This is a genomic window from Sphingomonas kyungheensis, from assembly GCF_037120395.1.
In the GTDB taxonomy this organism is placed as follows: Bacteria; Pseudomonadota; Alphaproteobacteria; order Sphingomonadales; family Sphingomonadaceae; genus Sphingomonas; species Sphingomonas kyungheensis.
In genome coordinates, this window is sequence record NZ_JBBBDM010000002.1 from 560,475 (window position 1) to 674,106 (window position 113,632).

General features: G+C 69.2%; 110 protein-coding genes, 2 tRNA genes and 1 pseudogene (2 of these 113 only partly in view). 64 read left to right on the plus strand and 49 right to left on the minus strand.

Annotated elements, in window-relative coordinates; translation table 11 throughout:
- Positions 1–55, plus strand: partial view of a (R)-mandelonitrile lyase gene (locus V8201_RS06675; protein WP_336544795.1) — the 3' end only. 257 nt of this gene lie to the left of the window's left edge; only the last 55 of its 312 coding nucleotides appear in the window; its start codon lies beyond the left edge, outside the window; the stop codon is at positions 53–55.
- A gap of 39 nt (positions 56–94) precedes the next feature.
- Here the strand turns inward: V8201_RS06675 and V8201_RS06680 are convergent, their stop codons facing one another.
- From V8201_RS06680 to V8201_RS06730, 11 genes are all read right to left on the minus strand, one after another.
- The gene (locus tag V8201_RS06680; RefSeq protein ID WP_336544796.1) at positions 95–955 is read right to left on the minus strand and encodes an HpcH/HpaI aldolase/citrate lyase family protein; all 861 of its coding nucleotides are present in this window, start codon (positions 953–955) and stop codon (positions 95–97) included.
- Complete coding sequence (locus V8201_RS06685) at positions 952–1,404, minus strand: MaoC family dehydratase (RefSeq protein WP_037530607.1); 453 nt, start codon at positions 1,402–1,404, stop codon at positions 952–954. The genes V8201_RS06680 and V8201_RS06685 overlap by 4 nt, the downstream gene beginning before the upstream one ends.
- Positions 1,404–3,251, minus strand: coding sequence for an acetyl/propionyl/methylcrotonyl-CoA carboxylase subunit alpha (locus V8201_RS06690; protein WP_336544797.1), 1,848 nt, complete (start codon positions 3,249–3,251; stop codon positions 1,404–1,406). Before V8201_RS06690 ends, V8201_RS06685 begins: the two co-directional genes overlap by 1 nt.
- A gap of 5 nt (positions 3,252–3,256) precedes the next feature.
- Positions 3,257–4,852, minus strand: coding sequence for a carboxyl transferase domain-containing protein (locus tag V8201_RS06695; protein ID WP_336544798.1), 1,596 nt, complete (start codon positions 4,850–4,852; stop codon positions 3,257–3,259).
- Positions 4,849–6,018, minus strand: a complete 1,170-nt coding sequence (locus tag V8201_RS06700) for an acyl-CoA dehydrogenase family protein (RefSeq protein WP_037530609.1) — start codon at positions 6,016–6,018, stop codon at positions 4,849–4,851. Before V8201_RS06700 ends, V8201_RS06695 begins: the two co-directional genes overlap by 4 nt.
- Positions 6,019–6,149: 131 nt before the next feature.
- A complete protein-coding gene (locus V8201_RS06705) occupies positions 6,150–7,025 on the minus strand; it encodes an SDR family oxidoreductase (protein ID WP_336544799.1) in 876 nt (291 codons plus the stop codon).
- A 67-nt stretch (positions 7,026–7,092) separates the two neighbouring features.
- Positions 7,093–8,517, minus strand: a complete 1,425-nt coding sequence (locus tag V8201_RS06710) for an efflux transporter outer membrane subunit (protein ID WP_336544800.1) — start codon at positions 8,515–8,517, stop codon at positions 7,093–7,095.
- Positions 8,514–9,413, minus strand: a complete 900-nt coding sequence (locus V8201_RS06715; RefSeq protein ID WP_336544801.1) for an efflux RND transporter periplasmic adaptor subunit — start codon at positions 9,411–9,413, stop codon at positions 8,514–8,516. Before V8201_RS06715 ends, V8201_RS06710 begins: the two co-directional genes overlap by 4 nt.
- 7 nt (positions 9,414–9,420) lie before the next feature.
- Entirely contained in the window at positions 9,421–9,660 is a 240-nt protein-coding gene (locus tag V8201_RS06720) for a DUF1656 domain-containing protein (protein ID WP_037530614.1), read from the minus strand.
- Positions 9,657–11,636, minus strand: coding sequence for an FUSC family protein (locus V8201_RS06725; RefSeq protein WP_336544802.1), 1,980 nt, complete (start codon positions 11,634–11,636; stop codon positions 9,657–9,659). Before V8201_RS06725 ends, V8201_RS06720 begins: the two co-directional genes overlap by 4 nt.
- A 9-nt stretch (positions 11,637–11,645) precedes the next feature.
- Positions 11,646–12,101, minus strand: coding sequence for a MarR family winged helix-turn-helix transcriptional regulator (locus V8201_RS06730; protein WP_336544803.1), 456 nt, complete (start codon positions 12,099–12,101; stop codon positions 11,646–11,648).
- Between the two features lie 106 nt (positions 12,102–12,207).
- Between V8201_RS06730 and V8201_RS06735 the strand changes: the two genes are divergently transcribed.
- On the plus strand, positions 12,208–13,830 hold the full coding sequence (locus V8201_RS06735; protein WP_336544804.1) for an alkaline phosphatase D family protein: 1,623 nt from the start codon (positions 12,208–12,210) through the stop codon (positions 13,828–13,830).
- 127 nt (positions 13,831–13,957) lie between these two features.
- Positions 13,958–16,378 carry a TonB-dependent receptor gene (locus tag V8201_RS06740; protein WP_336544805.1) on the plus strand — a complete coding sequence of 807 codons (2,421 nt, stop codon included), beginning with the start codon at positions 13,958–13,960 and terminating at the stop codon, positions 16,376–16,378.
- Positions 16,379–16,411: 33 nt separating this feature from the next.
- Here the strand turns inward: V8201_RS06740 and V8201_RS06745 are convergent, their stop codons facing one another.
- The 6 genes from V8201_RS06745 to V8201_RS06770 all read right to left on the minus strand — a co-directional run bounded on the left by V8201_RS06745 (position 16,412) and on the right by V8201_RS06770 (position 22,501).
- Positions 16,412–17,881: a phospholipase D-like domain-containing protein gene (locus V8201_RS06745; protein ID WP_037530620.1), complete on the minus strand. Its 1,470-nt coding sequence runs from the start codon at positions 17,879–17,881 to the stop codon at positions 16,412–16,414.
- Between the two features lie 19 nt (positions 17,882–17,900).
- Positions 17,901–18,878, minus strand: a complete 978-nt coding sequence (locus tag V8201_RS06750; protein ID WP_336544806.1) for a Gfo/Idh/MocA family protein — start codon at positions 18,876–18,878, stop codon at positions 17,901–17,903.
- 210 nt (positions 18,879–19,088) lie between these two features.
- Positions 19,089–20,060, minus strand: coding sequence for an MDR/zinc-dependent alcohol dehydrogenase-like family protein (locus V8201_RS06755; RefSeq protein WP_336544807.1), 972 nt, complete (start codon positions 20,058–20,060; stop codon positions 19,089–19,091).
- Positions 20,061–20,193: 133 nt separating this feature from the next.
- Positions 20,194–21,111 (minus strand): glycosyl hydrolase, encoded by a 918-nt coding sequence (locus V8201_RS06760; protein WP_336544808.1) that lies wholly within the window; start codon positions 21,109–21,111, stop codon positions 20,194–20,196.
- The gene (locus V8201_RS06765) at positions 21,108–21,893 is read right to left on the minus strand and encodes a TIGR04290 family methyltransferase (protein ID WP_037530623.1); all 786 of its coding nucleotides are present in this window, start codon (positions 21,891–21,893) and stop codon (positions 21,108–21,110) included. The genes V8201_RS06760 and V8201_RS06765 overlap by 4 nt, the downstream gene beginning before the upstream one ends.
- Positions 21,890–22,501: a histidine phosphatase family protein gene (locus V8201_RS06770; protein ID WP_336544809.1), complete on the minus strand. Its 612-nt coding sequence runs from the start codon at positions 22,499–22,501 to the stop codon at positions 21,890–21,892. Before V8201_RS06770 ends, V8201_RS06765 begins: the two co-directional genes overlap by 4 nt.
- Positions 22,502–22,718: 217 nt before the next feature.
- Here V8201_RS06770 and V8201_RS06775 point away from each other — a divergent pair, with 217 nt between their 5' ends.
- The 10 genes from V8201_RS06775 (at position 22,719) to V8201_RS06820 (ending at position 33,794) form a co-directional block, all read left to right on the plus strand.
- Positions 22,719–23,834 carry an NAD-dependent epimerase/dehydratase family protein gene (locus tag V8201_RS06775; protein WP_336544810.1) on the plus strand — a complete coding sequence of 372 codons (1,116 nt, stop codon included), beginning with the start codon at positions 22,719–22,721 and terminating at the stop codon, positions 23,832–23,834.
- A gap of 42 nt (positions 23,835–23,876) precedes the next feature.
- Positions 23,877–24,944, plus strand: a complete 1,068-nt coding sequence (locus V8201_RS06780) for an SDR family NAD(P)-dependent oxidoreductase (protein ID WP_037530630.1) — start codon at positions 23,877–23,879, stop codon at positions 24,942–24,944.
- Positions 24,941–26,041: a glycosyltransferase family 4 protein gene (locus V8201_RS06785; protein WP_336544811.1), complete on the plus strand. Its 1,101-nt coding sequence runs from the start codon at positions 24,941–24,943 to the stop codon at positions 26,039–26,041. Before V8201_RS06780 ends, V8201_RS06785 begins: the two co-directional genes overlap by 4 nt.
- Complete coding sequence (locus V8201_RS06790; RefSeq protein WP_336544812.1) at positions 26,038–27,144, plus strand: CgeB family protein; 1,107 nt, start codon at positions 26,038–26,040, stop codon at positions 27,142–27,144. The genes V8201_RS06785 and V8201_RS06790 overlap by 4 nt, the downstream gene beginning before the upstream one ends.
- Positions 27,141–28,223: a CgeB family protein gene (locus V8201_RS06795; protein ID WP_336544813.1), complete on the plus strand. Its 1,083-nt coding sequence runs from the start codon at positions 27,141–27,143 to the stop codon at positions 28,221–28,223. The genes V8201_RS06790 and V8201_RS06795 overlap by 4 nt, the downstream gene beginning before the upstream one ends.
- Positions 28,220–29,281: a CgeB family protein gene (locus tag V8201_RS06800; RefSeq protein WP_336544814.1), complete on the plus strand. Its 1,062-nt coding sequence runs from the start codon at positions 28,220–28,222 to the stop codon at positions 29,279–29,281. Before V8201_RS06795 ends, V8201_RS06800 begins: the two co-directional genes overlap by 4 nt.
- Before the next feature lie 85 nt (positions 29,282–29,366).
- The gene (locus V8201_RS06805; RefSeq protein ID WP_037530645.1) at positions 29,367–30,149 is read left to right on the plus strand and encodes a Crp/Fnr family transcriptional regulator; all 783 of its coding nucleotides are present in this window, start codon (positions 29,367–29,369) and stop codon (positions 30,147–30,149) included.
- Between the two features lie 22 nt (positions 30,150–30,171).
- Complete coding sequence (locus V8201_RS06810; RefSeq protein WP_200870317.1) at positions 30,172–30,333, plus strand: hypothetical protein; 162 nt, start codon at positions 30,172–30,174, stop codon at positions 30,331–30,333.
- A gap of 51 nt (positions 30,334–30,384) precedes the next feature.
- Positions 30,385–32,517 carry a M3 family metallopeptidase gene (locus tag V8201_RS06815; protein WP_336544815.1) on the plus strand — a complete coding sequence of 711 codons (2,133 nt, stop codon included), beginning with the start codon at positions 30,385–30,387 and terminating at the stop codon, positions 32,515–32,517.
- Positions 32,514–33,794 (plus strand): MFS transporter, encoded by a 1,281-nt coding sequence (locus V8201_RS06820; protein ID WP_336544816.1) that lies wholly within the window; start codon positions 32,514–32,516, stop codon positions 33,792–33,794. The genes V8201_RS06815 and V8201_RS06820 overlap by 4 nt, the downstream gene beginning before the upstream one ends.
- A gap of 3 nt (positions 33,795–33,797) precedes the next feature.
- Here V8201_RS06820 and V8201_RS06825 read toward each other — a convergent pair whose 3' ends face one another.
- From V8201_RS06825 to V8201_RS06840, 4 genes are all read right to left on the minus strand, one after another.
- Positions 33,798–35,132, minus strand: coding sequence for a sensor histidine kinase (locus V8201_RS06825; protein ID WP_336544919.1), 1,335 nt, complete (start codon positions 35,130–35,132; stop codon positions 33,798–33,800).
- A 29-nt stretch (positions 35,133–35,161) separates the two neighbouring features.
- Entirely contained in the window at positions 35,162–35,881 is a 720-nt protein-coding gene (locus V8201_RS06830; protein ID WP_037530652.1) for a response regulator, read from the minus strand.
- Positions 35,882–35,953: 72 nt separating this feature from the next.
- On the minus strand, positions 35,954–36,454 hold the full coding sequence (locus tag V8201_RS06835; protein ID WP_336544817.1) for an EF-hand domain-containing protein: 501 nt from the start codon (positions 36,452–36,454) through the stop codon (positions 35,954–35,956).
- 119 nt (positions 36,455–36,573) lie between these two features.
- Positions 36,574–37,830, minus strand: a complete 1,257-nt coding sequence (locus V8201_RS06840; RefSeq protein ID WP_037530653.1) for a TetR/AcrR family transcriptional regulator — start codon at positions 37,828–37,830, stop codon at positions 36,574–36,576.
- 152 nt (positions 37,831–37,982) lie between these two features.
- Between V8201_RS06840 and V8201_RS06845 the strand changes: the two genes are divergently transcribed.
- From V8201_RS06845 to V8201_RS06865, 5 genes are read left to right on the plus strand one after another with little or no spacing between them, the layout of a single operon-like run.
- Positions 37,983–39,248, plus strand: coding sequence for an acyl-CoA dehydrogenase family protein (locus V8201_RS06845; protein WP_336544818.1), 1,266 nt, complete (start codon positions 37,983–37,985; stop codon positions 39,246–39,248).
- Positions 39,245–40,327, plus strand: coding sequence for a Zn-dependent alcohol dehydrogenase (locus V8201_RS06850; RefSeq protein WP_037530656.1), 1,083 nt, complete (start codon positions 39,245–39,247; stop codon positions 40,325–40,327). The genes V8201_RS06845 and V8201_RS06850 overlap by 4 nt, the downstream gene beginning before the upstream one ends.
- On the plus strand, positions 40,324–41,367 hold the full coding sequence (locus tag V8201_RS06855) for a phosphotransferase family protein (RefSeq protein ID WP_336544819.1): 1,044 nt from the start codon (positions 40,324–40,326) through the stop codon (positions 41,365–41,367). The genes V8201_RS06850 and V8201_RS06855 overlap by 4 nt, the downstream gene beginning before the upstream one ends.
- 14 nt (positions 41,368–41,381) lie before the next feature.
- Positions 41,382–42,182, plus strand: coding sequence for an SDR family NAD(P)-dependent oxidoreductase (locus tag V8201_RS06860; protein ID WP_336544820.1), 801 nt, complete (start codon positions 41,382–41,384; stop codon positions 42,180–42,182).
- Positions 42,183–42,237: 55 nt separating this feature from the next.
- The gene (locus tag V8201_RS06865) at positions 42,238–43,335 is read left to right on the plus strand and encodes a TonB family protein (RefSeq protein WP_336544821.1); all 1,098 of its coding nucleotides are present in this window, start codon (positions 42,238–42,240) and stop codon (positions 43,333–43,335) included.
- Here V8201_RS06865 and V8201_RS06870 read toward each other — a convergent pair.
- From V8201_RS06870 to V8201_RS06890, 5 genes are all read right to left on the minus strand, one after another.
- Positions 43,329–44,174: an acyl-CoA thioesterase gene (locus tag V8201_RS06870; RefSeq protein ID WP_336544822.1), complete on the minus strand. Its 846-nt coding sequence runs from the start codon at positions 44,172–44,174 to the stop codon at positions 43,329–43,331. The genes V8201_RS06865 and V8201_RS06870 overlap by 7 nt on opposite strands.
- Before the next feature lie 62 nt (positions 44,175–44,236).
- Positions 44,237–45,364: an acyl-CoA dehydrogenase family protein gene (locus tag V8201_RS06875; protein WP_336544823.1), complete on the minus strand. Its 1,128-nt coding sequence runs from the start codon at positions 45,362–45,364 to the stop codon at positions 44,237–44,239.
- Between the two features lie 99 nt (positions 45,365–45,463).
- Entirely contained in the window at positions 45,464–46,654 is a 1,191-nt protein-coding gene (locus tag V8201_RS06880; protein ID WP_336544920.1) for an acyl-CoA dehydrogenase family protein, read from the minus strand.
- A gap of 37 nt (positions 46,655–46,691) precedes the next feature.
- A complete protein-coding gene (locus V8201_RS06885; RefSeq protein WP_336544824.1) occupies positions 46,692–48,704 on the minus strand; it encodes a 3-hydroxyacyl-CoA dehydrogenase NAD-binding domain-containing protein in 2,013 nt (670 codons plus the stop codon).
- Positions 48,705–48,724: 20 nt separating this feature from the next.
- Positions 48,725–49,945, minus strand: a complete 1,221-nt coding sequence (locus V8201_RS06890; RefSeq protein ID WP_336544825.1) for a serine hydrolase domain-containing protein — start codon at positions 49,943–49,945, stop codon at positions 48,725–48,727.
- 127 nt (positions 49,946–50,072) lie between these two features.
- Here V8201_RS06890 and V8201_RS06895 point away from each other — a divergent pair, with 127 nt between their 5' ends.
- From V8201_RS06895 to V8201_RS06910, 4 genes are all read left to right on the plus strand, one after another.
- On the plus strand, positions 50,073–51,803 hold the full coding sequence (locus tag V8201_RS06895) for a class I adenylate-forming enzyme family protein (protein ID WP_336544826.1): 1,731 nt from the start codon (positions 50,073–50,075) through the stop codon (positions 51,801–51,803).
- Between the two features lie 53 nt (positions 51,804–51,856).
- Positions 51,857–53,092: an AI-2E family transporter gene (locus V8201_RS06900; protein WP_037530671.1), complete on the plus strand. Its 1,236-nt coding sequence runs from the start codon at positions 51,857–51,859 to the stop codon at positions 53,090–53,092.
- A gap of 52 nt (positions 53,093–53,144) precedes the next feature.
- Positions 53,145–53,221: transfer RNA gene (locus tag V8201_RS06905), tRNA-Asp, on the plus strand.
- A 93-nt stretch (positions 53,222–53,314) separates the two neighbouring features.
- Positions 53,315–53,391: transfer RNA gene (locus tag V8201_RS06910), tRNA-Asp, on the plus strand.
- Positions 53,392–53,423: 32 nt separating this feature from the next.
- Here the strand turns inward: V8201_RS06910 and V8201_RS06915 are convergent.
- The 4 genes from V8201_RS06915 to V8201_RS06930 form a co-directional block, all read right to left on the minus strand.
- Positions 53,424–53,630: a DUF2842 domain-containing protein gene (locus V8201_RS06915; RefSeq protein ID WP_037530672.1), complete on the minus strand. Its 207-nt coding sequence runs from the start codon at positions 53,628–53,630 to the stop codon at positions 53,424–53,426.
- Positions 53,627–54,163 (minus strand): 5-formyltetrahydrofolate cyclo-ligase, encoded by a 537-nt coding sequence (locus tag V8201_RS06920; protein WP_336544827.1) that lies wholly within the window; start codon positions 54,161–54,163, stop codon positions 53,627–53,629. Before V8201_RS06920 ends, V8201_RS06915 begins: the two co-directional genes overlap by 4 nt.
- A 239-nt stretch (positions 54,164–54,402) precedes the next feature.
- The gene (locus tag V8201_RS06925) at positions 54,403–54,711 is read right to left on the minus strand and encodes a cell division protein ZapA (protein WP_037530676.1); all 309 of its coding nucleotides are present in this window, start codon (positions 54,709–54,711) and stop codon (positions 54,403–54,405) included.
- Entirely contained in the window at positions 54,711–54,965 is a 255-nt protein-coding gene (locus tag V8201_RS06930) for a hypothetical protein (RefSeq protein WP_336544828.1), read from the minus strand. Before V8201_RS06930 ends, V8201_RS06925 begins: the two co-directional genes overlap by 1 nt.
- 104 nt (positions 54,966–55,069) lie before the next feature.
- Between V8201_RS06930 and gap the strand changes: the two genes are divergently transcribed.
- The 3 genes from gap to V8201_RS06945 are packed head-to-tail and all read left to right on the plus strand — an operon-like array spanning position 55,070 to position 57,780.
- The gene (gap, locus tag V8201_RS06935; RefSeq protein WP_037530678.1) at positions 55,070–56,080 is read left to right on the plus strand and encodes a type I glyceraldehyde-3-phosphate dehydrogenase; all 1,011 of its coding nucleotides are present in this window, start codon (positions 55,070–55,072) and stop codon (positions 56,078–56,080) included.
- Positions 56,081–56,084: 4 nt separating this feature from the next.
- Positions 56,085–56,558, plus strand: coding sequence for an MOSC domain-containing protein (locus tag V8201_RS06940; protein WP_336544829.1), 474 nt, complete (start codon positions 56,085–56,087; stop codon positions 56,556–56,558).
- 28 nt (positions 56,559–56,586) lie between these two features.
- A complete protein-coding gene (locus V8201_RS06945) occupies positions 56,587–57,780 on the plus strand; it encodes a phosphoglycerate kinase (RefSeq protein WP_271300553.1) in 1,194 nt (397 codons plus the stop codon).
- Between the two features lie 16 nt (positions 57,781–57,796).
- On the opposite strand, the gene V8201_RS06950 is transcribed toward V8201_RS06945, so the two are convergent.
- A complete protein-coding gene (locus V8201_RS06950) occupies positions 57,797–58,303 on the minus strand; it encodes a TlpA family protein disulfide reductase (protein ID WP_037530686.1) in 507 nt (168 codons plus the stop codon).
- Positions 58,304–58,423: 120 nt separating this feature from the next.
- On the opposite strand from V8201_RS06950, the gene V8201_RS06955 reads away from it, so the two are divergent.
- From V8201_RS06955 to V8201_RS07100, 30 genes are all read left to right on the plus strand, one after another.
- A complete protein-coding gene (locus V8201_RS06955; protein WP_037530687.1) occupies positions 58,424–58,648 on the plus strand; it encodes a ribbon-helix-helix protein, CopG family in 225 nt (74 codons plus the stop codon).
- Positions 58,639–58,965, plus strand: coding sequence for a type II toxin-antitoxin system PemK/MazF family toxin (locus V8201_RS06960; protein ID WP_235199461.1), 327 nt, complete (start codon positions 58,639–58,641; stop codon positions 58,963–58,965). The genes V8201_RS06955 and V8201_RS06960 overlap by 10 nt, the downstream gene beginning before the upstream one ends.
- A 26-nt stretch (positions 58,966–58,991) precedes the next feature.
- Positions 58,992–59,915 carry a class I fructose-bisphosphate aldolase gene (locus V8201_RS06965; protein WP_037530689.1) on the plus strand — a complete coding sequence of 308 codons (924 nt, stop codon included), beginning with the start codon at positions 58,992–58,994 and terminating at the stop codon, positions 59,913–59,915.
- Between the two features lie 4 nt (positions 59,916–59,919).
- Entirely contained in the window at positions 59,920–60,462 is a 543-nt protein-coding gene (locus V8201_RS06970) for a hypothetical protein (protein WP_336544830.1), read from the plus strand.
- A complete protein-coding gene (gene thiE / locus V8201_RS06975) occupies positions 60,459–61,142 on the plus strand; it encodes a thiamine phosphate synthase (RefSeq protein ID WP_336544831.1) in 684 nt (227 codons plus the stop codon). Before V8201_RS06970 ends, thiE begins: the two co-directional genes overlap by 4 nt.
- Before the next feature lie 73 nt (positions 61,143–61,215).
- Positions 61,216–61,587, plus strand: a complete 372-nt coding sequence (locus V8201_RS06980) for a hypothetical protein (RefSeq protein WP_336544832.1) — start codon at positions 61,216–61,218, stop codon at positions 61,585–61,587.
- A gap of 77 nt (positions 61,588–61,664) precedes the next feature.
- On the plus strand, positions 61,665–62,669 hold the full coding sequence (locus tag V8201_RS06985; RefSeq protein ID WP_373276466.1) for a L,D-transpeptidase family protein: 1,005 nt from the start codon (positions 61,665–61,667) through the stop codon (positions 62,667–62,669).
- A gap of 157 nt (positions 62,670–62,826) precedes the next feature.
- Positions 62,827–63,420 carry a M23 family metallopeptidase gene (locus V8201_RS06990; protein WP_336544834.1) on the plus strand — a complete coding sequence of 198 codons (594 nt, stop codon included), beginning with the start codon at positions 62,827–62,829 and terminating at the stop codon, positions 63,418–63,420.
- A gap of 63 nt (positions 63,421–63,483) precedes the next feature.
- Entirely contained in the window at positions 63,484–64,047 is a 564-nt protein-coding gene (efp, locus tag V8201_RS06995) for an elongation factor P (RefSeq protein WP_037530700.1), read from the plus strand.
- 207 nt (positions 64,048–64,254) lie between these two features.
- Entirely contained in the window at positions 64,255–65,067 is an 813-nt protein-coding gene (locus V8201_RS07000) for an inositol monophosphatase family protein (RefSeq protein WP_037530702.1), read from the plus strand.
- Between the two features lie 191 nt (positions 65,068–65,258).
- A complete protein-coding gene (locus V8201_RS07005; protein WP_037530704.1) occupies positions 65,259–65,633 on the plus strand; it encodes an NADH-quinone oxidoreductase subunit A in 375 nt (124 codons plus the stop codon).
- A gap of 5 nt (positions 65,634–65,638) precedes the next feature.
- Positions 65,639–66,190 carry a NuoB/complex I 20 kDa subunit family protein gene (locus V8201_RS07010; protein WP_037530706.1) on the plus strand — a complete coding sequence of 184 codons (552 nt, stop codon included), beginning with the start codon at positions 65,639–65,641 and terminating at the stop codon, positions 66,188–66,190.
- Entirely contained in the window at positions 66,187–67,041 is an 855-nt protein-coding gene (locus tag V8201_RS07015) for an NADH-quinone oxidoreductase subunit C (RefSeq protein ID WP_037530707.1), read from the plus strand. The genes V8201_RS07010 and V8201_RS07015 overlap by 4 nt, the downstream gene beginning before the upstream one ends.
- 59 nt (positions 67,042–67,100) lie before the next feature.
- A complete protein-coding gene (locus V8201_RS07020; protein WP_037530924.1) occupies positions 67,101–68,312 on the plus strand; it encodes an NADH-quinone oxidoreductase subunit D in 1,212 nt (403 codons plus the stop codon).
- Positions 68,309–68,536, plus strand: coding sequence for a hypothetical protein (locus tag V8201_RS07025; protein ID WP_037530709.1), 228 nt, complete (start codon positions 68,309–68,311; stop codon positions 68,534–68,536). Before V8201_RS07020 ends, V8201_RS07025 begins: the two co-directional genes overlap by 4 nt.
- Complete coding sequence (locus tag V8201_RS07030) at positions 68,536–69,204, plus strand: complex I 24 kDa subunit family protein (RefSeq protein WP_037530710.1); 669 nt, start codon at positions 68,536–68,538, stop codon at positions 69,202–69,204. Before V8201_RS07025 ends, V8201_RS07030 begins: the two co-directional genes overlap by 1 nt.
- Complete coding sequence (locus tag V8201_RS07035; protein ID WP_271300559.1) at positions 69,201–69,431, plus strand: hypothetical protein; 231 nt, start codon at positions 69,201–69,203, stop codon at positions 69,429–69,431. The genes V8201_RS07030 and V8201_RS07035 overlap by 4 nt, the downstream gene beginning before the upstream one ends.
- The gene (nuoF, locus tag V8201_RS07040) at positions 69,431–70,735 is read left to right on the plus strand and encodes an NADH-quinone oxidoreductase subunit NuoF (RefSeq protein WP_037530715.1); all 1,305 of its coding nucleotides are present in this window, start codon (positions 69,431–69,433) and stop codon (positions 70,733–70,735) included. The genes V8201_RS07035 and nuoF overlap by 1 nt, the downstream gene beginning before the upstream one ends.
- Positions 70,735–72,738 carry an NADH-quinone oxidoreductase subunit NuoG gene (gene nuoG, locus V8201_RS07045; RefSeq protein ID WP_336544835.1) on the plus strand — a complete coding sequence of 668 codons (2,004 nt, stop codon included), beginning with the start codon at positions 70,735–70,737 and terminating at the stop codon, positions 72,736–72,738. Before nuoF ends, nuoG begins: the two co-directional genes overlap by 1 nt.
- A 26-nt stretch (positions 72,739–72,764) precedes the next feature.
- Complete coding sequence (gene nuoH, locus V8201_RS07050) at positions 72,765–73,790, plus strand: NADH-quinone oxidoreductase subunit NuoH (protein WP_152542065.1); 1,026 nt, start codon at positions 72,765–72,767, stop codon at positions 73,788–73,790.
- Positions 73,791–73,914: 124 nt separating this feature from the next.
- Complete coding sequence (gene nuoI, locus V8201_RS07055) at positions 73,915–74,400, plus strand: NADH-quinone oxidoreductase subunit NuoI (protein ID WP_037530721.1); 486 nt, start codon at positions 73,915–73,917, stop codon at positions 74,398–74,400.
- 43 nt (positions 74,401–74,443) lie between these two features.
- Positions 74,444–75,055 carry an NADH-quinone oxidoreductase subunit J gene (locus tag V8201_RS07060; protein ID WP_037530722.1) on the plus strand — a complete coding sequence of 204 codons (612 nt, stop codon included), beginning with the start codon at positions 74,444–74,446 and terminating at the stop codon, positions 75,053–75,055.
- Entirely contained in the window at positions 75,052–75,360 is a 309-nt protein-coding gene (gene nuoK / locus V8201_RS07065) for an NADH-quinone oxidoreductase subunit NuoK (RefSeq protein ID WP_037530725.1), read from the plus strand. Before V8201_RS07060 ends, nuoK begins: the two co-directional genes overlap by 4 nt.
- Positions 75,361–75,366: 6 nt before the next feature.
- Positions 75,367–77,502, plus strand: coding sequence for an NADH-quinone oxidoreductase subunit L (nuoL, locus tag V8201_RS07070; RefSeq protein ID WP_336544836.1), 2,136 nt, complete (start codon positions 75,367–75,369; stop codon positions 77,500–77,502).
- Positions 77,499–79,028, plus strand: coding sequence for an NADH-quinone oxidoreductase subunit M (locus V8201_RS07075; RefSeq protein ID WP_037530731.1), 1,530 nt, complete (start codon positions 77,499–77,501; stop codon positions 79,026–79,028). The genes nuoL and V8201_RS07075 overlap by 4 nt, the downstream gene beginning before the upstream one ends.
- Positions 79,028–80,482, plus strand: coding sequence for an NADH-quinone oxidoreductase subunit NuoN (gene nuoN / locus V8201_RS07080; protein ID WP_336544837.1), 1,455 nt, complete (start codon positions 79,028–79,030; stop codon positions 80,480–80,482). The genes V8201_RS07075 and nuoN overlap by 1 nt, the downstream gene beginning before the upstream one ends.
- Positions 80,479–81,195, plus strand: coding sequence for a biotin--[acetyl-CoA-carboxylase] ligase (locus V8201_RS07085; protein WP_336544838.1), 717 nt, complete (start codon positions 80,479–80,481; stop codon positions 81,193–81,195). Before nuoN ends, V8201_RS07085 begins: the two co-directional genes overlap by 4 nt.
- Positions 81,196–81,197: 2 nt before the next feature.
- Positions 81,198–81,980 (plus strand): type III pantothenate kinase, encoded by a 783-nt coding sequence (locus V8201_RS07090; protein ID WP_336544839.1) that lies wholly within the window; start codon positions 81,198–81,200, stop codon positions 81,978–81,980.
- A gap of 54 nt (positions 81,981–82,034) precedes the next feature.
- A complete protein-coding gene (locus V8201_RS07095) occupies positions 82,035–83,690 on the plus strand; it encodes a ribonuclease J (RefSeq protein ID WP_271300565.1) in 1,656 nt (551 codons plus the stop codon).
- Between the two features lie 6 nt (positions 83,691–83,696).
- Positions 83,697–83,981: a DUF1467 family protein gene (locus V8201_RS07100; protein ID WP_037530741.1), complete on the plus strand. Its 285-nt coding sequence runs from the start codon at positions 83,697–83,699 to the stop codon at positions 83,979–83,981.
- 198 nt (positions 83,982–84,179) lie between these two features.
- On the opposite strand, the gene V8201_RS07105 is transcribed toward V8201_RS07100, so the two are convergent.
- Positions 84,180–86,483, minus strand: a complete 2,304-nt coding sequence (locus tag V8201_RS07105; protein WP_336544840.1) for a hypothetical protein — start codon at positions 86,481–86,483, stop codon at positions 84,180–84,182.
- Positions 86,484–86,582: 99 nt separating this feature from the next.
- Here V8201_RS07105 and V8201_RS07110 point away from each other — a divergent pair, with 99 nt between their 5' ends.
- The 4 genes from V8201_RS07110 to V8201_RS07125 all read left to right on the plus strand — a co-directional run bounded on the left by V8201_RS07110 (position 86,583) and on the right by V8201_RS07125 (position 90,582).
- Positions 86,583–86,873: a hypothetical protein gene (locus V8201_RS07110; RefSeq protein ID WP_037530747.1), complete on the plus strand. Its 291-nt coding sequence runs from the start codon at positions 86,583–86,585 to the stop codon at positions 86,871–86,873.
- 66 nt (positions 86,874–86,939) lie between these two features.
- Entirely contained in the window at positions 86,940–88,121 is a 1,182-nt protein-coding gene (locus V8201_RS07115; protein ID WP_037530749.1) for a hypothetical protein, read from the plus strand.
- 35 nt (positions 88,122–88,156) lie between these two features.
- Positions 88,157–89,245, plus strand: coding sequence for a DUF2336 domain-containing protein (locus V8201_RS07120; protein WP_336544841.1), 1,089 nt, complete (start codon positions 88,157–88,159; stop codon positions 89,243–89,245).
- Positions 89,242–90,582 (plus strand): sensor histidine kinase, encoded by a 1,341-nt coding sequence (locus tag V8201_RS07125; protein WP_336544842.1) that lies wholly within the window; start codon positions 89,242–89,244, stop codon positions 90,580–90,582. The genes V8201_RS07120 and V8201_RS07125 overlap by 4 nt, the downstream gene beginning before the upstream one ends.
- A 2-nt stretch (positions 90,583–90,584) precedes the next feature.
- Here the strand turns inward: V8201_RS07125 and V8201_RS07130 are convergent, their stop codons facing one another.
- From V8201_RS07130 to gltX, 3 genes are read right to left on the minus strand one after another with little or no spacing between them, the layout of a single operon-like run.
- Entirely contained in the window at positions 90,585–90,788 is a 204-nt protein-coding gene (locus V8201_RS07130) for a hypothetical protein (protein WP_271300569.1), read from the minus strand.
- Complete coding sequence (locus V8201_RS07135) at positions 90,788–92,071, minus strand: citrate synthase (RefSeq protein ID WP_271300570.1); 1,284 nt, start codon at positions 92,069–92,071, stop codon at positions 90,788–90,790. Before V8201_RS07135 ends, V8201_RS07130 begins: the two co-directional genes overlap by 1 nt.
- 16 nt (positions 92,072–92,087) lie before the next feature.
- Positions 92,088–93,509 carry a glutamate--tRNA ligase gene (gene gltX, locus V8201_RS07140; protein ID WP_051583179.1) on the minus strand — a complete coding sequence of 474 codons (1,422 nt, stop codon included), beginning with the start codon at positions 93,507–93,509 and terminating at the stop codon, positions 92,088–92,090.
- An 80-nt stretch (positions 93,510–93,589) separates the two neighbouring features.
- Here gltX and V8201_RS07145 point away from each other — a divergent pair.
- Positions 93,590–95,641: pseudogene (locus V8201_RS07145) on the plus strand (ComEC/Rec2 family competence protein); the annotation flags it as partial.
- Between the two features lie 7 nt (positions 95,642–95,648).
- On the opposite strand, the gene lexA reads toward V8201_RS07145, so the two are convergent.
- From lexA to V8201_RS07175, 6 genes are read right to left on the minus strand one after another with little or no spacing between them, the layout of a single operon-like run.
- The gene (lexA, locus tag V8201_RS07150; protein ID WP_081792843.1) at positions 95,649–96,335 is read right to left on the minus strand and encodes a transcriptional repressor LexA; all 687 of its coding nucleotides are present in this window, start codon (positions 96,333–96,335) and stop codon (positions 95,649–95,651) included.
- Positions 96,336–96,393: 58 nt separating this feature from the next.
- On the minus strand, positions 96,394–97,575 hold the full coding sequence (locus V8201_RS07155; RefSeq protein WP_336544843.1) for a molybdopterin molybdotransferase MoeA: 1,182 nt from the start codon (positions 97,573–97,575) through the stop codon (positions 96,394–96,396).
- A 4-nt stretch (positions 97,576–97,579) separates the two neighbouring features.
- Positions 97,580–98,047: a cyclic pyranopterin monophosphate synthase MoaC gene (gene moaC, locus V8201_RS07160; protein WP_037530940.1), complete on the minus strand. Its 468-nt coding sequence runs from the start codon at positions 98,045–98,047 to the stop codon at positions 97,580–97,582.
- On the minus strand, positions 98,044–98,832 hold the full coding sequence (gene trpC, locus V8201_RS07165) for an indole-3-glycerol phosphate synthase TrpC (RefSeq protein ID WP_336544844.1): 789 nt from the start codon (positions 98,830–98,832) through the stop codon (positions 98,044–98,046). Before trpC ends, moaC begins: the two co-directional genes overlap by 4 nt.
- On the minus strand, positions 98,829–99,824 hold the full coding sequence (gene trpD / locus V8201_RS07170) for an anthranilate phosphoribosyltransferase (protein ID WP_336544845.1): 996 nt from the start codon (positions 99,822–99,824) through the stop codon (positions 98,829–98,831). Before trpD ends, trpC begins: the two co-directional genes overlap by 4 nt.
- The gene (locus tag V8201_RS07175) at positions 99,821–100,405 is read right to left on the minus strand and encodes an anthranilate synthase component II (RefSeq protein ID WP_336544846.1); all 585 of its coding nucleotides are present in this window, start codon (positions 100,403–100,405) and stop codon (positions 99,821–99,823) included. The genes trpD and V8201_RS07175 overlap by 4 nt, the downstream gene beginning before the upstream one ends.
- Positions 100,406–100,556: 151 nt before the next feature.
- On the opposite strand from V8201_RS07175, the gene V8201_RS07180 reads away from it, so the two are divergent.
- A complete protein-coding gene (locus V8201_RS07180) occupies positions 100,557–100,979 on the plus strand; it encodes a hypothetical protein (protein WP_037530947.1) in 423 nt (140 codons plus the stop codon).
- A 354-nt stretch (positions 100,980–101,333) separates the two neighbouring features.
- Here V8201_RS07180 and trpE read toward each other — a convergent pair whose 3' ends face one another.
- Positions 101,334–102,860, minus strand: a complete 1,527-nt coding sequence (gene trpE / locus V8201_RS07185) for an anthranilate synthase component I (protein ID WP_373276463.1) — start codon at positions 102,858–102,860, stop codon at positions 101,334–101,336.
- Positions 102,835–104,805: a peptidylprolyl isomerase gene (locus V8201_RS07190; protein ID WP_336544848.1), complete on the minus strand. Its 1,971-nt coding sequence runs from the start codon at positions 104,803–104,805 to the stop codon at positions 102,835–102,837. Before V8201_RS07190 ends, trpE begins: the two co-directional genes overlap by 26 nt.
- Positions 104,806–104,914: 109 nt before the next feature.
- On the opposite strand from V8201_RS07190, the gene tpiA reads away from it, so the two are divergent.
- Both tpiA and V8201_RS07200 read left to right on the plus strand, forming a co-directional pair.
- Positions 104,915–105,661, plus strand: coding sequence for a triose-phosphate isomerase (tpiA, locus tag V8201_RS07195; protein WP_336544849.1), 747 nt, complete (start codon positions 104,915–104,917; stop codon positions 105,659–105,661).
- Between the two features lie 44 nt (positions 105,662–105,705).
- Positions 105,706–106,470 carry an energy transducer TonB gene (locus V8201_RS07200; RefSeq protein WP_336544850.1) on the plus strand — a complete coding sequence of 255 codons (765 nt, stop codon included), beginning with the start codon at positions 105,706–105,708 and terminating at the stop codon, positions 106,468–106,470.
- A 251-nt stretch (positions 106,471–106,721) separates the two neighbouring features.
- Here the strand turns inward: V8201_RS07200 and V8201_RS07205 are convergent, their stop codons facing one another.
- The 3 genes from V8201_RS07205 to rimO all read right to left on the minus strand — a co-directional run bounded on the left by V8201_RS07205 (position 106,722) and on the right by rimO (position 111,173).
- Entirely contained in the window at positions 106,722–108,086 is a 1,365-nt protein-coding gene (locus tag V8201_RS07205) for a leucyl aminopeptidase family protein (protein WP_336544851.1), read from the minus strand.
- Positions 108,087–108,088: 2 nt separating this feature from the next.
- Positions 108,089–109,480, minus strand: a complete 1,392-nt coding sequence (locus tag V8201_RS07210; RefSeq protein ID WP_336544852.1) for a serine hydrolase domain-containing protein — start codon at positions 109,478–109,480, stop codon at positions 108,089–108,091.
- Between the two features lie 367 nt (positions 109,481–109,847).
- Entirely contained in the window at positions 109,848–111,173 is a 1,326-nt protein-coding gene (rimO, locus tag V8201_RS07215) for a 30S ribosomal protein S12 methylthiotransferase RimO (protein WP_271300583.1), read from the minus strand.
- Between the two features lie 136 nt (positions 111,174–111,309).
- Here rimO and V8201_RS07220 point away from each other — a divergent pair, with 136 nt between their 5' ends.
- Complete coding sequence (locus V8201_RS07220; RefSeq protein ID WP_336544853.1) at positions 111,310–112,395, plus strand: anhydro-N-acetylmuramic acid kinase; 1,086 nt, start codon at positions 111,310–111,312, stop codon at positions 112,393–112,395.
- 3 nt (positions 112,396–112,398) lie between these two features.
- On the opposite strand, the gene V8201_RS07225 is transcribed toward V8201_RS07220, so the two are convergent.
- The 3 genes in view from V8201_RS07225 to V8201_RS07235 are tightly spaced (at most 54 nt apart) and all read right to left on the minus strand, a layout consistent with a single transcriptional unit that may run on beyond the window.
- A complete protein-coding gene (locus V8201_RS07225; RefSeq protein ID WP_037530964.1) occupies positions 112,399–112,644 on the minus strand; it encodes a hypothetical protein in 246 nt (81 codons plus the stop codon).
- 54 nt (positions 112,645–112,698) lie between these two features.
- Positions 112,699–112,983, minus strand: coding sequence for a hypothetical protein (locus V8201_RS07230; RefSeq protein ID WP_336544854.1), 285 nt, complete (start codon positions 112,981–112,983; stop codon positions 112,699–112,701).
- A gap of 50 nt (positions 112,984–113,033) precedes the next feature.
- Positions 113,034–113,632, minus strand: the 3' portion of a protein-coding gene (locus V8201_RS07235; protein ID WP_336544855.1) for a vWA domain-containing protein. 580 nt of this gene lie beyond the right edge of the window; the window shows 599 of its 1,179 coding nt (coding positions 581–1,179); the start codon falls outside the window, past its right edge — the gene reads right to left on this strand; its stop codon occupies positions 113,034–113,036.

The following is a 113,632-nucleotide window of genomic DNA, read 5'->3' on the forward strand; positions in this document are numbered from 1 at the left end:
TGGCTCCGCAGTGACGTGGCTCGATCCGGTCACCGATACGGACTATCGCGACTGATCGTTCGCCTTGCCGCCGGAGGATCTTCGCCGGCAGCCTCTAGTCTGCCGCGGCATCTGCTCCGGCACGGGCGATGAGCCGCTGCGCCTGTTTCAGATGAGGCGCATCCACCATCCGGCCGTCGACCTGCAGCGCACCGGCGTCGGGCGCCGCGGCGAAGGCGGCAGTGATGCGGCGGGCCGCGGCGATCTGCGTTTCGGTCGGGGTGAAGGCGGCGTTGATCGCGGCGACCTGCGCCGGGTGGATCGCCATCATCCCGGTGAAGCCGTCGCGCGCCGCGCGGGCGGCATAAGCGGCAAGCCCGTCGAGGTCGCGGAACGCGGGATAGACGGTGTCGATCGCCGCCACCCCCGCGGCATGCGCGGCGAACAGGGTCAGGGATCGCGCCATCTCATAGGGCGGCGTGTAGCGGCCGTCGTCCTCGCGGCTGGTCGTCGCGCCGATCGCCGCAGGCAGGTCTTCCGCCCCCCAGGTGAGGCCGGCGAGCGGGACCTCTGCCTGCGCGTAACTCCCGAGCGCGAAGATCGCCGCGGGGGTTTCGGTGGCGATCGGCAGCACCGGTGCGGCGATCCCGACCGCGGCCAGCCGTTGCGCAAGCTCGGTCAGGCTCGCGGCGCCCTCCGCCTTGGGCAGGACGATCGCATCGGGGGCGAGGCCGCGCAGGGCGGCGAGATCGTCGGCGACGAAGCCGCCATCGAGCGGGTTGATCCGGACGAACAGCCGTACCGATCCGCGCGGCTCGCCCAGCCGCGCCGCCACCGCCGCGCGCGCCGCGGGCTTGGCCGCCGCCGCCACCGCATCTTCGAAATCGAGGATCAGCGCGTCGGCGCCGCTCGCCTCGGCCTTGGCGAACCGCTCCGGCCGGTCGCCCGGCACGAACAGCAGCGAGCGCAGCCTCATGCCGCCGACCGTTTGAGCAGGGCGGTGCGCAGGCATTCGCAGACGATCTCATCGCGCTGGTTGCGCATCCGGTGCGCGAAGGTGACGATCCCGGCATCGGGCCGCGAGCGGCTGTCCTTGAGCGCCACCACCTCGGTCTCGGCGCGCAGCGTGTCGCCGAGGAAGACCGGCTTCGGCATCACCAGTCTGTCATAGCCGAGATTGGCGACGAGCGTGCCGAGCGTTGTGTCGCCGACCGACAGGCCGATCATCAGCGCGAAGGTGAAGGTGCCGTTGACGAGGATCTGGCCGAACTCGCTCGCCCGCGCCGCCTCGGCATCGATGTGCAGCGGCTGCGGATTGTGCGTCATCGTCGAGAAGAGCAGATTGTCCGTCTCGGTGACGGTACGGCGGATGTCGTGGGCGATCCGGTCGCCGACCTGCCAGGCGTCGTAGGCGCGTCCTGCCATCATTCCTCTCCCGTCGCGATGCGGGCGAGCAGGGTGCCTTCGGGCACCTGCGCGCCCTCGGCGACCTTGAGTTCGGCGACGCGGCCGTCGAACGGCGCGACCAGTGCCTGCTCCATCTTCATCGCCTCGAGCACCAGCAGCCGTTCACCGCGCGTCACCGCCTGACCGGGGGCGATGAGCACCGCGATCACCCGGCCCGGCATCGGCGAGAGGATCGCGCCGTCGCCCTCGCTGCCGCCGGCGAGCATATCGGCGCGGGGCGGGCCGAACGGCCATGCCTCGCCGTCGAGGAACAGCACGCCGTCCTGATTGTGGCCCGCGGCGCGCGGCTGCGCGACGAGATGCGTGCTGCCCGCCACCGCGACCGCGACCGATGTCACCGGCGTCCGGTTGACCCGGAAGCCGCGCAGCCCGACCCACGGATCGCGTCCCTCGGGCAGCAGCGCCGCCGCCGCTGCGGCGAGCACGGCGGGAGAGGGGTCGGCAGCGGGGATCAGATCGTCGCCATGGCGTTCGATGAAGCCGGTATCGACCGCGCCGGCGACGAAGGCGGGATGCGCCGCCGCGCGGGCGAGGAAGGCGGCGTTGGTCTTCACCGGCCATACCTGCGTATCCCGTGCCGCCGCGGCAAGCTTCGCCGCCGCCTCGCGCCGGGTGGTGCCGTGGACGATCAGCTTGGCGATCATCGGGTCGTAATAAGGCGTCACCGCGCCGCCCTGCTCGACGCCGCTGTCGACCCGCACCCCGGGCGGGAAGTGCAGCCGGTCGAGCGGGCCGGTCGAGGGGAGGAAGCCGCTCGCCGGATTTTCGGCATAGAGCCGCGCCTCCATCGCCCAGCCGTGGATGGCGAGATCCTCCTGCCGGCGCGGCAGCGGCTCGCCCGCGGCGACGCGCAACTGCCATTCGACCAGATCCTGTCCGGTGATCGCTTCGGTGACGGGATGCTCGACCTGCAGCCGGGTGTTCATCTCCATGAACCAGATGCGATCGGCGCGCAGGCCTTCGGAGCCGTCGGCGATGAACTCGATCGTCCCCGCGCCGACATAGTCGACCGCGCGCGCCGCCTTGACCGCGGCGTCGCACACCGCGGCGCGCGTCGCGGCGTCCATGCCGGGGGCAGGGGCCTCCTCGATCACCTTCTGGTGGCGGCGCTGGAGCGAGCAATCACGCTCGAACAGATGGACGACCTGGCCGTGGCGGTCGCCGAACACCTGCACCTCGATATGGCGCGGCGACAGGATGTATTTCTCGATCAGCACCTGCGTGTTGCCGAACGAGGCGGCGGCCTCGCGCCGGCAACTGGCGAGCAGCTCGGCGAACTCCTCGCGCGCATCGACCTTGCGCATGCCCTTGCCGCCGCCGCCGGCGACCGCCTTGATGAGCACGGGATAGCCGATCGCATCGGCCTCCGCCTGCAGCCGGGCGGGGGATTGATCGTCGCCGAGATAACCGGGGGTGACCGGTACGCCCGCGGCGATCATCCGCTGCTTGGCGGCGTCCTTGAGGCCCATCGCGCGGATGCTCGCCGGCGGCGCGCCGACCCAGATCAGCCCGGCGGCGATCACCGCCTCGGCGAAGTCGGCGTTCTCCGACAGGAAGCCGTAGCCGGGGTGGATCGCGCTTGCGCCCGTCTCGCGCGCCGCGGCGAGGATGCGGTCCTGGCGCAGATAGCTGTCGGCGGCGGGCGCGGTGCCGATGCACACCGCCGCGTCGGCCTCACGGACGAAGGGCATGGCGGCGTCGACATCGGAATGGACCGCGATGGTGCGGATGCCGAGCGCCCGCGCGGTGCGGATGATGCGGCGGGCGATCTCGCCGCGATTGGCGATGAGCAGGCTGTCGATCATGGCCATCACATCCGGAACACGCCGAACGACGGCGACTGGGGGGTCGGCGCGTTGAGCGCCGCGGAGAAGGCGAGGCCGAGCACCTCGCGCGTCTGCACCGGATCGATGATGCCATCGTCCCACAGCCGCGCGGTCGCGTAATAGGGGTTGCCCTCGTCTTCGTATTTCTGGCGGATCGGCGCCTTGAACGCCTCGGCCTGTTCGGGCGTCCAGCCGTCGGCGTCGCGGTGGACGGTGGCGAGCACGCTCGCCGCCTGTTCGCCGCCCATCACCGAGATGCGCGCATTGGGCCAGCTGAACAGGAAGCGCGGCGAATAGGCGCGGCCGCACATGCCGTAATTGCCCGCGCCGAAGCTGCCGCCGATCAACAACGTGATCTTCGGCACCGAGGCGGTGGCGACCGCGGTGACGAGCTTGGCGCCGTTCTTGGCGATCCCCTCCGCCTCATATCGGCCGCCGACCATGAAGCCCGAGATATTCTGGAGAAACAGCAGCGGGACGCGGCGCTGGCAGGCGAGCTCGATGAAATGCGCGCCCTTGAGCGCGCTCTCCGAGAAGAGCACGCCGTTATTGGCGAGGATCGCCACCGGCATGCCCCAGATGCGCGCGAAGCCGCAGACGAGCGTGGTGCCGTACAGTGGCTTGAATTCGTGGAAGTCGGAGCCGTCGACGATCCGCCCGATCACCTCATGCACGTCATAGGGCGCGCGCACGTCCTGCGGCACGAGTCCGTAGAGGTCCTGCGCGTCGAGCAGCGGCGGGCGGGGATCGGTGACTTCGATGTCGACCGCCTTGGGCCGGTTGAGCGTCGCGACGATGTCCCGGACGATCAGCAGCGCGTGTTCGTCGTTCTCCGCGACGTGATCGACCACGCCCGACTTGCGCGCATGCGTCTCGGCGCCGCCCAGTTCCTCCGCCGAGATCACCTCGCCGGTCGCGGCCTTGACCAGCGGCGGGCCGGCGAGGAAGATCGTGCCCTGGTTGCGGACGATCACCGTCTCGTCCGACATGGCGGGAACATAGGCGCCGCCGGCGGTGCAGCTGCCCATCACGCAGGCGATCTGCGCGATCCCCTCCGCCGACATCTGCGCCTGGTTGAAGAAGATGCGGCCGAAATGATCGCGGTCGGGGAAGACTTCCGCCTGATGCGGCAGATTGGCGCCGCCCGAATCGACCAGATAGATGCACGGCAAGCGGTTCTCGCGCGCGATCTCCTGCGCGCGCAGGTGCTTCTTGACCGTCATCGGGAAATAGGCGCCGCCCTTCACCGTCGGATCGTTGGCGATGATCAGGCATTCGCGGCCCGAGACGCGGCCGATGCCGGCGATCATCCCGGCGCCGGGCGCGGCATCGTCGTACATGCCGTTCGCCGCCAGCGCGCCGATCTCGAGGAACGGCGAGCCGGGATCGAGCAGCCGCTCGACGCGATCGCGCGGCAGCAGCTTGCCGCGCGCGACATGGCGGGCGCGATGCTGCTCCGATCCGCCGAGCGCGCTCGCCGCGATCCGGTCGCGCAGCGTGTCGGCGAGTGCGCGATTGTGCGCGGCGTTGGCGGTGAACTCGGCCGAGGTCGCGTCGATAGCGGTACGCAGCGTCGTCATTGCGCGCGCGGCGCGTCATGGCCGATCAGCTCGCGGCCGATCAGCATGCGGCGGACCTCGTTGGTGCCGGCGCCGATGTCGAGCAACTTGGCGTCGCGCCAATAGCGTTCGACCGGCCAGTCCTTGGTATAGCCCGCGCCGCCCAGCGCCTGGATCGCCTCGCCGGCCACCTTCACCGCGCTTTCCGAGGCGAGCAGGATGCAGCCCGCCGCGTCGAAGCGCGTCGTCTGCCCCGCGTCGCACGCCTTGGCGACCGCATAGACATAGGCGCGCGCCGCGTTGAGCGCGACATACATGTCGGCGACCTTGGCCTGCATCAGCTGGAACTCGCCGATCGGCCGGCCGAACTGCCGGCGTTCGCGGACATAGGGCAATACGACGTCGAGGCACGCCTGCATGATGCCGAGCTGGATGCCCGATAGCACGACGCGCTCGTAATCGAGTCCCGACATCAGCACCTTCACGCCGCCATTGAGCGGCCCCATCACCTGCGCGTCGGGCACGAAACAATCGTCGAACACCAGTTCGGCGGTGGGCGAGCCGCGCATGCCGACCTTGTCGATCTTCTGCCCGATGGAGAAGCCGGCGAAGTCCTTCTCGATCAGGAAGGCGGTGATGCCCTTCGACCCGCCGTCGGGGATCGTCTTGGCGTAGACGACCAGCGTATCCGCATAAGCGGCGTTGGTGATCCAGAATTTGGTGCCGTTGAGCCGCCAGCCGCCATCGACCTTGTCGGCGCGCAGCTTCATCGACACGACGTCCGATCCCGCGCCCGCCTCCGACATGGCGAGGCTGCCGACATGGTCGCCGGAGATGAGCTTGGGCAGATACTTCGCCTTCTGCTCGGCGTTGCCCCAGCGGCGGATCTGGTTGACGCAGAGATTGGAGTGCGCGCCATAGCTGAGCCCGATCGCGGCGGAAACGCGGCTGATCTCCTCGCAGGCGACGAGATGTTCGAGATAGCCGAGGCCGAGCCCGCCGTCCGCTTCCTCGACGGTGATGCCGTGCAGGCCGAGCGCACCCATCTCGGGCCACAGTTCGCGTGCGAAGCGATCCTCGGCATCGACCGCGGCAGCGATCGGCGCGATCCGGTCGAGCGCGAAGCGGCGCGTCGTCTCACGAATCGTATCGGCCATCTCGCCCAGGGCGAAATCCAGCTCAGCCATCCTGCTCTCCAACATGTTTTGCTGGTCTTTTAGGCATTCGGATCGAGGATGGAAATTTCAAAGTCAGCGGCGGCAAGGCGCGCTATCACGCCTGCCGCCGCCGCCTCTCGCAACATTCCGCGTCAGCGGGATCAGTACATCGGCCCGCCGCCGGTCACCGGAACCACCGCGCCGGTCATGTAGCTTCCCTCCGCCGAGGCGAGCAGGACATAGGCGGGGGCGAGTTCGCCGGGCTGGCCGGCGCGGCCGAGCGGGGTCGACTGGCCGAGCGTCTTCAATTCGTCGGTCGGTTTGGCGATCGGCTGGATCGGCGTCCACACCGGCCCCGGCGCCACCGCGTTGACGCGGATCCCCTTGGGTGCGAGCAGGTTCGACAGGCCGATCGTCAGGCTGGCGATCGCTCCCTTGGTGGTGGCGTAGACGATCATATTCTCGGTCGCGACCTTGGCCTGGATGCTCGTCGTGTTGACGATCGCCGATCCCGGCTTGAGGTGTGGCGCGGCGGCCTTGGCGAGGCGGATCATCGCGAAGACGTTGGCGGCGAAGGCGCCCTCCATCTCTGCATCGTCGATACTGGCGAGATCCTCGTTCATCGTCTGCGCGGCGGCGTTGTTGACGAGAATGTCGAGCTTGCCGAGCCCGCCGACGGTGCGCTCGACCAGCGCGTTGCATTGCGCGACGCTGCGGATGTCGCCGGGCAGCAGCAGGCAGCGCCTGCCCGCCTTCTCGACCCACGATTTGGTGTCCTCGGCATCGACCTGCTCGTCGGCGAGGTAGGAGATGGCGACGTCGGCGCCTTCACGCGCATAAGCGATCGCCACCGCCTTGCCGATGCCGGAGTCGCCGCCGGTGATCAGCGCGACGCGGCCGTCGAGCAGGCCCTTGCCGCGATAGCTGTCCTCGCCATGATCGGGGCGGGTGCGCATCTTGTCTTCGAGGCCGGGGCGCGGCTGTTCGGGTTCGTTCGGGAATTCGGTCGGCGCGCTGGTGCGGGGATCGTCGGTCATGGCATGTCCTGTCCGAAAGGGGGGCGCGACAGGAACGACGCAGGCGGCGGATCGCTCCGCCGCATGATCACGCCTGCCAGCCGCCGCCGAGCGCGAGGAACAGCTGCACCTGATCGCCGGCGAGCCGGCTTTCCGCCGCGGCGAGCGTCTGGTCGGCGCCGATCGCGGTGCGCTGCGCGTCGAGCACCGGCAGGAAGCCGGTCCGCCCCGCGCGGAACAGCGTCTCGGCATCGCGTGCCGCTTTGCCCGCCTGACGGCTGGCATCGCGCAGGGCGGCGACGCGGTCGAGGTCGCGGGCGTAGACGGTGAGGCCGCTTTCCGTCTCGCGCAGCGCGGTGAGCACCGCGCCGTCGAAACGTGCGTAAGCGGCGTCGCTGTCGGCCTGCGCCGCGGCGATCCGCGCGCGCACCCGCGTGCGGTTGGGGAATTGCCAGCTGATCAGCGGCCCCAGCGAGAATTTGTAGGTGTCGCTGCCGAAGGCGTTCTCGGCGAGGCCGACGGAGCCGATCGACGCGCCGAGCGCGATGCGCGGATAGAGGTCGGCGGTGGCGACGCCGATCCGGGCGGTGGCGGCACGCAGCTCCCATTCGGCGCGGCGCACGTCGGGGCGGCGGCGGAGCAAGGCGGCACCGTCGCCGATCGGGATCGGCCGGTCGAGATGCGGCTCGGCGGTGCAGGCGGCGACGTCGCGGTCGAACTCGGCGGGCGGGCGGCCGGTCAGCGTCGCGAGCCGGTAGAGCGCGAGGCGCTGCGTCGCCTGCAAGCCGGGCAGCGTCGCGCGGACCTGCGCCTCCTGCGCGGTCGAACGGGTCGCGTCGAGCGAACCGCTGCGCCCGGCGCGCACCAGCCGCTGCGTCAATTGCGTCGTCCGCCGTTGCAGGTCGAGCGCGCGCTGCGCGACGGCGATCTCGCGCGCCGAGGCGCAGGCATCGAGATAGGCGCGCGTCGTATCCGCGGCGACGGTGATGCGGACGCTGTCATAGGCGGCGCGCGTCGCGGCGACATCCGCATCGGCGGCCTCGATCGCGCGGCGCACCTGCCCGGCAAGGTCGAGCTGGTAGGAAATGCCCGCGTTCGCCGCATAGACGAACGACCGCGGCAGCGCGGCGCCGGGCCGCAATTCCTCCTCGGCCGAACGCTGGCCGTAGCCGGGCGCCGCCTGCAACGCGGTCTGCACGCGGCGGCCATCCTCGGCGACGTCGAGCGAGGCCTGCGCCCGCGCGATATTGGCGGTGGCGACGCGCAGATCGGTGTTGGCGGCGAGCGCTTGTTCGACCAGCCGGTCGAGCAGCGGATCGCGGTAGAGCTGCCACCAGCGATCGGGCACCGGCGCCAGCGCGGCGAAAGCGGCCTCGTTGCCGCCGACGAACGGCGCCGCCGCGGCCGGGCGGTCGATCACCGCCGCCGCAGGCCGGTGATAGTCGGGGCCGGCGGTGGTGCAGCCGGCGAGCAGCGCGGCGGTGGCGGCGGCGAGGCCGAGGCGGCAGGTCATGCCGTCGCGCCCTTGTCGTGCGGCGTCCGCGGCATCACCTCGACCGTCGCGGTGCGGCCGACGACGAGCATCGCGCCGCGCGGCAGCCGGTCGATCGCCACCCGCACCGGGATGCGCTGCGCGAGCCGCACCCAGCTGAAGGTCGGATTGACGTTGGCGAGCAGATTGGCGCCGGCGCTGCGGTCGCGATCCTCGATACCGCCGGCGATGCTCTGGACATGGCCGGTGATCGCCTGATCGTCGCCCATCAGCCGCACCCGCACCGGGTCACCGACATGGACGCGCGGCAGCTTGGTCTCTTCGAAATAGCCGATGATATGCAGCGAGCCGCGGTCGATGATCGCGAATTCCGGATGACCGGCGGTGGCATAGTCGCCGGGCCGCAGGTCGAGGTTGCTGACCGTACCGGCGACGCTCGCCCGCACCTCGGTCCGGGCGAGGTTGAGCCGCGCGGTGGCGAGCGCGATCTGCGCCTGCGACAAGGCGGTGGCGAGCTGCGCGACCTTGGCGTCGCCCTGCTCGCGCACCTCGCCGGCGACGAGGTCGCCGAGCGTGCGGTTGCGCTGCGCCTCGCGCCGTGCCTGTGCGAGCAGCACGCGCTGCGCCGCGACCGCCGTTTCCGCCTGCGCCACCGCCAGCCGGTAGCGCGGCCGGTCGACGCGGAACAGCGGCGTTCCCGCCGCGACCGGCTGGTTGTCGCGGACGAGCACCTCGGTGACGAGGCCGGAGACGTCGGGCGCGACCTGGACGATATCCGCGCGGACGCGGCCGTCGCGCGTCCACGGCTCGGTCTCGTAATGGTCCCAGAGACGGCGGCCGGCGACGACCGCGAGCAGGACGAGGGCGAGGGTGACGCCGATCCGTGAGGCGACGCGCAACGAAGGATGGAGGGTCATAAGCTTTCTAGCCGAACGGGCTCGGGCCGAGCAGGCTGGCGGGGTCGCCGCCGGTGATCAGGCCGGCGATGCCGGCCCACAGGATGACGGTCAGCGCGACATCGAACAGGCCGCGATGCCAGACGAAACGATAGAGGTGCGCGCGGGCGAGCGCCCAGCCGATCAGCTCGGCAGCGGCGAAGGCGAGGATCGCGGCGAGCAGCAGCGGGTGGACGAAGACCCCGGCGATATCGATGTCGCCGGTCATGCCGCCGCCCTCGCATCCTGCCAGTCGTTCGCCGCCGGAAAGACGTTGCGGCGCAGGCCGACGAGATTGACCATCGCGTCGCGCCGCTGCGCCGGATCGGCGATGGCCTGGCCCGCCGCCAGCGCCTCGTCGATCTGCGCCAGAAGCTCCGCAGACGGCGTCGCCTCGTCGCCGCGGGCAAGATCGCGGAAGTGCCGGGCGAGCGCGCTGCGCAACGGCGCCTGATCGGCGAGCGGCGCGATCTGCGCGATGCTGAGCCCGACGCGCAATTCGCGCAGCGTCGCCGCGGCGGCGTCGCGCTCCTCGTCCTCGACCTCGCCGATGCGGCTGGCGAGCAGGCCGACGCGGTCGAGCATGCGGCTGCGCCACGCGGTGACCTGCCCCGCGGCGGTGTCGACCGGACGTTCGGCGAGCTGCGCGAGGTCGCGCCAGCCGGCGCGGCGGAGCCGGCGGATCGCGGTGCCCGCGCCGATGCTCCGCACCAGCCGCGTCGTCATCATCGCCGCGGCGATGCCGATGACCTGCGCGACATTGCCGTTGAAGAAGCTCGCCGCATCGACGGTGAAGCGATTGGTGAGCGCGAGGCCGCCGGCGAAGCCGATCAGCATCGGCACCATCCGACCGTACCAGCTCGGCAGCGCCATCACCGCCCCCATGGCGAGCAGCGGCGGCGCCATCGCCAGCGTCAGCATCGCAAAACCGTCGATCGCCGGCAGGATCGCGAACAGATAGAGTGCGGCGAGCGGCAGCGAGGCGATCGTCCAGATCAGGAAGCCGCGCTGCGCCGGCACCGGATCGTCGAGCGTCGCGAAGAAGCAGCAGACCACCGCCGCGATCATCGCCGCCACCGCGCCCTCCGGCCAGCCGGTGGCGATCCAGAACAGGCAGCAGCCGAGCACGCAGAGCAACGTCGCGAAGGCCGACAGCGCCGCGAGACCATAATCGCGGTGCAGCGGGCGGGTGACGCTCGCCACGGACACCGGCGGGCGGCTGCCCGGCTGCGCCACCGCGGCGGCGAGCGCACGGGTCTCGCCCAGTGCCAGCACCAGCTCCTCGAGCCGGGCGAGCAGGTTGAGCGCGAGCAGGTCGCGCCAGGTCGTGGTGTCCGCCGCCGTGCGGGCGGCGTGCAGTTCGGCGAGCACGGGTTCGGCGGAGAGGGCAGAGTCGCTCACCCAGCCACGCACCGACGCGACCGCCGCGGCGACATCCATGGGCGTCTGCTCGCGCAACTGGCGCCAGCGGTCCTCGATTGCCGAGACGAGCGGGATCAGCAGCACGAGCCGGTCCTGCATCGCGGTCAGCACCGCGCGGGTCGGGCGCAGCCGGGCGGTATCGAACGGAATGTGCGTCGCGGTGACGTGAAGGTCGGTGATATCGCCGGCGAGCTTGCGCCGCGCGCGGGCGGTGCCGGATGCGGGGACGGGGGCGAGCACGTCGCCGATCCACTGCTCCGCTTCACCAAGCACGACGCGGACGCGCGCGCCGAACACCTGGCCGACGCTGCGTGGCCAGACGACGGCATGGATGATCGCGGCGCTGAGCACGCCGATGCCGATCTCCTGCACGCGCAGGATCGCGGTGTCGAAGATCATCTCCGGATGCGTCACCGACGGGAAGCCGATCAGCGCGGCGGTATAGCCCGCGAGCATGAAGACGTAGGAGCGCGGCGTGCGATCGAGCAGCGAGACGAACTGGCACAGCGCGACCCAGCCGGCGAGCGCCAGCGACAGCAGCAGCGGCGCGTCGACCAGCGCCGGCACCAGCAGCACCGCGACGCTGCCGCCGACGATCGTGCCGATCAGCCGGAACACCGCCTTCGATCGCACCGCGCCACTGAGGGGCTGGCTGGTGATATAGACGGTCGCCATCGCCCAGAACGGCCGCTCCAGCCCGAGCGAGAAGGAGACGAACAGCGCCAGCATCGCCGCGGCGAAGCAATTGGCGGAGAACACCGTCTCGCGCAGGCCGATCCGCATCGTCGTTGCTCAGCCCTGCGCGTCGAGACGCGCCATCGTCGCGTGCAGCCGGTCGAGCACGCGCGTCGCGATGACGAGCTCCTCCGCCTCGATACAGGCGAGCAGCGTCTGGCGGATCTCGGCGGTGCGTTCCTCGACCTGCGCGGCGAGCGTCGTCCCGGCCGGGGTGAGGTGGAGCAGCCGCGCGCGCTTGTCGGTGCTGTCGACGCGCCGCTCGACGAAGCCGCTGCGTTCGAGCTGGTCGATCAGCGGCACCACCGACGGCGCCTCGACCCCGAGCTGATCGGCGAGCGCGCCCTGGCGCAGGCCCTCACTGGCGCGGCCGATCAGCATCACCGCCAGCGCCGGCGTATGCGACAGCGACAGGCCGGCGAGCCCGTTGTCGAGCGCGCGTCGGTAGCGCCGGCCGAGCGGGACGAGGTGGGCGGAGAAAGCGCGCATCTGGGCAGGGGTGGGGGAGGTCACGACTGCTAGATAGTTAGGTAACTAATCATCCGCAACCGAAAAGCGTTGGCGTCGCGCGGCTTTCACAATCGCGCGGCATGGCGGCGAGACTTTGGAGGAGCCCGCCATGATTCTCGACCGCCGCCTGCTGATCAAGACCGCGATGATCGGACTGGGCGCGACCGCCTTGCCGGGCGGCGCGTTCGCCGTGCAGGCGATGGGCGCGGCGCGCGGCTTCACCCATGCGGTGGCGAGCGGCGAGCCCGCCGCCGATTCGATGCTGCTGTGGACGCGCTACGTCCCCGCCGACGGCGGCGCGGTCGAGTTGCGCGTTGAGGTCGCCGAGACGCCGGACTTCGCGCGCATCGTCGCCGGCGGCGCGCAGATCACCGGGCCGTGGCGCGATCATACCGCCAAGATCACCGTCGACGGCTTGCAGCCCGGCCGCCGCTATCATTACCGCTTCGTCGCCCCCGACGGCAGCCGCTCGCCGGTCGGCCGGACCGCGACCTTGCCCGAAGACGGCATGGCGCCGTGGCGCGCGGCGATCTTCTCCTGCTCGAACATCGGCTTCGGCTGGTTCAACGCTTATGCGCATGCGGTCGCCCAGGGTGATTTCGACTGCGCCATCCACCTCGGCGACTATTTCTACGAATATGCGCCGGCGCATTATCCGCTGCCCGCCGACGCGGTGCCCGGCCGCACGCCAGCGCCGCTCGCCGAGACGATCCACCTCGCCGATTACCGGCTGCGCTACGGCAGCTATCGCGCCGATCCCGATCTCCAGGCGCTGCACGCGGCGATGCCGATGATCGTCCAGTGGGACGATCACGAGAGCGCCAACGACAGCTGGGAGGGCGGCGCCGAGAACCACGATCCCGCCACCGAAGGCGATTGGAACGCCCGCCGTGCCGCCTCGATCCAGGCCTATCGCGAATGGATGCCGGTGTCCGACGAGCCGTGGCGGGCCTATGATATCGGCGGCCTCGCGACGCTGTTCCGCACCGAGACGCGGCTGCTCGCGCGCACCCGCCAGCCCGATATCGCGCCGCTGTTCCGCGCCGCCGATCCGGCAACGGCGCTCAAGGCGTTCCGCGACGGCGCATGGCAGGACCCGGCTGCGACGATGATGGGCAGCCAGCAGGAGGTGTGGCTCGCGCATGCGATGCGCGCCTCGGTGCGCAGCGGCCGGCCGTGGCAGATCGTCGGCTTCGGCACGATCATGGGCGCGACGGTGATGCCGGCGGAGACGGAGCGATGGCTCGCCGACATGACGCCGGCGGCGCAGGGCTATGTCCACGCCGGCGTCGTCGCGGGGCAGCTCGGCCTGCCGTTCAATTACGACAATTGGGGCGGCTATCCCGCCGCCCGCGCGCGCTTCCTCAGGTCGGTGCAGCAGCTTGGCGGCAATACCGTGGTGATCTCCGGCGACAGCCACAACGCCTGGGCCTATGATCTCGCGCAGGACGGCCGCCCCGCCGCGGTCGAGTTCGCCGGGCATAGCGTCACCTCGCCGGGGTTCGAGAGCAGCCTCAAGACCGATCCGGCGCGCGTCGCCGCCGCGCTGGTCCGCGCCAACCCGGAGCTGAAATGGTGCGACACGTCGCGGCGCGGCTATATGGCGATGACGATCGCCGCCGATCACGTCACCAACGACTGGATCATGGTCGACGGGATCAAGACGCGCACGCCGCGTGCCGCGCCCGGCCACCGCGCCACGGTGTTGCGCGATCGCCACGTCATGGCGTGAAACGCCGGTTTGCCGCAACACTTTGGCGTTCGACTTGGTAGCGCAATCGATACGACCGGGAACCGTCACATAGCGTCCGTAACGGCCCCGATCACGCCGCGGTGATGCGGCGGATTTGGGGATCATTATGTCACGGATGTTCAACGCGGTGCATCGGTGCCGCGGCGCTTTGTTGCTGGCGGTTTCGCTGGCCACGCTCGGTCAGGCTTCGGCTGCGGCGGCACAGGCGGCTGCCGCAGCCGACCCGGCCGCCGCGACCCCTGCGCCGCAGGAGGACGATGCCAACGGCGTCGTCGTCGTCACCGCGACGCGGACGACGCGATCGGCGGTGACCCTCGACGGTGCCGAGATCCAGAAGGTGCTGCCCGGCGTCAATCCGGTGAAGGCGATCCAGACGCTGCCCGGCGTCCAGTTCGAAACCGCCGATCCGTGGGGGAATAACGAGCAGAACATCTCGCTGATCGTCCACGGCTTCAACCAGAACCAGCTCGGCTTCACGCTCGACGGGGTGCCGCTCGGCGACCAGTCCTACGGCAATTACAACGGCCTCTCGCCGCAGCGTGCGGTGATCAGCGAGGATGTCGGCTCGGTCCGGCTGACCTCGGGCGCCGCCGACCTCGCCACCGCCTCGGCGAGCAATCTCGGCGGCGGGCTGGAGACCTATACCAGCGCCCCTGCCGCCCGCGCCGGCGTCCGCTTCGCGCAGACGCTCGGCAGCTATGACGCGCAGCGAACCTATCTCCGCATCGACAGCGGCGCGGCGGAGGCGCTCGGCGGCACCAACAGCGGCTATCTGTCGATCGTCCGCCAGAAGGCGCGCGCCTGGGAATTTCGCGCCAACCAGGGCGGCTGGCAGGGCAATGCCAAATTCGTCCACAAGGGCGAGCATGGCACGCTGACCGGCTATGCGGCATTCTCCGACAAGGCGGAGCCCAATCAGGATTCGGTCGCGCACAATGCCGGCGGGATCGAGCCCTATTTCCGCACCGTCCTCTATCCGGACTGGCAGGCCGCGCTCGCCTATGTCGATGCCAACGGCAAGCCGCCGGCCAACAACCCCAATAACTACAGCAATTATTACGGCGATGCGCAGCGCACCGATTATCTGTTCTACGTCAAATACGATTATCGCTTCAGCGACGCGGTGACCTTCTCCAATCAGGTCTATGGTCATCATGACGAAGGGCAGGGGCAGATCGTCGGGCCAGTGTCGGCGGCGGGGCTGCCGGGGCTGTTCGCCGTCTATTTTCCCGGCCAGAACCTGAAGTCGGTGTTCGGCGGTTCGGGTTATGCGCTGCGCACCACCGAATATGGCATCGACCGCCGGGGCTGGCTCTCGTCGCTCGCGATCACCGCGGACGACCACGAGATCGGCCTCGGCGGCTGGTATGAGCATAACCGCAACACAATCTTCCGCCGCTGGTATGCGGTGCCGGTCGATGCCGCGCCGCCGTCGCCCTATGAATGGGCCGATCCCGCGCTGCGCAAGCTGACGCAATATGCCAGCGTCGTCAGCTATGACGTGGTGCAGCTGCATCTGCAGGACCGCTGGCACGTCACCCCCAATCTTGCGGTCGAGGCCGGATTTAAGTCGAGCCTGCAATTCGCCGACGGCCGCGTCCCGACCCAGCCGCTGCCCAACGCGATGCCGCTGCCCGGCGGCGCGTCGACCCGCTACCCGGAAGGCAAGCTCAACACGCGCAAATGGTTCCTTCCGGCGATCGGCGCGGTGTGGGACGTGACCGCCGACGATCAGGTGTTCGGCCATATCCAGCAGAACGTCCGCCAGTTCCAGGCGTCGATCGCCGCCGGCCTGTCGCCCTATAACGTCGGCAGCCAGGACCTGTTTGAAGCGATCAAGGCCAATACCCAGCCGGAGAGCGCCTGGACCTATGAGGCCGGCGTCCGCACCCGGCGGCGAGTGCAGGCCGGCCCGCTCACCGCGATCGAGGCGCAGGTCAGCGCCTATCACGTCGATTTCAGCAACCGGCTGCTCCAGATCAGCTCGACGCAGGTGATCGGATCGGTGCTCGGCGGTGCGAGCATCCTCCAGAACGTCGGCGCGGTGCGCACCAACGGCATCGACGCGGCGGCGACGCTGCGCTTCGGGCCGGCGGTGTCGCTGTACAATGCGCTGTCGTACAACCGGTCGCGCTATGCCGATGATTATACCAGCGGCAGCAGCATCATCCGCACCGCGGGCAAGGAAGTGCCGAACGTCGCGCGCTGGCTCAACAAGACGGTGCTGACACTCGCCGACGGGCCGTTCGAGACGCAAGTGATCGGCGATTACGTCGGTCGCCGCTTCGCCACCTATACCAACGACCAGTCGGTGCCGGGGCGGTTCCTGCTCAATCTCCAGGCGGCCTATACGCTGCCGCAGGATCGCATCGCCGGGCTGCACAACCTGCGCTTCGCGGTCAACATCACCAACCTGACCGCGCGTCGCGGCATCTATGAGATCGGCGGGGTGGGGATCACGAAGACCTACAACACCTACGCGCAGCCGCCGCGGATGGCGTTCTTCACGCTCTCCGGCGGCTTCTGACCGGGCGGCGGGGCGGGGGCTGCGGCCCCCGCCTCACGACCGGCGGAGGCGACCGCGGAACAGGCCGCGGTGCGCGACCGCCTCGAACATCTCACCCGGCCCCTCGGGGTCGAGCACCTCATTGTCGGCGAGCCATTCCTCCAGCCCGTCGAGGTCGGGCACGCTATAGGGCCGCAGCGAGCGGCCGGGACCGCGCAATCGCTCGATCGTCTCGATCAGCGAGCCGGTCTGTTCGAGCAACTGGTCGACGCGTTCGGCGGGCACGTCGAGATGCTCGGCGATCAGGTCGCTGCGCACCGCGAGGATCTTGGCTTCGAGCCCGGCATCGGGATGGCGCGCCGCGTCGAGGATCACGTCGCATTCGGTATCGAGGCGCAGCGAGCGGTTGTTGATGTTGGCGGAGCCGACGCGCAACTGCTGGTCGTCGATAATGGTGATCTTGGCGTGGCAGTAGATCGCGGTGCCGCCGCGCGTGAAGGGATGGTAGAGGCGCAGCCGCCCGTGGGTGTCGCGCCGCCGCAGCGTCTCGACCAGCCGCGCGCGCGCGGTGTCCATCGCCAGCGGTTCGAGCCAGCCTTGCGCGGTGAGCGGGTTGACGATGACGATCTCCGGCCCGTCCACTTCGTCGAGCCGCGCGGCGATCGCCTCGGCGATGCGACGCGAGGCGAAATACTGGCTTTCGCAATAGATATGGCGTTTGGCCGAACGGATCTGGTCGAGGAACAGCGCCTCGACCTCGGTCACCGCGGGCGAATCGGGCATCTCGGGCTGGCTGCGCGCGATGCCGAGATCGACGTCCTCGAACATCGTGTCGAGCGACGGCGGCCAGCAGCTCCCCGCGACCTCGACCGCCGGCAGGCTCGCGCCGGTCGCGAGCTGCCAGCGCGCACGGCACAATTCGGCGAGCGCGGCGGCGGCCTTGCCGGTGATGGCGGTGGTCGCGTCATGCCACGGCTTGTAGGGCTTGCCGCCGGGCAGCTTGCGACCCGGATCGTCGTCACGATGCGCGCGCGTGTCCCAGCGTTCGGCGGTCATGTCGATGCCGCCGCAAAAGGCGAGGCAATCGTCGATCGAGACGATCTTCTGATGGTGCGACGAGGCGGTCGGGTGATGGTGATCGAGCTTGACGTGGATGCGCGGGTGGCGCGCCCATTTGAGCACGGTGAACATCGTCTTGCCGCGCAGCACCGATTTGAGCGCGCCGACATCCCAGCGCAGCAGATAGAGTTCCAGCTCGGGATTGCGCTCGACCAGCCAGTAGAGGAAGTCGCCGACCGTTTCCGGCCCTTCGGTGCTGACCGTGCTGCCGACCAGCCGGATGCGCGCGTCAAAGTCCCAGCCGACCAGCATGATCCGCCGCTTGGCTTGCAGGAAGGCCTCGCGCGCGACGCCGAAATAGCGGTCTGCGTCGACGATCACCGACAGGCGGTCGGCGTGGGCGATACGCCAGACGTTGCGGTCGCATGCGAGCAACCCGGATCGGTCGGTGCCTGAATCGCCCATAGGCCTGCGTCTGTCCTTCCTATCGGCCGTAGATGCGATCGAGCACCTCGGCGCTGCGCGCGAACCGGGCCGCGGCAGGATCGAATGCGGGCGAGGCAGCGAGCTGCTCCGCCCAAACGGCAGCCGACCGCGCACCCCAGGCATCGGGCGGCGTGGTCAGCGTGGTCGCGTGCGTACCGGCGAAATGCTGCGCCGTGAAGTCATAGAAGGAGCCATCGACGTTGCGCAGCGCCGCCCCGCCGCGGCTGCCGTAGAAGGCCGCCTCGATCACCGCGTCGCGGCCGGCGTGGAGATTCCACGAACAGGCGAGGCGAACGATGGCCGTGCCCGCGGTGAACTGCGCGACGGCATAATCCTCGACACCGCCGGGGGCGAGCGGCCTGCCGCCGGCGCGCAGCTGCGCCGTCACGTCCGATACCGGCGGGAAATCGAGCGTCCACAAGGCGAGGTCGACGAGGTGGACGCCGAGGTCAATGACGCAGCCGCCGCCCGACTGCGCCGCATCGAAGAACCACGGCTTGCCTGGTCCGTAGGCGTTGTGGAAGGTGAGATTGATCGCGAAGACGTCGCCGAGCGTACCGTCGCGGACGAGGCCGGCGATCGTGCGCATCGCCTCGGTATGGCGGTAGGACAGGTCGACGCCGAGCAGCCGGTCGGCGGCGCGCGCCGCGTCGATCACCGCCTGCGCCTCAACGGCGGAACGGCCGAGCGGCTTCTGGCAGAACACCGACGCGCCGGCGGACAAAGCGGTGATCGCCTGATCGGCATGCAGCGCCGAGGGCGTCGCGATCACCACTCCGTCGAGCCCGAGCGACAGCATCGCGTCGAGTGACTCGACCACCGCGGCCTCGGTCGCGACGGCGCGGGCCTCGGCGACGCAGTCCGCGGACGGGTCGCAGATCGCCGCGACCTCGATCGCACCCGTCTCGGCCATCGCCGCCATGCGATGGCGGCCGATCCATCCTGTCCCCAGAAATCCCACGCGTGGCTTAGTCATCACCCGTCCTTGTACGTAAATCCTCCCCGGGACGGGGCCAGCGGGTTGAGCATGCCCCACATGCTCAAGGATCGTCCGGGGGACGATCCGACCCGATGCCGGGGACCGCCGCGTAGCGGTGGTGGAGGGGGCTCGCCGCAAGCGATATCGTTTGTGGAGGCCCCCCTCCACCAGCTGCGCTGGTCCCCCTCCCCGTGCCGGGGAGGATTGCTATTCCAGTTCCACCAGCGCCTTGACGAAGCCGGCCGGCTTGTCGCGCGTCGCATCCAGTGCCTCGGCCAATTGCCCCAGCGGATAGCGATGCGTGTAGAGCGGCGTCGGATCGAACCGCGCGCTCGCCACCGCGTCGATCGCCTCGCGCAGACCCTGCATCTGCACCGCCGGATCGCGCTCGTGCGCGTTGATCACGTCGATGCCCTTCCAGTTCCATTCCTGCATGTTGACCTGGCGCGGCCCGTCCTGGTGATAGCCGGCGACGACCAGCCGCCCGCCGAAGCCGATCAGCGCGGTGGCGAGGTCGAGCGGCCAGGATTTGCCGACCGCCTCGATCACCCGCTCGCACAATCGCGGTTCGCCGTCGTCACCGGGGGTGAGCGCCTTGACCGTTTCGATGATCCGCCAGTGATCGTCCATCACGATCGTCTCGGCGGCGCCGTAATGGCGGGCGAGGTCGAGGCTTTCCTGCCGGCGCGAGATGGCGATGACGCGTGCGCCGGCATCGCTGGCGAGCTTGGTCAGCACCGCGCCGAGAAAGCCGATGCCGATGATCGCCACCGTCTGTCCGGCACGGATGTCGCTGCGGCGGAAGATGTTGAACGCGCAGCCGAGCGGCTCGCCCGGAAAGGGCTGCCCGTCGAGTGCGGCGGGCAGCGGCGCGACCCGGTCGGCCGGCGCGACGTCATAGCCGGCGAAGCTGCGATAGGAGAGCGCCGCGACCCGGTCTCCGACCGCCAATCCGCTGACGCCCGCGCCGAGCGCGTCGATCCGGCCCCAGCCTTCGTGGCCGAGCCCGCCCGGCTCGCCGGGATAGGTCAGCCACGGCAGACCCGCCCAGGGCTCGAGGTTCGAGGCGCAGACGCCGCAGCCTTCGAGCTTGAGCCGGATTTCGCCGGGGCCGGGCTGCGGCAGCGGCGCCTCGGTCAGCGTGATCTGCCCCGGCGCGGTCAGCACGGCCGCTGGCATGCGCTCTGCACCCAATTGGTTCTGCAACGATCTATCCTTCATGAACGAGCCCGGCATGGCGTCGACGCTGCATGGCAATATCGCCCGGCCGAGCGAACGCGGAGCGCGATCGCGCCGCCGCCGCGCGCGACGCTCATTCCGCCGCCACGGCGGAGGGGCGCGCCGGCGCATAGCGGTCGATCATCCAGGCGCAGAAATCGGCGAATTGCTGCGGGTCGCGCGCCGCGCTGCTGTGATGCGGCTGGACGCCGAGATGCTCGGGCGTGAAGCAGAAGGTCACCGTCACGTCGAAATCGGCGAGCGCCTCCATCTGCCGGTCGAACCAGTCGATCGCGTCCGGGCGGAAGCTGTCCGCCCAGCTGAGGCCGGTGCGCAGCCGCTTGGTGCCGAGCCGCTTCATCCACGCCACCGCCTCGTCGAGCCGCGGGTCCTGATAATGGAACCATTGCATCAGGCCCATCCGGTCGGCGACCGCGGCATAATCGTCGAGGCCGGGCTTGGCCGTGCCGTCCTCGCGGATCAGGCCCATGTAGAAGTGGCGGTAATAGCTCGACCCTTCCGCCTCGCGGTGCCGCGTCGTCGCGCCCCAGCTCTGCGGCAGGTCGAACAGCGAATACCAGAAGACGCGCGGCACGCGGTCGAGCAGCAGCTCGGCGGTGCGGCGCACGCCGAATTGCTGCACCTCTTCCGCGCCGAAGCTGCCGACGCCGACCTCGGTCGCCCAGATCGGCCTGTCGGGCACCACCGCCTCGATCTCGGCGATCTTGTCGGGCCAGGCGTGGATCGGCCACAGGTTCCAGTCGAGCGGAAAGCCGTGCACCGCGACGACGTCGACCGCGTCGAGTGCGCCGTAGCCGCGCATCCGCCGCACCCAGTCGGGATCGATCGGGCTCATCCCGCCGAGCACGCGCGTCACCGCCGGGTTGACCGCATGGATCGCCTGTCCGGCGCGGATCACCGTATCGGCGAAGATCGACCAGTCGGGATCGACCTCGACATCCCAATGCGACTTGTTGTTGGGCTCGTTCCAGATCATCGCGGCTTCGATCATGCCTGCCTCCCTTTCGCCGGATAGACCGCGGCCGGTCCGTATGCCTGATAGGGGACGGCGGCGATGCGGCACAGATAGACTTCGGCCTCCGGCTGCTGCTCGATCCGGAAGCCCGCCGCGCGCAGCATCGCCGCGCTTCCCGCGGCATTGGGCGCCCACCAGTTGGTCCAGTCTCCGGCAAAGCGCTGCTCGATGAAGTGCAGCTTCGGATAGCCGGGTTCGTCGAACAGCGGCGGAGGCGTGTGCGTGCCGGGGACGAAGAAGGGATGGTCCTCCGGCACCGGGGCGATCTCGGTCGAACCTTGCTGCATCGTCTGGAACAGCATCAGGTCGCCGGCGACATGCTCGCGGATCAGGTCGAGCGCGAGCAACGGGTGGCGCAGATGGTAGAGCACGCCCATGAAGATGACGAGATCGAATCGCTCGCCAAGCGCAGCGACGTCATAGACGGAGAGGTTGCGGAACTCGATCCCCTCCTGGCCGAGTGCCGCGCTCGCCAGCCGTGCCTGGTCCAGATAGCGTTCGTCGCTGTCGATGCCGACGACCCGCGCGGCGCCGCGCCGCTTCATCTCGACCGAATAGAAACCGGCGTTGCAGCCGATGTCGAGCACCGACCGGCCGGTGAGGTCGGCGGGCAGCGCATCGGCGAAGCGCCGGTACTTGAAGCGGGGATAGTCGCCGAGGAAATGATCGGGCGCGGTGTGGATGCCGTGGCCGAGGTCGATGTTGTGGAACCAGGGGGCGAGGCGATCGACCTCGGCTTGCAGCGTTTCGGGTGTCATGCAGCGACCTGTTCGTTGAGGCTGATGAGCCTGGCGCCCCAGTCGCCGACGACGATGCGGCTGACCGAGGCGGGGCCGACGTCGAAGCGGAGCAGCCGGTCGAGCGGCAGGCCGAGCGCGAAGGCGACCGCGCCGCGGATCATGTCGGAATGGCTGACCAGCGCGATATGCGCGCCGTCCTGCTGCGTCGCGGCGGTGGTGATATAGCCGACGATCCGCGCCTGCGCCTCCGCCATCGTCTCGCCGCCGGGGACGCGGGCGGTGTCGCGATGATCGTTCCACGCCTGCCAGTCCGGTCCGCCGAGATCGGCGAAGGCGATGCCCGTCCAGTCGCCGAGGTCGATTTCGGTGAGCGCGTCAATCGGTTCGGGCGCCGGCAGGCCACAGGCGGCGGCGATCGCGGCGGCGGTTTCGCGCGTGCGGTCGAGCGGGCTGCATACGATCCGCTCGATCGGCATGTCGGCGCGTCGCACTGCCAGGCCGCGGCCGAGCGCCGCCGCCTGCGCGCGTCCGGCCTCGCTCAGCGGTACACCGGCGCGACGACCCGACAGCCGCTGGTCGAGATCGATATGGGCCGCGTGGCGGATCAGGAGAAAGGTCGCCGTCACTGTCCCGCCATTCCGCCGCCATCCCCCATGCCGCCCGGTCATCCCCAACAGCGGATTGATCTCGGTTAACGAGATTACCGCATAACCCCGTAGGAACAAAGAAGAAGAACCTTCGTTCCACAACCGTAGCGAATAATCGCCAATTGGGGGCGGGTCGGCGGATGAACAGAAAAGACAGCAATACAGCGGTGGTGTCGTTGATCCGGATCAATAGACTATGACCGAAACGGTATTGATCACGGGTGGGGCGGGCTTCATAGGCCGCTTCGTTGGAGAAGAATTGCTGCGCCGCGGCAATCACGTGCGCGTTCTCGACAGTCTCATTCCGCAGGTGCACGGCGAGGTCGACCGGCCGCCGCTGCTCTCTGACGGCATCGAGCTGATCCGCGGCGACGTGCGCGACGGTGCCGCCGTGACCCGCGCGCTCGACGGCGTCGACAGCGTCATCCACCTCGCCGCCGAAGTCGGTGTCGGCCAGTCGATGTACGAGGTCGAGCGCTATACCTCGACCAACGATGTCGGCACCGCGGTGCTGTTCGAGAAACTGATCGACCAGCCGGTGCGGCGCGTCGTCACCGCCTCGTCGATGTCGATCTACGGCGAGGGCCTGTATCGCGACGCCGACGGCCGTACGATCGAGGACGCCGAGCGCGGCGCGGTGCGCGACGGCATGGCGAACTGGGACCCGACCGACGCGCAGGGCCGCCCGCTGACCCCGATCGCAACGCCGGAATGGAAGCGGCCGAGCCTCGCCTCGATCTACGCGCTCAACAAATATGTGCAGGAGCGCACCACCCATATCATGGCCAAGCCCTATGGGATCGAGGGGGTCTGCCTGCGCCTGTTCAACGTCTATGGTCCGGGTCAGGCGCTGTCCAACCCCTATACCGGCGTACTGGCGATCTTCGCCTCGCGCCTGCTCAACGGCCAGCAGCCGATGATCTTCGAGGACGGCGAGCAGCGCCGCGACTTCGTCCACGTCAGCGACGTGGCGCGCGCCTTCGCCGATGCCCTGGTGCTGCCCGAGGCAGTCGGCGAGACGTTCAACATCGGTTCGGGCCAGGACCGGTCGGTGACGCAGGTCGCCGAGGCGCTGGCGAAGGCGATGAACAAGAACGACATCCGCCCCGAGATCGTCGGCAAGGCGCGGATCGGCGACATCCGCCATTGCTTCTGCGACACCAGCCTCGCCGAACGCCGGCTCGGCTTCACCGCGCGGCAGGATTTCATCGAAGGGCTCGCCGAACTCGCCGAATGGGTCGGCGAACAGCGCGCCGAGGACAATGTCGCGCAGGCGCGGGCGGAGCTCGAACAGCGGGGGCTGGTCGCATGACGGCCGGTCTCGCAGAGCGATCCGGCGAAGCGGGGGCGTTCCGTGGCTGCTGAGGCGCCGATCCTCGTCACCGGCGGCGCCGGCTTCATCGGCTCGAACATCGCCGACCGGTTGGCGGGCGAGGGGCATGACGTCATCGTCTATGACGCGCTCAGCCGGCCGGGTGTCGAGCGCAATCTGCGCTGGTTGCAGGAGCGGCACGGCGACCGGATCACCGCGATCCGGGCCGACGTCCGCGACCGCGACGCGCTCGATCGCGCGGTCGCGCCGGCGCAGGCGGTGTTCCACATGGCGGCGCAGGTCGCGGTGACGACCAGCATGGACGATCCGCGCGACGATCTTGAGATCAACATCCTCGGCACGTTCAACCTGCTCGAGGCGGTGCGCCGCAAGCCCGGCACGCCGGTGATCTTCGCCTCGACCAACAAGGTCTATGGCGATCTCGCCGACCTCGAATTCGAACGGCAGGGCGAGGCCTATCAGCCGGTCGATACGAGCGTGCGGCGTCACGGCATCGGCGAGGACCGGCCGCTCGACTTCCACACGCCCTATGGCGTGTCGAAGGGGGCCGCCGACCAATATGTGCTCGATTATGCGCGCAGCTTCGGCGTGCCTGCCGCGGTGCTGCGGATGAGCTGCATCTACGGCCAGCGCCAGATGGGCACCGAGGATCAGGGCTGGGTCGCCCATTTCCTGATCCGCGCACTCGAAGGCCAGCCGATCACGCTCTACGGCGACGGCTATCAGGTCCGCGACATCCTCGACGTCGCCAATGCGGTCGAGGCCTATCTGCAGGCGTGGCGGCGGATCGATACCGTCAAGGGACGGGCGTTCAACCTCGGCGGCGGGCCGGACAATGCGATCTCGCTGCGCGTGCTGCTCGCCCATATCGGCCGGTTGATCGGGCGCGAGGTGGCGATCCATGCCGCCGACTGGCGCGCCGGCGATCAGCGCTATTTCGTCGCCGACACGCGCGCCGCGGAGGCTGCCTTGGGCCTGTCGGCGCGGGTCGGCTGGCGGGAGGGCGTCGCGGCGCTGGCACGCTGGCTCGCCGCCGAACGCGGCTTCGACATCGCCATCGCCGATCCGCAGCCGATGGCGGCGGAATGAGGCTGCTGCTGACCACCGATGCGGTCGGCGGCGTCTGGCAGTATACGGCGGAGCTGGCGGTGGCGCTCGCCGCACGCGGCGTGACCAGCGTCGTCGCGGTGCTCGGGCCGCCGCCCAATGCCGACCAGCGCGCGATGCTCGATGCGGCGGGCAGGGCAGTGACGCTCGTCGGCACCGGCCTGCCGCTCGACTGGACCTGTCACGAGGCCGCGCCGGTCGAGGCCGCGGGCGCGGCGATCGCCGCGCTGGCAGTCGCGCAGGGCGTCGACCTCATCCACTATAATATGCCGACGCTTGCTGCGGCGGGAGCGCCGCTGCCGTCGATCGCGGTGGCGCATGGCTGTGTCGCGACCTGGTGGCAGGCGGCGCGGGACGTACCGCTCGCCGCGGATTATCGCTGGCACCGCGCGCTCACCGCCGCGGGGTTGCGCGCGGTCGACCGGGTGGTCGCGCCGAGCGCCGCTTATGCCGAGGTCGTCGCGCGCCATTATGCGCTCGCCCGACCGGTGCTCGCGATCCACAACGGCCGCAGCCTGTCGGAGGTCGCGCCTGCCGGCGCGCCCGCCGATGTCGCGCTGACGGTCGGGCGATTGTGGGACGACGTCAAGAACGCCGCTCTGCTCGATCGCGCTGCGGCGCGGCTGCCGATCCCCTTCCTCGCCGCCGGCGCGACGCGCGGGCCGCATGGCGAGACGATCCAGCTCGAGCATCTGCATAGGCTCGGCGAGGTGTCGGGCGCGCAATTGGCGCGGCATCTCGCGCGGTGCCCGATCTTCGTCTCCGCCGCGCGGTTCGAGCCGTTCGGGCTGGCGGTGCTCGAAGCGGCGCAGGCGGGATGTGCGCTCGTCCTCGCCGACATTCCGACGTTCCGCGAGCTGTGGGAGGGGGTCGCGCTGTTCGTGCCGGCCGACGGCCATGACCACGGCTGGTGCCGCGCGATCGAGGCGCTGGCGCTAGACGGTCCGCGTCGCGCCGCGCTCGGCGAGGCGGCGCGGCTGCGTGCCGCGCGCTACACACCGGCCGCGACCGCCGACCAGATGCTCGCGCTGTATCGCGCGACGCTCACCCGACCGACCATTCGAAGAGCCGCCGCATGAAGATCGTCTATTTCACCCACAGCCTCGTCTCCTGCTGGAACCACGGCAATGCCCATTTCCTCCGCGGCGTGCTCAGCGAGCTGCTCGCTCGCGGCCACGACGTCCGCGTCTATGCGCCCGAACACGCCTGGAGCCTTGCCAATCTCGTCGCCGATCACGGGCCGGACGGGCTCGACGCCTATCGCGCCGCCTATCCCGAACTCGGCTCGGTCAGCTATCCGCTCGGCGCGGATGTCGCGGCGATGGTCGACGGGGCCGATCTCGTCATCGTCCACGAATGGAACGACCATGATCTGGTCGCGGCGCTCGGCGGGCTGCGGCGGCGGGGCGCGCCCTGGACGTTGCTGTTCCACGACACGCATCATCGCGCGGTCAGCGAGCCCGATCAGATGCGCGCCTATGACCTGTCCGGCTATGACGGCGTGCTCGCCTTCGGTGAGGCGCTGAGCGAGGTCTATCGCGGCTGGGGCTGGGGCGATCGGGTATGGACCTGGCACGAGGCGGCCGATGTCCGTCGCTTCCATCCGCCGGCCGAGGAGGGCCCGCGCGACGGCCTCGTCTGGATCGGCAATTGGGGCGACGGCGAACGCACCGAGGAGCTGGAGACCTTCCTGTTCGAACCCGCGCGGGAGGCGGGACTGTCGCTCGACATCTACGGCGTCCGCTACCCGCAACCGGCGCGCGAGACGCTCGCCCGCTATGGCGCGCGCTATCACGGCTGGGCACCGAATGCCGCCGCGCCGGGGCTGTTCGCGCGCGCGCTGGCGACGGTGCACGTGCCGCGGCGCTATTATGCGACGATCCTCCCCGGCATCCCGACGATCCGCGTCTTCGAGGCGCTCGCCTGCGGCATCCCGCTCGTCTCGGCCCCGTGGCAGGACAGCGAGCGGCTGTTCCGCGACGGTGATTTCCTGATGGTATCATCGGGCGATGCGATGACCCAGGCGTTGCGCGACCTGCGCGAGGATGCGGATCTGCGCGCCGCGCTCGTCGCCTCGGGGCGCGAGACGATCCTCGCCCGCCATACCTGCGCGCATCGCGTCGACGAGCTGCTCGCCATCGTCGCGCGGATCGCGCCCCACGCCCGCAAGGACGCTGCATGAAGATCGCCTTTTACGGCTCCAGCCTGGTATCGAGCTACTGGAACGGTGCCGCCACTTATTATCGCGGGATCCTCAAGGCGCTGCACGCCCGCGGCTATGACATCACCTTCTACGAACCCGATGCGTTCGATCGGCAGCAGCACCGCGACATCGACCCGCCGCCCTATGCCCGGTCGGTGGTCTATCCGGCCACGGTCGAGGCGCTGAACGGCGTGCTGGCCGAGGCGGCGGCGGCGGATATCGTCGTCAAGGCGAATGGCGTCGGCGTGTTCGATGCGGAGCTGCTCGACGGCATCGTCCGCCATGCGCGCGGCGACGCGCTGACCGTCTTCTGGGACGTCGACGCCGCCGCGACGCTCGACGAGATGCGCGCCGATGCGAGCCATCCGGTGCTGCGCGCGCTGCCGGCGCTCGACATGGTGCTGACCTATGGCGGCGGCCCGCCGGTGGTCGACGCCTATACCGGCTTCGGCGCACGGCATTGCATCCCGGTCTACAATGCGGTCGATCCGGAGACGCATCATCCGGTGCCGCGCGACGAGCGCTTCGCCTGTGATCTCGCCTTCCTCGGCAACCGGCTGCCCGATCGCGAGGCGCGGGTCGAGGAATTCTTCCTCCGCCCCGCCGCCGCGCTGCCCAAGCAACGCTTTCTGATCGGCGGCAACGGCTGGGAGAGCAAGGCGATGCCGGACAACGTCCGGCACCGCGGCCACGTCTATACCGCCGAGCATAACGCCTTCAACTGCACGCCGCGCGCGGTGCTCAACGTCGCGCGCGACAGCATGGCGCATATCGGGTTCTCCCCAGCGACGCGGGTGTTCGAGGCGGCGGGCGCCGCCGCCTGCCTGATCACCGACGCATGGGAGGGGATCGAGCAGTTCCTGATCCCCGACGTCGAGGTGCTGGTCGCCCGCGACGGGCAGGACGTCGCCGATCATCTCGCGGCTCTGACCCCCGACCGCGCCGCCGCGATCGGCGAGGCGGCGCGCCGGCGCGTCCTGGCGGAGCACACCTACGATCTGCGCGCCGAGCAGGTCGACGCGCTGTTCCGGGCGCATCGCGCGCAGGCGGCGGCATGAGGCTCGTCGTCCTCGGCCTCAGCCTCGGATCGTCCTGGGGCAATGGCCATGCCACCACCTTCCGTGCCTTGCTCAAGGCGTTCGCCGCGCGGGGGCACGACATCCTGTTCCTCGAACGGGAGGTGCCCTGGTATGCCGGCGATCATCGCGATCTGATCGATCCCGAATATTGCGAGCTCGCCTATTACCGCGACCTCGCCGATCTCGGACGCTGGCGGGGCAGGGTGGCGCAGGCCGATGCGGTAATCGTCGGCTCCTACGTGCCCGACGGCGTCGCGGTCGGGCGCTGGGTGCAGGCAGAGGCATGCGGCGTCACCGCCTTCTACGACATCGATACGCCGGTGACGCTCGCCAAGCTGGCGCGCGGCGATTTCGAATATCTCTCGCCGGCGATCATCCCCGGCTACGACCTGTATCTCAGCTTCACCGGCGGGCCGACGCTCGACCGGCTCGAACGCGAATTCAAGGCGCCCGCGGCGCGCGCGCTCTATTGCTCGGTCGACACCGCCGCCTATCGGCCGCTCGACGTGCCCACACGCTGGGACCTCAGCTATCTCGGCACCTATAGCGATGATCGCCAGCCGACGCTGACCCGGCTGCTGATCGACGTCGCCCGCGCCGAGCCGCAGCGCCGGTTCGCGGTCGCCGGCCCGCAATATCCCGCCGGCATCGACTGGCCGGACAATGTCGAGCGGATCGAGCATCTGCCGCCCGCCGGTCATGCCGCTTTCTATTCGGCGTCGCGCTTCACGCTCAACGTCACCCGCGCCGATATGATCGCGGCGGGCTGGTCGCCCTCGGTCCGCCTGTTCGAGGCGGCGGCGTGCGGCACGCCGATCATCTCGGATCGCTGGGACGGGCTCGACGCGATCCTCGCCGACGACGCGGAGATCATCCTGGCCGACACCGGCGACGACGTCCGCACGGCGCTGACGCGCGACGCCGCCGCGATCGGCGCCGCCGCGCGCCGCCGCGTCCTCGCCGCGCACGGCGCGGATACGCGCGCCGCCGAGCTAGAGGCCTATCTGGCCGATCGCATCACGGCGTGCGCGGCGTGACGGCGGCGACAGACGAACGCGCTTGCCTGGCGGAGCAAGCCCGGCAATGGAACGTTCCGGTAACGATCCTTGTTCGAGCAGGCTGATGAGAGACGATCCGACGCAAAGCGATCAAACCGACGGCGAGGTGGCGCGCTATCCGCAGACCGGGCGCTTCCTGATGGGGCGCGGCCGGACGCGGATGACGCCCGAGGAACGCCGCGTGCTGGAAGATACGGCGATGGCGGTGAAGGACTATCCCGCCCGTCATCATCTCGTCCGCCGTGGCGAGCCGGTCGACAGCAGCATGATGCTGATCGAAGGCTATGTGACGCGCTATATGGACGATCGCGAGGGCTATCGGCAGCTCGTCTCGGTCCACGTGCCGGGCGATTTCGTCGATCTGCACGGCTTTCCGACCGGGCGGCTCGATCATGACATCGGCACGCTCGGGCCGGTCAAGGTGGCGTTGTTCGATCATCAGGCGCTGGTCGGCATCACCGAACGCCATCCGACGCTGACCCGCTTCCTGTGGTTCGCGACGCTGATCGACGCGGCGATGCACCGCGAATGGATCTTCCGGCTCGGCCGGCTCGGCGCCGAGGGGCGGCTCGCGCATCTCTTCTGCGAATTGTATGCGCGGCTCGAGATGGTCGGGCTGGCGCAGGACGGACAGTTCGACCTGCCGCTGACCCAGCCCGATCTCGCCGAGGCGTGCGGGCTGACCGGCGTCCACGTCAATCGTACCTTGCGCACCTTGCGCGAGCGCGGCCTGCTCACCTTCAAGAACGGGCGGGTCGAGATTCTCGATCACCGTGGCCTGTGCACCACCGCCGAATTCAACAGCGATTATCTCTACTCGGACTGCGGCGTCTGGAAAACCTCGTGAGCATGGATGGCGGACATCCCCGTTGGTCCAGACGGTGGCGGGGGAGGTATCGATCGAGGTCGGGCAGGTGCTGCTCGACGGTCCGGGCGGTATCGCGGTGACGATGACGCCGGCCGCCGCGGCGGAGACCGGGCGGCGGCTGCTTGCGGCGGCGGACCGTATCGCGACGCAATCGGCGGGGTGACGTGGAGGGATCAGCGGCTATGCTGGCCCGCCGACCCATCCGGAGATCGCCGTGTTCCCCCTGATCCTTGCCGCTGCCGTCAGCCTGCCGCTCGCCGCCGGTGCGCTGGTCGCCGGCGACACCGCCGTCGCCGAGGCGCGCCCCGGCGCGACCAATCCGCTGCTCGCCGACTGGACCGGCCCTTATGGCGGCGTGCCGCCGTGGGACAAGGTGACGCCCGAGCTGTTCCCCGAGGCGTTCACCGTCGGCCTTGCCGAGCGCGCCGCCGAATATCGCCGCATCGCCGACAATCCGGCGGCACCGACCTTCGCCAACACCTTCGTGCCGATGCAGCTCGCGGGGCAGCGGTTCGGCCGGGTGATGACGCTGTTCGGCGTGATGACCGGCAATCGCAACACGCCGGCCTATCAGGCGCTCGACCGCGAATGGTCGCCGAAGATCGCCGCCGCCTCCGACGCGATCACCTTCGATGCCAAGCTGTTCGCCCGGATCGCCGCGATATATGCGGCGCGCGCGCAGCTCGACTCGCAGCAGCAGCGGCTGGTGACGCGCACCTATGACAGTTTCGTGCGACAGGGCGCGAAGCTCGATGCCGCGCAGAAGGCGCGGCTGTCGCAGTACAACCAGCAGCTCGCCAGCGCGTTCAGCGAATTCTCGCGGCGGTTGCTCGCCGACGAATCGACCGCGATCGCGGTGACGGACGAGGCGATGCTCGCCGGCGTGCCGGACAGCGTCAAGGCGGTGGCGAAGGCGGCGGCGACCGAACGCGGCCAGGCGGGCTGGGCGATTGTCAACACCCGCTCGGCGGTCGACCCGGTGCTGACCTTTGCGCAGAACCGCGCGTTGCGTGAACAGGTGTGGCGCGCCTTCACCAACCGCGGCGACAATGGCGACGCCAACGACACGAATGCGGTGATCGCGCAGATCGTCAAGCTGCGCGCCGACCGTGCGCATCTGCTCGGCTTCGCGACGCATGCCGACTGGCGGATGCAGGATACGATGGCCAAGACGCCGGCGGCGGCGATGGCGCTGATGCTGCGCGTCTGGCCGGCGGCGACCGCGCGCGTCGCCGAAGAGGTGCGCGACATGCAGGCGATCGCCGACCAGAGCGGCGCCAAGCTCACCATCGCGCCGTGGGATTACCGCTTCTACCAGGAACAGGTGCGCAAGCGCCGCTACGACCTCGATCAGGCGGAACTCAAACCCTATTTCGAACTCAACAACATCATCCAGGGGTCGCTATATGCCGCCAACCGGCTGTACGGGCTGACCTTCAAGGAGATCACCGGCACGGTACCGGTGTTCGATCCCGACATGCGCGTCTGGCACGTCACCGATCGCAACGGCCGTGAGGTCGGCCTGTTCTATCGCGACGATTTCGCCCGCACCGGCAAACGCTCGGGTGCCTGGGCGAATACCTATCGCGGCCAGCGTCGCCTCGCGCCGGCACAGACGGTGCTGTCCTCGAACAACAACAATTTCGCCAAGGGCGCGAAGGGGGCGCCGGTGCTGATCAGCCTCGACGATGCGCAGACGCTGTTCCACGAATTCGGCCATGCGATCCATGCGATGCTGCAGGACGTCACCTATCCCGGCCTCGCCGGAACGCCGCGCGACTTCGTCGAATTCCCCAGCCAGGTGAACGAGCATTGGCTGCTGACCCGCGACGTCCTCGACAAATATGCCCGCCATTACCAGACCGGCGCGGCGATGCCGCAGGCGCTGCTCGACAAGATCGATGCCTCGAAGACGTTCAATCAGGGCTTTGCCACCACCGAATATCTCGCCTCGGCGATCGTCGACATGAAGCTGCACACGGTGGCGGACGGCGTCGTCGATCCGGATGCATTCGAGCGGACGACGTTGGCCGCGATCGGCATGCCGAACGCCCTAGTGATGCGGCACCGCCTGCCGCAGTTCAATCACCTGTTCGCGTCCGACAGCTATTCGGCGGGCTATTACAGCTACCTCTGGTCGGAGACGATGGACGCCGACACCTTCGCGGCGTTCGAAGAGGCGGGCAGTCCGTGGGACAAGGCGACCGCCGACCGGTTCGCGCGCATCCTGCTGTCGACCGGCAACGAGACCGACCGCGCCGAGGCCTATCGCGCCTTCCGCGGCCGCGATCCCGATGTCGGCGCGCTGCTGCGCAAGCGCGGCTTTGCGGCGGCGGCGGCACGGTGAGCAGCGCGGGCGCGCCGGCGGGGCGGCTCCGCTCGATCCTCGGCGGGTCGGCGGGCAATCTGGTCGAATGGTTCGACTGGTACGTCTATTCGGCGTTCGGCCTCTATTTCGCTCCGCACTTCTTCCCCAAGGGCGATCCGACCGCGCAATTGCTCAACACCGCGGCGGTGTTCGCGGTCGGCTTCGTGATGCGGCCGATCGGCGCGTGGATCATGGGCATCTATGCGGACCGGCGCGGGCGCAAGGCGGGGCTGACGCTGTCGGTGACGCTGATGTGCGCGGGCGCGCTGCTGATCGCCATCTGTCCGGGCTATGATTCGATCCGCTGGGGGGCGCCGGCGCTGCTCGTCGTCGCGCGGTTGATGCAGGGCCTGTCGGTCGGCGGCGAATATGGTGCGAGCGCGGTCTATCTGTCGGAAATGGCGGGGCGCAACCGGCGCGGCTTCTTCTCGTCCTTCCAATATGTCACGCTGATCGCCGGGCAGTTGCTCGCGCTGTTCACGCTGCTTCTGCTCCAGACGGTGCTGAGCGAGGCGCAGCTCGAAAGCTGGGGCTGGCGCATTCCGTTCGCGCTCGGCGGGCTGCTCGCGATCGCGGTCTTCTTCATCCGCCGCGGCCTGATGGAGACCGAGGCCTTTGCCAATGCGCAGGACAAGCCCAAATCGAGCGGCTGGCTGCTGTTCACCACCCACCCGCGCGAGGCGGCGACGGTGGTGCTGCTCACCGCCGGCGGCACGCTCGCCTTCTATGCCTATACCACGTACATGCAGAAGTTCCTGGTCAACACCAGCGGCTTCAGCCGCGAAACCGCGACCTGGGTGATGACCGGCGCGCTGGCGCTCTACGCGCTGATCCAGCCGCTCGCCGGCGCCCTGTCGGACCGGATCGGGCGGCGGCCGCTGATGATCGGCTTCGGCGTCGCCGGCGTGCTGGCGACGGTGCCGATCTTCCGCGCGCTGGAGACGGTGCGCGATCCGCTCGCCGCCTTCGCGCTCGTCATGGCGGCGCTGGTGATCGTCACCGGCTATACCGCGATCAATGCGGTGGTGAAGGCGGAGCTGTTCCCGGCGCATATCCGCGCGCTCGGCGTCGCGCTTCCCTATGCGATCGCCAATACCGTGTTCGGCGGCACCGCCGAATATGTCGCGCTCTGGCTGAAGGGCGCGCAGATGGAGCGGGCCTTCTATTGGTATGTCACGGCGATGATCGCGGTGTCGCTGGTCACCTATTGGCGGATGCGCGATACGCAGGTGCACAGCCGGATCGTCGAGGACTGACGGTCAGGCGGCGCGCGGCAGTTCGATCGTCGCGCACAGCCCGCCGTCGCTGCGGTTGGCGAGCCGCACGTCGCCGCCCGCCTCGCGCACGATCGTCCGCGCCAGCGCGAGGCCGAGGCCGATGCCGCCGGTGTCGCGATTGCGCGACGTCTCCAGCCGGGTGAACGCCTCGAACACGTCGGAAAGCCGGTTGTCGGGGATGCCCGGCCCGCGATCGGCGACCTCGATACACACGCTGGCCGGCTCGGCGATCAGCCGCACCTCGGCGCTGCCGCCATATTTGACCGCATTCTCGATGAGGTTGCGGATCGCGCGGCGGATCAGCGACGGGCGCAGCCGCATGCGCAGCCGGGCCGCTTCCTCGAAGGCGACGTCCTGGCCGAGATCGCGGAAATCCTCGACCACCGCATCGACCAGGGCGGCAAGGTCGACTTCGGTCAGCGGTTCGCTCGGCCGCCCCATCCGTGCGAGCGACAGGATATCGTCGAGCGTGCGGTTCATCTCGGCGATCGTCTCCGCCATGCGCGCGCGGTCGGTATCATCGTCGACCGATTCGATGCGGACCCGCAAGGCGGCGAGCGGCGTGCGCAGATCGTGGCCGATCGCGCCGAGCATCCGGTCCTTCTCGTCGAGCATCGCGGTGACGCGCCATTGCAACGCGTTGAACGAGCGGACGAGCAGGATGATGTCGGCCGGGCCACGCTCGACCACGGCGACCGGTGGCTCGCCGCCGCCGCGTCCGAAGCGTTGCGCCGCCGCGGTCAGCTCGCGCAGCGGCCGCGCGATATGCCGTGCGATCCACAGCACCGGCAGCAGCACGACGCCGTAGAGGATCAGCGTCTGCAGGAACAGGCGCCAGAACAGCCGCACGCCGCCGTCGTCGTCCCATGGCACGATCACCGTCAGCCAGCCGTGTCGCGGCTGTTCGATCGCGATCAGCAGCATCTGTTCGGGATGGTCGCGCTCGCGCCGGACCCGTTCGCCGCGTGAGGCGTCGCGCCGCTGCGTCGCATCGTCGACCTCGGCCCAGTCGCGCAGGCCGGTGTCGATCCGCCCGACGTCGACGCCCTGTTCGCGCAGCTGCGTCCGCAGTTCGGCGGCGAGTTCGGGCAGGCGCGGCAGGCCGGCGGGGATCACCGCGCGGGTGGCGCGGCGGATGCGGCCATGGTCCGGCGCGATCGGCCGACCGCCCTGCGCCTCGCGTTCGAGCGCATCGGCGATGCGGATCGCCACCGGCCGCGTCGCCTGGGCGAGGCGGAAGGCGGCGCGCTCGCGCAGCGCCAGCCCGAAATTCACCGCCTGCGCGATGAACAGCGCGAGCGCGATCAGCACCGCCATCTGGCCGGCAAGGCTGCGCGGCCACCATCTCACAGCCGCGTCACCTCCGCCGCCAGCGTATAGCCGCCGCCCCACACCGTCTTGATGATCTCGGGCAGCTTGGCGTCGGTCTCGATCTTGCGGCGCAGGCGGCTGATCTGATTGTCGATCGCGCGATCGAACGCCGCCGCCTCGCGCCCCTGCGTCAGGTCGAGCAACTGGTCGCGGGTCAGCACCTGCCGCGGCCGCGTCACCAGCGCGAGCAGCAGGTTATATTCGCCGGTCGACAGCGGCACCGACACGCCCTCGCGATCCACCAGGGCCCGCTCGCCGGTCTTGAGCACCCAGCCGGCGAAGGCATAGGAGCCGCTTTCCGGCGCATGCTGGCGCGCGCCGCCGGCGGTGAGGCGGCGCAGCACCACCTTGACCCGCGTCGCCAGTTCGCGCGGGGAGAAGGGCTTCACGACATAATCGTCGGCGCCCATCTCCAGCCCGACGATCCGGTCGGTCTCCTCCGCCTTGGCGGTGAGCAGGATCACCGGCGTGTCGCTGGTCGCGGCGATATGGCGGCAGAGCGACAGGCCGTCCTCGCCCGGCATCATCACGTCGAGGATGACGAGATCGATCGCATAAGCGGCAAGCCGCATCCGCGCGCTTTCCGCATCCGCCGACTGGGTGACGCGGAATCCCTGTTTGGTGAGATATTGCGCGAGCGGCTCGCGGATCGAACGCTCGTCGTCGACGAGCAGCAGGTGCGGCATGTCTCCCATCGCTTCGGCATTAGCCACGGCGCACCTCTCCTGCAAAGGCCGGACGGACCGAAGGCCCGTCCGATCCGTATCTTATTGCTCCGGCGGGGCGGGCGGCATGCCATTGTCGCGGGGGCCGCGCATCGGCCGCGCCGCGGCGAGTTCGGCCGCGTCGAGCCTGCCGTCATGGTTGGTGTCGAGCCGGTCGAAGCGTCGCCCGGCATGGTCGAGCGCTTGCGCACGGGTCATCGCCTCGGCGCCCTCGCGGGGCGGGCGGGCGCCGTCGCGCGGCGGCGGCGGCGCGTCACCGGCGCGGCGATCCCGGCCGCGCCATTGCGCCCGCATCGCGGCGCGGGCGGCCTCGCGTTCGTCCGGCGTCACCGTGCCGTCCTTGTTGGTGTCCATCGCGGTGAAGCGCGCATCCGCCTCCGCGAGCATCTCGGCCCGCGTGATGACGCCGTCGTGATCCGCGTCGAGCCGCATCATCCCGCCGCCTGCGCCGGGCGGGGGTGGCGGCGGCGGCGGCGTCTGCGCGCCCGCCGCGCCCGCGATCATGCCCGCGGCCATCATCGCCGCCAAAGTCCTGCGTATCACCTGCACCTCCACCCCGGCGGGGCCGATCCCCGTCCATCCGGTCTTGCCTATCGTAGGCGGGTGTCGCCGGCGTGTGTCGGCACGGGAGAAAAGTGTAACAAGCTGTCGCGGGCGGTCGGTCAGCCGCGGATCGCGCGATCGTCGAACAGACCGAACAGCAGCGTCGAGGCGTAGATGGCGACGGCGCGATCGCGCGGCATCGCCGCCGCCCATTTGCGCATGTCGAACGCGGCATTCTGCAACGCCATCAGCGCCTGCGCCGCGATCAGCGCATCGACCGCGCGGATCGATCCTTCGGCGATGCCGTCCATCATCGTGCCGGCGAAACGGCGCGCGATCCGGTTGGAGCGATCGACCATCGCGCTGCGCACCTCGCCCGGCAGGCCGGACAGCGCCGTCGTGCGGAGCAGCGGCGTACGCTCGGCGAACTGGACGTCGAGCAGCGTCGCGATCGTGCTGACCAGCCGCTGCCAGTGCGATCCGCCCGCGGCATCGGCCTGCCGCTGCGTGTCGGAGATGGTGTCGAAGCTGCGCCGGTAGCAGGCGATCACCAGATCGTCCTTGGCATCGAGATGATGGTAGAAGCTGCCCTTGGTGACGTTGAGCTCGGCGGCGATCCGCTGCACCGAGGCGCCGCGATAGCCGAGTTCGTTGATCAGCCGCGTCGCCGCGAGCAGGAAGGCGGCGCGGCCCGGCTCGCCCTCGTCGTGCGTCAGGTCGATCGGCTGCGGCGTCCAGGCCACGTCCGCGGCGGCGATGCCGGATTCGAACACGTCCATCAGCCGCGCCTCGACGCGGGCATATTCGTCGGGCTCGTAGCGGACCAGCCAGACCGGCAGCCAGAAGGTGTTTTCGAGCAGCACGTGCGCGCGGGCGCCGAACAGGTCGGTCTCGGCACGATTGGCCGGCGGGCCCCACAGGCCGCGCGTTCGCCGGAACACCTCGCGCCAGCGATTCAGCAATCGGGTACGGTTGGGTTCCTCGGTCGCGCGCAGATCGGACAGCACCGCCATGGCGCGTTCCTCGCCCCGCTGGACGCGCGTCAACCGTTCCATGTTGAGCGACAGATAGCGTCGGACGCGCTCGCGCGGCGTCGCGGCGGCATGCGCCTCGTCGATCATCGCGAGCAACTGATCGAGCGTATGCTCGAACGCGGCGGCGGCGAGATCTTCCTTGCGCTTGAAGTAATAAGTGACGCTGGTGGTGTTGAGGCCGACGCGGCGGGCGACGTCGGCGAAGGTCATGCCTTTGGCGCTCTGTTCGTTGATCGCCTCGGCGGCGGCGGCCAGGATCGCGTCGCGCTTGGCGCGGAAGCGCTTCGTGCCCGTCTCCTCATCATTGGTGACGCCGGTGGCGTCCGCCTCGCGTTGCTCCATGCCGCCCGTCTACCAATGCTGGTTTCGAAGAAACAGTGTTTTCTACATGCCTTGCCGATCCTCGCCCGGCGGGGCGAGGGGGCGCTGGTCGGCGCTTTACCGAATGTGCGGTATGGCCTAGACAATGGCGAGAGAACGGCTGGAGAGGTTGGATGGATTTCACGCTGAGCCAACGCGAGACCGAATTTCGCGACCGCGTGCGCGCCTTCATCGACGCCGAGATCCGCCCGCGCCGCGCCGAGCATGACGCCGAGGCGGCGAGCGGCGAGCGGTGGAAGGTGATCCCGACGATCGAGGCGTGCAAGGCCAAGGCCAGGGCGGCGGGGTTGTGGAACCTGTTCATGCCGCCGCATTCGGGGCAGGCGCATGTCGACGACCGCTTCGTGTTCGAAGGCACGCAGCTCACCAACCTCGAATATGCCTTGTGCGCGGAAGAGATGGGGCGGATCGACTGGGCGGCGGAGGTGTTCAACTGCTCCGCGCCCGACACCGGCAATATGGAGGTGCTGCACCGCTACGGCACGCTGGCGCAGAAACAGCGTTGGCTCGCGCCGCTGATGCACGGCGAGATCCGCTCGGCCTTCCTGATGACCGAGCCGGCGGTCGCCTCGTCCGACGCGACCAACATCGAAACCTCGATGGTCCGCGACGGCGATCACTACGTCATCAACGGCCGCAAATGGTGGTCGAGCGGGGTCGGCGATCCGCGGTGCCGCATCGCGATCGTCATGGGCAAGACCGATCCCGACGCGCCGCGCCACGCGCAGCAGAGCATGATCCTGGTGCCGATGGACACGCCCGGCGTGACGATCGAGCGGATGCTCAGCGTCTACGGCTATGACCATGCGCCGCACGGCCATGGCGAGGTGGTGCTGCGCGACGTGCGCGTGCCGGTCGATCACATGCTGCTTGGCGAGGGGCGGGGGTTCGAGATCGCGCAGGGGCGGCTGGGGCCGGGCCGCATCCATCATTGCATGCGGACGATCGGCGTCGCCGAGACCGCGATCGAGGCGATGGCGCGGCGGCTGCTCGGCCGCGTCGCCTTCGGCAAGCGGATCGCCGATCAGTCGGTGTGGGAGCAGCGCATCGCCAAGGCGCGGATCGATATCGAGATGACGCGGCTGCTCTGCCTCAAGGCGGCGGACATGATGGACCGCGCCGGCAACAAATCGGCGCAGCTCGAAATCGCGATGATCAAGGTCGCCGCACCGACCATGGCCTTGCAGATCCTCGACGACGCGATCCAGGCGCATGGCGGCGGCGGCGTGTCGCAGGACTTCCACCTCGCCCATGCCTGGGCGGCGATGCGGACGCTGCGCTTCGCCGACGGCCCCGACGAGGTGCACAATCGCGCGATCGCCCGCGCCGAATTCGGCCGCCACGCCGATGCTGCGGCCCCGCGGCCCGACCGGCGATGAAGGCGGCGGTGCTCCACGCGGCGGGCGCGCCGCTGACGATCGAGGACGTCACCGTCGCCGATCCGCTGCCGCACGAGGTGCTGATCCGCACCTGCGCGGTCGGCGTCTGCCGGTCCGACCTGCATTTCGTCGACGGCGTCTATCCGCATGCGCTGCCGACAATTCCCGGCCACGAGGCGGCGGGGATCGTCGAGGCTGTCGGCAGCGAGGTGCGCACGGTCAAGGTCGGCGATCCGGTCGTCACCTGCCTGTCCGCCTATTGCGGGCAATGCGAATTCTGCGTCACCGGGCGGATGGCGCTGTGCGTCGATGCCGCGGTGCGCCGGCCGAAGGGCGCGCCGCCGCGGCTGATGCTCGGCGACAGACCGGTCGCGCAGATGCTCAACCTGTCCGCCTATGCCGAGCTGATGCTCGTCCACGACCATGCCTGCGTCGCGATCGATCCGGCGATGCCGCTCGACCGCGCCGCGCTGCTCGGCTGCGCGGTGACGACCGGCGCGGGCGCGGTGTTCAACACCAGCGACGTGACGCCCGGCGAGACGGTGTGCGTGATCGGCTGCGGCGGCATCGGCCTCGCCGCGGTCAATGCCGCGCGGATCGCCGGCGCCGGACGGATCATCGCGCTCGATCCGGTCGCGGAGAAGCGCGCGCTCGCCGAGCAGCTGGGCGCGACGCACAGCCTGGACGCGGCCGATCCGACCGCGGCGGATGCGGTGATCGCGCTGACCCGCGGCGGTGTCCATCATGCCATCGAGGCGGTCGGCCGCACCGACAGTGCCGCGACCGCGGTCAAGGTGCTGCGCCGCGGCGGTACCGCGACGATCCTCGGCATGCTGCCGCCGGGCGAGCGGGTCGGCCTGTCCGCGATCGACCTGCTGTCGGGCAAGCGGTTGCAGGGCGGGCTGATGGGCAGCAACCGCTTTCCGGTCGATATCCCGCGGCTGGTCGATTTCTATCTGCGCGGCCTGCTCGACCTCGATACGATCATCGCCGAACGGCTGCCGCTGGCGCGGATCAACGATGCGTTCGCGACCCTGCGGCAGGGCGATGCGACGCGCACCGTGATCACCTTCGCATGACCGACACCATCCCCGTCGCCGACAAGGATCGGCTCGACCTCGCCCGGCTCACCCCCTGGCTGGAGGCGAACGTCGCCGACTTCGCCGGGCCGATCCGCTATGCCAAATTCGCCGGCGGCCAGTCCAACCCGACCTATCGGATCGACAGCCCGTCGGGCGCCTATGTGCTGCGGCGCAAGCCCTTCGGGTCGCTGCTGCCCTCCGCCCATGCGGTCGATCGCGAATTCCGGTTGATCGCCGGCCTGCATCCGACCGGCTTCCCGGTCGCGCGACCCTATGCCCTGTGCCACGACGAAGGCGTGATCGGCGCGGTCTTCTACGTCATGGCGCTGGTCGATGGCCGATCGCTGTGGGACGGCACGCTGCCGGACCACGCGCCGGCCGAGCGCATGGCGCTCTACGAGGCGATGGTCGATACGCTCGCCGACCTGCACGCCGTCGACTATGTCGCGGCGGGGCTCGGCGATTACGGACGGCCGGGCAATTATTTCGCGCGCCAGGTCGAGCGCTGGACGCGGCAGTATCGCGCCAGCGAGACCGAGCCGATGCCGGAGGTGGAGCGGCTGATCGACTTCCTGCCGCGCACCGTGCCCGAACAGACACGCACCGCGATCGTCCACGGCGACTATCGCATCGACAATATGATCTTCGCCCCCGCCGAACCGCGGGTGACGGCGGTGCTCGACTGGGAATTGTCGACGCTCGGCGATCCGCTCGCCGATTTCTCCTACTTCCTGATGAGCTGGGTGACCGAGCCGGAGGGACGGTCGGGGGTGAAGGGGCAGACCGGTGCCGCCACCGGCATCCCGACCATGGAGCAGGTGGTGGCGCGCTATTGCGCGCGGACCGGTCGTGACGGGATGCCCGACCTCAACTGGTATTTCGCCTATAATCTGTTCCGGCTGACCGGCATCGTCCAGGGCATCAAGAAGCGCATCGTCGACGGCACCGCATCGAGCGCGCAGGCGGAACGGTCCGCGGCGCAGGTCCATCGGCTCGCCGCGGCGAGCTGGCAGTTCGCGCAGGCGGCCGGCGCGTGACTTCGGGAGGACAGATGGCACGCTTCGACGGCAGATCGATCCTCGTCACCGGCGCCGGCAGCGGCATCGGCCGCGCCGCCGCGGTCGCCTTCGCCGCCGAGGGGGGACAGGTGATCGTCGCCGATCGCAGCGACGCGGGCGAGGCGGTCGCCGCCGCCATCGCCGACGCCGGCGGCATCGCGCGCGCGATCCGCATCGACGCGGGTGACGAGGGTGACGTGCAGCGCGCGATGGCACTTGCCGACAGCGCGTTCGGCGGGCTCGACATCGTCTTCGCCAATGCCGGTATCTCGGGCGGCATGGCGAATATCTTCGACACCGATGTCGCGCTGATCGGCGAGGTGCTGCGCGTCAATCTGATCGGGCCGTTCCTCGCGATCAAGCACGGCGCACCGCGGATCGCCGCGCGCGGCGGCGGCGCGATCGTGCTGACCGCGAGCGTCGCCGGCTTGCGCTCGGGCGCGGGATCGCCGGCCTATTCGGCGTCCAAGGCGGGGGTGATCAACCTCGCCGCGGTCGCCGCGCAGCAATTGTCGGGGAGCAACGTGCGCGTCAACGCGCTCTGCCCCGGCCTGACCGAGACCGGCATGACCCGGCCGGTGTTCGACTTCGCGCGTGACGCCGGCAAGGGCGACCGGCTCGGCCGGCTCAATCCGCTGCGCCGCGGCGCGCAGCCGGAGGAGCTGGCGCGGGTCGCGCTGTTCCTCGCCTCCGACGAGGCGAGCTACGTCAACGGCCAGGCGATCGTGGTGGACGGCGGACTGTCGTCGAGCCACCCGGTGACGCGCCAGGACTATGGCAAGACCGCGGTATGACAGGCCCGGAGGGAAGTGACTTGCCACCGTCATCATCGCGGCGCAGCCTGTGGCCATGATCCCGCTGCTCGCCGCCGCCTTGCTGCCCACCGTACCGCCGGCTCCGCCGATCGAGTCGAACCGGCAGGCGCTGCTGCGCTGGGTGATGAGCCCCGTCCTCTGCCACGGCGGCGAGCGGGTCGTCGCCGAGCGGGTGGTGCGGGCGGCTGATCCGCAGGCGGCGATGGTTTCGAGCGGCATGCCAGCCCTGACCCCGGTGGCGATCGACTTCCGTATCGATGCCGCCGGCCGTCCGCTGTCGATCACCCCGGTCCGCGCCGGCTGGCGCGCCTATGGCGAGGATGTCGTCCCCGCGCTGGCCGCGGCGCGCTTCGCGGCGGGCGTGGAACGCGCGCGTTGCACCGTCACCTTCACGCCGCATGTCGAGCCGCTGGCCACGGCACCGGTCGCCGAGCTGATCGCTTATGCCGCGACGACCCCGAACATGCCGCGCGAAATGTGGGCGAAGCTGCTCCCCGCGGGCGCGGATTGCAGCGATCCCGAGCCCGAGGTGCTGCTGCGCGCCTTTCCGTCGTTCAAGTCGCTGCCCGCCCAGCCGGGATATGTCAGCACGACGATGGTCGGTTATGACATCGCCGCGAACGGCAAGCCGGTACGGCCGCACCCCATCGTTGCAAGCGGATCGCCGGCGCTCGACGCGGCGGCGCTGACCGCGGTATCGCGTTCCCGCTTCGAACGCGGGGCGCGGCACGGCTGCGCCTTCCGCTATTGGAAGGGCGCGACGCCGCTCGCCGCGCCGCCCGCGCCCGAAGAGGCGAGCGTCCGTCCCGCCGATGCAACCTGCCCGCTGACGCATGAGTATGAGCGCAAGCCGGTACTGCGCTATCCCGCCGCCTATAATCGCCGCACCATCGAAGGCTGGGCGATCATCGCCTTCGATGTCGCCTCTTGGGGGCAGACCGGCAATATCCGCGTGCTCGCCAGCGAACCGTCGACCGATTTCGCCGAGGCGGCGACGCAGATGGTCCGCGGGGTTACGATGCCGCCGTCGCCGCATGGCTATACCGGCTGTATCGAGCGCGTCTTCTACCGGATCCGCAAGCCCGGCGAGCGTCCGAACGCCGCCGATCCGCTTCCGCCGGTCCTTTATTGACCGCGCCGGCGCATCAGCCCTTCCTGCGCGACGCTCGCCACCAGCCGGCCGTCGCGGGTGAAGATGCTGCCGCGGTTCATGCCGCGGGCGTGGCCCGCCCAGGGGCTGTCGGTGGTGTAGAGCAGCCATTCATCGGCGCGAAACGGTTCGTGCAACCATAGCGCATGGTCGAGGCTGGCGCATTGCATCTCCGGCATCAGCCAGTTGACGCCGTGCGGCATCATCGCCGTCGCCATCAGCGCCATGTCCGAGGCGTAGGCGAGCGCGGCCCGGTGCAGTTGCGGGTCGTCGCCGATCGGTGCGGCGACGCGGAACCAGGCGGCGTTGCTCGGCTCGCGTTTGACCGGCTGGAACCAGCTGCGCGGATAGAGCGGCCGCATCTCGATCGCATTCTGGCGGCGCAGGAAGAAGGCGCGAACCTTCTCGGGCACCTGATCGGCGATGGCGAGGCGCAGCTCCTGTTCCGATTTGAGCGCCTCGGGCGGCGGCACGTCGGGCATCGCATTCTGATGGTGGAAGCCGTCTTCGGGCAGCTGGAAGGAGGCGGCGAGGTTGAGGATCGGCTGCCCCTTCTGCAACGCGACGACGCGCCGGGTCGCGAAGCTGCGCCCTTCGAAGTCGCGGATGACGCGGAAGACGATCGGGAAATCCTCGTCGCCCGCGCGCATGAAATAGGCGTGGAGCGAATGTGCGGCCTTGTCCTCGACCGACCGCTGTGCCGCCTGCAACGCCTGTGCGATCACCTGACCGCCGAACACCCGCCCGCGGCCGCCCGGCTGGCGCGCGCCGCGATACAGGTCGGTGTCGATTTCCTCGACATCGAGCAGCGTCACCAGCATCGCCGCCAGCTCGTCCGGCGTTTTCCGGGGCGGTCCCGAGTGTGAAGAAGCCGTTTCGTCCATCAATATCCCGCATGCCTCGCCAGACGATCGGCGTGGAAGCCGACGTCGCCGAACAGTTCCGCGAGCACCCGCGCCCGCTTCATGTAGAAGCCGACGTCATACTCATCCGTCATGCCGATGCCACCATGCATCTGAATGGCTTCCTGTACCGACAGCGTCGTCGCCATGCCGGTCATCGCCTTGGCGACCGACACCGCCTCGTCGGCGCGATCGCTGCCCGCATCGAGCAATTGCTGCGCCTTGAGCACCGCGGCGCGCGCCACCTCCATCTCGCTGTACAGATGCGCGGCGCGATGCTGCAGCGCCTGGAAGCTGCCGATCGTCGTGCCGAACTGCTTGCGCTCCTTCAGATAGCCGACGGTCATGTCCATCGCGCCGCCGCCGACGCCGACCAGTTCCGCCGCCGCGCCCGTCCGACCGGCGCGGAGCAGGCGGCCGAGCGGGTCACGGCCGGCGTCGACCTCGCCGATCACCGCATCGGCATCGACCTCGACGCCCTCGAAGCGCAGGCGCGCGGCGAGGCTGGCGTCGGCGAGCCGCTCGGGCGTCGCGGTCAGTCCGGCCGCATCGCGCGGGACCGCGAACAGCGTGACGCCGTCCTGATCGTCGGCGCCGCCGGCGGTGCGTGCCGCGACGATCAGCAGGTCGGCGACATGGCCGTGGGCGACGAACTGTTTGGCGCCGGTGAGGCGGAAGCCGTTGCCGGCCCGTTCGGCGGTCATCGCGATCCGGTCGCGATGCTTCGGCCCCTCGTCGATCGCCAGCGCCGCGATCGCGTCGCCGACCGCGATCCGCGGCAGCCATTCGCCCGCCTGCGCGCTGCCCTGCAAGGCCGCCACCGCCGCCACCGCGGTCGACAGGAAGGGCGACGGGGAGAGGTTGCGGCCGATCTCCTCCAGCACCACGCCCGCCTCGACATGGCCGAGGCCGAGGCCGCCATGCGCCTCGTCGATCAGGATGCCGGTGAAGCCCATCTCGGCGAACTGCTTCCACAGGTCGCGCGAGAAGCCGGTCGGGTCGTTGGCGTCACGCAGGCCACGCAGATGCGCGACCGGGGCATGTTCGGCGACGAAGTCCTTGGCGGTGTCGCGGAGCATCGTCTGTTCGTCGTTGAGGTAGAGAGGCATGGTTGCATTCCCGTGTTCCGGCGGAGGCCGGAACCCAGGGTTCCGGGCGTGCCGCTTCATGGCCCTGGGCTCCTGCTTCCGCAGGAGCCCGATCTCGCTCTAGGTGCCCGGCAGCTCGAGGATGCGCTTGGCGATGATGTTGAGCTGGATCTCGCTGGTTCCGCCCTCGATCGAATTGGCCTTGGTGCGCAGCCAGGCGCGCGGCACCGCCCCGGTGCGCGAGCGTTCGCTCTCCCACTCCAGGGCGTCCGAGCCGCCCGCCGCCATCATCAGCTCGTGGCGGTCCTTGTTCAGCTCGGTGCCGACATATTTCATCATGCTCGGCTGGGCGGGATGGGCGAGCCCGGCCTTGAGTTCGTCGATGAACCGCTCGCTCATCGCACCGAACGCCTTGGCGCGCACCTCGAACAGCGCGATCTGCGTACGCAGCACCGGATCGGCGAGGCGGCCGTCAGCATCGACGCCGATGGTGGCGATCGCCCCCTCGACCAGCGGATTGCGCCCGCCGCCGCCGAGGCCCATGCCGCTGATCATCTCGCGCTCGTGGCCGAGGAGGTATTTGGCGACGTCCCAGCCCTTGTTCTCGTCGTGGATGCGATTGGCCTTGGGCACCTTCACGTCGTCGAAGAAGGTCTCGCAGAAAGGCGAATAGCCGCTGATCAGCAGGATCGGCTTGGTCGAGACGCCGGGCGTCGCCATGTCGAACAGCACGAAGCTGATCCCGCCCTGCTTCGATTCCTTGCTGGTACGCACCAGGCAGAAAATCCAGTCGGCCTTGTCGGCATAGCTGGTCCACACCTTCTGGCCGTTGACAATATAATGATCGCCGCCGTCCTCCGCACTGGTGGCGAGGCCGGCGAGGTCGCTGCCGGCATTGGGTTCGGAATAGCCCTGGCACCAGCGGATCTCGCCGCGTGCGATCTTGGGCAGGTGCTCCAGCTTCTGCGCCTCGGTGCCGTATTTGAGCAGCGCCGGCCCAAGCATCGAGATGCCGAACGAATTGAGCGGGTTGCGCGCGCGGATCGCCGCCATCTCCTCGCGCAGCACCTTGGTCTCTGCCGCGGACAGGCCGCCGCCGCCATAGGCCGCGGGCCAGTCGGGCACGGTCCAGCCGCGCTCCGCCATCGCCTTCAGCCATTGCGCCTGCGGCGGGTTGGCGGCGGGATCGTAGCGCCGCCCGCCCCAGCAGATGTCGGCGTCGGAGCGCACCGGCTCGCGCATCTCGGGCGGGCAATGGTCCGCCAGCCAGGCGCGGGTCTGGGTGCGGAAGGTGTCGAGGTCGGTCATAATGTCCTCTCCCTGCGGATCGCTGGCGCGATCGCGATCGTTACTTGATGCTGCCGCTCTTCAGGCTCTGCGCGACCGTGAAGCCATGCTTCTCCAGCCCGGCGACGACCTTGTCGTAACCCTCGGTCTTCGCCCAGAACATCGGGCCGCCGCGATAGACCGGCCAGCCATAGCCGTAGATCCACACGACATCGACGTCGGACGCGCGCTGCGCCTTGCCTTCCTCCAGGATCAGCGCGCCTTCGTTGACCATCGGGTAGAGCGTGCGTTCGACGATCTCCTCGTCGGTCACCTCGTGCTGCGGCGTGCCGGTCTTGTCGCGCCAGTCCTGGATGATCTCGGCGACGCGCGGCGAGGGGGACGGATTGCGCTTTTCGTCATAGTCGTAGAAGCCGGCTTGGCGTTTCTGGCCCCAGCGCCCTTCGGCGGCGAGCGCGTCGCGGACGTTCTCGATCCGGTTCGGGTCGCGGTGCCAGCCGATGTCGACGCCGGCGAGGTCGGCCATCTGGAACGGCCCCATCGGCATGCCGAAGGCGACGTGGACGCGGTCGATCTGCTCGGGCGTCGCGCCTTCGAGCAGCAGCTTGTTGGCCTCGACCTGCCGCGGCATCAGCATGCGGTTGCCGATGAAGCCATAAGTGACGCCCGCGACCACCGCGACCTTGCGGATCGTCTTGGCGAGCGCCATCACCGTCGCGAGCACGTCCGGCGCGGTCTTGGCGCCGCGCACCACCTCGAGCAGCTTCATCACATTGGCGGGCGAGAAGAAGTGCATGCCGAGCACGTCCTGCGGCCGGCTGGTGCAGGCGGCGATCGCGTCGATGTCGAGATAGGAGGTGTTCGAAGCAAGGATCGCGCCCGGCTTGGCGATGCCGTCGAGCCGGCCGAAGATCTCCTGCTTGACCGCCATCGTCTCATACACCGCCTCGATCACCAGATCGCAGTCGACGAGCGCATCGAAGTCGAGCGTCGGGGTCAGCGCCGCCATCGCGGTGTCGACCTGTCCCGACGTCATCCGCCCCTTGGCGGCGGTCGCCTCGTAATTCCTGCGGATCACGCCGGTGCCGCGGTCGAGCGCCTCCTGCGCCATCTCGACGATCGTCACCGGAATGCCCGCCGACAGGAAGTTCATCGCGATGCCGCCGCCCATCGTGCCCGCGCCGATCACGCCGACGCGCCTGATCGGGCGCAGCGGCGTGTCGGCCGGCACGTCGTCGATCTTCGCGGCTTGCCGTTCGGCGAAGAAGATATGGCGCTGGGCGGCCGACTGGTTGCCGGTCATCAGCCGCAGGAATTCCTTCCGTTCGAAGGCGATGCCCTGGTCGAACGGCACTTCGGTCGCCTTGACGACGCAGGCGATGTTGGCGGCGGGCGCGTCGAAGCTGCGGAAGCGGCGGGCATTCTCCTTCTGGAAGGCGGCGACCGCCTCGGGATCGGGCTGCACCGCGCGTTCTGAGGCGCGCGGGATCGGCCGCACCGCCTTCACCTCGCCGGCGAAAGCGATGGCGTCGGCGGCGAGGCTGTCCTCGCCGACGATCCGGTCGATCAGGCCCGCCTCCTGCGCCCGCTTGGCGGAGATCGGGTCGCCCTTGGCGGTCATCTCCAGCGCCAGCCGCACGCCGGCGAGCCGCGGCAGCCGCTGCGTACCGCCCGCGCCGGGCAGCAGGCCGAGCTTGACCTCCGGCGTGCCGATCTTGGCGGAGGGCACGGCGACCCGGTAATGGCAGCCGAGCGCGACCTCGCAGCCGCCGCCCAAGGCGGTGCCGTGGATCGCCGCGACGACGGGCTTGCTGCTCGCCTCGATCCGGTCGACGACGGTGGGCAGCATCGGCTCGACCGGGGGCTTGCCGAATTCGGTGATGTCGGCGCCGGCGAAGAAGGTGCGGCCGTCGCAGCGGATCACCATCGCGGCGATCGCGCCGTCCGCCTCGCCCTCCTCGATCGCCGCTTCGAGACCCTGGCGGACCGCGGCGCCGAGCGCGTTGACCGGCGGATTGTCGGCGATGATGACGAGCACGTCGCCATGGCGTTCGGTGCGGATCGGCGAGGTCATTCGGGCATCCTTCCTAAGGGTCAATCGAGCGCCGCGTAGAGCATCGTCTTGAGCTCACGGCGGATCGGATAGAGGCTCGACGGCGTGAACTGCGTCATGAACACCATGTGCAGCCGCTCGACGGGATCGATGAAGAAGGCGGTGGAGAAGATGCCGCCCCAATAATATTCGCCGACGCTGCCGGGGAGCATCGATCGCGCCACGTCCTGCGTCACCGCAAAGCCGAGCCCGAAGCCGGTGCCGGCATTGTGCGCCTCGCTGAACAGCGAGCGCGACAGGCTGGCGAGATCGCCGCCGCCGGGCAGATGGTTCATCCGCATCAGCTCCAGCGTCTTGCGGCCGAGGATGCGCGCGCCGTCGAGCGTGCCGCCCTGTTCGCACATCCGGCAGAAGCGGTGATAGTCGAGCGCGGTCGAGACGAGGCCGCCGCCGCCCGACAGCAGGCGCGGCGGCTTCGCCCAGGCGCTCTGCGCGCCGCGATCGTAGAGGACGCGCTCGCCGTCGGCGTTGAGGGCATAGCAATCGGTGAGCCGGTCGATCTTGTCGGGCGGCACGTGGAAGCCGGTATCGTCCATGCCGAGCGGCGCGAAAATCCGCTCGCGCAGCACGACGTCGAGCGTCTGCCCGGTCAGCCGCTCGATGACCGCGCCGAGCACGTCGGTGGCGACCGAATAATTCCATCCCTCGCCGGGCGGGAATTCGAGCGGCAGCCGGGCGAGCGCGGCGACGAAGCCGTCGAGGTCCTGTTCGCCGTGCCAGCGCTCCAGCCGCTGCGCGCGATAGGCGGCGTCGATGTTGGAACGGTTCTGGAAGCCGTAGGTCAGGCCCGCGGTATGGCGCAGCAGATCGAGCATGCGCATCGGCGTGGCGGGCGGACGGGTGACGAAGGGCATGCCGCCGCCGCCGCTCTGATAGACGCCGGTGTCGGCGAAGGCGGGCAGCACATCGTGCACCGGCGTATCGAGCGCGACCAGCCCCGATTCGACCAGCGTCATGAACGCCACCGAGGTGATCGGCTTGGTCATCGAGGCGATGCGGAACAGCGACCCCTCGTTCACCGCCGCGCCGCCCTCGCGCGCCGCACCCAGGTGCGAAAAATGGACGATCCCGCCGTCACGCGCGACGAGCAGCTGCGCGTGCGGCAGCAGACCAGTGTCGAGGTACCGCGCCTTTACAAAGGCATCGATCGCGGCGAGGCGTGCCGCCGATAGGCCGTGCCGGGGATGTGACGGCGCTGTCATGTGGTTGCCATACCCCATTTTCTAACTCGCGTTCCATATCGCCTTGAGTGAAGCCGGAATCAACAGTAACCTTTCGTCGAATTCGAACAGGGGGCCGGCGTTTCTCGGCCGACCGAAGGGACGTGGCATGGCGGCGGGAACGGGGCAGGGCTGGCCGGCGATGACGATGGCGGAGGTGCGCGATGCGCTCACCGCGCCGGGCGCGCGCTTCGAGATGGAGGAGGTGGCGATCGACGGCATCGCGACCCGGACATGGAAGAACGCACCCGCCTCGCTCGCCGCGCTGCTCGCCGCGAGCCGGGGGCAGGGCGAGCGGACCTTCCTCGTGCTCGACGACGATCGCGTCAGCTATGCGGCGCATCACCGCGCGGTGGCGGCGCTGGCCGGGCATCTCGTCGCGCTCGGCATCGGCCGCGGCGATCGCGTCGCGCTGGCGATGCGCAACCTGCCCGAATGGCCGATGGTGTTCTTCGCGATCGGCGCGATCGGCGCGATCGTCGTTCCGCTCAACGCCTGGTGGAGCGCGGACGAGCTCGATTTCGCCCTGCGCGACTCGGGCGCACGCCTGCTGATCTGCGACGGCGAACGATTGGCGCGGCTCGCCACGCCCCTGTCGGCCTTGCCGGAGCTGCCGGTCATCGTGACGCGATCGGCGGCGCCGGGGCGGGCGGTGCGGCTCGAATCGCTGATCGGCGCTCCGGCGGACTGGGCCGGTCTTGCCGATGCCGACCTGCCGCAGGTGGGAATCGCGCCCGACGATGCCGCGGCGATCTTCTACACCAGCGGCACCACCGGGCGGCCCAAGGGCGCGGTGCTCAGCCATCGCAATCTCGCCAGCAACGTCCTGTCGAACGGCTATGCCGCGGCGCGCGTCTGCCTGCGCCGGGGGGAGATCCCGCCCGAGCCGGCGCCGCGCGTCGCGCTGATGGTCATCCCCTTCTTCCACGTCACCGGCTGTTCGGCGTCGCTGCTGCCGCTGGTGGCGACGGGATCGACGATCGTGCTGATGCCGAAGTGGGACGCGACCCAGGCGCTCGGCCTGATCGAGCGCGAGCGCGTCACCACCACCGGCGGCGTGCCGACGATCGCCTGGCAGTTGCTCGAACATCCCGACCGGGCGCGCTACGATCTCTCCTCGCTGGAGGCGATCGCTTATGGCGGCGCGCCGTCGGCGCCCGACCTCGTCCGCCGCATCCGCAGCGATCTCAGCGCGGCGCCGGGAAACGGCTGGGGGATGACCGAGACGACCGCGACGGTCACCTCGCTCGCGGCGGAGGATTATCTGCATCGGCCCGACAGCGCGGGCGCGCCGGTCGCCGTCGCCGATCTGGCCATCCGCGACGCGGACGGGATCACCGACCTGCCGCCGGGCACGCTCGGCGAATTGTGGGCGCGCGGGCCGATGGTGGTGCGCGGCTATTGGAACCGCCCGGAGGAGAGCGCCGCGACCTTCGTCGACGGCTGGGTGCGGACCGGCGATATCGCCCGAATCGATACGGAGGGCTTTCTGTTCATCGCCGACCGCGCCAAGGACGTGATCATCCGCGGCGGCGAGAACATCTATTCGATCGAGGTCGAGAATGTCCTCTATGCGCATCCGTCGGTCACCGACGCGGCGCTGATCGGGGTGCCGCACCGGACGCTCGGCGAGGAGCCGGTCGCGGTGGTGCATCTCTGCCCCGGCTGCACCGCCGATGCGGCGGAATTGCAGGCGTTCGTCCGCGCCCGGCTCGCCGGCTTCAAGGTACCGGTGGCGATCCGCTTCATGACCACGCCGCTGCCGCGCAATGCCAGCGGCAAGATCCTGAAAAGCGAGCTCAAGCATTGCTTCGTCACGGAGCAGGCGGACACCGCCTGACGATGCGGCAAGAAGCAGGATGGCGCCCGCAAAAAATACGCTAGAGCGGTGGGATGGCCGACGCTCCCGCTCCCGATCCGACCCCGATGACACCCGAGGATCAGGTCGCGCTCGGCGCGCCGCTGCTGCCCGGCGGGCGGTCGGAGATCGGGCGGATCGCGCAGCGGCGTGACCGGCTGCTCGCCGCGCTGACGCTGATCGCCGGCATCGGCCTGACGCTCGGCACGCCGTTCGCGCTCAAGTCGGGTGCGGAATTCTTCATGCCGCTCACCGCGGCGCTGGTGATCGCCATCGCGCTGGTGCCGGTGCTCGAATGGCTGGAGCGACGGCGGATGCCCTCGGCGCTCGCCGCGCTGCTGTGCGTGCTCGTCTTCCTGATCATCGCCAATATCGCGATCGCCGCGATCGTCGTGCCGGCGACCGACTTCTTCCAGCTGCTGCCGAGCCGGATCAGCCGCATCCAGCACAATCTGTCGCCGCTGCTCGATCTCTATTCGACGCTGGAGAAGTCGGTGAACAAGATGTTCCGGCAGATCGCGTCGACCCCGGTGCGGCAGCCGCAGACCGCCGCGGTGGCGCCGCCCAGCTCGATCCTCGAACTCGCCGCGACCTCGGCGCCGACGGTGATCGTCCAGTTCTTCTTCGGCATCCTGATCGTCTTCTTCTTCCTGTCCGGCTGGACCGGGATGCGCAAGAAGACGATCACCCGCCGCAACAGCTTCGACGGCGCGATGGCGACCGCGCGCGTCATCCAGGATGTCGTCGACGACGTGTCCGCCTATCTCGGCACGATCACGCTGATCAACCTGACGCTCGGAGGCGTGGTCGCCGGCGTGCTCTATTTCATCGGCATGCCGTCGCCGCTGATGTGGGGCGGGATCGTCGCGCTGCTCAACTACATTCCGTATTTCGGGCCGATCATCGCCGCCTTCCTGCTCGCGATCGGCGGCATGATGACCTTTACCGACATCTGGGTGGCGATGCTGCCGCCGGCGGTGATGATCGGCTGTCACCTGCTCGAGGCGAATGCGATCACGCCGCTGATCGTCGGGCATCGGCTGACGATCAGCCCGCTGATGATCCTCGTCTCGATCAGCTTCTGGGGCTGGGTATGGGGGACGGCGGGGGCGTTGCTCGCGGTGCCGCTGCTGATCATCATCCAGACCGTGCTGGGCGCGGCGGGCAAGCCCGACATCGCCGGATTCCTGTTCGAACACGGCACGCTGGTGCAGCAGGAACGGCTGCGCCGGCGCCGCGGCGACGACGATGGCGAGCGGCCGAACGAATAGGCCGTTGACACCCCCCGATCGCTCGCCTAGTTGGCGCGCCTCAACGCTTTCAGCGGGTGTAGCTCAGTTGGTTAGAGCGCCGGCCTGTCACGCCGGAGGTCGCGGGTTCGAGCCCCGTCACTCGCGCCATTCCCTTCGTGGGATTGGGAAAGACTATCGGAACATGCGGGAGTATGTCGCGTCGCTCAGCCGGGCGGACGATCTGCTCCGACCGCGTATCACGCGGGTGTAGCTCAGTTGGTTAGAGCGCCGGCCTGTCACGCCGGAGGTCGCGGGTTCGAGCCCCGTCACTCGCGCCATCCGCTTTCGCGGATGAGCGTTCCCGCCGCGGCTAGCGCCAGCGGCCCGTCTCCATCCACAGCAGCAGCGGCTTCATCGGCACGATCCAGACGATCCCGGCGATGAGGTAGAAGGGCAATTGCAGCCACCACGCCCAGCCGCCGACGACGCCCGATGCGCTGACGATGATCGCCGACCACAGGCCGATCAGCGCGATGATGAGCAGCACGCCCGCGGGCTTGCGCCAACTGGGGGTCATGGGACGATCCAATCCGATTCGGTGACGATGGCATGCAGCGGTACGTCCCACGGATCGGCGGGGCAATGATCGACCTGCTGCACCGACCAAGCGACACCGACCCGCCACGCGAACGGCAGCCGCGCGAAGGCTCGATCGTAGAAGCCCGCGCCCTGACCCAGTCGATGCCCGTCGGCGTCGAAGCCGAGCAGCGGAGTGAGGATGATGTCCGGCACGACCTCGGGGGCGTCGGCGTCGGGCTGGCGCAGCCGGTAGAGCCCCTCGCTAAGATCGTCGCCGCACCGCCACGCCAGGAAGCGCATCGGCCGATCGCGCCGCGTGACGTGCGGCAGCGCCAGACGGCACCCGGCGTCGGCGGCGGCGGCGAGCAGCGGGGCGGGATCGGCCTCGCTGCCGAACGGCGCATAGCCGGCGACGACCGTCCCCGCGGTCAGGCGATCGGTGAACGCCGGCGGCACGCGCATCGGCCGGTCGCGCGCGGCTCCGTCGCGGACGGCACGCAGGCGGGCGCGGAGGGCTGGCTTGTCGATCATCGCTCCGGTCGCGGCGCGGAAGAGAAAGGCGGGTGGCGGGACCGCCGTGGCCGTGTGCCAAAATATCCACCGACGCCCAGTAACGTCAGGTGGGGACCATGTGCGTCGGACCAGGGTCCGGGCAGGGACAGCCCCCTTGGATGATGAATAGCCTCAGGGATAAAGTAAGGCTCGTACCGGGCAGAACCCGCCGCTGCCTGATTTAGGATGTCGCGACGCCGGTGGCAATGGGGGGAAGGCTAACCCGCGACCGGATCGCGCTCCAGCGCATTGGCCAGTGCCTCCAGCCGGTCGGCGATGCGGGCGAGCGCCGGCTCGCTGACCGCGGCGCCCTCGGGCGGCCGGTGCTGGATCTCGTCGAGCGCGTCCGCCAGCATCAGCGCGACGAACAGCATCGCGCGCTCCCCGGGCACGTTGCCCGCGGCGCGCAGCGCGCCCGGCCAGCGTTCGTCGAGCATCCGGCCGAGCTGTTGCAGCCGCGCTTCCTCGCCGTCGCGGCAGGCGACGGTGAACGGCCGGGTGCCGATCGTCAGCGTCACGTTCGCCATCAGGATGCGGAGCCGCGGGCGATGACGTCGTCGAGCGCGCTCACCGCCTCGGCCATCCGCGCCTTCAGCGCGGCGTGGCGACGCGCGAGGGCGTCGCCGGCCCGGGCGCGCGCATCAATCGCGGATTCGATTCGGGCGATCGCAGCGTCGATGCGATCGACCGCACTAAGAGTATCGGGCATGCGGAGGGACGTAGGCGCGGCCGTGGCGAGCGGCAAGCCGGCAAAGTCCGTCCCGCAATCGGCCCGGCGCACGCCACGCGCGGTTGACAGACCGGGGGGCAGACTCGCAAAGGCTGGCGCGCCCGGCGCGGCCCCTGTGTCGCCGCGCAGCTCATGCATTGGCGAGGAGAGCCCAGATGACGGTGAAGGTTGCGATCAACGGCTTCGGACGGATCGGACGTCTGGTGGCGCGGGCGATCATCGAACGGAACGCCGGCGATCTCGAACTGGTGGCGATCAACGATCTCGCCGATGCCAAGTCGAACGCCTGGCTGTTCAGCCGCGACAGCGTCCACGGCAAATATCCCGGCACCGTCGCCGCGGAAGGTAATGACCTCGTCATCGACGGCAAGCGCATCCGCGTCACCGCCGAGCGCGATCCCGCCAATCTGCCGCACAAGGACCTGGGCGTCGAGCTGGTGCTCGAATGCACCGGCTTCTTCACCGATCAGGCGTCGTGCCAGAAGCATATCGATGCCGGCGCCAAGAAGGTGCTGATCTCGGCGCCGGGCAAGGGCGTCGACCTGACCGTCGTCTATGGCGTCAACCACGACAAGCTGACCGCCGAGCACACGATCGTGTCGAACGCGTCGTGCACCACCAACTGCCTCGCGCCCGTCGCCAAGGTGCTCAACGATGCGATCGGTATCGAGCGCGGCCTGATGACGACGGTGCACGCCTATACCAACGATCAGAAGATCCTCGACCAGATCCACCCCGACCTGCGCCGGGCGCGCGCCGCGGCGATGTCGATGATCCCGACCACCACCGGCGCGGCGCGCGCGGTCGGCGAGGTGCTGCCCGAGCTCAAGGGCCGGCTCGACGGGTCGGCGATCCGCGTGCCGGTGCCCGACGTCAGCCTGGTCGACCTGACCTTCACCCCCAAGCGCGACACGACCAAGGACGAGGTCAATGCGATCCTCAAGGCGGCGTCGGAAGATGGTCCGCTCAAGGGCGTGCTGGTCTTCTCGGACGAACCGCTCGTCTCGATCGACCTGATGCACACGCCGCAATCGTCGACCGTCGACAGCCTCGAAACCGCGGTGATCGACGGTAAGCTGGTCCGTGTGGTCAGCTGGTACGACAATGAATGGGGCTTTTCCAACCGCATGGTCGACACCGCGACCGTGATGGCGAGCTTCCTCTAAGCCGATGGGCGCCTCGGGCGGCGTGCTCGCTGGCATTGCCCGGCACGCCCGGCCCAAGGGGCCGATGGAGCTGCTCGATGCGATCGAGGTGACCGTCGAGGGCGGGCTGCACGGCGACTTTCGCGGTGCGGTCAAGCCCGGCGGTCGCGGCCGGCGGCAGGTGACGATGATGGAGCGGCGCGACTGGGACGCGGCGATGGCCGAACTCGGCCACGTCCTCCCCTGGCAGGAGCGGCGCGCCAATCTGCTGCTCGACGGCATCGACATCCCGCAGGTACCGGGCGCGGTTCTCCGGATCGGCACGGTCGAGCTGGAGATTTCGTTCGAATGCGATCCGTGCAGCCGCATGGAGACGATCGCTGAGGGACTGAAGGCGGCGCTGACGCCCGACTGGCGCGGCGGCGCCTGTGCGCGGGTGCGGCGCGGCGGCCGGATCGCGGTCGGCGATGCGGTGACGGTGATCGAGGCGGGTCGCTGACCCGATGGCATGACATGAGGAAGATGCGATGACCAAGGCCTTCAAGACGCTCGACGACATGGGGGAAGTTTCGGGCAAGCGCGTGCTCGTCCGCGAGGATCTGAACGTGCCGATGGCGGATGGCGCGGTGACCGACGATACGCGGCTGCGCGCGACGCTGCCGACCGTCACCGAACTCGCCGATCGCGGCGCGATCGTGCTGATCCTTGCCCATTATGGCCGCCCCAAGGGCGTGCCCAGCCCCGACATGTCGCTGGCGATGCTGGCGCGGCCGTATAGCCACGTGCTCGGCCGCGAGGTGCGCTACATCGACTGGGAGGGGGCCGAGGAGGCGGTGGCGACGCTGCAGCCCGGCGATATCGCGATCCTCGAAAATACCCGCTTCTTCGGCGGCGAGGAGAAGAACGACGCTGCCGTGGTCGAGCGCTTCGCCCGGCTCGGCGATCTCTACGTCAACGATGCCTTCTCAGCCGCGCACCGCGCGCATGCCTCGACCGAGGGGCTGGCGCATGTGCTGCCCGCCTTCGCCGGCCGGGCGATGGAAGCGGAACTCGATGCGCTGGAAAAGGCGCTCGGCAAGCCCGAGCATCCGGTCGCGGCGGTGGTCGGGGGCGCGAAGGTGTCGACCAAGCTCGACGTGCTCAAGCATCTCGTCACCCGCGTCGATCATCTGATCATCGGTGGCGGCATGGCCAATACCTTCCTCGCCGCGCGCGGCGTCAACGTCGGAAAGTCGCTGTGCGAGCACGACCTCACCGGCACCGCCGACGAGATCCTCGACGCCGCGGATCGCGCCAATTGCACCGTCCATCTGCCCTATGACGTGGTGGTCGCGAAGGAATTCCGCGCCAATCCGCCGGTCCGCACGATCAACGTCCATGAGGTCGCGGCGGACGAGATGATCCTCGACGTCGGGCCGAGCGCGGTCGAGGCGCTGGGCGACGTGCTCAAGAACTGCCGCACTCTGGTGTGGAACGGCCCGCTCGGCGCGTTCGAGACCGCGCCGTTCGACGTCGCCACCGTCAGCCTCGCGCGCACCGCCGCGGCGCTGACGCAGGACGGCAGCCTCGTCTCGGTCGCCGGCGGCGGCGATACCGTCGCCGCGCTCAACCAGGCGGGGGTGGCGGATCGCTTCACCTTCGTCTCGACCGCGGGCGGCGCCTTCCTCGAATGGATGGAAGGCAAGGACCTGCCCGGCGTCGCCGCGCTGATCCGCGGTTGATCGGACGGGGCGCCGCTCAGGCGGGCGGCGCCTCGGCGAGCAGCGGCGCGAGGATCGTGTTGAGATCGTCGAGTTCGAACGCCGCCGCCTTGGCGTAGCGGACGACGCCGGCGCGATCGATGACGTAATTGGTCGGCAGCGCGTTGCCGATCAGCGGATAGGCGCCCTTCACCCGTCGCGCCGGGGTGATCGCCAGCGCCGCGAACAGCGGCTTCATCCGGAAGGCCGGCACCGAATCCTCGGTCGCGATCGCGAAGACACGCAGGCCATGGCGCTTCTGCATGCGATAATAGCCGTCGAGCAGCGGCAGTTCGTGGCGACACGGCCCGCACCAGGTCGCCCAGAAATTGAGCACCACCACCTCGCCGCGCAGGTCGGCGAGCTTGACCTTGCTGCCGTCGATCAGCGTCAGCTCGGCCGGTGGCGCCGGCCGCCCGACCACCGAGGCCGGCGGATCGGCGCGGGTCGCCGGCGCGGCGACGCAGAAGGCGACGGCGGCGGCCGCATATCGAAAAGCCCGCATGATGATCTCCCCCGCGACCATCTGATCACGCCCGCGGCGGACCGGTCAAGCCGGGCCGGCTAAACGGTTGATCAAAGTCCCCGTCCGCAGTAGGTTAAACGCGTTAAACAGGCAGGTGGCATGCTCGGCGTTCGACTCGACACGGAATTGGAAGAGCGGCTCGCTGCGGTCGCGCGCACGCAGGGGCGCAGCAAAAGCGATATCGCACGCGAGGCGGTGCGCCGCTACGTCGATCTGCACGACGAGGCCTATCGGCGCGAGGCACGCCGCCAGTCGACCCGCGCCTCGGCGCGCCTTTCGGTCGCCGACGGCGTCTTCTGGCAGGATGGCGCGGCGTGGAGATAAGCCATGGCGCGATCGTGCTGGCCGACGGCCCGGCAGGCGAGCCGCAGCGGCCCTGCGTCGTCGTCCAGTCGGATCTGTTCAACGCGACGCATGCGACGATCACCGTCTGCCCGCTGACCAACGTCATCGGCGGCGAGGCGCTGTTCCGCGTCGTCATGTCGCCGCGCGAGCACAATGGCCTCACCGCCGAATGCGAAGTGCAGATCGACCGTATTTCGAGCATCGCGCGCGAGCGGATCACGCAGGTGATCGGCCATGCCAGTCCCACCCGCATGGAGCAGATCGACCAGGCGTTGCGCCGCTGGCTGATGCTCTGACCCTATCCGTCCCAAGGAGCCGACCCATGACCACCAACGTCACGCCCGCCGTCAAGGCGATCCTCGACAAATATGAAGCGACCAGCCCGGCGGTGAAGGCGAACCTCGCCCGCATCCTGATGCACGGCAAATTGGGCGGCACCGGCAAGCTGGTGATCCTGCCGGTCGACCAGGGGTTCGAGCACGGGCCGGCACGCTCCTTCGCGGTCAACCCGCCCGCCTATGATCCGCACTACCATTACCAGATCGCGGTCGACGCCGGCCTGTCGGCCTATGCCGCGCCGCTCGGCCCGCTCGAGGCGGGGGCGGACACCTTCGCCGGGCAGATCCCGACCATCCTCAAGATGAACAGCTCGAATAGCTGGGCGACGAGCATCGATCAGGCGGTGACGGCGAGCGTCTCGGATGCGCTGCGGCTCGGTTGCGCGGCGATCGGCTTCACCATCTATCCGGGCTCGGACGCGATCTTCGAGCAGATGGAGGAGATCCGCGAGCTGAGCGAGGAGGCCAAGTCGGTCGGCATCGCCACGGTGATCTGGAGCTATCCGCGCGGCGGCAAGCTCAGCAAGGACGGCGAGCTCGCGCTCGATGTCGGCGCCTATGCCGCGCATATGGCGGCGCTGCTCGGCGCGCATATCATCAAGGTCAAGCTGCCCTCCGCGCATATCGAGCAGGAAGAGGCCAAGCGTGTCTACGAAGGCACCGACTGGTCGAACCAGGCCGATCGCGTCCGTCACGTCGTCCAGGCGAGCTTCGCCGGCCGGCGCATCGTCGTCTTCTCGGGCGGCGCGGCGAAGGGGGCGGATGCCGTCTATCAGGACGCGCGCGACATCCTCGCCGGCGGCGGCAACGGTTCGATCATCGGCCGCAACACCTTCCAGCGCAGCCGCGAGGATGCGCTCGACATGCTCGGCAAGCTGATCGCCATCTACAAGGGCGAGGCGGCCTGACGCGATGACGTACGCCGCGTCGGAGCCGGATCACGATCCGCCCGGCGCGGCTGCGACCGCCGCTGTGGTCGACCTGCCGCAGCGCTTCGCCTATCATCGCTCGGTGGCGCCCTTGTTGTGGACGCTGGTCGTGATTGGTTCGATCGAGCTCGCGGTCACGCATCTGCTCGTCGCGCTGTGGAGCCGTCCAGTGGCGCTGGCCGTGTCCGCCGTCACGCTGGCGGCGCTGGCCTGGCTGGTGCGCGCCTTGCTGATGATGAAGCGTCGCCCCGTGCTGCTCGATCACGCGCGGCTGGTGATGCAGGTGGGCACGATCCGGCGTGTCGATATTCCGCGCGACGCCGTCGCCGGACTGAGGCCGTCGCTGCCCGCGGCGGCGCTCAAGCAGCGTTCGACGCTGAACCTCGCGCTGCTCGCCTATCCCAACGTCATCGTCGATCTGCACCGGCCGCTGCCGGGCCGCCGCGGCATCGTCACGATCGCGCACCGGCTCGATGATCCTGCCGCTTTCGTCGCGGCGTGGAAGGCGCTAGGCGCTCAGCGATGACCGAAGACGATCCGCTGGGCCCGCTCGACCCTGATTTCGCCGCGCATTTCGAGCGTGCCGACCGCCGGCCGCCGTGCCAGCTCTATCTGATCTCGCCGCTCGACGTCACCGGCGGCTTCGCCGACCGGCTGGCGCGCGCGCTCGACGCCGGGCCGGTCGCGGCCTTCCAGCTGCGCATCAAGGATGTCGACCAGCATGGCGCCGCCAAGCTGGCCGAGCCGCTGCAGCGGATCTGCGCCGACCGCGAGGTCGCCTTCATCGTCAACGACAGTATCGCGCTGGCCAAGCGGCTCGGCGCCGATGGCGTGCATCTCGGCCAGGAGGACGGCGATCCGCGCGAGGCGCGTGACGCGCTCGGGCCGACCGTCCAGATCGGCGTGACCTGCCACGACAGCCGTCATCTCGCGATGGAGGCGGGCGAGGCCGGCGCGGATTACGTCGCCTTCGGTGCCTTCTTCCCGACGGCGACCAAGACGGTCGAGCATCATGCCGATCCGTCGATCCTGTCGTGGTGGGCGTCGATGTTCGAACTGCCGAGCGTCGCGATCGGCGGCATCACCCCGGTCAACGCACCCGCGCTGGTGACGGCGGGCGCCGATTTCCTCGCCGTGTCGGGCGCGGTCTGGGGCGGTGACGAGGCGGCGGCGGTGCGCGCTTTCGCGGCGGTGCTGGCGGGCTGACGCCGACAGTCTTGCGGCGACGCCGCGGCAGATTGTACAATCCTCCCCGGGGAAACGGGTGGGGTTTTGTAAAGTGTTGAAAGTATTGGTGTGGGCCGCGGTCGGTTGGCTGGTTGCGGCGGGCGTCCTCACGACTTCGGAGGCGGTGGCGCAACAACGGCGTGACTATGTGACGCCGAGCATCGCCGCGCATGCCGGTCTCGCCGCCTTGTCGCAAGCCTGCACGATGCGCGTCCCGCCGCCGTTGATCGCGGCGAAGACCCGGTTGCAGTCGCTGGCGGTGCGCAACGGCTGGCCGCTGCCGCGCTTCGAGGCGACCTATGCCGCCGCGCTCGCGCTCGCCGTGCGGCGGATCGCCACCACGCAGCCGGGACAGCGCGCGCAGGCCTGCGGGCGGTTGCGGGCGATGGCGGGGGAGCCTGCGCACCCGGCTCCGGTGGGATAGGGCGCGGCAGGCAACCCGCCGGCGCTTCGGCCGTTTGATCCACCAGCGTAACGGTCGGAAAGGACGGCGGCATGAGGATGGCAATGGCAGCGGCCTGGCTCGCAGGCATGGCGATCGCCGCGCCGACGGCGGCGCAGCAGCGGCCGGCCGCACCGAGCGCGCCGGCGATCGACCGCACCATCCTCCACGTCCAGGTCATCCTCGACTCGCTCGGCTTCGGCCCCGGGGTGATCGACGGCAAGGGCGGACAATCGCTCGCCGCGGCGCTCAAGGGCTTCCAGGAGGCGAAGGGCCTGCCGCGTACCGGCAAGCCCGACGCGGCGACCTTGCAGGCGCTCTATCCCTATCGCGCCAGGCGCCCGACCGCGCGCTTCGTGCTGACCCGCGAGGCGCTCGCCGGTCCCTATTACAATCCGCTGCCGAGGGATTATGGCGAACAGGCGAAGCTGCCGGGCATCGGCTATGCGACGCCGATGGAGAAGCTGGCGGAGATGTTCCACACCCAGCCGGCGGTGCTGATCGCGCTCAATTCGCCCGACACCCGGCTCAAGGTCGGCGATGCGATCATCGTCCCCAATGTGCTGCCCGCGAGCCGCGCCTATGACCCCAAGCTGCCCGATCACTGGCGGCAGACGCTCGCTATGTTCAACGTCGACGCGCGTCAGCCGACCGCCGACCACATCATCGTCGACAAGTCGGACAAGGTGCTGCGCGTCCTCGACAAGGACGATCGTCTGATCGCGCAGTTCAGCGCGACGACGGGGTCGCAGCACGATCCGCTGCCGCTCGGTCGCTGGACGATCAACGGCGCCGACTATAACCCCAAATTCCACTATAATCCGGCGCTGTTCTGGGATGCCAAGACGGGCGACGAGAAGGAGATGCTGCCGCCGGGGCCAAATGGACCGGTCGGCGTCGTCTGGCTCGACCTGTCGAAGGAGCATTACGGCATCCACGGCACGCCGCATCCCGAACTGATCGGCCGCACCGAAAGCCATGGCTGCATCCGCCTGACCAACTGGGATGCGGCGCGGCTCGCACAGATGGTCAGGCCGGGCACCAAGGCGGTGTTCAAGGCGTGAGCGGGCGCCGGTATGGCGGCGGCTATAATGAGGGCAGGCGGTTGTCGCGACGATACCGGCCGCGACGGGCAGGGGATGATATGACGGATCGCGGGATGCGCGCTGGATCGTGGTCGGAAGCTAGCCGCCCGCCGCGGCGCGCCCCGGGGTCTGTGGCATGACCCGTTTCGGCTGGATCGTCCTCACGGTCTTCGTCCTCGTCGCCGCGGGGTTCGCCGCGATGACCAGCTTCGGCACCGCCCGTCATCGCCGCCTCGACACGGCGGTGACACAGCCTTTGCCATCGTCGTCGCCTGCCGCCAGCGCCGCGCTGCTCACCGTGCCGGTGAAGGGCGTGCGGCGCGAGGCGATCGTCGACAGCTGGAACGACGCACGCGGCGGCGGCACGCGCGGGCATCACGGAACGGATATTTCCGCCGCCGCCGGCACGCCCGTCATCGCCGCGGCGGCAGGGACGGTCGAGAAGCTGTTCCAATCGAATCTCGGCGGCACCACCGCCTATGTCCGTTCGCTGGACCGGCGCTGGATCTATTATTACGCGCACCTCTCCGGTTATGCGCCGGGCCTGCACGAGGGGCAGGGGGTGCGCGCGGGCGAGCCGATCGGTTTCGTCGGCGACACCGGCGACGCCGGACCCGGCAATTACCACCTTCATTTCGGCCTGCAGCGGATGCGGCCGGACGAACGCTGGCACCAGGGCATAGACGTCAATCCCTTTCCGCTGCTTGCCGCGCGCGGGCAGGGACGGTAAGGAGCGCGACCGGGCGCGCGCCGGACGCGCGCCTCTCTCGCTCTTTCCAATAGGTTCAGATCCATGAAGATCAGCGGCGTGGACATCCGTCCCGGCAACATCATCGAATATGAGGGCGGCATCTGGCGCGCCGTCAAGATCCAGCATACGCAGCCCGGCAAGGGTGGCGCCTATATGCAGGTCGAGATGAAGAACCTGATCGACGGCCGCAAGAACAACGTCCGCTTCCGCTCCGCCGAAACGGTCGAGCGCGTCCGCCTCGACACCAAGGACTTCCAGTTCCTGTTCCGCGACGGCGATGCGCTGACCTTCATGGACAAGGACAATTACGAGCAGATCACGCTCGATGCCGGTATCCTCGGCGATGCTGCGGCCTTCCTGCAGGACGGCATGGACGTGGTGCTCGAACTCTATGACGAAAAGCCGATCTCGGTCGAACTGCCGAGCACGATCGAGGCGATGATCGTCGAGGCCGATGCGGTGGTGAAGGGCCAGACCGCATCGTCGTCGTACAAGCCGGCGATCCTCGACAATGGCGTGCGCGTGATGGTGCCGCCGCATATCGGCGCGGGCACGCGCATCGTCGTCGACGTCTACGAACAGACCTACGTCCGCCGGGCGGACTGACGACCTATCCCTTTCCCTGCGGGAGAGGGAAGCCGAGTGTTACGAGGTCGGGTGAGGGCAGGTCCTTCTTCCGGCCTCACCCTCCCACCGCCTGCGGCGGCGGGCCCAGCTGCGGGGTGGACCACGCCCCGCGTGATTCAGGTCATGCCCGGGGCATGACCTACCCCGCAACTCTCTCCCGGCGGGAGAGGGGTATAGAGAAGACTTATGCCCTCCCATTCCGGCCTCTTCACCGTCATCGAACGCGCCGCGCGCAAGGCCGGCACGGCGCTGCGCCGCGACTTCAACGAGGTGCAGCACCTCCAGGTCAGCCGCAAGGGGCCTGCCGACTTCGTGTCGATCGCCGACAAGCGCGCCGAACAGACGCTGTTCGACGAATTGCGCCGCGCGCGCCCGGACTGGGGATTCCTGATGGAAGAGGGCGGTGAGGTCGCGGGGGATCCCGACAAGCCGCGCTTCATCATCGATCCGCTCGACGGCACCTCCAACTTCCTGCACGGTATCCCGCATTTCGCCATCTCGATCGCGGTCGAGGAGCCGACCCCGGCGGGCAAGCGTGAGATCACCACGGCCCTGGTCTACCAGCCGCTCACCGACGAGAGCTTCTGGGCAGAGAAGGGGCGCGGCGCGTGGCTCACCGACCAGCGGCTGCGCGTCTCGGCGCGGCGCGATCTGTCGGAAGCGCTGATCGCGACCGGCATCCCGTTCCTCGGCCATGGCGATTTCGTCCAGTGGAGCCGCATCTTCGGTGCGATCGCCCCCGAGGTCGCCGGCATCCGCCGCTTCGGTGCGGCGGCGCTGGATCTTGCCTGGGTCGCGGCGGGCCGGTTCGACGGCTATTGGGAATCGGGGCTCAAGCCCTGGGACGCCGCCGCGGGCATGCTGCTGGTCAAGGAGGCCGGCGGCTACGTCACCGACTTCCGCGGCGCCGACCGGGCGATGGAGCGCAACGAGTTCCTCGCCGCCAATGACGGCCTGCACGTCAAGCTGCACAAGCTGGTCGCCGGCGCACTGCGCTAAGCGCAAGGCCTGCCTCTGTCCCCGTCCCGGCGGAGGGGATGGAGCGCTCCCAGCATCGGGCGGGGGCGGGGCGATATCGCCCCCGTCGTCGCGATCAATTGAGAGTGATTCGCAGGCGGTTCGCGGCCTTGCCCGTGCTCGCCCGGAGGCCTAAAGCGGCCCCCACATCCTTCGCACCTGCGAGAAGTCTCTTGGTCGATCTGTCGCAATATCTGCCCATCCTGCTCTTCCTGGGCGTCGCCCTGGCGCTGTCGAGCACGTTCGTGTTCCTGCCGATGCTCGTTGCCCGGCTGACCGGCACCGACAAGCCCAACGAGCAGAAGCTGTCGGAATATGAATGCGGTTTCCCCGCCTTCGAGGACCCGCGCAGCCAGTTCGACGTGCGATTTTATTTGATCGCCATTCTGTTCATCATCTTCGATCTCGAAGCCGCGTTCCTATATCCTTGGGCAGTCTCGGTCTTCAGCATCGGCTGGACCGCATGGATCTCCATGATGATCTTCATCGGCGAACTGGCCCTGGGCCTCGTCTATGCCTGGAAAAAGGGAGCGTTGGATTGGGAATGACCCCTATGTCCGGACCGGTAGAACTCGCCCGCTCGGCGGCGCCCACCTCGGTGGTGCCGCCCGATCAGGGTTTCTTCGACAGCCTCAACGGCGAGCTCAACGACAAGGGCTTCCTCGTCACCTCGACCGAGGAGCTGTTCCAATGGGCGCGCACCGGCTCGTTGTGGTGGATGACCTTCGGCCTCGCCTGCTGCGCGGTCGAGATGATCCACGTCAACATGCCGCGCTACGACCTCGAACGGTTCGGCGCTGCGCCGCGCGCGTCGCCGCGCCAGTCGGACGTGATGATCGTCGCCGGCACCTTGTGCAACAAGATGGCGCCGGCGCTGCGCAAGGTCTACGACCAGATGTCGGAGCCCAAATACGTCGTGTCGATGGGCAGCTGCGCCAATGGCGGCGGCTATTACCATTACAGCTATTCGGTCGTGCGCGGCTGTGATCGCGTCGTGCCGGTCGACATCTACGTCCCCGGTTGCCCGCCGACCGCCGAGGCGTTGCTCTACGGCATCATGCAGCTTCAGCGGAAGATCCGCCGCCAGGGGAGCATCGAACGGTGAGGGCGCCCGCTCCCGCCTGGGCCGCCGACCTCAACGGCGAGACGATCGAGACCGTGCGCGCGACGCTCGGCGCGGCTTTGCTCGACGCGGTCGAGCAGGTCGGCGAGATCGCGCTGTACGTCGAGCGCACCGCGATCGTCGATGCGCTGACCAAGCTGCGCGACACGCCCGGCCTCGAATATCAGCAACTGATGGAGATCGCCGGCGTCGATTATCCGGACCGTCCCGAACGGTTCGAGGTGGTCTATTGCCTGCTCTCGCTGACCCGCAACCACCGCCTCCACGTCCATGTCTCGACCGACGACGTCAAGCCGGTGCCGTCGGTGACGGGGATCTGGCCGGTCGCCGGCTGGCTCGAGCGCGAGGTGTACGACATGTACGGCGTGCTGTTCACCGGCAATGCCGACCTGCGTCGTATCCTCACCGATTACGGCTTCCGCGGTCATCCGCAGCGCAAGGACTTCCCGCTCTCGGGCTTCGTCGAGATGCGCTATTCGGAAGAGGCGAAGCGGGTGATCTACGAGCCGGTCAAGCTGGCGCAGGATTTCCGCAACTTCGACTTCCAGAGCCCGTGGGAGGGCGCCGCTTACGTGCTTCCCGGCGACGAGAAGGGCATGCTGCCCGAGGCGAAGGGCGCGCCGACGCCGCTCAAGGCCGACGACATCGCCAAGGCCGATGCCGCGCGCACCCCGACGCAGGCGCCCAGGGCCGGCAGCGAACCCTATGCCAAGAACGACACCTCCGGCACCGCCAACACCGGCGCCGGCGAGCGCGATCCGGGGAATGCGCGCGAGGACAAGCCCAAGGATTCGGACGTCGTGCCGACCAAGGGTGGAGGACAGAATCAGTGAGCCAGGACACGCACGTCGCGCCCGCCACCCACAGTGTCGATCCCTATGTCGACGAGCTGATGCACGTCACCAGCCCGGCGCATCCGACCGAGGGTGACGTCACGATCCAGAATTACACGATCAACTTCGGTCCCCAGCATCCGGCGGCGCATGGCGTGTTGCGGCTGGTGATGGAACTCGACGGCGAGATCATCGAGCGGATCGATCCGCACGTCGGCCTGCTCCATCGCGGCACCGAGAAGCTGATCGAATACAAGACCTACGCCCAGGCGATCCCCTATTTCGACCGGCTCGATTATTGCTCGCCCGCGTGCATGGAGCATACCTTCGTGCTCGCGATCGAGAAGCTGCTCGATATCGAGGTGCCGCTGCGCGCCCAGTATCTGCGCGTCTTCTTCGCCGAGCTGACCCGTATCTCGAACCACATGCTCAACCTCGGCAGCCACGTCATGGACGTCGGCGCGATGACGCCGAACCTGTGGATGTTCGAGATCCGCGAGGATTGCTACGGCTTCCTCGAGCGCGCCACCGGGGCGCGGATGCATCACAATTACTTCCGGCCGGGCGGCGTCCATCAGGACGTGCCGCTCAAGCTGCTGACCGATATCGCCGACTGGCTCGACACGCGTCTGCCGCGGCTGTTCGAGGATGCGATCAGCCTCGTCGCGGACAACCGCATCTTCAAGCAGCGCAACGTCGATATCGCGACGGTCAGCCGCGAGGATGCGATCGCCTGGGGCTTCTCGGGCCCGATGATCCGCGCGGCGGGCATTCCGTGGGACCTGCGCAAGTCGCAGCCCTATGACGTCTACGACCGGATGGAGTTCGACGTTCCCGTCGGCACGCGCGGCGATTGCTACGATCGCTTCATGGTGCGCGTCGAGGAGGTTCGCCAATCGGCGCGGATCATGAAGCAGTGCCTGCGCGATATGCCCGAGGGGCCGATCGCCTCGACCGACCGCAAAGTCGTGCCGCCCAAGCGCGCCGAGATGAAGCAGTCGATGGAAGCGCTGATCCATCACTTCAAGCTCTACACCGAGGGCTATCACGTCCCCGCCGGCGAGGTCTATGTCGCGACCGAGAGCCCGAAGGGCGAGTTCGGCGTGTTCCTCGTCGCGGACGGCTCGAACAAGCCCTATCGCTGCAAGATCCGGCCGACCGCGTTCAGCCATCTGCAGGCGATGGATTTCATGAGCCGCGGTCATATGCTCGCGGATACGACCGCGATCCTGGGGGCGATGGATATCGTGTTCGGTGAGTGCGACCGGTGACGGAGAATGTCGAGAACCTGATATTGGAACGGCTGCGTCGTATCGACGACCGGCTGTCGAATATCGAGGGCGACATGCATGATGTGAAGTTGCGGATGACGGTCGTCGAGGAGCATATCGGCAATCTCGTTCTGTCGGTATCCGGATTGAATGCGCGAATGGACCGCTTCGATGAGCGGCTGACCCGTGTGGAGCGCCGCATGGAATTGCGGGGTGGAGAATAATGGCCGAAGCAGCACATATCCCCGACGAGGCTGAAACCCGCGCACGCTGGGGCAGCTTCGCCTGGACCGAAGAGAATCAGCGGAAGGCGAACGAGATTCTCGCGCGCTATCCCAAGGGGCGCGAGCAATCGGCGTCGATCCCGTTCCTCGATCTGGCGCAGCGCCAGGTCGGTGCGGAGACTCAGACGCAGGGCTGGCTGCCCGTGCCGGTGATCGAGTTCGTCGCGCGCCAGATCGGCGTGCCGTATATGCGCGTGTTCGAGGTCGCGACCTTCTACACGATGTTCAACCTGGCGCCGGTCGGCCGCTACCACGTGCAGGTCTGCGGGACGACGCCGTGCATGCTGCGCGGCTCCGACGACGTGCTCGCGGCTTGCAAGAACCGCGGACTGGTCAAGGGCGGGACGACGCCGGACGGCATGTTCACGCTGACCGAGGTGGAATGCCTCGGCACCTGCGCCAATGCGCCGATGGTGCAGATCAACGACGACAATTACGAGGATCTGGATTACGACCGGACCGTCGCGGTGCTGGAAGCGCTCGCCAATGGCGAGACGCCCCGCACCGGATCGACGATCGGCCGCCAGACCAGCTGCCCCGAAGGCGGCCCGACGACGCTGACCGCGATGGTCGACGCCAACCACGATTATCGGAGTGAGTGGGCATGACCGTAGAGGATACCCGCTTTATCACCGAGATGCTGCGCGGCATTCGTGGCGACATGGCCGACGTGAAGGACCGGATCGTCAACATGGAGTTGCGGCAGACCGCGATGGAGCACCGCTTGCTCGGTATCGATACCCATTTGGCTGCCGTGCAGCAGGGTGTCGACGGCTTGTCGAGCGACATGCGCCGCGTCAAGCAGCGCCTTGACCTAGTGGACGGACACGCCTGATGCTTGCTGACAAGGACCGCATCTTCACCAACGTCTATGGGTTCCAGCCGTGGAACCTGGAAGCGGCGCTGAAGCGGGGCGACTGGGACAATACCAAGGCGCTGATGGCGCTCGGCCAGGACGCGATCATCGACGTGATCAAGGCGAGCGGGCTGCGCGGCCGTGGCGGCGCGGGCTTCCCGACCGGCACCAAATGGTCGTTCATGCCCAAGGAGCCCAAGCCCGACCGGCCGAACTTCCTCGTCATCAACGCCGACGAGTCGGAGCCGGGTTCGTGCAAGGACCGCGAGATCATCCGTCACGATCCGCACAAGCTGATCGAGGGCGCGCTGATCGCGGGCTATGCGATGCGCGCGCGCGCCGCCTATATCTACATCCGCGGCGAATATATCCGCGAGGCGGAGACGCTGTTCGCGGCGGTCGCCGAAGCCTATGACAAGGGGCTGATCGGCAAGAACGCCAGCGGGTCGGGCTATGACTTCGACGTCTTCGTCCATCGCGGCGCCGGCGCTTATATCTGCGGCGAAGAGACCGCGATGCTCGAAAGCCTCGAAGGCAAGAAGGGCCAGCCGCGGCTCAAGCCGCCGTTCCCGGCGGGTGCCGGCCTCTATGGCTGCCCGACGACGGTCAACAACGTCGAGTCGATCGCGGTCGCGCCGACGATCCTGCGTCGCGGTGCGGCGTGGTTCTCGAGCTTCGGGCGCGAGAACAACAAGGGCACCAAGCTCTATCAGATCAGCGGCCATGTGAATAAGCCGTGCGTGGTCGAGGACGCGATGGGGCTGAGCTTCCGCGAATTGATCGAGACGCATTGCGGCGGCATCCGCGGCGGCTGGGACAATCTGCTCGCGGTGATCCCGGGCGGCTCGTCGGTGCCGCTGGTGCCCGCCAAGGACATCATCGATGCGCCGATGGACTTCGACGGGCTGAAGGCGGTCGGTTCGGGCCTCGGCACCGCGGCGGTGATCGTCATGGACAAGTCGACCGACATCGTCCGCGCGATCAGCCGCATCTCCTATTTCTACAAGCATGAGAGCTGCGGCCAGTGCACGCCGTGTCGCGAAGGCACCGGCTGGATGTGGCGGGTGATGGAGCGGCTGCGCACCGGCGACGCCGACATCGCCGAGATCGACACGCTGCAGCAGGTCACCAAGCAGGTCGAGGGCCATACGATCTGCGCGCTCGGCGACGCCGCGGCCTGGCCGATCCAGGGTCTGATCCGTCACTTCCGGCCGGAGATCGAGCGCCGGATCATCGAACGTAGCGGTGGCGATCTCGCCCCGATGCAGGAAGCTGCCGAATAATGCCCAAGCTGAAAGTAGACGGGATCGAGGTCGAGGTGCCGCAGGGCGCGACGGTCCTCCAGGCGTGCGAAGCCGCGGGCAAGGAAATCCCGCGCTTCTGCTATCACGAGCGGCTGTCGATCGCCGGCAATTGCCGCATGTGCCTCGTCGAGGTGAAGCCGGGGCCGCCGAAGCCGCAGGCATCGTGCGCGCTGCCCGCCGCGGACAATCAAGAAGTGTTCACCACTACGCCGATGGTGAAGAACGCGCGCGAAGGCGTGATGGAATTCCTGCTGATCAACCATCCACTCGACTGCCCGATCTGCGATCAGGGCGGCGAGTGCGATCTGCAGGACCAGTCGGTCGCCTATGGCAAGGGCCACAGCCGCTACACCGAGAACAAGCGCGCGGTGACCGAGAAATATATGGGTCCAATCGTCAAGACGATCATGACCCGCTGCATCCAGTGCACCCGCTGCGTCCGCTTCGCCGAAGAGGTCGCCGGGGTCGAGGAGATCGGCGCGATCTATCGCGGCGAGGACATGCAGATCACCTCCTATCTCGAACAGGCGGTGACCAGCGAGCTGAGCGGCAACGTCGTCGATCTGTGCCCGGTCGGCGCGCTGACCAGCAAGCCCTATGCCTATGAGGCGCGGCCCTGGGAGCTCAAGAAGACGCTGACGATCGACGTGCAGGATGCGGTCGGCACCAACATCCGCCTCGACAGCCGCGGCCGCCAGGTGCTGCGCTGCGTCCCGCGCATCAACGAGGACGTCAACGAGGAATGGGCACATGACAAGACGCGCCATCACGTCGACGGCCTGATCCGTCGCCGGCTGGATCGCCCCTATGTGCGGCGCGACGGCAAGCTCGCGCCGGTGAGCTGGGACGAAGCGTTCGCGGTGATCAAGGACCGTGTCGCGGCGGCTGGCTCGGACGTCGCCGCTGTCGCGGGCGATCTTGTCGACTGCGAGACGATGTATGCGGCCAAGGCGCTGCTCGCCCGGCTCGGCTCGACCAAGCTCGAAGGCCGGCAGACCGGCATGGCCTATGACACGTCGAGCCTCGCCGCGGTCAACTTCAACACGACGATCGCCGGGGTCGAACAGGCCGATGCGATCCTGCTCGTCGGCACCAATCTGCGCTGGGAAGCGCCTCTGGTGAACACGCGCATCCGCAAGGCGATCAAGAAGGGCGCCAAGGTCTTCGCGATCGGTCCCGAGACCGAGCTGACCTATAAGGTCGAATGGCTCGGCAGCGACCTGTCGCTGCTCGGCAACCTGCCCGAGGCGGTCGCGACGCTGTTCGGCGAGGCCAAGGCGCCGATGATCATCGTCGGCGGGGCGGCGCTCAAGGGCGGCCATGGCGCGACGCTCGACTTCGCCAAGCGCTTCAACCTCGTGCGCGAGGGCTGGAACGGCTATAACGTCGTCCATATGGCGGCGAGCCGGATGGGCGGGCTGATGCTCGGCTATGCCCAGGCGGGCGGCATCGCCGACGTCACCGATGCGGCGGTGACCTTCTTCCTCGGCGCGGACGAGGTGGATTACACCAAGTTCGGCGGCTTCAAGGTCTATGTCGGCCACCACGGCGACGCCGGCGCGCATCATGCCGACGTCATCCTGCCGGGCGTGACCTATGCCGAGAAGTCGGGCACCTGGGTCAACACCGAGGGTCGGGTCCAGCGCGGCGAGCGCGCGGTGTTTGCACCAGGCGATGCGCGCGAGGATTGGACGATCTTCCGCGCCTTGTCCGAAGTGCTCGGGACGACGCTGCCGTTCGACAGCCTTGCCGGCCTGCGCGAGGCGATGGCGACCGAGGTGCCGGCGCTGCGTCAGGTCAATACTTTGGTGGCGTTCGACTGGAACCCGCCGTCGCTCGACACGGCCGGGCAGGGCAGCCTGTCGGGCTATCCGATCAAGGATTTCTATCTGACCAATGCCATCTGCCGCGCATCGCCGACGATGCAGCGCTGCTCGGCCGAACTGGTCCATGGCGAGACGTTCGCGGAGGCGGCGGAGTGACTGACTTCTTCAACACGACCGTCGGCATGTCCTACGGCTGGGCCTGGTTCGTCGCGACGATCATCGGGATCCTGGTCATCGCGCTGCCGCTGATGCTGGCGGTGGCGATGATCATCTACGCCGATCGCAAGATTTGGGCGGCGATGGCGCTGCGCCGCGGCCCGAACGTCGTCGGGCCGTTCGGCCTGCTCCAGTCGTTCGCCGACGGCCTCAAGGTGTTCCTGCAGGAAACGATCGTTCCGGCCGCGGCCAATCGCGGGCTGTTCCTGCTCGCGCCGATCATCACCTTCACGGTCGCGCTGATCGTCTGGGCGGTGGTGCCGTTCGGTGCGGGCGTGGTGCTCGCCGACATCAACGTCGGTCTGCTCTATGTGCTCGCCGCCTCGTCGCTCGGCGTTTATGGCGTGATCCTGTCGGGCTGGGCGTCGAACTCGAAATATCCCTTCTATTCGGCGCTGCGCGCCGCGGCGCAGATGGTCAGCTATGAAGTCGCGATCGGCTTCATCCTGATCTCGGTGGTGATGTGGGCGGGGACGTTCAATCTCAGCGGCATCGTCATGGCGCAGCAGAGCACGCTCAACCTCCACATCAACGCGTTCGGCATCAATCCGCTGCTGTTCCCGATGGCGGTGATGTTCTTCATCTCCAGCCTCGCGGAAACGCAGCGCGCGCCGTTCGATCTGACCGAGGCGGAGAGCGAGCTCGTCGCCGGCTATCAGACCGAATATAGCTCGATGAGTTTCGCGCTGTTCTGGCTCGGCGAATATGCCAACGTGCTGCTGATGTGCGCGCTCAACGCGACGCTGTTCTGGGGCGGCTGGCTGCCGCCGATCGACTGGGCGCCGCTCTATTATGTGCCGGGGATCATCTGGCTGTTCGCCAAGATGCTGTTCTTCTTCTTCGTGTTCAGCTGGGTCAAGGCGACGGTGCCGCGCTACCGCTACGACCAGCTGATGCGGCTGGGGTGGAAGGTGTTCCTGCCGCTGTCGCTGTTCTGGGTGTTCCTGGTGTCGGGCGTGCTGATGCTGATGCGCGTCCCGGTCGCGGGATGAGCCGCGCCAGCGAATGGATGACGGCCCGCGGCCTCAGGCCGCAGGCCTTGCGTGACCGGGCGCTTGCGGGCGTCGGGATCGGATTGATGGTCGTGTTGATCGACCGAATGATGGGATTGGGCTCTTGAGCGTCGGACAGATCATCAAGTCGTTCACCTTGTGGGAGTTCGTGAAAGCGCACGCCCTCACGCTGAAGTATTTCTTCAAGCCCAAGGCGACGATCAACTATCCCTATGAGCGCAACCCGGTGAGCCCGCGGTTCCGCGGCGAGCACGTGCTGCGTCGCTATCCGAATGGCGAGGAACGCTGCATCGCCTGCAAATTGTGCGAGGCGGTGTGCCCGGCGCAGGCGATCACGATCGAGGCCGAGCCGCGCGACGACGGCAGCCGCCGCACGACGCGCTACGATCTCGACATGACCAAGTGCATCTTCTGCGGCCTGTGCCAGGAAGCCTGCCCGGTCGATGCGATCGTCGAGGGGCCGAACCTCGAATATTCGACCGAGACGCGCGAGGAGCTGATCTACGACAAGGCCAAGCTGCTCGACAATGGCGATCGTTGGGAGCGGTCGATCGCGGCGAACCTTGCCGCCGATGCGCCATACCGTTAATGCGCGCCGCATTCGTTTTCGGGCTTAGGGGGCCGACCAAATCGTGATCCAGGCCATCGCCTTTTATCTCTTCGCGATCATCGTGATCGGTTCGGGAGCGATGACGATCTCGTCGCGCAATCCGGTCCATTCGGTGATGTGGCTGATCCTCGCCTTCTTCAATGCGGCGGGGCTGATGGTGCTCGTCGGCGCCGAGTTCATCGCGATGCTGCTCGTCATCGTCTATGTCGGTGCGGTCGCGGTGCTGTTCCTGTTCGTGGTGATGATGCTCGATATCGAGGTCGCGCAGCTGCGCGCCGGTATCGCGCGCTACGCCGCGCTCGGGCTGGCGCTCGCCGCCGGGCTGCTGATCGAGATCGTCATCGGCATCAAGGCGTGGAGCGCCGGCACCTTGCAGGTCAGCCGCCGCCTGGCGCCGACCGACACCGCGGTGCCCAACATCCAGGCGATGGGGCAGCTGCTCTACACGCGCTATCTGTTCGTGTTCGAGGCGGCGGGTTTCGTCCTGCTCGTCGCGATGATCGGCGCGATCGTGCTGACGCACCGCCAGCGTGGCGGCGTGCGCGGGCAGAACATCAGCCGCCAGAATGCGCGCCGTCCCGAGGATGCGACGCGCAACGTCCAGCCGCCGGTCGGCCAAGGGGTTCAACTGTGACTATCGGCCTTATCCATTATCTGGTCGTCGCCGCGATCCTGTTCACGATGGGCGTGCTCGGCATCTTCCTCAACCGGAAGAATCTGATCGTCATCCTGATGGCGATCGAGCTGATCCTGCTGGCGGTGAACCTCAACCTCGTCGCCTTCTCCGCCTATCTGCACGATCTGGTCGGCCAGATCTTCGCGATGTTCGTGCTGACCGTCGCCGCCGGCGAGGCGGCGATCGGGCTGGCGATCCTGGTGATCTATTTCCGTGGCCGCGGCACCATCGCGGTCGACGACGTCAATCGGATGAAGGGCTAAATACCGGTGCACTCCATCCTCCTCATCGTCTTCCTGCCGCTGCTCGCGGCGGTGGTCGCCGGGCTTGGCAACAAGGCGATCGGCTTCGTGCCGGCCAAGGCGATCACCACCGGCGCGCTGTTCGCCTCGTGCCTGCTGAGCTGGCCGATCTTCCTCGGCTTCCTCGCCGGCACCAACACGGCGACCGTCGTGCCGGTGCTGACCTGGATCGTCAGCGGCGACATGGCGGTCGACTGGTCGCTCCGCGTCGACCAGCTGACCGCGATCATGCTGGTGGTGATCACCAGCGTGTCGGCGCTCGTCCACCTCTATAGCTGGGGCTATATGAGCGAGGACCCGGATCAGCCGCGCTTCTTCGCCTATCTGTCGCTGTTCACCTTCGCGATGCTGATGCTCGTCACCGCGGACACGCTGGTGCAGATGTTCTTCGGCTGGGAAGGCGTCGGTCTCGCCAGCTATCTGCTGATCGGCTTCTGGTTCCGCAAGCCGAGCGCCAATGCCGCCGCGATCAAGGCGTTCGTCGTCAACCGCGTCGGCGATCTCGGCTTCATGCTCGGCATCTTCGGCACCTTCCTGGTGTTCGGCACCGTCTCGATCCCGGCGATCCTCGCCGCCGCGCCGACGATGGCCGGCTCGACGATCGGCTTCCTCGGCATGCGTGCCGATACGATGACGGTGCTTTGCCTGCTGCTGTTCGTCGGCGCGATGGGCAAGTCGGCGCAGCTCGGCCTGCACACCTGGCTGCCGGACGCGATGGAAGGCCCGACCCCGGTGTCGGCGCTGATCCATGCGGCGACGATGGTCACCGCGGGCGTGTTCATGGTGTGCCGCCTGTCGCCGATGTTCGAAATGTCGCCGACCGCGCTCCACGTCGTGATGGGCGTCGGCGCCGCGACCTGTCTGTTCGCCGCGACGGTGGGCATGGTGCAGACCGACATCAAGCGCGTCATCGCCTATTCGACCTGCTCGCAGCTCGGCTATATGTTCTTCGCCGCGGGCGTCGGCGCCTATGGCGCGGCGATGTTCCACCTGTTCACGCACGCCTTCTTCAAGGCCTTGCTGTTCCTCGGCGCCGGCTCGGTGATCCATGCGATGCACCATGAGCAGGACATGCGCTATTACGGCGGTCTGCGGAAAAGCATTCCGCTGACCTTCTGGGGCATGATGATGGGGACGCTGGCGATCACCGGTGTCGGCCTGCCGGCGCTGTTCGGCAATCCGCTCGCCATTGGCTTTGCCGGCTTCCACTCGAAGGACGCGATCATCGAGGCGAGCTGGGCGGCGGGCGAGCCCGGCGTCTGGTTCGTTGGCGTGCTCGTTGCGCTGATCACCAGCTTCTATTCGTGGCGGCTGATGTTCCTGACCTTCTGGGGCACGCCGCGCTGGGCCGCGTCCGAGCATATCCAGCATGCGCTGCACGACGCGCATGGCCATGGCCATGACGACCATGGGCACGACGCGCACGGACATGACTCGCATCATCCTGACGAGGCGCATGCCAATCCGGCGCAGGCCGAGGACAGCGGCGATCGCCCGTCAGTACACGGCGCGTCGCAGCAGGACCTGCCCGCCGGCACCGGCGGCTATCATCCGCACGAAAGCCCGTGGCCGATGCTGGTGCCGCTGGTCATCCTGTCGATCGGCGCAATTGCGGCCGGCTTCGTCTTCCACGGCTATTTCATCGAGCCGAGCGCGGGCGAGAGCTTCTGGAAGGGCGACATCGCCTTCCGTGAGCATCTGATGCATGCGATGCACGAGGTGCCGGTGCCGGTGAAGCTGTCGGCGACGATCGCGATGCTGATCGGACTGGCGACGGCCTGGTATGCCTATATCAAGGCGCCGAGCTTCCCGGCGGCGGTGGCGGACCAGTTCCGCATCCTCTACCGCTTCCTCGTTCACAAATATTACTTTGACGAACTCTATCACCTGCTCTTCGTCCGTCCCGCCTTCGCCATCGGCCGTCTGCTGTGGCACCGCGGTGACGAGCAGACGATCGACCGGTTCGGGCCGAACGGCTCGGCCTGGGTGGTGCAGCTCTCCAGCCGGCTCGCGGGCCGGCTCCAGAACGGATATGTCTATACTTATGCCTTCGTCATGCTGATCGGTCTCACCGCCGTCGTCACCTGGGCGATCGCACAATGAGCGGGCTGCCCATCCTCTCGATCATGCTGCTGATCCCCGCGGTTGCGGCGATCGCCTGCCTGTTCGTCCCCGCCGCGACCGCGCGCCTGCTCGCGCTCGCCGCCACCTTCGTCGATCTCGCGCTCGGCATCCTGCTGTGGGCGAATTACGATATCGGCGGCGCGCAATGGCAGTTCGTCGAGCACGGGCCGTCGTTCGGCTTCTTCCGCTGGGACCTCGGCATCGACGGCTTCGCGCTGATGCTGATCATGCTCAGCGTCTTCCTGATGCCGATCTGCATCGGGGCGAGCTGGCGGTCGGTGACCAACCGCGTGCCGGAATATATGGCCGCGTTCCTGCTCACCGAAACGCTGATGATCGGCACCTTCGCGGCGCAGGACCTGTTCCTCTTCTACCTGTTCTTCGAAGCCGGCCTGATCCCGATGTATCTGATCATCGGCATCTGGGGCGGGGTGAACCGGATCTACGCCTCCTACAAGTTCTTCCTCTACACGCTGCTCGGCTCGCTGCTGATGCTCGTCGCGATGCTCTACATGGCGCAGACCGCGGGCACGTCGAGCATCCCGGCGTTGCAGACCTTCGACTTCCCGGCGCACGTCCAGACGTGGCTGTGGCTCGCCTTCTTCGCCTCCTTCGCGGTGAAGATGCCGATGTGGCCGGTCCACACCTGGCTGCCCGATGCGCACGTGCAGGCGCCGACCGCGGGATCGGTGATCCTGGCGGGCGTGCTGCTCAAGCTCGGCGGCTATGGCTTCCTGCGCTTCAGCCTGCCGATGTTCCCCGAGGCATCGGGCCAGCTGACCTGGCTGATCTTCGGCCTGTCGGCGGTGGCGGTGATCTACACCAGCCTCGTCGCGCTGGTGCAGTCGGACATGAAGAAGCTGATCGCCTATTCGTCGGTCGCGCATATGGCGATCGTCACGATCGGCCTGTTCGCCTTCAACCGGCAGGGGATCGAGGGCGCGATGATCATGATGCTCAGCCACGGGCTGGTGTCGGGCGCGCTGTTCCTGTGCGTCGGCGTGATCTACGACCGGCTGCATACCCGCGAGATCAGCCGCTATGGCGGTCTGGCGATCAACATGCCGCGTTATGCGCTGTTCTTCCTGTTCTTCACCATGGCGTCGATCGGCCTGCCGGGAACCAGCGGCTTCGTCGCCGAATTCCTGTCGCTGATGGGCACCTATCAGGTGTCGACCTGGATCGCCTTGCTGTGCACGACGAGCATCATCCTCGGCGCGGCCTATATGCTCTACCTCTACCGCCGCGTCGTCTTCGGCGAGCTCAAGTCCGACGACACGCGTGCGATGGAGGATCTGTCGCACCGGGAATTGTGGCTGCTCGCGCCGATCGCCGCGGTCGCTCTGTGGATGGGCGTCTATCCCGAGAGCTTCATGGCGCCGATGCGCAAGGATGTCGGTGTGCTGCTCGCCCGCATCGATCGCGCGGCGCCCCCGTCCGACTCCCAGCCGACTGCCGGCAAGCCCCTCGCCGCCGCGCCGGCCGCCCACGGAATGACCCACTGATGGATTACGCCGCCAATCTCGCCATGACCCTGCCCGAGCTGATCCTCGGGGCGGGGGCGATCATCCTGATGCTGGTCGCCGCCTGGGGCGGTCCGGCGTCGACGCGCGCCATCTCCTGGGCCGCGGTCGCGATCCTCGCCGGCGCCTGCCTCGCGCTGGTCGGCCCGGCCAGCTACGGCGGGGCGGCCTTCGACGGCCTCTACCGCGCCGATGCCTTCGCCGCTTTCGCCAAGGTGCTGATCTTCATCGCAGCGGCGGTCGGGATCATCATGGCGCCGGACTTTTTCGAGCGCACGCACGGCGACGATCTGCGCCCCGAATATCCGGTGCTGATCCTGCTTTCCGCCGCCGGCATGGGCCTGATGGTCTCGGCCAGCGACATGCTGACGCTGTACGTCGGCCTCGAATTGCAGAGCCTTGCCGCTTATGTGCTGGCGAGCTTCATGCGCCGTGACACGCGGTCGGCGGAGGCGGGCCTCAAATATTTCGTGCTCGGCGCGCTGGCGAGCGGCATCCTGCTCTACGGCATCAGCCTCGTCTACGGCTTCTCGGGGACGACGCTGTTCAGCGGCATCGCCGCCGCTTACGCCGGGCCGCAGTCGCTCGGGCTGCTGTTCGGGCTGGTGTTCGTCTTCGCCGGTATCGCGTTCAAGATCTCGGCGGTGCCGTTCCATATGTGGACGCCCGACGTCTACGAAGGCGCGCCGACCCCGGTCACCGCCTTCTTCGCCTCGGCACCCAAGGTGGCGGCGATGGGCCTCGCGGTCCGCGTCGCGGTCGAGGCAATGGGTCCGGCGACCGATCAGTGGCGCCAGATCGTCATCTTCGCCGCGCTCGCCTCGATCGTACTCGGCGCGGTGGCGGCGATCGGCCAGACCAACATCAAGCGTCTGCTCGCCTATTCGTCGATCAATAACGTCGGCTTCGCGCTCGTCGGTCTCGCCGCGGGAACGCCCGAGGGTGTTTCGGGCGTGCTGATCTACATGACCATCTATATCGCGATGACGCTCGGCTCGTTCCTGATCGTGTTGCAGATGCGCGGCGAGGACGGTCAGCCGATTGAGAGCATCGCCGCGCTCTCCGGCATGTCGCGGACTCGCCCGGGTCTCGCCGCGGCGCTGGCGATCTTCATGTTCAGCCTCGCCGGCATCCCGCCGCTGTTCGGCTTCTACGCCAAGTTCGCGGTGTTCGATGCGGCGGTGCGCGCCGGACTGTTCCCGCTCGCGGTGGTCGGTATCGCCGCCTCGACGATCGGTGCTTATTATTATCTGCGCGTCGTCAAGACGATGTACTTTGACGAGCCGGCCCCGGCGTTCGTCAAGGGCAACAGCCCGATCGAGGGCGGTCTGATCGCGCTGACCGCCGCGTTCGTGTCGCCGCTCGGCTATCTCGCCATCCCGCTGCTCGGCGGCTGGACGATGAGTGCGGCGCACGCGCTGTTCCCGGCGATTTGACGATCCGCACGGTCGCCGCCACCGGCTCGACCAACGCCGATATGCTCCTCCTCGCGCGTGACGGCGCGGCGGAGGGGCTCTGGCTCCGCGCCGACCGGCAGACGGACGGCAAGGGGCGGCTCGGTCGGGCCTGGGTGTCGGAGCCGGGCAATCTCTATGCCAGCACGCTCGTCCGGCTCAGCCACGATGATCCGCCGCCGGCGACGCTCGCGCTGGTCGCCGCGGTCGCGCTGCACGAGGCAGTCGGTGCGGTCCTGCCCGTCGGCGGTCCGGCCGCGACGCTAAAATGGCCCAATGACCTGCTGATCGGCGAGGCCAAGCTGTCGGGCATCCTGCTCGAACGCAGCGGCGATGCGGTCGTCGTCGGCATCGGGGTCAATCTTGCGCATCACCCCGATCTTGCCGATCGCCCGACCACCAGCCTGGCGGCGCAGGGCGCGCCGGTTGCCGCGGCCGTCTTCGCCGAGGAGCTGGCGGAGGTCTTCGCGCGATGGCTCGCGATCTGGCGGGGGCAGGGGATGGCGCCGGTCCGTGATGGCTGGCTGGCGGCGGCGCATCCGGTCGGCACGCCGCTCCACGTCCGGCTGCCCGACGGCAGCAGCCGCGACGGGCTGTTCGCGGGGCTCGAGGCGGATGGCGCGCTGATCCTCCACTTGGCCTCGGGCCAACGGCATGTCATTCACGCCGCCGACGTATCTGTCCTGAAGGATTAGCGATGCTGCTCGCGGTGGATGCCGGCAACACCAATGTCGTCTTCGCGCTGGTCGAGGGGCGAACGATCAAGGCGCGCTGGCGCATCGCCACCGATCCGCGCCGCACCGCCGACGAATATGCCGTCTGGCTCAGCCAGTTGCTGGCGCTCGAAGGCTTTGAGCGCAGCGCGATCGAGGCGGTGATCATCGCCACCGTCGTGCCGCGCGCGCTGCACAATCTGCAGGTGCTCGCGCAGAAATATTTCGGCAGCGAGGCGCTGATCGCCGGCCGCGCACCGGTGCCGTGGAGTATGGCGATCGACGTCGACGAGCCGCAGAGCCTCGGCGCCGATCGCGCGGTCAATACGATCGCGGCGCATGCGCTGCATGACGGCGACCTGATCGTCATCGACTTCGGCACCGCGACGACCTTCGATTCGAGCGACTATGCCGGCACCTACAAGGGCGGGATCATCGCGCCGGGGATCAACCTGTCGCTCGACGCGCTGGTCAGCGCCGCCGCGAAACTGCCGCGGATCGCGATCGAGGCGCCGCGCGGCAACGGCAGCGTGATCGGCCGCAACACCGTCGATCAGATGAACATCGGCATCTATTGGGGCTATATCGCGATGATCGAGGGGCTGGTGGCGCGGATGAAGGCGGAGATCGGACGACCGGTCAAAGTCATCGCCACCGGCGGCCTCGCCACCCTGTTCGAACAACATACCGACGTATTCGACGTCATCGAGCCCGACCTGACGATCCAGGGGCTGGCGATCATGTACCAAAACGCCCATATTGCCTGAGACGCGCTCGCGCCAATCTTCGGCCCGCCGGGCGACACTCTTTGAAAGACCTAAATGACTCCCAAGACCAACGAACTTCTCTTCTGTGCCCTGGGCGGCTCCGGCGAGATCGGCATGAACGTCAATCTTTACGGCCATGCCGGCAAATGGCTGATGGTCGATTGCGGCGTGACCTTCGCCGATGCCGCCTATCCGGGGATCGACATCGTCCTGCCCGACCTGTCCTTCATCGAGGATCGCTTGGGCGACCTCGTCGGCATCGTGCTGACCCATGGTCATGAGGACCATATCGGCGCCTTGCCCTATCTCGCGGAAGACCTCGGCGTGCCGCTCTATGCGACGCCGTTCACCGCCGGGCTGATCCGTGGCAAGCTGGAGGAAGAGGGCAACGCCCATCGCGTCAAGCTGCGCGTCATCCAGCCCGCCAAGGACGGCGGCATCGCCGGCGTGCAGATCGGGCCGTTCGGCGTCAGCTTCATCGAATTGTCGCATTCCATCCCCGAGCCCAATGCATTGGTCATCGAGACCAAGGCGGGCCGCGTCTTCCACACCGGCGACTGGAAGCTCGATCCGACGCCGGTGATCGGCAAGCCGACCAGCCCGGCGCAGCTGACCCGCATCGGCGATGCCGGCGTCGACGTGCTGGTCTGCGATTCGACCAACGTCTTCAACGCCGAGGCTTCGGGGTCGGAAGCGTCGGTGCGGGTCGGCCTCGCCGAGCAGATCGGCCGCGCCAAGGGGCGGGTGCTCGTCACGACCTTCGCCTCGAACGCGGCGCGGCTGCATACCTTGGGTGAGGTTGCCAAGGAGACGGGGCGCAAATTGTGCGTCACCGGCCGCTCGCTCGACCGGATCCTCAAGGTGGCGCGCGCGACCGGCTATCTCGGCGACTTCCCCGAGACGGTCGATCCCGAGACGGCGATGCGCCTGCCGAAGAACAAGGTGCTGATCGTCGCCACCGGCGGTCAGGGCGAACCGCGCGCGGCGCTCGCCCGCGTCGCCGACGGATCGCATACGATCAAGCTCGATTTCGGCGATACGGTGATCTTCTCGTCGAAGCAGATCCCCGGCAATGAGGTCGCGATCGGCAAGATCCAGAATACGCTGGCCGCCAAGGGCGTGGTGATGATCACCGAGCGTCAGGCGCACGTCCACGTCTCGGGCCACCCCGGCCGCCCCGAACTGTCGCAGATGTACAAGTGGATCCGGCCGGAGGTGCTGGTGCCGGTGCATGGCGAGATGCGCCATATGATGGAACATGCCCGCTTCGCGCTGAGCGAGGGCGTGCCGCAGTCGATCGTGCAGAGCGACGGCGACATCCTGCGGCTGCTGCCCGGCAAGGTCGAGAAGATCGGCAATGCCGGAGTCGGCCGGCTGGTGCTCGACGGTGACGTCATCCTTCCGGCGGACGGTTCGACGATCAACGAGCGGCGCCGGCTTGCGATCAACGGCCAGATCTCGGTCGCGGTCGCGATCGGTCGTGACGGGCGCGCGCTCGGTCGCCCGCAGATCCGCGTCCAGGGCGTGCCGGTCGAAGAGGATCGCGCCGCCTTCGTCGAGGATGCCGCCGAGGCGGCGGCCGAGGCGATGAAGGGCCAGAAGCGCGAGATCGATCGCCGCCGCGAGGATATCCGCCTGGCGGTGCGCCGCGTCGCGACGCGCTGGACCGGCAAGAAGCCGGTCGTCGACGTGCTGATCGTCGAGGCCTGATCCCCGATGCGCTGGACGTCGATGCTCGCGATCTACGTCCTGTTCTGGGCGTTCTCGGTCTTCCTGGTGCTGCCCTGGGGCGTGCGCACCACGCAGGAGGCCGGCGGCGATTATGTCGCCGGCCAGGCCGAGAGCGCGCCGCACGAGTTCCGGCTCGGCCGACTGGCGGTGCGCGTGACGATCGTCGCGACGCTATTGTTCGCGCTGTTCGCCGCCAATTATCACTATGGCTGGGTGACGCCGGCGATGCTCGACCTGTTCGATCGCGCCGCCGTCTATAACGCGGCCTGACCGGCCGGTTGGGGCAACCGTACCGCAAGAGGCCGCTGCGGTCTCCCTCTGTGCTCCTGCGCAAGCAGGAGCCCAGGGCCGCAGGGGCGATCAGTCGGTGTTGACCCTGACCCAAGGTCCTGCTTGCGCAGGGACACGGCGAGCGCGAACGACGGTACCCACGCTCGCTGTCACTTCGGTGGATGCCCCGGCGCGCGGCTAGCGCAGCCGCTCGATCGCCTGCGCCAGCGCGACGTATAATTTGCCCATATCCGACGACAGCAACGTCACGCTCAGCGGCGATCCGTCGCGCTGGGCAAGCACAGTGCGCAACATGCCCTCAAAGTCGTGGATGTAGCGGTTGACCGCATCGCGGAACGCCGCATCGTCGTCGTAGAGCTGCGCAATCTCGCGCGCGTCGCCGGGTTCGAGCACCCGCACCGCGCGGCGGGTGAAGACACCGCGGTCGCCCTTGAGATAGGCCGCCCAGGCGCTGTCGGTGATATCGGGGGCGAAGGCCTTTGTGATGTCGATCGACGCCGAGTTGAGCGATTCGATCAGCGCCGAGGCACGCCGCGCGAAGGTGTCGTGCTGGGCCTCCTCGCGTTCGGCGCGGGCCTCCTCGATCCGCGCCTCGACCAGCGCGCCCTGTTCGAGGATCTGGCGGACCTGCGCGGAGAGGCGCTCGGTCGCGCGCGTCGCGGCGGCGACGGCGTTTTCCGTGGCGTCGGTGATCGCCTGCACCTGGCGGGCGACGGTGTCGCCGGTGGCGCGGCGCAGCGCCGCGGTGCCCGCTTCCTCCCATTGCGCCGCCGCATCGGGAATGACCGCGGCGAGCGTCTCGCGCGCCTTGTCGGCGGCGACCGTCGCCGTCTCGCGCACGCGCAGCAGCGCATCGACCAGCCGCGGCGCGGCATCGTCGGCGAACCGGTGGGTGCGCTCGATCGTCTCGTCGACCATCATGCCGAGCGCATCCGCCTTGGCGCGCCCTTCGCCGAGCGTCTGGAGCAGGCTGCCCGACAGGCGTTCGAGCGTGCTGCTCTGTTCGGCGACGACATCGGCGATCGCGGCGATCGCCTCGTGCGTACTCTCCGCGGCGGTGACCAGGGCGAGCAGTTCGGGCTTGGCGGCGACGACGACCTGCTTGCTCGCCAGCACCTTGGCGTCGAGCCGCGACAGCGCCTCGGGCAATGTCTCGTCGATCTCGCGCGCCGCAGCGTCGAGCGCGATCAGCAGGGATTCGGTGGTGGCGATCGTCCGGGTCGCCATCGTGTCGCCGCTGCGCAACGCCTCGGTCATCGCATCGGCCGAACCGCCGAGCGCGCTGATCGACGCGGCGAGCATCTGCGATCGATCGACGCCCTGGCTGTGCAGGCGATCGAGCCGGCCCTCGACCGCGCCGATTTCGGCGTCGAGACCGGCGAGCAGCGTTTCGCTCGCCTTGCGCTGATCGGTGAGGCGCAGCGACACCCGGTCGATGACGTCCTCGATGCCGCCGATCCGCTCGGCGAGCACATCGACGCTGTCACGCGCCGCGATATCGAGCGCGGCCTGGTTGGCGCGCAGCATCGCAAGCATCGCATCGCCCTGCGCGGCGATGACCTTGCGCGCCTCGTCGACCGCATCGGCGGTACGGCCGAGCAGCGCGTCAACCTCGCCCGACATCGTTGCGGTCACGCTTTCGAGCCGGGCGCCGGCGGTTTCGCTGGTCGCCTCCATCCGGGCGAGATGCGCGGCGAGCTTCTGCGCGGCATTGCCGGTGACGAGGTCGGCCTCGCGACCCCGTTCGGCGAGTGCGGCGAGTTGCGCGGTGAGCGCGGCGGCATGTTCGCTCGCGGCGAGGCCGGTGTCGTCGAGCAGGTGCTGGACGTCGGCCACCTCCGCCTGCGCGCGCGGCAGTGAGGCGAGCAGCACGCCGAGGCTCTGGTGCGCATCGGCCGCTGCCTGCGACAGCGCATAGGCATGAGCCTCCGCCTGGTCGATCTGTTGCGCCATGCCGCGGCTGACCGTGGTGAGCCGTTCGCTCGCCGTGTCGCCCATCGTGCGCAGCGTGTCGATCTGGTCGGCGAGCTGGCGGCGGTTGCCGTCGAGCGCCTGCGCCACCTGGGCGACCGCGCGTTCAAGACTCGCCGCCTCCGCCCGCATCGCCGCGGCGGTGGCGCCGAAGCGGCGCGCCTCGCGCCGGCTGGTGCGCTGCACCAGCAGATAGCCGACGCCGAGCAGCATCGGCACCACCGCCAGCGCGGCGATCAGCTCGATCAGGGCGACCGGCGGCAGCGTCGGCAGCTGGTCGCGCGCCAGCCAGAGCATGCCGACGACCCAGGCGAGGGCGACAAGGCCGAGCAGCGCCGGCACCAGCCAGCCGATTCGTACCGGCGCGGGGTCGGCGACCGGATCGGCCCACGGCGCCGCCGGCTCGCCCCATGCGGCGGTGTTTTCCGCCGGATATCCGTCGGCGAGATCGAGTTCATCCGCCGCGTGGGCGTCGCCGGTGGCGCTGTTCGCCCGCATGTCGATGATCATGGAACCCCCGTTCTTCGACGGCGAACCTACCCGTCTTCGCCTTGCTCATAAAGCAAAACCGCAACACTTGGTTAAGCTGTCGACTGCTACACGCCGGGAATGGCTTATGATCCGGGCGCGATCGATGCGGCTTTGGCCGCGGCAGTGGGGGACGAACCGGCGCTGATCGCCGAGTTGCGCATGGCGTTCGTCGACAGCGCGGAGCGGGCGCTCGTCGCGCTCGAGGCCGCCGCCGACGAAGAGGCGTGGCGCACCGCCGCGGCGCGGCTCAAGGGGCTGGCGGCGAGCTTCGGGGCGGTGCGGCTGATGGCACTGGCCGGCGAGGCGGCCGACGCGCCGCAGGACGCCGCGATCCTTGCCCGGCTCCAGCGGTCGGTCAGCCGGCTGTAGCCGATCGGCGCGACAAAGCGCGCTCTGCTCTAGGCAGCGGCGGCATCACCGCCTAACAGCGGCCGGATGCTCGCCGGCCTCCTCTTCGCCATGCATGACGCCGACGATCGGCCCGCGATGCTCACCGCGACGCTGCCGTTCGGCGGCGTGACGCTGATCGAATATCAGGCGCGATTGCTGATCGCGGCGGGCGCATCGCAGATCGTCATCCTCGTCGCGCGGCTCACCCCCGAATTGCTCGGCGCGATCAGCCGCATCGGCAAGCGCGGCGTCGCGGTCGATCCGGTGCGCAGCGCCGCGGAAGCGGCGGAGAAGCTGCACCCGCTCGCACGCGTGGTGATGCTCGCCGACGGCCTCACCACCACGGCGGCGACGCTGGCGACGCTGACGCGCGACGGCGGCGACGCACTGCTGGTGATGCCCGAGGAGCAGGCGACGATGGGCTATGAGCGCGTCGGCAGCGGCATGGTCTGGGCGGGGGTGGCGCGGCTCGATCCGCGGCGGCTCGCCGAACTGGCGGTGATGCCGCGCGATTATGACGTCCAGTCGACGCTGGTGCGGCTCGCGTCGCAGGCGCGGGCGGTGCATCTGCTGCTGCCGCCGGAGGCGGTGCGCGGCGGCCATGGCGTCGGCCATTCGGCGCAGGCGCTGGAGGCGCGAGGGCGGATCGTGCTCGCGGCGATGATCTCGGGACGCAGCGGCTGGTTCGAGCGGTTCGTCACCGCGCCGCTCGGGCGCGCCGTCATTCCGCTGATCGTGCCGCGGACCGTCTCGGCGGTGGTCGCCGCGGCGGGGGCGGGGCTGATCGGCCTGTGCGGGCTGGCGCTGGTCGCCTTCGACCATCCGGGGCCGGGGCTGCTGCTGGCGCTGCTCGGCACGCTCGGCGTCGCCTTGGCCGAGATGCTTGCCGATCTGCGCGACGAGCGGTCGCATGCACGCTGGATCGGCATCGTCGCGCAGGCGATCCCGGCGATCGCCGTCCTGCTCCACGGTCGCGCGATCAGCGAGGCGCGGGCGGATGGCGCACCCGAGCTGCTCGCGGTCGGGCTCGTGCTGCTCGCCGCGCTCGGTGAACGCGCGCTGGGCGCCGCGCCGCGGCGGCCCTGGTGGGGCAGTCCGCCGGCCTATCTGCTGCTCGCCTGGCTCGGCGCCTTCGTCTCCGCGCCGGTCGTCGGGCTCGGTGCCGCCACCCTCTATGCCGCCGCGACGCTGACCGCCGCAATCGAACGATTGCGTTGGCAGCCTTAGCGCTGTTTTAATGATAGGGCGCTAGCGTCCAAGCCATGGCGGTCGGACCGGAACAGGAGCGGGACGTGCTCGGCACCCGTATTGAAGCAAGCCACCGGCTCGCCGCACGGGCCGACGCGCGCCTGACGGGGGCGATCGCCGATATCTTCCTGCCCGACGACGCCCGGCTCGACGAGCGCACGCGGCTTGCGTTGCGCCGCGTGCTCGACGGCGTGATCGCGGCGATCGAGGCGGAGATCCGTCGGCACGCGGCGCGTATCCTCTCCGGCCGGGGCGCGGCGGATCACGCCGACCAGTTGCTCAATGCGCAGGCTACGGTCGCCGGGCGGCTGACGCAGGCGGGCGTGCTGCGCGACCGGCTGCTCATCGACGAATTGCTGTCGCAGGTGCGATGCGACCTGATCGCCGAACGTCTGTCGCCGACCGAGGCGACGCCCGACCAGGCGAGCCTGCTGGTGCGGCTGACCGATGTCGACGACGGCGTCGTCGCCGCGGCGGCGCGCGCGCTGCTCTCGGCGGAGACGCGGCGGCGGGCGGCGGCCGAACAGGGCGGCGTGCCCGGCGGCATCCTCCCCGCCGAGCGGCATCACCAGCTCGTCTGGTGGGTCGCCGCGGCGATCCGCGACGGGCTCGGCACCGGCGACGGCCTTGCCGATCGCGCGATCATCGAGGCGGCGCAACGCAACCTCGCCGCGCATGACGAGGGGCAGCGGCCCGAGGCCGCCGCGGTGCGGCTGGCGGCGGCGATCGACGCGCGTCCGCACGAGATCGGCGATCTGCTGGTCGAGACGCTGGGCGACCGGCGGTTGCTCCTGTTCATCGCCGTGCTCGCCCGCGCGGTCGATCTCGATTTCGAAGCGGCGCGGACGATCGTGCTCGAGCCCGAGGGCGACCGGCTGTGGCTGGCGCTGCGCGTCGCGGAGATCGACCGGCAGACGATCGCCCGGATCGCGCTAATGCTGTCCGATGCCGATCCCCGACGCGATATCGAGGCCTTCGCCGACGATCTCGACGCGATCGTGGCGGTGCCGGCGGAGGGTGCGCGTGCGGCGCTGGCGCCGCTGTCGCTGCACCACGACATGCGGCTTGCCCTGGCCGCGCTGGCGCGGGGCGAGGCACGATGAGGGTCGATGCCATTCCCGACGTGCCGCTCAGCCATGCGACGCTCGATGCCGATGGTCGATTGCTCGCCGCCGATCCGGCGCTGATCGCGCTCAACGATCAGGCGGGTGGCGCGATCGGTGCGACCCTCGCGGTGCCGCAGCTCGCCGGCATCGTCCGGCTGGCGATGCGGCTCGGCATCCTCGTCTCGCGCGCGGTCACCGTCGCCGATCAGGATGCTGACCTCGAACTCTGGGTGCGCGTCCAGCCCGAAGGCGACGGCCTGCGCATGGCGGTGAGCGGCTGGCGCGGGCTGCGGCCGCAGCCGGTGACGCAGCGGCCGATCGCGAGCGTGATCGAAGAGGGCGCGCTGTCGTGGGAGACCGACGCCGGATTGCGGCTGACGTTCGTCGCGATCGATCCCGCCCGGCGGCTCGGCTGCGATGCGCTGGCGCTGCTCGGCCAGCCGCTGACCAGCCTGTTCACGCTCGACGCGACCGAAAGCGGCGCGCTGCCGATCCTCGAAGCGGTGGCACGCCGGCGGCCGTTCGACGAGCAGCGCGCGCGGCTGCGCCAGGGCGACATGCGGATGGTGCTGACCGCGACGGTCAAGGAAGATGCCGGCGGCGCCTTCGCCGGTCTGGCCGGCGTCGCGCGGGTCGCCGAGCCGCCCGCCAGCGCGCCGGCGCCGGTGTCGCCCGACTTCACCGAGGGCCTCGACCGGGCGCTGCGCGCACCGCTCGCCAAGATCATCGCGCATGCCGATACCATCCATGCCGAGGCGGAGGGGCCGATGCAGCCGGATTATGTCGGCTATGCCACGGATATCGCCAACGCCGGGCGGCATCTGCTCGGGCTGGTCGACGATCTGGTCGATCTGCAGGCGATCGAGCGGCCCGATTTCACGCTTGAGACCGACGGCATCGATCTCGCCGACGTGGCGCGCCGCGCCGCGGGACTGCTGTCGGTGCGCGCCGCCAATGCCGGGGTGGCGATCGCACGGCCGTTGCCCGAGCTGCATCTGCCGGTGACCGGCGACTTCCGGCGGGCGCTGCAGATCATGGTCAATCTGATCGGCAATGCGCTGCGCTACTCGCCCGAGGGCGGCGTGGTCAGCGTCACGGTCAACCGCGTCGGCGATCGCGCCGAGGCGGTGGTGACGGATCAGGGCAAGGGCATCGCGGCGGAGGATCAGGCGCGCATCTTCGACAAGTTCGAACGCGTCGACCCGAGCGAGGTGGGCGGCAACGGCCTCGGCCTCTATATCGCGCGGCGTCTGGCGCGGGCGATGGGCGGGGATCTGTCGGTGGAAAGCGCCCCCGGCAGGGGCGCCAGCTTCACCCTGTCGCTGCCGGCCTGACGCTAGCGGCGCAACCGGCGCGCGACGAGGATGAGCAGCAGCCCGGCGACCGCGAGCACGACGCCCCGGTCGGCCCACGGCCGCTGATCGAGCATGAAGCTCGACTCGGGCCAATGGATATAGCCAAGGCCCTGGCCGATCCACAGCATCCCCATCAGCGCCATCAGCACGCCGACGGAGAGCAGGACCGGCCGGGCGCGGCGCATCAGCGCTGGCCTACCGGGACGTAGCTACGCTGCGTCGGGCCGGTGTAGAGCTGGCGCGGACGGCCAATCTTCTGGTCGGGATCGGTGATCATCTCGTTCCACTGCGCCACCCAGCCGACGGTGCGGGCGAGCGCGAACAGCACGGTGAACATCGACGTCGGGAAGCCGATCGCCGACAGGATGACGCCCGAGTAGAAGTCGACGTTCGGGAACAGCTTCTTCTCGATGAAATAATCATCGCTGAGCGCCAGTTCCTCGAGCCGCAGCGCGGTGTCGAACAGCGGATCGTTGACCTTGAGCGCGTCGAACACCTCGCGCACCGTCTTCTGCATCACGGTCGCACGCGGATCGTAGTTCTTGTAGACGCGATGACCGAAGCCCATCAGGCGGAACGGATCGTTCTTGTCCTTGGCGCGGGCGATGAATTCGGGGATGCGCTCGGGCGTGCCGATCTCGCGCAGCATGTTGAGCGCCGCCTCGTTGGCGCCGCCATGCGCCGGACCCCACAGGCAGGCGATGCCCGCCGCCATGCAGGCGAAGGGATTGGCGCCCGACGAGCCGGCGAGCCGCACCGTCGAGGTCGAGGCATTCTGCTCGTGATCGGCGTGGAGGATGAAGATCCGGTCCATCGCCTTTTCGACCGCCGGATTGACCTCATAGGGCTCGGCCGGCACGCCGAACGTCATGCGCAGGAAGTTGCCGGTGTAGCTCAGCGAATTGTCCGGGTAGAGGAACGGCTGCCCGACGCTGTACTTATACGCCATCGCCGCGATCGTCGGCATCTTGGCGATCAGACGGTGGCTGGCGATCGTGCGCTGCACCGGATCGTGGATGTCGGTCGAATCGTGGTAGAAGGCCGACAGCGCACCGACGACGCCGCACAGGATCGCCATCGGGTGGGCGTCGCGACGGAAGCCGCGGAAGAAGGTGGCGAGCTGTTCGTGCACCATCGTGTGGCGCGAGATCGTATGCTCGAACTGCGACAGCTCGTCCGCCGCCGGCAGCTCGCCGTTGAGCAGCAGATAGGCGACTTCCATGAAGCTCGACTGTTCCGCCAGCTCGCCGATCGGATAGCCGCGGTGCAGCAGCACGCCTTCGTCACCGTCGATATAGGTCAGCTTCGACTGGCACGACGCCGTCGAGGTGAAGCCGGGATCGTAGGTGAAGTCGCCCGTCTGCGCATAGAATTTGCGGATGTCGACGACATCGGGTCCGACCGTACCGGACATGACCGGGTAGTCGAAATCCTTACCGTCCACGGAAACTTTGGCGGCGTCGGTCATGTGGTTGTCCTTCCTATCAGACTGCCATTCGGTCCGCGATCCGGCCGAGGCTTTCCTCTTTGCCGAGAAGCGCGAGCACGTCGAAGATGCCGGGCGATGTCTTGCGTCCGGTGAGAGCGGCGCGGAGCGGCTGGGCGACCTGGCCGAGCTTGACGCCCCGTGCCTCGGCGACCTGCCGTACCGCTGCTTCGGTTGCCTCCTGATCCCACTGCTGCACCGCGTCAAGCGCAGCGTGCAGTGCAGCGAGCAGCGTCGGCGCGTCACCGGCAAGCAGGTCCGAAGCTGCCTGATCGAGGTCGAGCGGACGCTGCGCGAACAGGAAGCGCGCGCCTTCGCTCAGCTCGTTGAGATTGGCCGCGCGCGCCTTCAGGACCGGCATCGCGCGGGTCAGCAGGTCGATATCGTCATAGCCGCCGATCGGCGCGATCAGCGCGGCGAGCCGCGCGTCGTCCGCAGCGCGGATATAATGACCGTTGAGGTTCTCGAGCTTCTTGAGGTCGAATCGTGACGGGCTCTTGCCGACGCCGCCGAGGTCGAACCATTCGGTCGCCTGGTCGCGGCTGATGATCTCGTCATCGCCATGACCCCAGCCGAGCCGCAGCAGGTAATTGTCGAACGCTTCCGGCAGGATGCCGAGCTCGTCGCGATAGGCCTCGATCCCGACCGCGCCGTGGCGCTTGGACAGTTTGGCGCCGTCGGTGCCGTGGATCAGCGGGATATGCGCATAGATCGGTTCGGGCCAGCCGTTGGCGCGGTAGATCGGCAGCTGGCGGAAGGCGTTGTTGAGGTGGTCGTCGCCCCGGATGACGTGCGTCACCCCCATGTCGTGATCGTCGACGACGACCGCGAGCATATAGGTCGGCGTCCCGTCCGAGCGCAGCAGGATGAGATCGTCGAGTTCGGCATTCTGCACCGTCACCGATCCCTGCACGCGATCCTCGATCGTCGTCGCACCGTCGCGCGGCGCCTTGAGCCGGACGACGAAGGGCGCGTCGGCGGGCGCGGTCGCCGGATCGGCGTCGCGCCACGGGCTGCGGATGCGCAGCGGCGTCTTGGCGGCCTGCGCCGCGGCGCGCTGCGCGGCGATCTCGTCGGCGGTCATGTAGCAGCGATAGGCATGGCCGGTTGCGACCATCTGATGCGCGACCTCGGCATGGCGATCGGCGCGGGCGAACTGGAAGACGGCGTCACCATCCCAGTCGATGCCGAGCCAGCGCAGTCCGCCGAGGATCGCGTCGATCGCCGGCTGGGTCGACCGCGCCCGATCGGTATCCTCGATGCGCAGCAGGAAGCGGCCGCCGTGATGCCGCGCGTACAGCCAGTTGAACAGGGCGGTACGCGCGCCGCCCAAATGCAGATAGCCGGTCGGCGACGGCGCGAACCGCGTCACGACCTCGGTCGGCTGGTGATGGGCGTGGCGATCGATCGTGGCGCTCAACAGCGCATGCTCCCGGGGTTTGAGACGTGACGGCCAGGGCGGCCGAGGCGCGCCGTAGCACGCGGATCATGCCCCTTCAAATGCCGCGGCGTCCCGTTCGGTTACAGCTCGGTATCGAAGAATGGCTGGAGGCTGAACGCGATACGCTGATCCTCTGGCTGCCGGTGAGTTTCGGTGGCGGCATCGCCGCCTGGTTCGTGCTGCCCGATCCGGCGAGCTGGACCGCCATGCTGTTGCTCTGCGTCGCGACCGCGCTCGCCGGCATCGCGCTCGCGGGGGACGGGCGGGCGGGGCGGGTGGTGGCGATCGGCGGCTTGGCCGCGGCGGCGGGGCTGGCATCGATTTGGTGGCGGGCCGAGCGCGTCGGCGCACCGATATTGGCACGCCCCGCCGTCGTCGCGGTGCAGGGAGAGGTCGAGCGGGTTGAGCCGCTGCCGGCGCGCGACCTCATCCGCCTGACGCTGCGCAGCGACAGCGTGGGCGTGCCGCCGCGGGTGCGGATCAACCTGCCGATCGGCGACGCGCCCGACGGGCTGGGCGAGGGGGCGGTGATCGGGCTGCGCGCGCGGCTGATGCCGCCAGCCGATGCGGCGGTGCCGGGCGGCTATGACTTTGCGCGCGTCGCCTGGTTCGCGGGGATCGGCGCGACCGGGCGCGGCTTCGCGCCGGTGCGGGTGATCCGGCGCGCGGCGGGCGAGGGGCTGCGCGCGGGGCTGACCAGCCATATCCTGTCGCGCCTGCCGGGCAGTCGCGGCGGTATCGCCGCAGCGCTCGCCACCGGCGACGAGGGCGCGATCACCGTGGCCGATGCCGATGCGATGCGGCGCGCCGGGCTGGCGCATCTGCTCTCCGTGAGCGGCTTGCACATCACCGCCGCGGTGGGGGCGACGATGCTGTGCGTCCTGCGGCTGCTCGCGCTGTCGCCGTGGCTGGCGATCCGCTGGCGGCTGCCGCTGGTCGCGGCGGCGGCGGGGGCGCTGGCGGCGATCGGCTATACCTGGCTGACCGGCAGTCAGGTGCCGACGATCCGCTCGTGCGTCGCCGCGCTGCTGGTGCTCGCCGCCTTGGTGCTGGGACGGGAGGCGATGACGTTGCGGCTGGTCGCCGGCGGTGCCATCGCGGTGATGCTGGTCTGGCCCGAGGCGGTGACCGGGCCGAGCTTCCAATTGTCCTTTACCGCCATCGCGGCGATCGTCACGCTCCACGACCATCCGCGCGTCGCCGGCTGGTTCCGGCAGCGCGACGAGCCCTGGCGTCGCCGTATCCTGCGCGAAGGCGCTGCGTTGCTGCTCACCGGCGTCGTGGTCGAGGCGGCGCTGATGCCGATCGCGGTCTTCCACTTCCACAAGGCGGGGCTGTACGGCGCGGCGGCGAATATCGTCGCGATCCCGCTCACCACCTTCGTCGTCATGCCGCTCGAAGCGGCGGCGTTGCTCGCCGATACGGTCGGCCTCGGCCCACCGGTCTGGTGGCTGACCGATCTCGCGTTGCGGCTGTTGCTGGTGATCGCCCACCGCGTCGCCGCGCTGCCGGGATCGGGGTTTGCGTTGCCGGCGATGTCGGCCGCGGCATTCGCGCTGATCGTCGGCGGCGGACTGTGGCTGATGCTGTGGCGGACGCGGGTGCGGCATTGGGGGCTGCTGCCGATCCTGCTCGGCGGCTGGTGGATGGTGCAGGCGCCTGCCCCCGATCTGCTGGTGACGGGAGATGGCCGCCATATGGCGGTACGGGTCGACGGGAGACTCGCCTTGCTCCGCGAGCGCGCCGGTGATTACACGCGGGCGATGCTCGCCGAAAATGGCGGCATCGACGGCGAGCCGTTGCCGCTCAGCGAGCAGGCGGCGGCGCGCTGCTCGCCGGACGCCTGTATCGTCACGCTGAGGAGCACAGAGCGCGCATGGCGGATCGTTGCGACGCGCAGCGCCTATCCGGTCGATCGTGCCGCGCTGATCGGCGCCTGCCATGCGGCGGACATCGTCGTCAGCGAACGGCGGCTGCCGCGATCCTGCCGCCCGCGCTGGCTGCGGCTCGATGCACCGCTCCTGCGTCGCACCGGCGGCGTCGCGATCGACCTGGAAAGCCGACGGGTGCGCACGGTGCTACAGCCCGGCGACCGCCATCCCTGGCGGATCGCCCGGCTCAGTCGTAGCGGCGCAGGATGCCCGACAATTTGCCCTGCACGCGGACGTGCGAGGGGACGTAGCGCTGCGGTTCGTAGGCGCGGTTGGCGGGATCGAGCCGGACCATCGCGCCCTCGCGGCGGAAATATTTGAGCGTCGCTTCGCTGTCGTCGATCAGCGCGACGACGATCTCCCCGTCGCGGGCGACCTCGGTACGGCGGATCAGCGCATAATCGCCATCGAGGATGCCGGCTTCGACCATCGAATCGCCCGACACTTCGAGCGCATAATGTTCGCCGCTGCCGAGCAGGGCGGCGGGGACGGCGAGCGTCGAGCTGCCCTCGAACGCCTCGATCGGCAGGCCGGCGGCGATGCGGCCGTGCAGCGGGATCTCGATCACGTCATTGGCGGGCGCCGGTGCGGCGCGGACGTTGGTCTTGGCGGGCGGCGGTGCGGCCGGCGCCGTCGACGCGGCGGGCTTGCGCTCCGACCGTTCCGGCATGCGCAGCACTTCGAGCGCGCGCGCCCGGTTGGGCAGGCGGCGGATGAAATGCCGTTCCTCGAGCGCGCTGATCAGACGATGCACGCCCGACTTGGACTTGAGGTCGAGCGCCTCCTTCATCTCCTCGAACGAGGGCGAGATGCCGGTTTCCTCCAGCCGATCGTTGATGAAGCATACGAGCTCGTGCTGCTTGCGCGTGAGCATGGGCGATCCTTCCCCGTCAGAACAGACGCGGAACTTCTAGGGAACAGGATGGCGTCCGTCAAGCGATGACGAGGATATCTGCCGAGTCGCCCGCCCGTGCCGCCGCGGCGCCGGCCGGGCGGATGATCAGCGCCTGCGACCGAGCCAGCGTCAGCAGCATCGAACTGTCCTGGATCGTCGAGGCATAAGCGCGGCCGTCGCGTATTTCGGCACGCAGATAGTCGGTGCGCGCGCCATTGGCGGGCAGGTCCTCGCCGAGCAGCGCCAGCGTCGCGCGCGGCAGCGGGTCGGCGGCGCCGGCGAGATGCGCGATCACCGGTTTGACGAACAGGATCGCGGTGACGAAGGCGGACACCGGATTGCCCGGCAGTCCGAGCACCTGCATCGCGCCGCGTCGCCCCGCCATCATCGGCTTGCCGGGCCGCAGCGCGATCCGCCAGAAATCGATCTGGCCGCCCGCGGCCTCGAGCGCCGGCCGGACGAGATCGTGATCGCCGACCGATGCGCCGCCGGTGGTGACCAGCAGATCGGCGTCGACCCGCGCGAAGGCGTCCCGCAGCGTCGCCAGATCGTCGGGCAGGATGCCGAGGTCGATCAGCTCGACCGGCAGATCGGCAAGCATCGCGGCGAGCATCGCGCGGTTCGATTCGGGTAAGGCATCGGGCGAGGCGGGCTGGCCGGGATCGACCAGTTCGTCCCCGGTCGCGCAGATCGCGACACGGACGCGTCGGTGGACGCACAGCGCACCGACGCCGCCGGTCGCGGCGACGGCGATCCGCGCCGGGGTCAGCCGCTCGCCGCTGCGCACCAGCGTGTCGCCGGCGGTGAAGTCGAGGCCGCGGCGGCGGGTGTTGCGGCCCGGATGCGCCGGCCCTTCGCCGGTGAGTCGGATCGCGGCGCCCTGCGCGTCCACCTCTTCCTGGATCATCACCGTATCGGCGACGGCGGGCATCACCGCGCCGGTGAAGATGCGGACGGTCTCGCCGGGCTGGATCGTGCCGTCGAACGGCCGCCCGGCCGCGCTCTCGCCGATCAGCGTCCACGGGCCGGGCAGGTCGGCGAAGCGGATCGCATAGCCGTCCATCGCGGAGAGGTCGTGCGCGGGCTGCGTGCGCTGCGCGACGACGTCGGCGGCGAGCCAGCGCCCCGCGGCCTGCGCGAGCGGCACCGTCTCCTCGGCGACGCGCGGCGCGGCGGTGAACAGACGCGCCTGCGCCTCGGCGATCGGCAGCAGCGTCATCGCCTCAGGCGCGCCAGTCGCCGGACGCGCCGCCGGCCTTTTCGAGCAGACGGATGCCGGAGATCACCATCGCCCGGTCGATCGCCTTGGCCATGTCATAGACGGTGAGCAGCGCCACCGAGACGGCGGTGAGCGCCTCCATCTCCACCCCGGTCTTGCCGTCGGTCGCGGTCAGCGCGGTGGCGGTGATGCCGCCCGCGTCGATCGTCAGGTCGAGCGTGACGCGGGTCAGCGGCAGCGGATGGCAGAGCGGGATCAGCTCGGCGGTGCGCTTGGCGGCCATGATCCCGGCGATCCGCGCGACCGCGAGCACGTCGCCCTTCTTCGCCGCGCCGTCGCGGATCGCGGCGAGCGCCTCGGCAGCGACCGCGATATGGCCGGTGGCGACCGCGCGGCGGCTGGTCACCGCCTTGCCGCCGACATCGACCATATGCGCGGCGCCCTCGGCGTCGATATGGGTGAGGCGGGTCACGCCTCGGCGCCGATCATCGCGCGCGTCGCCGCCTCGACATCGTCGGCGCGCATCAGCGCCTCGCCGATCAGGAAGCAATGGACGCCGTGCGCCGCCATCGCATCGAGGTCCTCGCGCCGCTCCAGCCCGCTCTCGGCGACGAAGGTGCAGCCCGCCGGCGCCTTGGCGACGAGATCGTAGGTGCGGGCGAAGTCGACGGAAAAGTCGCGCAGGTCGCGATTGTTGACGCCGATCAGCCGCGATTGCAGCCGCAGCGCGCGGTCGAGTTCGTGTGCGTCATGCACCTCGACCAGCACGTCCATGCCGCATTCGCGCGCCGACGCCTCGATCTCCGCCATCTGATTGTCGTCGAGCGCGGCGACGATGATCAGGATCGCGTCGGCGCCGATCGAGCGGCTCTCGGTCGCCTGCCACGGATCGACCATGAAGTCCTTGCGGATCACCGGCAGATCGCAGGCGGCGCGTGCGGCGATCAGATAGTCGTCCGAGCCCTGGAACCATTGTTCGTCGGTCAGCACCGACAGACAGGCGGCGCCGCCCGCCTGATAGGCGCGGGCATGGGCCGGCGGATCGAAGTCGGCGCGGATCACGCCCTTGGACGGGCTGGCCTTCTTGATCTCGGCAATCAGCGCGGGACCCGAGCGGGCGTCGAGCGCGGCGCGAAAGCCGCGCGGACGCGTGACGGCGGCGATCCGCGCGTCGAGATCGGCGAGGCTGGTCGTCGCCTTGCGCGCGGCGACTTCGGCGCGCTTGGTCTCGATGATGCGGGAGAGGATATTGGTCATCGGTAAGCGATCCAGCGATCGAGCAGCGCGGCGGCGCGGCCGTCGTCGATCGCGGCGGCGGCGGCCGTCGCGCCGGCGGTGAGGTGAGGGCTATGGCCGGCGACGACGAGCGCGGCGGCGGCGTTGAGCAGCACCGCGTCGCGATAGGCACCGGCCTCGCCGTCGAGCAGGCGGCGCAAGGCGGCGGCGTTATAGGCGGGGTCGCCGCCGCGGATCGCGGCGAGCGGGTGGCGGGGCAGGCCGGCATCCTCGGGGGTGATGCGGGGCGGCAGATTCGTGCTGCCGATGCTGACCGCGATGCTGGGCCCGGCGGTCGACAGTTCGTCGAGCCCTTCCTCGCCGCTGATCACCGCCGCGCCGCCGGTCCCGAGCTGCGCCAGCGCCTCGGCGTAGAGACCCGCATAATCGGGCCGGGCGATGCCGATCAGCTGATGCGTGACGTGCGCCGGATTGGCGAGCGGTCCCATCAGGTTGAAGATCGTCCGCCGGCCGATGCGGCGGCGGATCGGGGTAATCCGCGCCATCGCGGGATGATGGTTGGCGGCGAACAGGAAGGCGATGCCGAGATCGGCGAGGCTGCCTTCCGCGGTCGCGCCCGCCACCGCCATGTCGAGCCCGATCGCCTCCAGCGTATCGGCCGCGCCCGCCTTGGACGAGGCGGCGCGATTGCCATGCTTGGCGACGGGTACGCCGCAGGCGGCGACGACCAGTGCCACCGCGGTCGAGACGTTGAGCGTGTGATGACCGTCGCCGCCGGTGCCGCAGACGTCGATCGCCCCCGCCGGGGCGGCGACGGGCACGAGCCGGGCGCGCAATGCCCGCGCCGCTTCGGCGATCTCGACGCTCGTCTCGCCGCGCTCCGCCAGTGCGATCAGGAAGGCGGCGATCGCCTCTTCCGAGACGCGGGCGTCGAGGATGTCGGCAAAGGCCTGCGCGGCGCTTTCGCGCGCCAGCGGCGTCGCCGGATCGGGCAGCAGGGCGAGCGTCGTCACGCCGCCGCCTTCACCGCGATGCCGGCGATGCGCAGGAAATTGGCGAGCATCGCATGGCCATGTTCGGTGGCGATGCTCTCGGGGTGGAATTGCACGCCGTGAATGGGGAGGGTGGCGTGGCGGAAGCCCATGACGTGGCCGTCGTCGGCGCGCGCGTTGACGAGCAGCGGCGCGGGCACGTCGCGGACGATCAAGCTGTGATAGCGCGTCGCGGTGAACGGCGAGGGCAGGCCCTCGAACAGGCCGGTGCCGTCGTGGCTGACCGGCGAGGTCTTGCCGTGCATCAGCCCGCCGCGCTCCACCGTTCCGCCGAAATGCTGGCCGATCGCCTGATGGCCGAGGCAGACGCCGAGCAGCGGCCGGCCGGCATCGGCAGCGGCGGCGACCAGGTCGAGGCTGACCCCCGCCTCGGTCGGCGTGCACGGGCCGGGCGAGATCAGGAACGCCTCGGCGCCCGAGGACAGCGCCTGCCCGGCGGAGATGGCATCGTTGCGCACCACCTCCACCTCGCTCCCCAATTCCATCAGATAGTGGACGAGGTTCCAGGTAAAGCTGTCGTAATTGTCGACGACCAAGATCATCGCGACGCCATAGCCGATGCCGCCGCCGGTGCAACGCCTGTTGCGCGCTGGCAATCCTGCAGCAATCTGGGCGACGCTATAGCCGTCTGCGTGGCATGCGCCGGGAGAAACTGCGCCGCCTGCACGTTGAAGCCGCAAAGGAGACGCTACTATGTTCCGCCCGTTGTTGATCGCCACCATGCTGGCGCTGCCCGCGGTCGCCGTCGCGCAAAGCGCGCCGGTGGCGGATGCCGCGGAATCGGGCTCGCCGCCGCAGCGCGTCCGTGCGGTGACGCTGAATGCCGGCGAGAAATGCCCGCAGAGCACCGGCAATGAAATCGTCGTCTGCTCGACGCTCGAACAGCCCTATCGCATTCCCAAGCAGTTCCGCGACAGCGGCCCGATCCCCGCCAAGAACCAGGCCTGGGGCAATCGCGCCGCGACGATGGACCAGGTCGGTCGCGTCGCCGGCGGGCTGCCCGACACCTGCTCGCCGGTCGGCAGCGGCGGCCAGAGCGGCTGCGCGCTCGCGACCAACCGCGCCTGGGCGGCGGAGCGACGCGCGCAGCAGGATGCGAATGCGTCGGTGCCGTGAGGACGGAGCCATCGGTGACGGTCGATGGCACGGATGAAGGGGTGACGATCGGTCCGGCGGTCATCTCCCTTCACGTCCTTATGCCGAACGTCTGCGGAAGCAGGAGCTCGAGGTTGCAGGAACGGCAAGCGTCGAGCGGGCGCGGATCGTGAAACCTTCAAGTCACTGGACATGTCATGCCGGACCCGTTCCGGCATCCGCGGTTCCGCCAAGCCTAAGCTTGGTGTGTTTGTCGGCGAAGTAGACCCCGGAACAAGTCCGGGGTGACGAGATGCGGGCGGTGGTGGTTATTCGCTACTGGGATCGAGGCGACGAACAATGGTCTCGGCTCAGCCGAACGCTCATTCCCCGGCGCTATTGCGCAAACCCCGCATCGCCCGCCCGTATCACCGCATCGCGGGCCGCGGCGAGGATCGCGCCCGCCTTGGCTTCGCACTCGCGCTGTTCGGACGCGGGGTCGCTGTCGGCGACGATGCCGGCGCCGGCCTGGGCATGGATCATGCCGTCCTTGACCACCGCGGTCCGCAGCACGATGCAGCTGTCCATCGATCCGTCGGGGGAGAAATAGCCGACGCCGCCGGCATAGGCGCCGCGCCGCTCCGGTTCGAGCTCGGCGATGATCTGGCAGGCACGCACCTTGGGCGCGCCGCTGACCGTGCCGGCGGGGAAGCCGGCGAACAGCGCGTCGATCGCATCCGCCCCATCCGCCAGCCGGCCGGTGACGTTCGACACGATGTGCATGACGTGGCTGTAGAATTCGATCCCGTAGCTGGCCGTGACCTGCACCGATCCGGGCGCGGCGGAGCGGCCGACGTCGTTGCGGCCGAGGTCGAGCAGCATCAGATGCTCGGCGCGCTCCTTGGGATCTGCGAGCAGGCTCGCGCGGTTCGCCTCATCCTCCGCGGCGGTCCGCCCGCGCGGGCGGGTGCCGGCGATCGGCCGGATCGTCACCGCGCCATCGCGCACCCGCACCAGGATTTCCGGGCTCGAGCCGATCAGCGCGAAGCCCGGCAGGTCCAGGTGGTAGAGGAAGGGCGAGGGATTGATGCGACGCAGGCTGCGATAGAGTTCGAACGGCGGCAGCGTGAACGGCGCGGCGAAGCGCTGCGCCAGCACGACCTGGAAGATGTCGCCCGCGGCGATATAGTCCTGTGCCCGGCGGACCATGCGGCCATAGTCTTCGGGGGCGATCGCGGGCGTATAGACCGGTGTATCGGGCCGCGCGCGGACCGGCGCAGGGAGCGGCGTGTTGGCGAGCCGGGCGGCGACCGCGTCGAGCCGCTCCTCCGCCGCGGCGACGAGCTGCGCCGGATCGTGCGCCGGATCGGGCCAGACCGGCGCGACCAGATAGAGCGCGTCGGCGAGCCGGTCGAAGACGCAGATCACCGTCGGGCGGACGAACAGCATGTCGGGCAGGCCGAGCGGATCGGCCTCGGGCTGCGCCAGCGTCTCGACCAGCCCGATCGTCTCATAGCCGAAATAGCCGACGAGGCAGGCGAGCGCCTTGGGCAGCTCCGCCGGCACCTCACCGCGGCATTCGGCGACGAGCGCGCGCAGGGCGGCGAGCGTCGGCGTGCCGGTCGGCTGGAAGGCGGTGCGATCGGTCGCCCACTGGCGGTTGATCTCGGCCCGATCGCCGCGCGCGCGGAAGACGAGGTCGGGCGCAAGGCCGATCATGCTGTGGCGACCGCGCGTCGCGCCGCCCTCGACCGATTCGAGCAGATAGTCGCCGCGCCCCGGCTCGATCAGCTTGAGCGCGGCGGCGACCGGCGTTTCGGTATCCGCGACCTGCCGTCGCCAGACGAACGCCGGACGACCGGCGGCGAGCGCGGCGACGGCGTCGGGCGTGCTCATCTCAGTTGCCGGCGGCGCCGGCGCCATTGCCGGCGAGGTCGGCGCGCAGGCGGGCGAGCGCCGCCGCGTCGGTCTTGACGCCGACCGCATTGCGCACCGCGCGGGCGAATTGCTCGGCATATTCGCGACCGACGAGGCGGGCGATGCTGCCGCGCGCACCGCTGATCGCGGCGGGCGTGCCGCGCGCGTCGCCCGGCACGATCGTGTCGAGCTTGACGATCAGCCAGCCGGCATTGTTCGGCGCCTCGAGCAGCTTGGCATTGCCCTTGGCCATCGAGAAGAGCAGCGCGAGCGGCGGCTGGACGTTGCCCTGCGCCGCGGCGAGCTGCGCGCGGCTGGCGCCGGCGGTCTGCACCGGGGGCAGCGGCCGACCGGCGGTCGCCATCGCCTGGGCGAGCGGCGTGCCCTTGTTGACTTTGGCGAGGATATCGGCGGCGAGCTTGCGCGCGGCGGCGCGGGCGCGGTCGGCGGTGAGGTCGGCGACGACCTGCGCCTTGACCTGCGTCAGCGGGCGCGGCGCGGCGGCGACGACGCGGCCGAGCGCGACCAGCGCGAAGGCGCCGTCCTGACCGACCGGCACGAGCTGCGGTGCGTCGCCCTCCGCCATCTGGAAGGCGGCCGAGACGATCGGCGCGATCGTCGGGTCGGGCTGCGCCGCGGGCGCGTCGGGGTTCTGGCCGTTGGCGAGCAGCGGCGGCGTCGTCTGCGTGGCCAGCTTCTGATCGGCGACCGCCTCGTCGAAGGTCGCGCTGTTGCCGAGCGCGCTGTCGAGCGAGTCGCGGGTGCTAGACAATGCCTGTTGCAGCTTGCGCTTCGACACTTCGGCCAGCAACTCGGGACGCGCCTGTTCGAGCGTCTTGCCGGCGACCTGCTCGACCTTGTCGATCCGCGCGACGACCCAGCCGAGCGGACCGCGCACCGGCCCGACGACGCCGCCTTGCGGCGCGGCGAAGACGGCGTCGGCCATGGCGGCATTGCCGGCTCCGGCATAGGCCGATTTGGTGACGCCGGTCTGCACCGCCGGTTCGAGGCCGGCGGCACGGGCCGCGTCGGCGAGGCTGACACCGCCCTTGACCTTGGCGGCGAGTGCATTGGCGCCGTCCTGATCGGCGACGACGACCTGGCTGATCGTGCGCTTCTCCGCCGCGGCGAAGCGGCTGCGCTGCTGGTTATAGGCGGTGGCGATCTCGGCATCGGTCGGCACGGCGCGCGCCTTGACCATCTCCGGGGTGACGAGCGCATAGCGGACGATGCGCCGTTCGGGGACGGTGTAGCGCGCGACGTTACGGCGATAATAGGCCTGCTGCTCGGCATCGGTCGGCGCGGCGCCGGTGTCGACCGCCTTGGCGGGGACGAAGGCGACCTGACCCGAACGCTTCTCCAGCATCAGCGAGGCATAGGGGATGGCGAGCTTCTCTGGCACCTGCGTCGCGCCCTGCGTCGGCAGCATCAGCTGCTGCGCGATGATGTCGCGCGCGATGTCGGTGCGGACCTGCGCATCGGTAAGCCGCTGGTCGGCGAGCAGCCGCTGGTAATTGGCGGGATCGAACTGGCCGTTGGGACCGCGCAGGCCGGGGATGCTGGCGATGACGCCGTCGACCGAGCGCTTGCTCACCACCATCTTCTGGTCGTGGCCGAAGGCTTCGAGCGCAAGGCTGTTGATCGTGCGGTCGAGCGTCGACTGCAACCCGCCCTGATCGAGCAATTGCTGCATCGTCGGCGGCTGCTGGCCCTGCCGCGCCGCCTCCTGCGTCGCCGCCTGCAGCTCGGTCTGGACGCGGTTGCGCAGATCGGCCGCGGTGATCTTGGTGCCGCCGGCGGTGGCGACGGCATTGCCCGACAGGCTGCCGCCGTTGCCCGCCAGACCGGTGATGTCACCCGCCGCGAACGCCAGCGCGATGACGCCGAGAACGATGAAGGTGATGACGACGCCGGCCTTGGAATTGGTGATGCGACGGAAGAAGCTGAGCATGGAAGGCCGATCGTCCCTTTGGAATTGCCTGCGTCTTTAGGGGGGCAGTGGCTTGCCATCAAGCGCGGGGGCGGGCAGGGTTTGTTGAACACGTATAACAGGAGGTCGGATGACGCGGCGCAAGCTGGTGGCGGGCAATTGGAAGATGAACGGGTCGCGCGCCGCGCTCGTGGAGCTGGACGGCATCGCCGCGGCGGCGGCGGCCGCGCCCAATGTCGACGTGATGGTCGCGGTGCCCTTCACGCTGATCGCTCCCGCGGCGGACCGCGCGCCGACGCTGTCGATCGGGGCGGAGGACGTGCACGAGGCGGACAGCGGCGCGCATACCGGCTGCGTCTCGGCGGCGATGGTCAAGGAGGCGGGCGCGCGCTTCACCCTCGTCGGCCACAGCGAGCGGCGGATGGACCAGGGCGAGACCAGCCACGACGCCTGGGCCAAGGCGGCGGCGGCCCGGCGGCAGGGGCTGCACGTCATCTCCTGCTGCGGCGAGACCGAGGCGGAGCGCGACGCCGACCGTGCCGAGCGCGTCGTTCAGGCGCAGATCGAAAAGTCGGTGCCCGACAATGCCGACGGCAGCTGGTTCACGCTCGCCTACGAACCCCGCTGGGCGATCGGCACCGGCCGCACGCCGACGCTGGAGCAGATCGCGGCGATCCACGCGATCGCGCGCGCCAAGCTGCGCACGCTGATCGGCGATGCCGCGGACGGCGTGCGCATCCTCTACGGCGGCTCGGTGACCGGCGACAATGCCGCGACGATCCTCGCCTGCGACAACGTCGACGGCGCGCTGGTCGGCGGCGCGAGCCTGACCGCGGCCAAGTTCGTGCCGATCATCACCGCCGCCGCCGCGCTGTAAGGGCCGGGCGCCGGCGCTGAGCCCCGGTCAGCGTTGCGAAAGGCTTGGGGCGTCATCATCTTGCGGTGGTGAACGCTCCGGCTCCCCTCAAAGAGCGCCTCGGCGCGGCGGCGTTGACCGCGGTGATCGTCGCGGCGCTCGGCTATGCGCTGCTGGCCGGCCTCGCCTTCCGCGGCGGCGGCGGCGCGGTGGCCGACTCGCTCGCCACCTTCACCGTCGCGCCGCCGCCGCCACCGCCCGAGCGGACCGTGCCGCCGCCCAAGCCGCTGCACCGCGCGAGCGGGCGGGCCTCGCCGCCCAACCTTCGCGCCAAGGCGACGGAGGTGGTCGCGCCGATCCCGGTGATCGCGCTCGCGCCGCCGCCGCCGATCATCGTCGCGCCGCTCGCCAATATCGGCGCCGACACCCATTCGGGCGCCTCGGATCGCGCCGGGCCGGGCACCGGCGCGGGCGGCGTCGGCGACGGCAATGGCGCGGGCGGCGACGGCGATGGCGACGGCAGCGGCTGGGAGCGGGTGCCGCGGCTGGTCAGCGGCCGGATCAAGGGATCGGACATTCCCGAAGCGATCCTCGATTCGGGCTTCCGCGGCGTCGTCAGCGTCCGCTTCCGGGTCGAAACCAACGGCCGCGTCACCGGCTGCACGATCGCCCGGTCGAGCGGTAACGCGCTGATGGATCAGGTGACCTGCGCGGCGATCGAGAAACGCTTCCGCTACGATCCGTGGCGCGATGCGGCGGGGCGTCCGGTCCGCTCGACGGTGCTGCGCGACCAGCAATGGGATATCGATCCGCCGGCGGAGGATCGGTAAGTCTGCCGGCTCGATGGGGCGCAGCTCCGAGGCTCGGCGCCTGGGGGGACCTGCCCTTCGACAGGCTCAGGGCGAATGGGGGGCACTCCAGCCGCAAGTCGGACGAGGTACGTGGCCACCCCGCGCGTCGGCGCAGGGTAGACGGACGCTAGGCGCGATCCGCCACCCCATCATCCGTTCGGGCTGAGCCTGTCGAAGCCCGGCTTGCCCGCAATGCCACGCCGGGAGCGCAAACCCGCAAAGGACCCGCCTCAGCGAGTCCCGTACCGCTGCTTCAGCACCGCGTAGCAGGCGCGCAAGGCATAGGCGTCGCCACCCTTCGGCCGGCCCGGCTTGGCGGAGGGACGCCAGGCGAAGACGTCCATATGCGCCCAGGCGATGCCCTTGGGGACGAAGCGCCGCAGGAACAGCGCTGCGGTGATCGCGCCGGCGAAGCCGCCGTCCGGCGCGTTGACCATGTCGGCGATGTCCGAGCTCAGCATCTCGTCATAGCCGTCCCACAAGGGCAGCTGCCACAGCGGATCGTCCTGCGCCACGCCTGCGGCGAGCAGGTCGGCGGCGAGCACGGCATCGTCGGTGAACAGCGGCGGCAGGTCGGGGCCGAGCGCGACGCGCGCCGCGCCGGTCAGCGTCGCGAAGTCGAGGATCAGCTCGGGCGAGTCCTCGCCGGCCCGGGCGAGCGCGTCGGCGAGGATCAGCCGTCCCTCGGCATCGGTATTGGTGTTCTCCACCGTCGGCCCGAGCCGGCTGCGCAGCACGTCGCCGGGGCGGAAGGCGTTGCCCGCGATCGCATTCTCGACCGCGGGGATCAGCAGGTGCAGCCGCACCGGCAGTCGCGCCGCCATCACCAGCCGGGCGAGGGCCAGCGCATGCGCCGCGCCGCCCATATCCTTCTTCATCAGCCGCATGCCGGCCGAGGGCTTGATGTCGAGCCCGCCGGTGTCGAACACCACGCCCTTGCCGACCAGCGCGACGCGCGGGTGCGCGGGATCGCCCCAGACGAGTTCGATCAGCCGCGGCGCGCGCTCCTTGACCGCCGCCTGGCCCACCGCATGGATCAGCGGAAAGCCGCTGGCGAGTGCATCGCCGCGCGTCACCGTCACCGTCGCGCCGTGATCGCGCGCGAGCCGTTCGGCAGCATCCTCCAGCTCGGCGGGGCCGAGATCGCCCGCGCCGGTATTGACGAGGTCGCGCACCCAGCCGGTCGCCGCGGCGAGCCGCACCGTCTCGTCGATCGCGGCGACGTCATGGGTCAGCAGGATGCGCGGCCCCGCCGTTTCGCTGGTGCGATAGCGGTCGAAGCGATATTGGCCGAGCAGCCAGCCGAGCGCCGCGGGGCCGATCGCGCCGTCGACGCGATAGGTGCCGGTCGGCAGCGCCTCGGCGAGTCGGGCGAGGGTCCAGCTGTCCGTTCTGGAAGCGACGACGACCGCCTGGACATCGTCCTCGGCATAGATGGCGTGGCCGCCCGCCGCACCGGTGAAGCGCTGTGCGACCAGCGCGGTCCGCACGCGCTGCGGCTGGCGCGCGAGCCACGGCTCGAACGCGTCCGGCGCGAGCAGGGTGATGGTGCGGGCGGGCTGGCCGCGATCGGGCTGGAGCAGGGCATCGGCCATGGTCAATTCACCGGGCTGACGAGGAATTGCTCGTAGCGTTCCGCGCCGTCAGGTTCGGCGAAGGTGCCGATCGACAGCTTCCGGTCGGGGTAGGTGACGGTGTAGCGGCGCTGGACGAAGCCGCCGCGCAGCCGCTTCGGTCCGGCGAGCGCGAAGCCGGTCGGCTCGCCCAGCGCCGACAGGCTGGTGCGATAGTCGGCGATCACCTGCGGGGTGAAATAATAATTGGCATCGGCGGTGAGCAGCCGCCGGTCGAGCGTGCCGTTGCGCAGCGAATCGAACATCGCGCGGGCGGCGCGGGTCTTCGCCGCCTCGGCCGCGTCGGCGCCGGCGGGCAGGACGACCTTGGCGATCCCCTGAGCGATCGCGACGAAGGCATCGCCGAAATCGGCATTGGTCAGCACGACGATCGCTGCCTTTTGCTCCGGATAGACGATGTTCTCGGACAGGAAGCCGACCGCCTCGCCGCTATGTTCGACGACCGGCTGGCCGTCGTGCTTGGCGAGCGTGACGCCGAGGCCGTAATTGGTCGTGCTGCCGTCGCTGAGCAGCACCGGCGTCTCCTGCGCTACCCAGTCGTCCGCGGGCAGCAGGCTGCGGTTGATCCGGGCGACGTCCCATTTGGCGAGATCGCCCGCGCTCATCGACAGTTCGCCGGCGGCGAACAGCCAGCCCGCCGCGGGCGGCGGCGCGGCGCGCACCGGCCCCAAGGCGTTGCGGTGATAGCCGATCGGGAAGCGGCCGCCGATCGCCTTGTCCTGATCGATCGCGGTGATGTCGAGGGGCTTGAAGATGCGGCGCTGGAGGAAGGTCATCAGCGGCTCGCCCGCCGCCTTCTCCGCGATCAGCCCGGCGACGACATAGCCGGTGTTGGAATATTGCCATTGCGTGCCCGGCGCGAAGTCGAGCGGCTTCTTCGCCCAGCGATCGACGATCGCCTGCGGCGTGGTCGGCGTCTCCATCGCCGGGAAGCTATAGTCCTGCGGCCAGTAATCCTGCAGCCCGGCGGTGTGGCTGAGCAACTGGCGGATGGTGATCCGGTCGCCACCGCTGATCCCGGGCAGCCATTTGGCGACGGTGTCGTTCATCGACAGCTTGCCGTCGTCTTCGAGCAGCAGCAGCGCGGCGGCGGTGAATTGCTTGGAGATGGAGGCGATCTGATAGGGCGCATCGGTGCGCGCCGGGGTCGAGCCCGCCTGCGTGCCATAGGCCTTGACCAGCACGATCCGCCCGCCGCGCACGATCGCGACCTGCGCCGAGGGCGTGCCGGTCGCGGCGAGCCCGTCGGCGACGACCTTGTCGACCGCGGTCGCCTCGGCGGGGGTGAGCGACTGGGCAAGAGCGGCAGGCGCGGCGGTGAGCGCCAGCGTGGCGGCGACGGTTCGGAACAGCATCGTGCCTAGCTGCCATATCGGTCGGCGGTCACGAAAGTGAAATCGGTGTCAGCGACAGGACTCCACCATGTGTTTGTTCGATCGACTTGCTAGCCTCTGACGAAGTCCGCGGCCGGCGTCGCGGACTTTCTGTCGAAGGCTCGTCCGCGTACCGACCGCGTCCGGCTCACGCGAAGGCCCAAGGCCGCGACGGCCATATGGTCATGCGGAGGTGCGGAGGCGCGCAGAAGATGCGTCAGCGCCAGCAGATCTTCCTCTTGCCTGACGATGATCGGGAGCTCGCCACCAAAATATCGCCGCGCTGCCGGGTGAATCTACCTCTTCGCGTCACGCGGGCATCTTGGAACGCGCGAACTTCCGCCAGCCGCTACGCCGGCACGCCGTACAGGTCATGTTCGTCGGCATCCTCGATCGCGACGGGCACGATGTCGCCGACCGAAAGGTGCGCGGCATCGCGCAGGAAGACCTGGCCGTCGATCTCGGGCGCGTCGGCCTGGCTGCGGCCGGTCGCGCCCTCGTCGCCGACCTCGTCGATGATGACGGGCAGCGTGCGGCCGATCTTGGCGGCGAGCTTGGCGGCGCTGATCGCGGCGGTCTTCGCCATGATCCGCTGATAGCGCTCCTCCTTGACCGCCTCGGGCACCGGATCGGGCAGCAGGTTGGCGGCGGCGCCCTCGACGGGTTCGAAGCGGAACGCGCCGACCCGGTCGAGTTGCGCCTCGTCGAGCCAGTCGAGCAGATACTGGAAATCCGCCTCGGTCTCGCCGGGGAAGCCGACGACGAAGGTCGAGCGGATCGCGATGTCGGGGCAGATCGCGCGCCACTGGTGGATGCGGCTGAGCACCTTGGCGTCGTTGCCCGGGCGCTTCATCGCTTTCAGGACCGACGGCGCGGCATGCTGGAACGGGATGTCGAGATAGGGGAGCACCAGCCCGTCGGCCATCAGCGGGATGACCTGATCGACGTGCGGATAGGGATAGACGTAATGCAGCCGCACCCAGGGCGCGATCTTGCCGAGTTCGCGCGCGAGGTCGGTCATGTGCGGCACGACCTCCTGCCCCTTCCACAGCCGCGGCTCCTTGCGGATGTCGATGCCATAGGCGCTGGTATCCTGGCTGATCACCAGCAATTCGCGCGTCCCCGCCGCGACCAGCTTTTCCGCCTCGCGCAGGATCGCGTCGGGGCGGCGGCTGACGAGATCGCCGCGCAGGCTGGGGATGATGCAGAAGGAGCAACGGTGGTTGCAGCCCTCCGAAATCTTCAGATAGCTATAGTGGCGCGGCGTCAGCTTGAGCCCGGCATCGGGGATCAGATCGATATAGGGCGACAGGTTGGCGGGGGCGGCATCATGCACCGCCTCGACCACCTGCTCATATTGATGCGCGCCAGTGACCGCGAGCACCTGCGGGAAGCGCGCGCGGATGACCTCCGCCTCCTTGCCCATGCAGCCGGTGACGATGACGCGGCCGTTCTCGGCGATCGCCTCGCCGATCGCCTCAAGGCTTTCCTCCTTCGCCGAATCGAGAAAGCCGCAGGTGTTGACCAGCACGACGTCGGCGCCGGCATAGTCGGCGGACATCTGATAGCCGTCGGCGCGCAGCTGGGTGAGGATACGTTCGCTGTCGACCAAATTCTTGGGACAGCCGAGCGACACCATGCCGACGCGCGGCGGAGAGGGGAGACGAGTTGCCATGAGAGACCCGTCTATAGCGCTTCCGTCGCGAATTTTCCAGACGGTGCCGTGGGACGTGCGGTTCGTCGCATCGGCGGGTCCGCGTCGCTCGACAGCGGCGGGGGCAGGCGGCACAGCGGCGTGACGGGAGGGCCATATGCTGGCGATAGGCTTGATGTCGGGAACGTCGCTCGACGGGATCGACGCTGCGTTGATCGAAACGGACGGCGAGGGGATGGTGCGTCCGATCGCCTTCCGCGGCGAAGCTTATTCGGATGCAGCGCGCGCGCAGCTCGCCGCGGCGACGACGCTGGCGCTGACCTTCGACCGGCCGCGCGCCAGCCCTGATCTGGTCGCGGCGGGCGAGCTGATCGACCGTACCCACGCCTTCGCGGTGCACAAGCTGCTGCGCGAGGCGGGGGTCGAGGCGGCGGCGGTCGAGGTGATCGGCTATCACGGCCAGACGGTCGCACACCGCCCCGATCGCGGCTGGACGTGGCAGGTCGGCGACGGCGCGGTGCTCGCCCGCGCGACCGGGATTACCGTGGTCAGCGACTTCCGCAGCGCCGACGTCGCGGCGGGCGGGCAGGGCGCGCCGCTGCTGCCGGTCTATCACGCCGCCTTGGTCGCGGCGCTGGAGCGGCCGGTGGCGGTGCTCAATCTCGGCGGGGTCGGCAATATCACCTATGTCGGCGCGGACGGCGCGCTGGTCGCCTTCGACACCGGTCCGGCGAACGGCCTGATCGACAGCTGGGTCGAGGCGGAGACGGGCGCGCGCTTCGACGCCGACGGCGCGCTCGCTGCGTCGGGGCGGGTCGACGAAGCGGTGCTGACCGGCATGCTCGATCACCCCTTCTTCGATCTCGCCCCGCCCAAGAGCCTCGACCGCAACGACTTCACCGTCCAGCCGGCGCGCGGCCTGGCGGCGGCGGACGGGGCGGCGACGCTGACCGCCTTTACCGCGGCGAGCGTCACCGAGGCGATCGACCGGCTGCCGGCGCGGCCGAAGCGGCTGATCGTCGCGGGCGGCGGGCGGCACAATCCGGTGCTGCTGCGGATGATCGGCGACCGCTGCGGGCTTCGGCCGGAGCCGAGCGATGCGCTCGGCTGGAACGGCGATGCAATGGAGGCGGAAGGCTTTGCCTATATGGCGGTGCGGACGCTGCGCGGATTGCCGATCAGCTTCCCCGGCACGACCGGCGTCGCCGCACCGCTGGCGGGTGGCGTGATCAGCCGGCCGTGACCCTCATTCGTGCGTCAGGCGCGGTTGTACGCTGACCGGGCGCGGGCATCCGTCGACCTGGCGCAGCACGGTATAGATGGGTTTGGCGGGAGGCAGGTCGCCGAGCTTGTGGAGACCGGGCGTGGTCGCTCCCGCGATCCGGCGCACCTGCGGCTGCTCGCATCGCGACGCCGGCGGCTTGGGCTTCGGCGACGGCTGCCCCAGCGTGACGGCCGGTACGAGAGCGATGAGCAACATCATCACGGACATGATCGGTCTCCCCTCTGGACCCTCTTTATCGCAGACGTCTTGGCCCCGCCAGCGTCAGGCGAGCGGCGCGGTCCCATGGTCGTGGCGATAGGGGTTGAAGGGCCGGGGGTAGCCATGGGCATGGCCCAGCGCTCGATAGGTCGACACCGCGTGCGGCAGCAGGATCGAGCCATGACGGCCGAGGGCATGCAGCCCGAGCCTTTTGGGGGCGGTGAGCGGTCGCAGCCCGTGCTGTTCCCGGATGTGCGCCAGACCATAAGCCGACCGCGCCCGATGCGAGGCGCCGCTCGCCTTGGTCGGGCCGGAGATCGCAGCAACGCCATAGGACGGATCACGCATGACCATTCTCCCGCTGTTGCTTCTTTATAGCAAGAGCGGCGCGAGAAAGGTCACCGCTTGCGCGTCAATTCGCGCATCCCGGCATCGAGCCCGGCGAGCGTCAGCGGGAACATCCGCCCGCCGACCAGCTCGCGCATCAGCCGGATCGACGGCGTATAGCCCCATTGCGGTTCGGGCAGGGGATTGAGCCAGATCGCCGACGGATAGGTGCCGGTCAGCCGCTCCATCCACACCGCGCCCGCCTCGTCATTGTTATGCTCGACCGAGCCGCCGGCATGGGTGATCTCATAGGGACTCATCGCCGCATCGCCGACGAAGACGATCTTATAGTCCGGGCCGAAGCGGTGCAGCACCTCAACGGTCGGCGTGCGCTCGGTGAAGCGGCGGCGGTTGTCCTTCCACAGGCCCTCGTAAGGACAATTGTGGAAGTAGAAGAAGTCGAGCGTCTTGAACTCGGCGGTCGCGGCGCTGAACAGTTCCTCGCAGATGCGCACCCAGGGGTCCATCGAGCCGCCGACGTCGAGGAAGAGCAGCAGCTTGACCGCGTTGCGCCGCTCGGGCCGCATCCGCACGTCGAGCCAGCCCTGCCGTGCGGTGCCGTCGATCGTCCCCTGGATGTCGAGCTCGTCGGCGGCGCCCTCGCGCGCGA

Bases quoted from the DNA above. Each gene is read 5' to 3' on its own strand.
- nuoN (WP_336544837.1), top strand. From the start codon at position 79,028: ATGGATTACGCCGCCAATCTCGCCATGACCCTGCCCGAGCTGATCCTC.
- V8201_RS06895 (WP_336544826.1), top strand. From the start codon at position 50,073: ATGGCGGCGGGAACGGGGCAGGGCTGGCCGGCGATGACGATGGCGGAG.
- V8201_RS07180 (WP_037530947.1), top strand. From the start codon at position 100,557: ATGTTCCGCCCGTTGTTGATCGCCACCATGCTGGCGCTGCCCGCGGTC.
- V8201_RS06685 (WP_037530607.1), bottom strand. From the start codon at position 1,404: ATGGCAGGACGCGCCTACGACGCCTGGCAGGTCGGCGACCGGATCGCC.
- V8201_RS07030 (WP_037530710.1), top strand. From the start codon at position 68,536: ATGGCCGAAGCAGCACATATCCCCGACGAGGCTGAAACCCGCGCACGC.
- V8201_RS07125 (WP_336544842.1), top strand. From the start codon at position 89,242: ATGAGGGTCGATGCCATTCCCGACGTGCCGCTCAGCCATGCGACGCTC.
- V8201_RS06890 (WP_336544825.1), bottom strand. From the start codon at position 49,945: ATGACAGCGCCGTCACATCCCCGGCACGGCCTATCGGCGGCACGCCTC.
- V8201_RS07020 (WP_037530924.1), top strand. From the start codon at position 67,101: ATGCACGTCACCAGCCCGGCGCATCCGACCGAGGGTGACGTCACGATC.
- V8201_RS06790 (WP_336544812.1), top strand. From the start codon at position 26,038: ATGAAGATCGTCTATTTCACCCACAGCCTCGTCTCCTGCTGGAACCAC.
- V8201_RS07225 (WP_037530964.1), bottom strand. From the start codon at position 112,644: ATGTCCGTGATGATGTTGCTCATCGCTCTCGTACCGGCCGTCACGCTG.
- V8201_RS07220 (WP_336544853.1), top strand. From the start codon at position 111,310: ATGCTGGCGATAGGCTTGATGTCGGGAACGTCGCTCGACGGGATCGAC.
- V8201_RS06740 (WP_336544805.1), top strand. From the start codon at position 13,958: ATGTCACGGATGTTCAACGCGGTGCATCGGTGCCGCGGCGCTTTGTTG.
- V8201_RS06860 (WP_336544820.1), top strand. From the start codon at position 41,382: ATGGCACGCTTCGACGGCAGATCGATCCTCGTCACCGGCGCCGGCAGC.
- lexA (WP_081792843.1), bottom strand. From the start codon at position 96,335: ATGCTCACGCGCAAGCAGCACGAGCTCGTATGCTTCATCAACGATCGG.
- V8201_RS07230 (WP_336544854.1), bottom strand. From the start codon at position 112,983: ATGCGTGATCCGTCCTATGGCGTTGCTGCGATCTCCGGCCCGACCAAG.
- V8201_RS06990 (WP_336544834.1), top strand. From the start codon at position 62,827: ATGACCCGTTTCGGCTGGATCGTCCTCACGGTCTTCGTCCTCGTCGCC.
- V8201_RS06785 (WP_336544811.1), top strand. From the start codon at position 24,941: ATGAGGCTGCTGCTGACCACCGATGCGGTCGGCGGCGTCTGGCAGTAT.
- V8201_RS06735 (WP_336544804.1), top strand. From the start codon at position 12,208: ATGATTCTCGACCGCCGCCTGCTGATCAAGACCGCGATGATCGGACTG.
- V8201_RS07090 (WP_336544839.1), top strand. From the start codon at position 81,198: ATGCTGCTCGCGGTGGATGCCGGCAACACCAATGTCGTCTTCGCGCTG.
- V8201_RS06845 (WP_336544818.1), top strand. From the start codon at position 37,983: ATGGATTTCACGCTGAGCCAACGCGAGACCGAATTTCGCGACCGCGTG.
- nuoG (WP_336544835.1), top strand. From the start codon at position 70,735: ATGCCCAAGCTGAAAGTAGACGGGATCGAGGTCGAGGTGCCGCAGGGC.
- V8201_RS06925 (WP_037530676.1), bottom strand. From the start codon at position 54,711: ATGGCGAACGTGACGCTGACGATCGGCACCCGGCCGTTCACCGTCGCC.
- V8201_RS06970 (WP_336544830.1), top strand. From the start codon at position 59,920: ATGACGTACGCCGCGTCGGAGCCGGATCACGATCCGCCCGGCGCGGCT.
- V8201_RS06950 (WP_037530686.1), bottom strand. From the start codon at position 58,303: ATGCGGGCTTTTCGATATGCGGCCGCCGCCGTCGCCTTCTGCGTCGCC.
- trpC (WP_336544844.1), bottom strand. From the start codon at position 98,832: ATGACCAATATCCTCTCCCGCATCATCGAGACCAAGCGCGCCGAAGTC.
- V8201_RS06775 (WP_336544810.1), top strand. From the start codon at position 22,719: ATGACCGAAACGGTATTGATCACGGGTGGGGCGGGCTTCATAGGCCGC.
- V8201_RS07155 (WP_336544843.1), bottom strand. From the start codon at position 97,575: ATGACGCTGCTGCCGATCGCCGAGGCGCAGGCGCGTCTGTTCACCGCC.
- nuoH (WP_152542065.1), top strand. From the start codon at position 72,765: ATGTCCTACGGCTGGGCCTGGTTCGTCGCGACGATCATCGGGATCCTG.
- V8201_RS06865 (WP_336544821.1), top strand. From the start codon at position 42,238: ATGATCCCGCTGCTCGCCGCCGCCTTGCTGCCCACCGTACCGCCGGCT.
- V8201_RS06825 (WP_336544919.1), bottom strand. From the start codon at position 35,132: ATGGCGGTGCTGATCGCGCTCGCGCTGTTCATCGCGCAGGCGGTGAAT.
- V8201_RS07035 (WP_271300559.1), top strand. From the start codon at position 69,201: ATGACCGTAGAGGATACCCGCTTTATCACCGAGATGCTGCGCGGCATT.
- V8201_RS07115 (WP_037530749.1), top strand. From the start codon at position 86,940: ATGCTCGCCGGCCTCCTCTTCGCCATGCATGACGCCGACGATCGGCCC.
- gap (WP_037530678.1), top strand. From the start codon at position 55,070: ATGACGGTGAAGGTTGCGATCAACGGCTTCGGACGGATCGGACGTCTG.
- V8201_RS07095 (WP_271300565.1), top strand. From the start codon at position 82,035: ATGACTCCCAAGACCAACGAACTTCTCTTCTGTGCCCTGGGCGGCTCC.
- V8201_RS07205 (WP_336544851.1), bottom strand. From the start codon at position 108,086: ATGGCCGATGCCCTGCTCCAGCCCGATCGCGGCCAGCCCGCCCGCACC.
- V8201_RS06875 (WP_336544823.1), bottom strand. From the start codon at position 45,364: ATGCCTCTCTACCTCAACGACGAACAGACGATGCTCCGCGACACCGCC.
- V8201_RS06710 (WP_336544800.1), bottom strand. From the start codon at position 8,517: ATGACCTGCCGCCTCGGCCTCGCCGCCGCCACCGCCGCGCTGCTCGCC.
- V8201_RS07210 (WP_336544852.1), bottom strand. From the start codon at position 109,480: ATGCTGTTCCGAACCGTCGCCGCCACGCTGGCGCTCACCGCCGCGCCT.
- V8201_RS07010 (WP_037530706.1), top strand. From the start codon at position 65,639: ATGTCCGGACCGGTAGAACTCGCCCGCTCGGCGGCGCCCACCTCGGTG.
- V8201_RS07175 (WP_336544846.1), bottom strand. From the start codon at position 100,405: ATGATCTTGGTCGTCGACAATTACGACAGCTTTACCTGGAACCTCGTC.
- V8201_RS07120 (WP_336544841.1), top strand. From the start codon at position 88,157: ATGGCGGTCGGACCGGAACAGGAGCGGGACGTGCTCGGCACCCGTATT.
- V8201_RS06955 (WP_037530687.1), top strand. From the start codon at position 58,424: ATGCTCGGCGTTCGACTCGACACGGAATTGGAAGAGCGGCTCGCTGCG.
- V8201_RS07105 (WP_336544840.1), bottom strand. From the start codon at position 86,483: ATGATCATCGACATGCGGGCGAACAGCGCCACCGGCGACGCCCACGCG.
- trpE (WP_373276463.1), bottom strand. From the start codon at position 102,860: ATGGCGCCGGCGCCGCCGGCAACTGAGATGAGCACGCCCGACGCCGTC.
- V8201_RS06795 (WP_336544813.1), top strand. From the start codon at position 27,141: ATGAAGATCGCCTTTTACGGCTCCAGCCTGGTATCGAGCTACTGGAAC.
- V8201_RS07000 (WP_037530702.1), top strand. From the start codon at position 64,255: ATGCCCTCCCATTCCGGCCTCTTCACCGTCATCGAACGCGCCGCGCGC.
- V8201_RS07110 (WP_037530747.1), top strand. From the start codon at position 86,583: ATGGCTTATGATCCGGGCGCGATCGATGCGGCTTTGGCCGCGGCAGTG.
- V8201_RS06745 (WP_037530620.1), bottom strand. From the start codon at position 17,881: ATGGGCGATTCAGGCACCGACCGATCCGGGTTGCTCGCATGCGACCGC.
- V8201_RS07190 (WP_336544848.1), bottom strand. From the start codon at position 104,805: ATGCTCAGCTTCTTCCGTCGCATCACCAATTCCAAGGCCGGCGTCGTC.
- V8201_RS06885 (WP_336544824.1), bottom strand. From the start codon at position 48,704: ATGACCTCGCCGATCCGCACCGAACGCCATGGCGACGTGCTCGTCATC.
- V8201_RS06725 (WP_336544802.1), bottom strand. From the start codon at position 11,636: ATGCGGATCGGCCTGCGCGAGACGGTGTTCTCCGCCAATTGCTTCGCC.
- V8201_RS06985 (WP_373276466.1), top strand. From the start codon at position 61,665: ATGGCAATGGCAGCGGCCTGGCTCGCAGGCATGGCGATCGCCGCGCCG.
- V8201_RS07100 (WP_037530741.1), top strand. From the start codon at position 83,697: ATGCGCTGGACGTCGATGCTCGCGATCTACGTCCTGTTCTGGGCGTTC.
- V8201_RS06755 (WP_336544807.1), bottom strand. From the start codon at position 20,060: ATGCCAGCGGCCGTGCTGACCGCGCCGGGGCAGATCACGCTGACCGAG.
- V8201_RS06700 (WP_037530609.1), bottom strand. From the start codon at position 6,018: ATGGCTGAGCTGGATTTCGCCCTGGGCGAGATGGCCGATACGATTCGT.
- V8201_RS06690 (WP_336544797.1), bottom strand. From the start codon at position 3,251: ATGATCGACAGCCTGCTCATCGCCAATCGCGGCGAGATCGCCCGCCGC.
- V8201_RS06870 (WP_336544822.1), bottom strand. From the start codon at position 44,174: ATGCTGGTGACGCTGCTCGATGTCGAGGAAATCGACACCGACCTGTAT.
- V8201_RS06760 (WP_336544808.1), bottom strand. From the start codon at position 21,111: ATGATCGAAGCCGCGATGATCTGGAACGAGCCCAACAACAAGTCGCAT.
- V8201_RS06855 (WP_336544819.1), top strand. From the start codon at position 40,324: ATGACCGACACCATCCCCGTCGCCGACAAGGATCGGCTCGACCTCGCC.
- V8201_RS06830 (WP_037530652.1), bottom strand. From the start codon at position 35,881: ATGGGAGACATGCCGCACCTGCTGCTCGTCGACGACGAGCGTTCGATC.
- thiE (WP_336544831.1), top strand. From the start codon at position 60,459: ATGACCGAAGACGATCCGCTGGGCCCGCTCGACCCTGATTTCGCCGCG.
- V8201_RS06705 (WP_336544799.1), bottom strand. From the start codon at position 7,025: ATGACCGACGATCCCCGCACCAGCGCGCCGACCGAATTCCCGAACGAA.
- V8201_RS06940 (WP_336544829.1), top strand. From the start codon at position 56,085: ATGGGCGCCTCGGGCGGCGTGCTCGCTGGCATTGCCCGGCACGCCCGG.
- V8201_RS06805 (WP_037530645.1), top strand. From the start codon at position 29,367: ATGAGAGACGATCCGACGCAAAGCGATCAAACCGACGGCGAGGTGGCG.
- V8201_RS06680 (WP_336544796.1), bottom strand. From the start codon at position 955: ATGAGGCTGCGCTCGCTGCTGTTCGTGCCGGGCGACCGGCCGGAGCGG.
- efp (WP_037530700.1), top strand. From the start codon at position 63,484: ATGAAGATCAGCGGCGTGGACATCCGTCCCGGCAACATCATCGAATAT.
- V8201_RS06715 (WP_336544801.1), bottom strand. From the start codon at position 9,413: ATGACCCTCCATCCTTCGTTGCGCGTCGCCTCACGGATCGGCGTCACC.
- rimO (WP_271300583.1), bottom strand. From the start codon at position 111,173: ATGGCAACTCGTCTCCCCTCTCCGCCGCGCGTCGGCATGGTGTCGCTC.
- V8201_RS06850 (WP_037530656.1), top strand. From the start codon at position 39,245: ATGAAGGCGGCGGTGCTCCACGCGGCGGGCGCGCCGCTGACGATCGAG.
- V8201_RS06945 (WP_271300553.1), top strand. From the start codon at position 56,587: ATGACCAAGGCCTTCAAGACGCTCGACGACATGGGGGAAGTTTCGGGC.
- V8201_RS06920 (WP_336544827.1), bottom strand. From the start codon at position 54,163: ATGATCGACAAGCCAGCCCTCCGCGCCCGCCTGCGTGCCGTCCGCGAC.
- V8201_RS06900 (WP_037530671.1), top strand. From the start codon at position 51,857: ATGGCCGACGCTCCCGCTCCCGATCCGACCCCGATGACACCCGAGGAT.
- V8201_RS06720 (WP_037530614.1), bottom strand. From the start codon at position 9,660: ATGACCGGCGACATCGATATCGCCGGGGTCTTCGTCCACCCGCTGCTG.
- V8201_RS07075 (WP_037530731.1), top strand. From the start codon at position 77,499: ATGAGCGGGCTGCCCATCCTCTCGATCATGCTGCTGATCCCCGCGGTT.
- V8201_RS07135 (WP_271300570.1), bottom strand. From the start codon at position 92,071: ATGACCGACGCCGCCAAAGTTTCCGTGGACGGTAAGGATTTCGACTAC.
- V8201_RS07130 (WP_271300569.1), bottom strand. From the start codon at position 90,788: ATGCGCCGCGCCCGGCCGGTCCTGCTCTCCGTCGGCGTGCTGATGGCG.
- nuoF (WP_037530715.1), top strand. From the start codon at position 69,431: ATGCTTGCTGACAAGGACCGCATCTTCACCAACGTCTATGGGTTCCAG.
- V8201_RS06965 (WP_037530689.1), top strand. From the start codon at position 58,992: ATGACCACCAACGTCACGCCCGCCGTCAAGGCGATCCTCGACAAATAT.
- V8201_RS06695 (WP_336544798.1), bottom strand. From the start codon at position 4,852: ATGACGACGCTGCGTACCGCTATCGACGCGACCTCGGCCGAGTTCACC.
- V8201_RS06915 (WP_037530672.1), bottom strand. From the start codon at position 53,630: ATGACCCCCAGTTGGCGCAAGCCCGCGGGCGTGCTGCTCATCATCGCG.
- V8201_RS06750 (WP_336544806.1), bottom strand. From the start codon at position 18,878: ATGACTAAGCCACGCGTGGGATTTCTGGGGACAGGATGGATCGGCCGC.
- V8201_RS06840 (WP_037530653.1), bottom strand. From the start codon at position 37,830: ATGGAGCAACGCGAGGCGGACGCCACCGGCGTCACCAATGATGAGGAG.
- tpiA (WP_336544849.1), top strand. From the start codon at position 104,915: ATGACGCGGCGCAAGCTGGTGGCGGGCAATTGGAAGATGAACGGGTCG.
- V8201_RS06765 (WP_037530623.1), bottom strand. From the start codon at position 21,893: ATGACACCCGAAACGCTGCAAGCCGAGGTCGATCGCCTCGCCCCCTGG.
- V8201_RS06800 (WP_336544814.1), top strand. From the start codon at position 28,220: ATGAGGCTCGTCGTCCTCGGCCTCAGCCTCGGATCGTCCTGGGGCAAT.